General features: G+C 74.3%; 75 protein-coding genes, 1 tRNA gene and 1 riboswitch (1 of these 77 cut by a window edge). Of the genes, 38 read left to right on the plus strand and 38 right to left on the minus strand.

Annotated elements, in window-relative coordinates:
* The 3 genes from ACWCOM_RS05845 to ACWCOM_RS05855 form a co-directional block, all read left to right on the plus strand.
* A protein-coding gene (locus tag ACWCOM_RS05845) for an MFS transporter (RefSeq protein WP_454547798.1) crosses the window boundary here: on the plus strand, nt 1–1,217 show its 3' portion. The gene continues 196 nt to the left of window position 1, outside the view; 1,217 of the gene's 1,413 nt are visible here — the last part of the coding sequence; its start codon lies off the left edge, out of view; its stop codon occupies nt 1,215–1,217.
* Between the two features lie 85 nt (nt 1,218–1,302).
* Nucleotides 1,303–3,408, plus strand: coding sequence for a molybdopterin oxidoreductase family protein (locus ACWCOM_RS05850; RefSeq protein WP_454547873.1), 2,106 nt, complete (start codon nt 1,303–1,305; stop codon nt 3,406–3,408).
* Complete coding sequence (locus ACWCOM_RS05855; protein WP_454547799.1) at nt 3,405–5,006, plus strand: FAD-dependent oxidoreductase; 1,602 nt, start codon at nt 3,405–3,407, stop codon at nt 5,004–5,006. Before ACWCOM_RS05850 ends, ACWCOM_RS05855 begins: the two co-directional genes overlap by 4 nt.
* Nucleotides 5,007–5,206: 200 nt before the next feature.
* Here ACWCOM_RS05855 and ACWCOM_RS05860 read toward each other — a convergent pair whose 3' ends face one another.
* Together ACWCOM_RS05860 and nirB are read right to left on the minus strand one after the other, a co-directional pair.
* A complete protein-coding gene (locus ACWCOM_RS05860) occupies nt 5,207–6,322 on the minus strand; it encodes a uroporphyrinogen-III synthase (RefSeq protein ID WP_454547800.1) in 1,116 nt (371 codons plus the stop codon).
* Between the two features lie 89 nt (nt 6,323–6,411).
* Entirely contained in the window at nt 6,412–9,039 is a 2,628-nt protein-coding gene (nirB, locus tag ACWCOM_RS05865; protein ID WP_454547801.1) for a nitrite reductase large subunit NirB, read from the minus strand.
* Nucleotides 9,040–9,304: 265 nt separating this feature from the next.
* Here nirB and nirD point away from each other — a divergent pair, with 265 nt between their 5' ends.
* The 3 genes from nirD to ACWCOM_RS05880 all read left to right on the plus strand — a co-directional run bounded on the left by nirD (nt 9,305) and on the right by ACWCOM_RS05880 (nt 12,182).
* A complete protein-coding gene (gene nirD, locus ACWCOM_RS05870) occupies nt 9,305–9,718 on the plus strand; it encodes a nitrite reductase small subunit NirD (protein ID WP_454547802.1) in 414 nt (137 codons plus the stop codon).
* 9 nt (nt 9,719–9,727) lie between these two features.
* Nucleotides 9,728–10,699 (plus strand): hypothetical protein, encoded by a 972-nt coding sequence (locus ACWCOM_RS05875; protein ID WP_454547803.1) that lies wholly within the window; start codon nt 9,728–9,730, stop codon nt 10,697–10,699.
* A 217-nt stretch (nt 10,700–10,916) separates the two neighbouring features.
* A complete protein-coding gene (locus ACWCOM_RS05880; RefSeq protein WP_454547804.1) occupies nt 10,917–12,182 on the plus strand; it encodes a heparan-alpha-glucosaminide N-acetyltransferase domain-containing protein in 1,266 nt (421 codons plus the stop codon).
* Nucleotides 12,183–12,260: 78 nt separating this feature from the next.
* On the opposite strand, the gene ACWCOM_RS05885 is transcribed toward ACWCOM_RS05880, so the two are convergent.
* A complete protein-coding gene (locus ACWCOM_RS05885) occupies nt 12,261–14,018 on the minus strand; it encodes a phospho-sugar mutase (protein ID WP_454547805.1) in 1,758 nt (585 codons plus the stop codon).
* Nucleotides 14,019–14,089: 71 nt separating this feature from the next.
* Entirely contained in the window at nt 14,090–14,911 is an 822-nt protein-coding gene (locus ACWCOM_RS05890) for a purine-nucleoside phosphorylase (RefSeq protein ID WP_454547806.1), read from the minus strand.
* A gap of 78 nt (nt 14,912–14,989) precedes the next feature.
* On the opposite strand from ACWCOM_RS05890, the gene ACWCOM_RS05895 reads away from it, so the two are divergent.
* Nucleotides 14,990–16,411, plus strand: a complete 1,422-nt coding sequence (locus ACWCOM_RS05895) for an NAD(P)H-quinone dehydrogenase (protein ID WP_454547807.1) — start codon at nt 14,990–14,992, stop codon at nt 16,409–16,411.
* A gap of 71 nt (nt 16,412–16,482) precedes the next feature.
* Here ACWCOM_RS05895 and ACWCOM_RS05900 read toward each other — a convergent pair whose 3' ends face one another.
* From ACWCOM_RS05900 to ACWCOM_RS05985, 18 genes are all read right to left on the minus strand, one after another.
* Complete coding sequence (locus ACWCOM_RS05900; RefSeq protein ID WP_454547808.1) at nt 16,483–17,895, minus strand: MFS transporter; 1,413 nt, start codon at nt 17,893–17,895, stop codon at nt 16,483–16,485.
* A 150-nt stretch (nt 17,896–18,045) separates the two neighbouring features.
* On the minus strand, nt 18,046–19,125 hold the full coding sequence (gene sbnB / locus ACWCOM_RS05905; RefSeq protein WP_454547809.1) for a 2,3-diaminopropionate biosynthesis protein SbnB: 1,080 nt from the start codon (nt 19,123–19,125) through the stop codon (nt 18,046–18,048).
* Entirely contained in the window at nt 19,116–20,135 is a 1,020-nt protein-coding gene (locus tag ACWCOM_RS05910) for a TauD/TfdA family dioxygenase (protein WP_454547810.1), read from the minus strand. Before ACWCOM_RS05910 ends, sbnB begins: the two co-directional genes overlap by 10 nt.
* 20 nt (nt 20,136–20,155) lie before the next feature.
* Nucleotides 20,156–22,672 (minus strand): non-ribosomal peptide synthetase, encoded by a 2,517-nt coding sequence (locus ACWCOM_RS05915; protein WP_454547811.1) that lies wholly within the window; start codon nt 22,670–22,672, stop codon nt 20,156–20,158.
* Nucleotides 22,669–25,536, minus strand: coding sequence for a Pls/PosA family non-ribosomal peptide synthetase (locus tag ACWCOM_RS05920; protein ID WP_454547812.1), 2,868 nt, complete (start codon nt 25,534–25,536; stop codon nt 22,669–22,671). The genes ACWCOM_RS05915 and ACWCOM_RS05920 overlap by 4 nt, the downstream gene beginning before the upstream one ends.
* Before the next feature lie 23 nt (nt 25,537–25,559).
* Nucleotides 25,560–26,633 carry a 2,3-diaminopropionate biosynthesis protein SbnA gene (sbnA, locus tag ACWCOM_RS05925; protein WP_454547813.1) on the minus strand — a complete coding sequence of 358 codons (1,074 nt, stop codon included), beginning with the start codon at nt 26,631–26,633 and terminating at the stop codon, nt 25,560–25,562.
* Nucleotides 26,634–27,193: 560 nt separating this feature from the next.
* Nucleotides 27,194–27,928 carry a 4'-phosphopantetheinyl transferase family protein gene (locus tag ACWCOM_RS05930; RefSeq protein ID WP_454547814.1) on the minus strand — a complete coding sequence of 245 codons (735 nt, stop codon included), beginning with the start codon at nt 27,926–27,928 and terminating at the stop codon, nt 27,194–27,196.
* 108 nt (nt 27,929–28,036) lie between these two features.
* The gene (locus ACWCOM_RS05935) at nt 28,037–28,891 is read right to left on the minus strand and encodes a thioesterase II family protein (protein WP_454547815.1); all 855 of its coding nucleotides are present in this window, start codon (nt 28,889–28,891) and stop codon (nt 28,037–28,039) included.
* A 36-nt stretch (nt 28,892–28,927) separates the two neighbouring features.
* The gene (locus ACWCOM_RS05940) at nt 28,928–30,718 is read right to left on the minus strand and encodes an acetyl/propionyl/methylcrotonyl-CoA carboxylase subunit alpha (protein WP_454547816.1); all 1,791 of its coding nucleotides are present in this window, start codon (nt 30,716–30,718) and stop codon (nt 28,928–28,930) included.
* A gap of 127 nt (nt 30,719–30,845) precedes the next feature.
* Nucleotides 30,846–31,481, minus strand: a complete 636-nt coding sequence (locus ACWCOM_RS05945) for a Maf family protein (protein WP_454547817.1) — start codon at nt 31,479–31,481, stop codon at nt 30,846–30,848.
* A gap of 162 nt (nt 31,482–31,643) precedes the next feature.
* Nucleotides 31,644–32,717, minus strand: coding sequence for an alcohol dehydrogenase AdhP (gene adhP, locus ACWCOM_RS05950; RefSeq protein ID WP_454547818.1), 1,074 nt, complete (start codon nt 32,715–32,717; stop codon nt 31,644–31,646).
* A 74-nt stretch (nt 32,718–32,791) separates the two neighbouring features.
* On the minus strand, nt 32,792–34,339 hold the full coding sequence (exaC, locus tag ACWCOM_RS05955; protein WP_454547819.1) for an acetaldehyde dehydrogenase ExaC: 1,548 nt from the start codon (nt 34,337–34,339) through the stop codon (nt 32,792–32,794).
* Between the two features lie 191 nt (nt 34,340–34,530).
* Nucleotides 34,531–35,769 (minus strand): transcriptional regulator, encoded by a 1,239-nt coding sequence (locus ACWCOM_RS05960; protein WP_454547821.1) that lies wholly within the window; start codon nt 35,767–35,769, stop codon nt 34,531–34,533.
* 96 nt (nt 35,770–35,865) lie between these two features.
* The gene (locus ACWCOM_RS05965; protein ID WP_454547822.1) at nt 35,866–37,272 is read right to left on the minus strand and encodes a dicarboxylate/amino acid:cation symporter; all 1,407 of its coding nucleotides are present in this window, start codon (nt 37,270–37,272) and stop codon (nt 35,866–35,868) included.
* A gap of 73 nt (nt 37,273–37,345) precedes the next feature.
* A complete protein-coding gene (locus ACWCOM_RS05970; protein ID WP_454547823.1) occupies nt 37,346–39,082 on the minus strand; it encodes a DUF885 domain-containing protein in 1,737 nt (578 codons plus the stop codon).
* Nucleotides 39,083–39,155: 73 nt separating this feature from the next.
* Nucleotides 39,156–39,386, minus strand: coding sequence for an acyl-CoA carboxylase subunit epsilon (locus ACWCOM_RS05975; RefSeq protein ID WP_454547824.1), 231 nt, complete (start codon nt 39,384–39,386; stop codon nt 39,156–39,158).
* Nucleotides 39,383–40,966 carry an acyl-CoA carboxylase subunit beta gene (locus ACWCOM_RS05980; protein ID WP_454547825.1) on the minus strand — a complete coding sequence of 528 codons (1,584 nt, stop codon included), beginning with the start codon at nt 40,964–40,966 and terminating at the stop codon, nt 39,383–39,385. The genes ACWCOM_RS05975 and ACWCOM_RS05980 overlap by 4 nt, the downstream gene beginning before the upstream one ends.
* A 145-nt stretch (nt 40,967–41,111) precedes the next feature.
* A complete protein-coding gene (locus tag ACWCOM_RS05985; RefSeq protein ID WP_454547826.1) occupies nt 41,112–41,414 on the minus strand; it encodes a YciI family protein in 303 nt (100 codons plus the stop codon).
* Nucleotides 41,415–41,588: 174 nt separating this feature from the next.
* On the opposite strand from ACWCOM_RS05985, the gene ACWCOM_RS05990 reads away from it, so the two are divergent.
* The 7 genes from ACWCOM_RS05990 (at nt 41,589) to ACWCOM_RS06020 (ending at nt 47,249) form a co-directional block, all read left to right on the plus strand.
* Nucleotides 41,589–42,467, plus strand: coding sequence for a biotin--[acetyl-CoA-carboxylase] ligase (locus tag ACWCOM_RS05990; protein WP_454547827.1), 879 nt, complete (start codon nt 41,589–41,591; stop codon nt 42,465–42,467).
* 2 nt (nt 42,468–42,469) lie between these two features.
* Nucleotides 42,470–43,120, plus strand: coding sequence for a hypothetical protein (locus ACWCOM_RS05995; RefSeq protein ID WP_454547828.1), 651 nt, complete (start codon nt 42,470–42,472; stop codon nt 43,118–43,120).
* Nucleotides 43,121–43,123: 3 nt separating this feature from the next.
* Nucleotides 43,124–44,281, plus strand: a complete 1,158-nt coding sequence (locus ACWCOM_RS06000; RefSeq protein ID WP_454547829.1) for an adenylate/guanylate cyclase domain-containing protein — start codon at nt 43,124–43,126, stop codon at nt 44,279–44,281.
* Nucleotides 44,278–45,168: a PP2C family protein-serine/threonine phosphatase gene (locus tag ACWCOM_RS06005; protein WP_454547830.1), complete on the plus strand. Its 891-nt coding sequence runs from the start codon at nt 44,278–44,280 to the stop codon at nt 45,166–45,168. Before ACWCOM_RS06000 ends, ACWCOM_RS06005 begins: the two co-directional genes overlap by 4 nt.
* 134 nt (nt 45,169–45,302) lie before the next feature.
* Complete coding sequence (locus ACWCOM_RS06010; protein ID WP_454547831.1) at nt 45,303–46,271, plus strand: hypothetical protein; 969 nt, start codon at nt 45,303–45,305, stop codon at nt 46,269–46,271.
* Between the two features lie 82 nt (nt 46,272–46,353).
* Nucleotides 46,354–46,716, plus strand: a complete 363-nt coding sequence (locus ACWCOM_RS06015) for an ArsR/SmtB family transcription factor (protein WP_454547832.1) — start codon at nt 46,354–46,356, stop codon at nt 46,714–46,716.
* Between the two features lie 14 nt (nt 46,717–46,730).
* Entirely contained in the window at nt 46,731–47,249 is a 519-nt protein-coding gene (locus ACWCOM_RS06020) for an SRPBCC family protein (protein ID WP_454547833.1), read from the plus strand.
* Between the two features lie 98 nt (nt 47,250–47,347).
* Here the strand turns inward: ACWCOM_RS06020 and ACWCOM_RS06025 are convergent, their stop codons facing one another.
* Nucleotides 47,348–49,684, minus strand: a complete 2,337-nt coding sequence (locus tag ACWCOM_RS06025) for an acyl-CoA dehydrogenase family protein (RefSeq protein ID WP_454547834.1) — start codon at nt 49,682–49,684, stop codon at nt 47,348–47,350.
* An 88-nt stretch (nt 49,685–49,772) separates the two neighbouring features.
* Nucleotides 49,773–50,567 carry a TetR/AcrR family transcriptional regulator gene (locus ACWCOM_RS06030; protein WP_454547835.1) on the minus strand — a complete coding sequence of 265 codons (795 nt, stop codon included), beginning with the start codon at nt 50,565–50,567 and terminating at the stop codon, nt 49,773–49,775.
* A gap of 69 nt (nt 50,568–50,636) precedes the next feature.
* Here ACWCOM_RS06030 and ACWCOM_RS06035 point away from each other — a divergent pair, with 69 nt between their 5' ends.
* From ACWCOM_RS06035 to ACWCOM_RS06065, 7 genes are all read left to right on the plus strand, one after another.
* Nucleotides 50,637–52,010, plus strand: a complete 1,374-nt coding sequence (locus tag ACWCOM_RS06035) for an acetyl-CoA C-acetyltransferase (RefSeq protein WP_454547836.1) — start codon at nt 50,637–50,639, stop codon at nt 52,008–52,010.
* A 42-nt stretch (nt 52,011–52,052) separates the two neighbouring features.
* Nucleotides 52,053–53,435 (plus strand): 3-oxoacyl-ACP reductase, encoded by a 1,383-nt coding sequence (locus tag ACWCOM_RS06040; RefSeq protein WP_454547837.1) that lies wholly within the window; start codon nt 52,053–52,055, stop codon nt 53,433–53,435.
* 2 nt (nt 53,436–53,437) lie between these two features.
* Complete coding sequence (locus ACWCOM_RS06045) at nt 53,438–54,406, plus strand: MaoC/PaaZ C-terminal domain-containing protein (protein ID WP_454547874.1); 969 nt, start codon at nt 53,438–53,440, stop codon at nt 54,404–54,406.
* Entirely contained in the window at nt 54,403–55,167 is a 765-nt protein-coding gene (locus tag ACWCOM_RS06050) for a YqjF family protein (RefSeq protein WP_454547838.1), read from the plus strand. Before ACWCOM_RS06045 ends, ACWCOM_RS06050 begins: the two co-directional genes overlap by 4 nt.
* 77 nt (nt 55,168–55,244) lie before the next feature.
* Nucleotides 55,245–57,617 (plus strand): NAD-dependent DNA ligase LigA, encoded by a 2,373-nt coding sequence (gene ligA / locus ACWCOM_RS06055; RefSeq protein WP_454547839.1) that lies wholly within the window; start codon nt 55,245–55,247, stop codon nt 57,615–57,617.
* 2 nt (nt 57,618–57,619) lie between these two features.
* Complete coding sequence (locus ACWCOM_RS06060) at nt 57,620–58,459, plus strand: inositol monophosphatase family protein (protein WP_454547840.1); 840 nt, start codon at nt 57,620–57,622, stop codon at nt 58,457–58,459.
* A 457-nt stretch (nt 58,460–58,916) separates the two neighbouring features.
* Nucleotides 58,917–59,630 carry a transglycosylase family protein gene (locus ACWCOM_RS06065; protein WP_454547841.1) on the plus strand — a complete coding sequence of 238 codons (714 nt, stop codon included), beginning with the start codon at nt 58,917–58,919 and terminating at the stop codon, nt 59,628–59,630.
* Nucleotides 59,631–59,760: 130 nt separating this feature from the next.
* Here the strand turns inward: ACWCOM_RS06065 and ACWCOM_RS06070 are convergent, their stop codons facing one another.
* Entirely contained in the window at nt 59,761–60,312 is a 552-nt protein-coding gene (locus ACWCOM_RS06070; RefSeq protein ID WP_454547842.1) for a hypothetical protein, read from the minus strand.
* A gap of 137 nt (nt 60,313–60,449) precedes the next feature.
* Between ACWCOM_RS06070 and gatC the strand changes: the two genes are divergently transcribed.
* From gatC to gatB, 3 genes are read left to right on the plus strand one after another with little or no spacing between them, the layout of a single operon-like run.
* Nucleotides 60,450–60,746, plus strand: a complete 297-nt coding sequence (gene gatC, locus ACWCOM_RS06075) for an Asp-tRNA(Asn)/Glu-tRNA(Gln) amidotransferase subunit GatC (RefSeq protein ID WP_454547843.1) — start codon at nt 60,450–60,452, stop codon at nt 60,744–60,746.
* 4 nt (nt 60,747–60,750) lie between these two features.
* On the plus strand, nt 60,751–62,388 hold the full coding sequence (gene gatA / locus ACWCOM_RS06080; protein WP_454547844.1) for an Asp-tRNA(Asn)/Glu-tRNA(Gln) amidotransferase subunit GatA: 1,638 nt from the start codon (nt 60,751–60,753) through the stop codon (nt 62,386–62,388).
* Nucleotides 62,388–63,902, plus strand: coding sequence for an Asp-tRNA(Asn)/Glu-tRNA(Gln) amidotransferase subunit GatB (gene gatB / locus ACWCOM_RS06085; protein WP_454547845.1), 1,515 nt, complete (start codon nt 62,388–62,390; stop codon nt 63,900–63,902). The genes gatA and gatB overlap by 1 nt, the downstream gene beginning before the upstream one ends.
* A gap of 83 nt (nt 63,903–63,985) precedes the next feature.
* Here gatB and ACWCOM_RS06090 read toward each other — a convergent pair whose 3' ends face one another.
* The gene (locus ACWCOM_RS06090; protein ID WP_454547846.1) at nt 63,986–66,157 is read right to left on the minus strand and encodes a S9 family peptidase; all 2,172 of its coding nucleotides are present in this window, start codon (nt 66,155–66,157) and stop codon (nt 63,986–63,988) included.
* Nucleotides 66,158–66,267: 110 nt separating this feature from the next.
* Between ACWCOM_RS06090 and ACWCOM_RS06095 the strand changes: the two genes are divergently transcribed.
* The gene (locus ACWCOM_RS06095) at nt 66,268–67,047 is read left to right on the plus strand and encodes a CPBP family intramembrane glutamic endopeptidase (protein ID WP_454547847.1); all 780 of its coding nucleotides are present in this window, start codon (nt 66,268–66,270) and stop codon (nt 67,045–67,047) included.
* Nucleotides 67,048–67,084: 37 nt separating this feature from the next.
* On the opposite strand, the gene ACWCOM_RS06100 is transcribed toward ACWCOM_RS06095, so the two are convergent.
* Nucleotides 67,085–67,723, minus strand: a complete 639-nt coding sequence (locus ACWCOM_RS06100; RefSeq protein ID WP_454547848.1) for a VOC family protein — start codon at nt 67,721–67,723, stop codon at nt 67,085–67,087.
* 140 nt (nt 67,724–67,863) lie between these two features.
* A riboswitch (SAM riboswitch) is annotated at nt 67,864–67,979 on the plus strand.
* 77 nt (nt 67,980–68,056) lie between these two features.
* Between ACWCOM_RS06100 and ACWCOM_RS06105 the strand changes: the two genes are divergently transcribed.
* From ACWCOM_RS06105 to ACWCOM_RS06115, 3 genes are read left to right on the plus strand one after another with little or no spacing between them, the layout of a single operon-like run.
* Complete coding sequence (locus tag ACWCOM_RS06105) at nt 68,057–69,445, plus strand: bifunctional o-acetylhomoserine/o-acetylserine sulfhydrylase (protein ID WP_454547849.1); 1,389 nt, start codon at nt 68,057–68,059, stop codon at nt 69,443–69,445.
* On the plus strand, nt 69,442–70,620 hold the full coding sequence (gene metX / locus ACWCOM_RS06110) for a homoserine O-acetyltransferase MetX (RefSeq protein WP_454547850.1): 1,179 nt from the start codon (nt 69,442–69,444) through the stop codon (nt 70,618–70,620). Before ACWCOM_RS06105 ends, metX begins: the two co-directional genes overlap by 4 nt.
* A gap of 53 nt (nt 70,621–70,673) precedes the next feature.
* Complete coding sequence (locus ACWCOM_RS06115; protein ID WP_454547851.1) at nt 70,674–71,378, plus strand: alpha/beta hydrolase; 705 nt, start codon at nt 70,674–70,676, stop codon at nt 71,376–71,378.
* Nucleotides 71,379–71,389: 11 nt separating this feature from the next.
* On the opposite strand, the gene ACWCOM_RS06120 is transcribed toward ACWCOM_RS06115, so the two are convergent.
* Complete coding sequence (locus ACWCOM_RS06120; RefSeq protein WP_454547852.1) at nt 71,390–71,632, minus strand: RNA-binding S4 domain-containing protein; 243 nt, start codon at nt 71,630–71,632, stop codon at nt 71,390–71,392.
* Between the two features lie 235 nt (nt 71,633–71,867).
* On the opposite strand from ACWCOM_RS06120, the gene ACWCOM_RS06125 reads away from it, so the two are divergent.
* The 8 genes from ACWCOM_RS06125 (at nt 71,868) to ACWCOM_RS06160 (ending at nt 80,708) form a co-directional block, all read left to right on the plus strand.
* On the plus strand, nt 71,868–73,250 hold the full coding sequence (locus ACWCOM_RS06125) for a glycine--tRNA ligase (protein ID WP_454547853.1): 1,383 nt from the start codon (nt 71,868–71,870) through the stop codon (nt 73,248–73,250).
* Nucleotides 73,250–74,227 (plus strand): GNAT family N-acetyltransferase, encoded by a 978-nt coding sequence (locus ACWCOM_RS06130; RefSeq protein ID WP_454547854.1) that lies wholly within the window; start codon nt 73,250–73,252, stop codon nt 74,225–74,227. Before ACWCOM_RS06125 ends, ACWCOM_RS06130 begins: the two co-directional genes overlap by 1 nt.
* Before the next feature lie 83 nt (nt 74,228–74,310).
* Nucleotides 74,311–75,498 (plus strand): tRNA dihydrouridine synthase DusB, encoded by a 1,188-nt coding sequence (gene dusB / locus ACWCOM_RS06135; RefSeq protein ID WP_454547875.1) that lies wholly within the window; start codon nt 74,311–74,313, stop codon nt 75,496–75,498.
* 31 nt (nt 75,499–75,529) lie between these two features.
* Nucleotides 75,530–76,861: a deoxyguanosinetriphosphate triphosphohydrolase gene (locus ACWCOM_RS06140; protein ID WP_454547855.1), complete on the plus strand. Its 1,332-nt coding sequence runs from the start codon at nt 75,530–75,532 to the stop codon at nt 76,859–76,861.
* A gap of 112 nt (nt 76,862–76,973) precedes the next feature.
* Nucleotides 76,974–78,302: an MFS transporter gene (locus tag ACWCOM_RS06145; protein ID WP_454547856.1), complete on the plus strand. Its 1,329-nt coding sequence runs from the start codon at nt 76,974–76,976 to the stop codon at nt 78,300–78,302.
* A gap of 47 nt (nt 78,303–78,349) precedes the next feature.
* The gene (gene dnaG / locus ACWCOM_RS06150) at nt 78,350–80,227 is read left to right on the plus strand and encodes a DNA primase (protein ID WP_454547857.1); all 1,878 of its coding nucleotides are present in this window, start codon (nt 78,350–78,352) and stop codon (nt 80,225–80,227) included.
* Nucleotides 80,228–80,304: 77 nt separating this feature from the next.
* Nucleotides 80,305–80,377, plus strand: a tRNA-Asn gene (locus ACWCOM_RS06155).
* 79 nt (nt 80,378–80,456) lie between these two features.
* Complete coding sequence (locus tag ACWCOM_RS06160; protein WP_454547858.1) at nt 80,457–80,708, plus strand: hypothetical protein; 252 nt, start codon at nt 80,457–80,459, stop codon at nt 80,706–80,708.
* 208 nt (nt 80,709–80,916) lie between these two features.
* Here ACWCOM_RS06160 and ACWCOM_RS06165 read toward each other — a convergent pair whose 3' ends face one another.
* Entirely contained in the window at nt 80,917–81,378 is a 462-nt protein-coding gene (locus tag ACWCOM_RS06165; RefSeq protein WP_454547859.1) for a hypothetical protein, read from the minus strand.
* Between the two features lie 60 nt (nt 81,379–81,438).
* On the opposite strand from ACWCOM_RS06165, the gene ACWCOM_RS06170 reads away from it, so the two are divergent.
* On the plus strand, nt 81,439–81,867 hold the full coding sequence (locus tag ACWCOM_RS06170) for a DUF6578 domain-containing protein (RefSeq protein ID WP_454547860.1): 429 nt from the start codon (nt 81,439–81,441) through the stop codon (nt 81,865–81,867).
* 28 nt (nt 81,868–81,895) lie between these two features.
* Here the strand turns inward: ACWCOM_RS06170 and ACWCOM_RS06175 are convergent, their stop codons facing one another.
* Nucleotides 81,896–82,981, minus strand: coding sequence for a hypothetical protein (locus tag ACWCOM_RS06175; protein WP_454547861.1), 1,086 nt, complete (start codon nt 82,979–82,981; stop codon nt 81,896–81,898).
* Nucleotides 82,982–83,066: 85 nt separating this feature from the next.
* A complete protein-coding gene (locus tag ACWCOM_RS06180) occupies nt 83,067–83,603 on the minus strand; it encodes a hypothetical protein (RefSeq protein ID WP_454547862.1) in 537 nt (178 codons plus the stop codon).
* 116 nt (nt 83,604–83,719) lie between these two features.
* Between ACWCOM_RS06180 and ACWCOM_RS06185 the strand changes: the two genes are divergently transcribed.
* Nucleotides 83,720–83,896 (plus strand): hypothetical protein, encoded by a 177-nt coding sequence (locus ACWCOM_RS06185; RefSeq protein WP_454547863.1) that lies wholly within the window; start codon nt 83,720–83,722, stop codon nt 83,894–83,896.
* Between the two features lie 737 nt (nt 83,897–84,633).
* Here the strand turns inward: ACWCOM_RS06185 and ACWCOM_RS06190 are convergent.
* From ACWCOM_RS06190 to ACWCOM_RS06220, 7 genes are all read right to left on the minus strand, one after another.
* Nucleotides 84,634–84,888 carry a PLD nuclease N-terminal domain-containing protein gene (locus tag ACWCOM_RS06190; RefSeq protein WP_454547864.1) on the minus strand — a complete coding sequence of 85 codons (255 nt, stop codon included), beginning with the start codon at nt 84,886–84,888 and terminating at the stop codon, nt 84,634–84,636.
* Between the two features lie 70 nt (nt 84,889–84,958).
* Nucleotides 84,959–85,807, minus strand: coding sequence for a hypothetical protein (locus ACWCOM_RS06195; protein ID WP_454547865.1), 849 nt, complete (start codon nt 85,805–85,807; stop codon nt 84,959–84,961).
* A gap of 320 nt (nt 85,808–86,127) precedes the next feature.
* Entirely contained in the window at nt 86,128–86,682 is a 555-nt protein-coding gene (locus ACWCOM_RS06200) for a hypothetical protein (RefSeq protein WP_454547866.1), read from the minus strand.
* A 131-nt stretch (nt 86,683–86,813) separates the two neighbouring features.
* Entirely contained in the window at nt 86,814–87,008 is a 195-nt protein-coding gene (locus ACWCOM_RS06205; protein ID WP_454547867.1) for a hypothetical protein, read from the minus strand.
* The gene (locus tag ACWCOM_RS06210) at nt 87,005–87,187 is read right to left on the minus strand and encodes a hypothetical protein (protein ID WP_454547868.1); all 183 of its coding nucleotides are present in this window, start codon (nt 87,185–87,187) and stop codon (nt 87,005–87,007) included. The genes ACWCOM_RS06205 and ACWCOM_RS06210 overlap by 4 nt, the downstream gene beginning before the upstream one ends.
* A gap of 38 nt (nt 87,188–87,225) precedes the next feature.
* Nucleotides 87,226–87,531 carry a hypothetical protein gene (locus ACWCOM_RS06215; protein ID WP_454547869.1) on the minus strand — a complete coding sequence of 102 codons (306 nt, stop codon included), beginning with the start codon at nt 87,529–87,531 and terminating at the stop codon, nt 87,226–87,228.
* A 396-nt stretch (nt 87,532–87,927) separates the two neighbouring features.
* A complete protein-coding gene (locus ACWCOM_RS06220) occupies nt 87,928–88,689 on the minus strand; it encodes a hypothetical protein (RefSeq protein ID WP_454547870.1) in 762 nt (253 codons plus the stop codon).
* Between the last annotated feature and the right edge of the window lie 75 nt (nt 88,690–88,764).

The following is an 88,764-nucleotide window of genomic DNA, read 5'->3' on the forward strand; positions in this document are numbered from 1 at the left end:
GCTTCGCCGTCTGGCAGCTGTGGGCCATCACGGTCGTGTTCCTGCCGGGCGCCGGCTTCCCCTTCAGCGACGCGCAGATCTTCTGGCTGATCTCCATCCCCTCCCTGGTGGGGGCCACGCTGCGGATCCCGTACACCTTCATGGTCGGGCGGTTCGGCGGCCGGAACTGGACGGTCGTCTCGGCGCTGCTGCTGCTCGTGCCCACCGTGGGCCTGGCGCTGGCGGTCTCCGACCCAGCCACCCCCTTCTGGGTGCTGCTGCTGCTGGCGGCCACCGCCGGCTTCGGCGGCGGCAACTTCGCCTCCTCGATGGCCAACATCACCTTCTTCTACCCGGTGCGGGAGAAGGGCTGGGCGCTGGGGCTCAACGCGGCCGGCGGCAACCTCGGCACGGCGGTGGCGCAACTGGTCGTCCCGATCGCCGTCTCGCTCGTCGCCCTCGGGGCCACCGGACTGTCGGTGGCCGGGTGGCTGTGGGTGCCGTTCATCCTCTTCGCCGCGTGGGGCGCCCGGAAGTACATGCACAACCTCTCCCACGCCAAGGGCGACCTCGCCGGGTCCCTGGCCACGCTGCGGGAACCGCACTTCTGGGTGATGTCCTTCCTCTACGTGGGCACCTTCGGGTCCTTCATCGGCTTCTCCAGCGTGTTCCCCAAGCTCATCGCGGACACCTTCCCCGCGTTCTCCTCCATCACCGTGGGGGCGGCGGCGCTGTCCCTGGCGTTCCTCGGGCCGCTGGTGGGCTCCGTGGCCCGGCCCTACGGCGGGAGGCTCGCGGACCGCTTCAGCGGCGCGCCCGTGACGGTGGCCGTGTTCGCGGTCATGGCGCTGCTCGCCCTGGCCGTGGTGCTCACCCTGCCGCGGGCCGACTTCTGGCTCTTCCTGGGCCTGTTCCTGCTGCTGTTCACCGCGGCCGGCATGGGCAACGGCTCCACCTACCGGATGATCCCCTCGATCTACCGGGTGCTGGGGCTGCGGCAGCAGCGAGACGCCGCGGTCTCCACCGAGCGCAAGGCCTCGGCCGCCCTGGGCCTGATCGGGGCGGTCGGCGCGTACGGCGGGTTCCTGATCCCGCAGGCGCTGAACCTCTCGAACAGCACCACCGGGGCCTACAGCGCCGCGTTCTACGGCTTCGTCGCCTTCTACGTGGTGGCCCTGGCCGTGACCTGGGCCTGCTACCTGCGCCCGGGCACGGAGATGGGCGACAGCCACATCTGAGCCGGCCCCCCGCCCCCGTCCGGAAGGAGCCACCCCCGTGAGCGCCACCGCCACCCACTGCCCCTACTGCGCGCTGCAGTGCGCCATGACCCTCGACCCGGACTCGGCCGCCGCCGCCGCGCAGGGCTTCCCGGAGGTGCGGGCCCGCCCGTTCCCGGTCAGCGGGGGCGGGATGTGCCGGAAGGGCTGGACGTCGGCGGAGCTGCTGGCCCACCCCTCGCGGCTCACCGCGCCGCTGCTGCGCGGGCCGGACGGGGTGTTCCGGGAGGTCTCCTGGGACACGGCGCTGGACCGGATGGCCGGGGAGTTCCGCGCCGCCCAGCGCCGCTACGGCCGGGACGGGGTCGGGATCTTCGGCGGCGGCGGGCTGACCAACGAGAAGGCCTACCAGCTGGGGAAGTTCGCGCGGGTGGCCCTGCGGACCTCGCGGATCGACTACAACGGCCGGTTCTGCATGTCCTCCGCCGCCGCGGCGGCCAACCGCTCGCTGGGGGCGGACCGCGGCCTCCCGTTCCCGGTGACCGACCTCGACGACGCCGACACCGTGCTGCTGCTCGGCAGCAACCCCGCCGAGACCATGCCGCCGTTCGTCCGGCACCTGGAGCACGCCCGGGAGCGCGGCGGCCTGATCGTGGTGGACCCCCGCCGCTCCGCCACGGCCCGGCTGACCGACGACGACGGCGGGATCCACCTGCAGCCCACCCCCGGCTCCGACCTTGTGCTGCTGCTGGGCCTCGCCCACGTGGTGCTGCACGAGGGCCTGGCCGACGCGGACTACCTGCAGCGGCGCACCACCGGCGCCGAGGCCTTCCGCACGAGCATCGGCGCGTGGTGGCCTGAGCGGGTCGAGCAGGTCACCGGTGTCCCGGCCGAGCGGCTGCGCCGCGCCGCCCGCCGGCTGGCCCGCGAGCGGCGCGGCACCTACGTGCTCACCGGGCGCGGCGCGGAGCAGCACGTGGACGGCACGGACACCGTCACCGCGGCGATCAACCTGGCGTTGCTGCTCGGGCTGCCGGGCGTGGCCGGCTCCGGCTGGGGGACGCTCACCGGCCAGGGCAACGGCCAGGGCGGGCGCGAGCACGGCCAGAAGGCCGACCAGCTGCCCGGCTACCGCTCGATCACGGACCCCGCCGCCCGCGCGCACGTGGCCGGGGTGTGGGGCGTCGACCCGGCGGAGCTGCCCGGCGCGGGGATCCCCGCGGTGCAGCTGCTGAGCACCCTCGGCACCGAGGGCGGCGTGCGCTGCCTGTGGGTCAACGGCTCCAACGTGGTGGTCGGGGCCCCGGACACCGCCGCCGTCATCCGGGGGCTGCAGGCCCTGGACTTCCTGGTGGTCTGCGACCTCTTCCGCTCCGAGACCGCCGAGTACGCCGACCTCGTCCTGCCGGTGCCGCAGTGGGCCGAGGAGGAGGGCACCATGACCAACCTCGAGGGCCGGGTGCTGCGCCGCCGCCGGGCGGTGGACCCGCCGCCCGGGGCGCGGGACGAGCTGTGGATCATGGCCGAGCTCGCCCGGCGCCTGGAGGCCCCCGGCACGTTCAGCCCCGACCCGCAGGCGGTCTTCGAGGAGCTGGCCCGGGCGTCGGCCGGCGGGACGGCCGACTACTCCGGGATCGGCTGGGCCGCCCTGGACGCCGGGGAGGCCTGCTACTGGCCGTACCCGGCCGGCAGCTCCACCGGCACGCCCCGGGCCTTCCTGGACCGCTTCGGCCACCCCGACGGCCGGGCCCGGCTCGTCCCGGTGCGGGCCCGCGCCGCCGGCCGAGCGGTCGACCCGAGCCCGCGGGCACACCGCCGGGAACCGCTGCACGGACCGGGAACGCTGACCCTGACCACCGGCCGGTACCTGGAGCACTACCAGTCCGGCAACCAGACCCGCCGCGTGGCCTCCCTGCACGGGGCCCGCCCCGAGTCCCGGCTGCAGATCCACCCCGCCACCGCGGCCGCCCTCGGCATCCGCGACGGCGCCGCGGTCGAGGTGACGAGTGCGCGCGGCCGCGCCGTGGCGCTGGCCCGGCTGAGCACCGACATCCGCCCCGACACCGTCTTCCTGCCGTTCCACTACGCGGGGGACCGGACCGCCAACCGGCTCGTGGCCTCGGACGTCGTGGACCCCGTCTCGTCCATGCCCGAGTTCAAGGCCGGCGCGGTCACCGTCCGGGCGATCGACCCCGAGGAGAGGACCCGATGAGCGCGCACCGTCCCACCCGTTCCGCCGGCACCCCGATGCGCCCCGGCGAGCACGTGGTCGTGGTGGGCTTCGGCCCCGTGGCCGCCCGGTTCGTCGACGACGTCGCCGACCTCGCCGCCGCGGGCACCATCCGCCTGACCGTGCTCGGCGGGGAGACCGAGCCCGCCTACAACCGGGTGCTCGTGGGCGAGCACGCGATGGGCCGGGCCGAGCTCGCCACGATGCGCCTGGCGGACCCGCAGCTCCTGGCGCGCTCCGGGATCGACGTCCGGCTCGGCGCGCAGGTCACCCGCATCGACCGCGCCCGCCGGCTCCTGCACGTCACCGACCGGGCCGCCGGGACCTCCGGGCGGCTCGGCTACGACCGCCTCGTCCTGGCCACCGGCGCCCGCCCCAACCTGCCGGTGCTGCGCGGGCTCAACCCCGATCCGCTGGCCTACGAGCACCTCCCCGCCGGGGTCACCGCGCTGCGGGACCTGCGCGACGCCCGCGCCGTGCGGGCCGTCGTCGAGCGCCGCGGCCGCGTGGTGGTGCTGGGCGGAGGCGTGCTCGGGCTCGAGGCCGCGCTCGCGGCGCGCGAGGCCGGCTGCCCGGTGACGGTCGTCCACCACGCCCCGTGGGTGATGACCCGGTCCCTGGACGCCGCCGGCGGGGCGCTGCTGGGCAGGGCGCTCGGCGCGGCCGGCGTGGAGGTGGTCTCCGGGGCCCAGGCCCGCGAGGCGCTCCTGGACCCGGACCGGCGATTCCGCGGCCTGCTCCTGCAGGATGGCCGCGAGGTGCCGGGCGAGCTGCTGCTGCTCTCCGTGGGGGTCACGCCCCGCACCGAGCTGGCCGAGGGCGCCGGGCTGCGCACCGCCCGCGGCATCGTGGTCGACCACGAGCTGGAGGCCGACGTGGAGCGGCGCGTTTTCGCCATCGGCGACTGCGCCGAGGTGCTGTGCCCGGACCCGTCCTGCCAGGTCTGCCCCGGCCGGGCCGGCCGAGGACCCTCCGGGCTCGTGGGCCCCGGGTGGCGCCAGGCGGAGTGGCTGGCCGCCCGCGTGCGCGCCGAGCTCGAGGCCGTGGCCGAGGGCGGGACCACCGTGCTCGCGCCGCTGACCGAGGGCCCCGCCGGGGCGGTACGGCTCAAGGCGCACCAGGTGGAGCTGGCCTGCGCCGGGGCGGTCGGCGGACCGGCGTGGGAGCCGCGCCCCGACGGCGGGTCCGTGGTGCAGTGGGCCGACGGCGCGGCCGGCACCTACGCCCAGCTCGTCCTGCGCCCGGACCGGACCCTCGCCGGCTACACCGTGCTCGGCCGGCCCCGGGGCGCGGCGGAGATCGGCCTGCTGCACGAGCGCGGCGACGCCGTGCCGGAGGACCCGAGCGTCCTGCTGCGCCTGGACGGTCCCGACGCCGGGGCCGTCGCGCGACCGGCGAGTCCCGAGTCCACGGTCTGCCACTGCGCGGGCGTGAGCCGGGGCCGGATCGCCGACGCCGTGGGGGCGGGCGCCGCCACGGTCGAGGAGGTCGGCCGCGCCACCCGCGCCGCCACCGGCTGCGGCGGCTGCAAGGCCGCGGTCGCCCGGATCATCGACGCCCACGCCCCCGCCCCGGCCTGACCCCCCGCCCCCGCGGCCCCGAGCCCCCAGCCCCTCCGCCGAGCTCCCAACCGACGCGCGTTTCCCCATGATGATTCGTGGGGATGTGCGCGTGGGTGGGGGACTCGGCGCCGGCAGTGGGGGATCGCTGCGGGCGGGCGGCTCGGTGCGGACAGTGGGGACTCGACGCTGGCAGCGGGGGGGGGGGTGCAGGGGACGGGTCAGGGGGACAACCGGTAGCCGCGCTTGATCACCGTCTCCACGACCGGGGCGGGCAGGACCTTGCGCAGCCGCGAGATCACCATCTCCAGGGCGTGCTCGGTGTCCAGGCCCGGCACCGCGCCGAGCAGCTGCGCCCGGGACACCACCGCGCCGGGGGTCGCCGCCAGCGCCCGCAGCACCGCCGCCTGCGCGTCGGAGAGCGGGACGAACTCGCCGTCCAGCGCGGTGCCGGTGCTCATCAGCCGCAGGGTCCCGTACCGAGTGGGCAGCACCACGGTGCGCTCCTGCGCGGCGTGGGTGCACACGGCCCGGACCAGCGAGCCCAGCCGGAACCGCTCGGGCACCAACGGCTCCACCCCGGCCTCCAGCAGGGGCCCGGCGCACACCGGGCCGACCGCGGCGGCCGTGACGTCGCTGCGCAGCGCCGCCACGAGCTCGTCGTAGTGCCCGGTCTCCTGCGCGGTGCTGAACAGGGCGTCCACCGCCGGGGCGGCCGTGAAGGTCAGGACGTCGAGGCGGCGCTCGCACACGTCCCGGATGAGGGAGGGCAGGCGCTCGCCGTCGTCGGCGGAGAGCCAGCGGTAGGGGGCCACCGTGTCCACGCGGGCGCCGGCGGCCACGAGGCGCTCGAGCTGCAGCTGGTCGGTCAGCCCGTGCAGCTGCACGGCCACGCGGGTCCCGCGCACGCCGTCGGCCAGGAGCCGGTCCACCACGGAGGAGGTCCGCTCGTCGGCGGAGACCTCGGGGTCGTCGAGTTCGAGGGAGAGCACCTGGCCGCGGGCCTTCGCGCCGCGGGTGAGCACGCGGGCGGCCCGGAACGCGTCGCGCAGCTCCTCGCCCAGGCCGGCGGCGTCGGCGGCCTCGAACCACCGGCGCAGCCCGTAGGCCGTGGTCACCACGAAGACCTCCGGGCGGTGGGCCAGCAGCGTGCGGGTGTCCTCGATGACCCGGGTGTCCTCGGCCACGGGGGAGATCATCAGGGCGGGCGCGTGCACCACCTGGGCGCCGCGGCGCTCGAGGGCCGAGATGAAGTCCGTGGCCCGGCGGTGGGCGGTCACGCCGACGCGGAACCCGGTCAGCTCACCGAGCGCGGGGGCGGAGGGTGCAGCGGTCATGGCCCGAGGATATGGCCGCCCTGTGACCGCCGTGTTTCCGCGTGTTTCCGGCGGCGCACAGCCCTCCGGCCGGCCCCGGCCCGCCGCGCTCACACCCCGGCCGGGGTCCCGCTCGGGGCGCCCCCGCGCACCGGGATGCGCGGACCGGTCAGCAGCACCGGCCCGGCACCGGCCTCGGCGGCCGCGCGCTCGGCGTCGGTCGCCGGGCGGCGCTGGCCGCGCTCGAGCACGTAGTCCTGCGAGTCGTCCGGGGCGGCGTCGTTGACGAAGGAGCGGAACCGGCGCAGCCGCTCGGGGTCCTTCAGCGTCGCGGCCCACTCGTCCTCGTAGCGGTCCACGTGCCGGGCCATGGCCTCCTCCAGCTCCTCGCCGACGCCCAGGGAGTCCTCGACGACGACGGCGCGCACGTGCGCGATCCCGCCGTCGAGCTCCTCCTGCCACCGGGCCGTGCGCTGCATCCGGTCCGCGGTGCGGATGTAGTACATCAGGTACCGGTCGATGTAGCGGACCAGGGTGTCGTCGTCCAGGCCCTGGGCCAGCAGCTGGGCGTGGGCGGGCGTGGCCCCGCCGTTGCCGCCGGTGTAGAGGTTCCAGCCGTCGGTGGTGGAGATGACGCCCACGTCCTTGCCGCGGGCCTCGGCGCACTCGCGGGCGCAGCCGGAGACGCCCATCTTGAACTTGTGCGGGGAGCGCAGCCCCCGGTAGCGCAGCTCCAGCCGCACGGCCATGCCCACGGAGTCCTGCACCCCGTAGCGGCACCACGAGGAGCCCACGCAGGACTTCACGTTGCGCAGCGCCTTGCCGTAGGCCTGCCCCGACTCGAACCCCGCGTCCACCAGCTCCCGCCAGATCTCGGGCAGCTGCTCGAGCCGGGCGCCGAACATGTCCACCCGCAGGGCCCCGGTGATCTTGGTGTAGAGCCCGTACTTGCGTGCGACCTCGCCGAGCACGATGAGCTTCTCCGGGGTGATCTCCCCGGCCGGCACGCGGGGGACCACGGAGTAGGTGCCGTCCTTCTGCATGTTCGCCAGCGCCCGGTCGTTGGTGTCCTGCAGGGCGCCGCGCCCGGCGTCGAGCACGTACTCGTCGCGCTGGGAGGCCAGGACGGAGGCGACCACGGGCTTGCAGATGTCGCAGCCCAGGCCCGTGCCGAACCGGCCCACCACTTCGTCCCACGAGGACAGGTCCAGGGCGCGCACGGCCTCGAAGAGTTCGGCGCGGGAGAGCTCGAAGTGCTCGCACAGGGCCGTCGAGACCTCCACCCCGGCCTTGGCGAGCTCCAGGTCCAGGGTCTTCTTGAGCATCGGCACGCAGGAGCCGCACTGGGTGCCGGCCCGGGAGCACGTCTTCAGCGCGCCGATCTCGTGGACGCCGCAGGCGATCTGCTCGCGCACCGCCCCGGTCGTCACGTTGTTGCAGGAGCACAGCACGGCGTCGTCGGGGAGGTCGCCGGCGGGGGCCTCCGCGCCGGAGGCGGAGAGGTAGGCGCCGGGCTCGCCCGGCAGCTCGCGGCCCAGCAGGAGACGCAGCGCGTTGTACGGCTCGGCGTCCCCCACGAACACCCCGCCCAGCAGGGTCTTCGCGTCCTGGGTGACCACGACCTTCTGGTACATCCCCCGGGCCGGGTCCGCGTAGACGACCTCGAGGCAGTCCTCCGTCTCCCCGTAGGCGTCGCCGAAGGAGGCCACGTCCACGCCGGCGAGCTTGAGCTTCGTCGCGGTGTCGAAGCTGGCGAACGTGGAGCGCCCGCCCGCCAGGCGGTCGGCCACGATCTCGGCCATGGTGTTCGCGGGGGCCACCAGGCCCAGGCACTCCCCGTTCCAGGAGGCCACCTCGCCGATCGCCCAGACGTGCTCGGCGGAGGTCCGGCACGCCTCGTCGATCACCACGCCGCCGCGCGGGGCGGTCTCGATGCCGGCGTTGTAGGCCAGCCGGTCCCGGGCCCGGATGCCGGTGGCCACGATCACCAGGTCCGCCTCGAGGTCGGGGGAGTCCCGGAACTCGACGGCGCAGACCTCGCCGTCGGCCTTGCGCAGCCCCACCCCGGAGGGCCGCTCGCCCAGGTGCAGGCGCACTCCCCGGGCCGAGATCAGGGCGTTGAGGGAGCGGCCGGCGCCCTCGTCGAGCTGGGCGTTCATCAGCCACCGGCGGGAGTGCACCACGGTGGCCTCCGCGCCGAGCTCCTGCAGCCCGCCCGCGGCCTCGAGGCCCAGCAGGCCCCCGCCGATCACCACGCCGCGCGGGGTGCGGCCGTAGCGGGCCCGCAGCCGCTCGACCTCGGCCCGGATCGCCGCGACGTCGTCGAGGGTGCGGAAGACGAAGGCGTGCTGGGCCCCGGGGACGTCGAGGCGGGCGGCGGCGGAGCCGGTGGCGAGCACGAGCTCGTCGTAGCCGGTGACCGTCCCGTCGGCTGCGGTCACCGTGCGCGCCGCCGGGTCGAGCTCCCGCGCCGCCACGCCCTGGCGCAGGTCCACCCGGGGGTCCTGCCACACCGTGCCCCCGCCCAGGGTGAGGTCGATCCTCCCGTCCGGGCCGGTGAGCGCCTTCGACAGCTGCACGCGGTCGTAGGGCACCCACGGCTCGTCGGCGAACACGGTCAGGCGCACGTGGTGGTCCTCCGCGGACAGCACCGCCTCCGCGAAGCGGTGGGCGGCGGGCCCGCCGCCGACCACGACGACGTGCTGCGGGGAACGGGCCGAGAAGGGGGAGCGTGGCACGGGGACCTCCGGGAACGGTGGGCGGGCAGGGCGTCGGGCACGACTCTAGGAGGGCGGGGTTGCCCCGTGATTGCCCTGCCGTTCCGCGGGCTTTTCGCTTTCCTCACCGTCCGCCCGGGGGTCCGTGAGCGGCGTTTGACCCGGCCGAAACGGCGCCGGAGCGGACCCGAAACCGGCCCCGCCTAACGTCGATCCCGACGTGGCCGGCCCCGCAGACCGGCCCGGCTGTCCGTCCGTCCGTCCGCCCGACCAGCAGGAGGCCCTCATGACCGCGACGCTCCCGGAAGCCCCCACCCGTTCCGCCGGCCCCGCGACCGCCTGGCACGACGTGTGCGCCCTGACAGACCTGGAGCCCCTGTGGGGCGAGGCCGCCCGGGTGGCGGGCCGGCAGGTGGCGCTCTACCGCGTGGACGCCACGACGGTGCTGGCCGCCGACCACCGCGACCCGCGCACCGGGTCCTGCGTGATGGCCCGGGGCATCCTCGGCTCCCGGGGGGCGGCGGTGACGGTCGCCTCGCCGCTGCACAAGGAGGTCTACGACCTCGGCTCGGGCCGGTGCCTCAGCGGCGACGGACCGGAGCTGCCCGTGCACCCCGTCCTGGTGCGGGACGGGCGGGTCCTGGTGGCGCTGCCGAGCGCACCGCCTGTCGGCGGGGAACTGCCCGGGAGCCGTCCCTAAGATGAGCGGGTGACCCGACAGCGTCCCTCTCGCAGCTCCCGGCGCCCTCGCCGGTGGCTCCTCGCCGCGGCACTGGTGCTCGTGCTCGCTCTGCTCACCGTGCTGGCCGCCCTGCTGGACCGGCCGGAGCCCGCTCCGCAGGCCGAGGAGGAGACGCTCTCGTGCGAGCCCTACGGGCTCGACCTGGAGGCGCCCGTGCGCCAGCGGCAGGGCGCCGAGGACCGAGGCCTGTTCGACGGCGACCTGTTCGGCCCGGCGGAGCAGACCCGGGACCGCTTCGACCTCGCCTTCGAGCACGCGGGGGTGACCAGCAGCTACCACGTCCTCGCGCAGGGGGTGGACTGGAACCGGCCGGTGGGCGTGGTCTTCCGCCTGCACGGGGACGGGGCCTGGGAGTTCGAGAGCCCCGAGTACAACGTCTCCTGCCTGGCCGAGGTGGCGCGCACCCACAACATGATCCTCGTGGTGCCCCGCACCCCGGACCGCGCCGGGGAGATCACCTGGTGGGAGGAGGCCGAGCGGAACGCCGCGTGGTTCCGGGCCCTCGTGGAGGAGCGCCTCCTGCAGGACTACGACATCGACCGCTCGCGCACCTGGCTCACCGGCTACTCCGGGGGCGCCCAGCTGATCGCCCGGGAGCTGCTGGCCGACCACGTGGACCTCGTGCCCGGCGGCGGGGCGATCCTGCTCGGCGGGGGCCAGTCGCCCCCGGAGGCGCAGGCGCGGCCCACCCGCGCACAGCTGCGGGACCTGCGGCTGCACTGGGACGTGGGGGAGGACGACGACGGCACCGACCCGGACGCGACGTTCGACGCGCTGAGCGCCGCTCGCGACGGCTACCGGTGGTACGCCGACGCCGGCTACGACGGCGTGGAGCTGCGGGTCCGCGAGGGCGTGGACCACTTCGAGCTGCCCGACGTGCGGATCCTGGACCGGGTCCTGAGACGGGCCGAGGCCGGCGGGCAGACTGCCGGCGGATAGTCCGTCGAGGCGCCGTGCGGCGTTTGCGATCGTCACATTGGGTCACGAAACCGGTGGTTCTCCGAGGTCTCCGGTCGGACGTCGAACGCTCCCTTAGGCTGAGATCCGCATCACTGCGCCTTCCGGTCCCTCGCGGCCCGGGCGCCGTGCCGGGGGGCGCGGCGGCGGACGACGCCGGTCGGGGTGCACCATACCGATCCGTCCGTGGGGGAGCCGAGTGAGCGAAGAACGAATCCGACCTGCCGGTGCCGGAACCGCCCCGAGGCCCCGGCCCGAGCGGTCCGGGGACGACGCCGCGCGCCGCCCGTCCCGGCGGCTCGTCGGTGTCGACGCCGCCCGCGGTCTCGCACTGATCGGGATGATCGCCGTGCACACCCTGCCCTGGTTCGACGAGGAGACGGGGGTGCCGACCCTGTCGTGGACCCTGTTCGGCGGGCACGCGTCGGCACTGTTCGCCACCCTGGCCGGAGTCAGCCTGGCCTTCACCACGGGTGGGCGCGTTCCGCACACGGGACGGCGGCGCACCGCCTCCCGGTGGGCCCAGGTCGGTCGTGCGGGCATCATCGCCCTGGTCGGGTTCCTGCTGGGCTTCCTGGTGATCCCCTGGGACAACATCCTCGTCTACTACGGGGTCTTCTTCCTGCTGGCCATCCCGTTCCTGGGCCTGCGGATCCGCTACCTGCTGCTCAGCTCAGCACTGTTCGCCCTTCTGGGACCCGTGCTCATGATGTGGGCCCTGGACCACCTGCCGGTGAACGAGTACGGCAACCCCAGCCTGCTGGAGCTGGTGACGGAGCCCGGCAGCGTGCTGACGCACCTCCTGCTGACCGGCTCCTATCCGGCCCTGCCGTGGATGACGTTCGTCTGCGCCGGGATCGCGATCGGGCGGATGGACCTCGCCGACCGGCGGGTCCAGGCCGGCCTGGCCTCCGTGGGCGCCGTCCTCGCCCTCGCGGCCTGGGGGACCTCCGTGCTCGCACTGCGGCTGGGCGGGCAGGCGGCGATCATCGCGGCCACTCCGTGGATGAGCGCCGAGGAGATCGCCGACGTCGTCGTCTTCGGCCCCGACTCGACCCTGCCGACCGCGTCCCCGTGGTGGCTGCTCATGCCGGGCCCGCACGCCAACACGCCCTTCGCCCTCGTGCTCAGCCTCGGCGTGGCGGCGAGCGTCCTGGGGCTCTTCCTGCTGCTGTCCCGGGCCGTGGACCGCGTGCTGACGCCGCTGACGGCCATGGGGTCGATGACCTTCACCCTCTACGTGCTCCACCTGCTCGTCATGTGGCTCGAGCTGTTCTGGGACGACCCCTTCCCCTGGTTCTGGGGACAGCTCCTCGCCTTCGCGCTGCTGGCGGTGCTCTGGCAGCGCAGCATCGGTCAGGGCCCGCTGGAGACGCTCGTGTCCAGGAGCACCAAGGCCATCGCCCGCCGGGTGCTGGCACGGGGCCCGGACGGATCGACGCCGACCGCCCCGCCCCTGCGCTGACCGGGGGGCACCGTCGGCCGACGCGGTCGGCGTGGTCGCTGACAGCGGGGTGGCGGCCGCTGCGGGGGCCCGGCGCGGTCAGAGCCCCAGGGCGGTGCCGAGCTCGGCGCGGATGCGGCCGAGCTTCGCGGCGGCCGCCGCCCGCGCGGCCGGCAGTCCCGCCGGGTCCGGCACCGGGGACACGACCTCGAGGTAGCACTTGAGCTTCGGCTCGGTGCCGGACGGGCGCACGATCACCCGGGTGCCGTCGGCGGTGAGCAGGCGCAGGCCCTCGGTGGGCGGCAGGCCGGTGTCCGGGGAGGCGAGGTCCTCCACGCGCACCACCTCCGAGCCGTCCAGGGCCGCGGGCGGGACGTCGCGCAGCGCCGCGGTCATCGCCGGGATCCGGCCGAGGTCGGCCACGCGGATGCTCAGCTGGTCGGTCGCGTGCAGGCCGTGCGCCACGGCGAGCTCGTCGAGCACGTCCTGCAGCGTGCGGCCCCGGGCCCGCAGCTCGTCGGCCAGCACGGCGACCGCGACCGCGGCGCTGATCCCGTCCTTGTCCCGCACGACGTCGGGGGCCACGCAGTAGCCCAGGGCCTCCTCGTAGCCGTAGGCCAGGCCCGGCACCCGGGCGATCCACTTGAAGCCGGTCAGCGTCTCGCGGTGGGACAGCCCGGCCGCGGCGGCGATCCGTCCGAGCAGGCGGGAGGAGACGATGGAGTTGGCGAGCACGGCGTCGGCGCGGCCGGCGCACCGGGCCGCCGCGGCGTGGCCCAGCAGCGCGCCGACCTCGTCGCCGTGCAGCATCCGCCAGCCGGCGCCGTCGGGCCCCGGGACGGCCACGGCCACCCGGTCCGCGTCGGGGTCGTTGGCCAGGACGAGGTCGGCGTCCCGGGTGCGGGCGGCGGCCAGCGCCAGGTCCAGGGCCCCGGGCTCCTCCGGGTTGGGGAACGCGACGGTGGGGAAGTCGGGGTCGGGCTCCGCCTGCTCGGCGACCACGTGCACGTCGGCGAAGCCGGCCCGCCGCAGCGCGCGCTCGGCGGTGCGCCCGCCCACCCCGTGCATGGGGGTCAGGACGATGCTCAGCTCCCGTGCCCGTGCCGCGGACTCGGGCAGCACCGCGCGGAGGTAGTCCTCCTCGACGCCGTCCGGCAGGACGGTCCACCCGGACTCGGCCCGCGCGATGCTCCCCACGGGTCCGACGGCCGCGATCCGCTCGGCGATCAGCCGGTCGTGCGGGGCCACGATCTGGCAGCCCCGGGCCTCGGGCGCCACGGCCCGGCCGCCCAGGTAGACCTTGTACCCGTTGTCCGCGGGCGGGTTGTGGCTGGCCGTGACCATCACGCCCACCTCGGCCGCGAAGGCCCGCACCGCCCACGCGAGGACCGGGGTGGGCAGGGCCGAGGGCATCAGCAGGGTCTCGATGCCGGCCGCGGTGAACACCGCGGCGGTGTCCCGGGCGAAGACGTCGGAGTTGTACCGGGCGTCGTAGCCCACCACGGCCCGCAGGGGCCGGTCACCGGCCGCGGTGCCGTCGGCGCCGGCGGCATGCCCGGCGCCGGTGTCCCCGGCGGTGTCCAGCACGTGGGCGGCCAGTCCGGCGGCCGCGCGCAGCACCACCACGCGGTTCATCCGCATCGGCCCGGCGCCGAGGGCCGCCCGCAGTCCGGCGGTGCCGAACTGCAGGGTGCCGGAGAACCGGTCCGCCAGCTCGGCGCGGGCCGCGCCGCTCCCGGAGCCGGCCCGCTCGGCGAGCTCCGTGAGCTCGGCGCGGGTGGCGGGGTCCGGGTCCTCCGCCGCCCAGGCGCGCGCGGCGGCGAGGAGGTCGGGCTCGGGGCGGGTGTCGGTGCTCATGGGTGCTCCTCCTGGGGACGGGACCGGTGCGCGGCGTGCCGGGCGGGCGGTCCCGTCCCGGCGGGGACCGGTCAGAGCTGGGCGACGATGCGGGCCAGCAGCTGCGAGATCCGGGGCCCGGCCGCCTGCCCGGCCTCGATGACCTCCTCGTGGGACAGCGGCGTCGCGGAGATCCCGGCGGCCTGGTTGGTCACCAGCGACAGGCCGAAGACCTCCATGCCCGCGTGCCGGGCGGCGATGGCCTCCAGGGCGGTGGACATGCCCACGAGGTCGGCGCCGAGCACCCCGGCCATCCGCACCTCGGCGGGCGTCTCGTAGTGCGGGCCGGGGAACTGGGCGTAGACGCCCTCGTCGAGGGTGGGGTCCACCGTGCGGGCGAGCTCGCGCAGCCGCGGGGAGTAGAGGTCGGTGAGGTCCACGAAGGTGGCGCCCTCCAGCGGGGAGCGGCCGGTAAGGTTGAGGTGGTCGCTGATCAGCACCGGCGTGCCGGGCCCCCACGCGGGGTTCAGCCCGCCGCAGCCGTTGGTCAGGATCATGGTGCCCGCCCCGGCGGCGGCCGCGGTGCGCACACCGTGCACCACGGCGCGCACCCCCCGGCCCTCGTAGTAGTGGGTGCGGGCGCCGATCACCAGGGCGTGCCGCCCGGCGGGGGTGCGCACGGAGCGCAGGGTCCCGACGTGGCCCTCGAGGGCGGGCCGGGTGAAGCCCGGGATCTCGGCGGCGGGGACCTCGGCGACGGTCTCGCCGATGAGCTCGGCCGCCTGGCCCCACCCGGAGCCGAGGGTCAGGGCGACGTCGTGGGTGTCGACCCCGGTGGCCCGGCGGAGGGCCTCGGCGGCCTCCTGGGCGAGCTCGAAGGGGTCGGTGCCGGGGGTGCTGTGCGCGGTGTCCACCCGCCCCAAGCTACCGCATGGTCCGGGGGCCGGGCACCGGCGGGGCCCGGCGTCGTACTCCTCTGCAAGAATGTCCGAGTGACTGCACACAGCGAATTCACCATCCAGAAGCTCGTCATCATCGGCGGCGGTCCCGGCGGGTACGAGGCCGCCCTGGTCGCGGCCAGTCTCGGCGCCGACGTGACGATCGTCGAACAGCAGGGGCTGGGCGGGTCGGCCGTGCTGACGGACGTGGTCCCCTCCAAGACGCTGATCGCCTCCGCCGACGCGATGACCCGCTTCGCCGAGGCCGCCGACCTGGGCGTGCACGTGCGCGGCAGCAAGGACGGCAACGAGATCAACGACCTCGCCGTGGACCTGGACAAGGTGAACACCCGCCTGCTGCGCCTGGCCGCCACCCAGTCCCGGGACATCAAGCGGGGCCTGGAGCGGGTGGGGGTGCGCGTGATCTCGGGCCGGGGCCGGCTGCTCAGCCCCACCAGCGTGGAGGTCACCACCGACGACGGGCTCGAGTACACCCTGGACGCGCAGGCCGTGCTGCTGGCCGTCGGGTCGCTGCCGCGCGAGCTGCCCAGCGCGCAGCCGGACGGGGAGCGGATCTTCACCTGGAAGCAGCTCTACCACCTGCGGGAGGTGCCGGAGCACATGATCGTGGTGGGCTCGGGCGTCACGGGCGCGGAGTTCGCCTCGGCCTACCGGGGCCTCGGCGCCGAGGTCACCCTGATCTCCTCCCGGGACCAGGTGCTGCCCGGTGAGGACCAGGACGCCGCCGCCGTGCTCGAGAACGTCTTCGAGCGCCGCGGGATGAACGTGCTCGGCCGCTCCCGCGCGGACGCGGTCGAGCGCAGCGAGAAGGGCGTGGTCGTCACCCTCTCCGATGGGCGCAAGGTCGCCGGCTCGCACTGCCTCGTGGCCGTCGGCGCGATCCCCGCCACCGACGACCTGGGCCTGGACGAGGTCGGGGTGGCCCGCGCCGACTCGGGCCACATCAAGGTCGACGGCGTCTCCCGCACCACCGTGCCGGGGATCTACGCGGTGGGCGACTGCACCGGGGTGCTCCCGCTCGCGTCGGTCGCGGCGATGCAGGGCCGGATCGCGGTGGCCCACCTCATGGGCGACGCCGTGAAGCCGCTGCGCACCCACCTGGTCGCCTCCAACATCTTCACCTCGCCCGAGATCGCCTCCGTGGGCGTGAGCGAGAAGTCCATCGAGGACGGCACCTACCAGGCGGACACCATCATGCTGAAGCTGTCCACCAACCCGCGCGCCAAGATGATGGCGGTGGAGGACGGGTTCGTGAAGATCTTCTCCCGCAAGGGCTCCGGCACCGTGATCGGCGGCGTCGTCGTGGGCCCCCGGGCGTCCGAGCTGATCTTCCCGATCTCGCTGGCGGTCACGCACAAGCTGCACGTCGACGATCTCGCCGACACGTTCACGATCTACCCGTCCCTGACGGGCTCGATCTCGGAGGCTGCCCGGCGCCTGCACGTGCACGTCTGAGCCGCCCGGCGGGCCATGCGCAACGGCCGCATCCCGTGCGGGATGCGGCCGTTGCGCATGGTGGTCGCGGGTCAGCGCCGGGTGACCACGTTCTCCATGTCCACGTCCTTGGTCTCCGGGGAGAACCAGAGCGCCACGAGGGTCAGCACCGCGCCCAGCGTCAGGTACAGGCCCACGGAGCCCACGCCGTAGTTGGCGTTGAGGGACACGGCGACGTACGGGGTGATGGCCGCACCGAGGATCGAGGCCACGTTGTAGGCCACCCCGGAGCCGGTGTAGCGCACGTTCGTGGGGAACAGCTCGGGCAGGATCGCGGACATCGAGCCGAAGGTCAGGCCCATCAGCGTCATGCCGACCGTCAGGAAGAACAGCACGCGGACCGTGCTGACGTCCTCCCCGGTGCCGACCGCGGCCGGGTCCATGATCAGCCCGAAGCTCAGGCCGAAGAGCAGGATGGCGGTGGTGATGACCAGCTGCGAGCTGCGCCGGCCGAAGCGGTCGGCCACCCACCCGGAGACGGGCACCATCGCGGCGAACAGGAGCACGGCCAGCAGCTGCAGCACGAGGAAGTCGCGGTAGGGGATGCCCAGGCCGCCGTTGTCGGGGCTGCCGATGCCGTAGGAGAGGATCCACGCGGTCATCAGGTAGAAGAGCATGTACGTGGCCAGCATGATGAAGGTGCCCTGGATGATCTGCAGCCACGAGCTGCGGAAGGCCTCGAACAGCGGGGCCTGGACCTTCTGGCCCTGGTCGAGCGCCTTCTGGAAGACCGGGGTCTCCTCGAGCTTGAAGCGCACCCACAGGCCCACGACGACCATGACCACGGACGCCAGGAACGGGATGCGCCAGCCCCAGGTGAGGAACGGGTGGTCGGTGCCCTGGTCGGCGACCGAGACGAAGCCCATCACGAGGGTGAGCACGAGGAAGAAGCCGTTGGCCAGGATGAACCCGAACGGGGCGCCGAGCTGCGGCCACATGGCCGCGCGCGCCCGCTTGCCCTCCTCGGCGTACTCGGTGGCCAGCAGCGCCGCCCCGGACCACTCGCCGCCCAGGCCGAGGCCCTGGCAGAAGCGCAGGATCGTCAGGATGAGCGGGGCCCAGAGTCCGATCGAGTAGTAGGTGGGGAGCAGGCCGATGAGGAACGTGGCGACGCCCATGGTCAGCAGCGCGCCGATCAGGGTGGCCTTGCGGCCGATCCGGTCGCCGAAGTGGCCGAAGATCACGGAGCCGATGGGGCGGGCGACGAACGCGGCCGCGAAGGTGGCCATCGAGGCCAGGAGCTTGGCGGTGTCGTCCTGGCCGGTGAAGAACAGGGCGGGGAACACGGCCACGGCCGCGGTCGCGTAGACGTAGAAGTCGTAGAACTCGATGGTCGTTCCCACGAGGGAGGCCAGGATCACCCGGCTGCGGGGCACGCGGGAGGACGGAGGGAGCGAGGGGGCGGGGGCGCCGGTGGCGCCGTGCCCGGTCACCGGTGAGGACATGAGGACACCTCGGTGGTTGCAGCGGCTGGGACCAAAGCTCCGATGCTAATCCCGGTGTCCGCATGGTGGGTGCGCTGTCTCACATCGTGGAACGCGGAAGGGTCCGCGCCTCCCGGCCCGGCGGACGTCCGCCGGGCCGGGAGGCGGGACTCATCCGTACCGGCGGACCTCGTGGAAGAAGGAGTCGATCGTGTGCAGGCCGCCGGTGCCGGCGACCGTGTCGTAGACGTGCTTGCCCACCGCGAGGTCGAGCACCCCCAGGCCGAACGGCGAGAAGACCACCGTCCGGTCCGCCGGCACCGCCACGGCTTCCGTCATCACGTCGTAGAGCGTGCCGGCGAGGAAGTCCCGCGAGCCGGTGCGCTGCTCGGTCAGGTGCACGGACGTCCCGGCCTTCAGGCAGTGCTCCACGTCGTCGACGATGTTCGTGGCGGCCAGGATCACCTCGGGCGCGAGGTCGCGCAGAGAGATGTGCAGCACGAGCGGGTGGTGTGCGAACCACGCCGGGTCGGTGACGTGCGGTTCCCCCGCCGTGGTGGCGAACACGACCAGGTCGCTGGAGCGGATCAGCGACTCGGCGTCCTCGTGGACGGTGACCGCGCTGCCGGGCGCGGAGCGCTCGAGGTACCCGCGGAAGCCCTCGCGGCTGCCGGGCAGCAGGTCGAACACCCCGATCTGCTCGAAGTCCCACCCCGTGTCCGCGAGGAACGCGTGCACGAAGCGGGCGATGAGCCCGACGCCGAAGAAGCCCACCCGCGTGGGACGGCCCCGGCTCCGGCTGAGCCAGTCCGCGGCCAGGGCCGCGGAGGCGGCGGTCCGGGAGGCGCTGATGATCGAGCTCTCCAGGCAGGCGAACGGGTAGCCCGTCCCGGGGTCGTTGAGGATCAGCACCGCGGAGGCCCGCGGGATGCCAGACTCCACGTTGGTGGGGAAGCTGGAGATCCACTTCAGGCCGTCCACGGCACCGGCCCCGCCCAGGGAGGCGGGCAGCGCGATGATCCGGTCCGTCGGGCGGTCCGGGAACCGCAGGAAGTACGACGGCGGGTTCACCGTCTGCCCGGCGCCGTGCAGCCGGTAGGTGTCCTCCACCAGCGCGACGATCTCCGCCCGGTGGCCCTGCAGCGCCCGGTCGACCTCCGCGCCGGAGACCACCGCGAAGGACGGGATGGCCGGTCGCTGGTCCTCGGCGTCCTGCCGCCGGTTCGTGTCGGGGCCTGCCGTCAGCGCCATGACTCCTCCTCCGGGGTGGTGTCCTGCAACGACACGGGGTCGCTCATGGCGACGAGGATCTCCCGCTCGCCCTCGTACGGCTCGCGGCTGTGCGCCGTCCGGATGTTGTCCACGAGCATCAGGTCGCCGGCACGCCACGGCTCCCGCAGCGTGTGGGCCTCGTAGATCTCGTTGAGCGCGGCCACGACGTCCTCGCCGATGGGGTCGCCGTTGCCGAACGCCGTCCGGAACGGCAGGCCGTCCTCCTCGTACATGTCGACGAGGTACTCGCGGACCTCCGGCTCCATCGTCCACTCGCTGAGGAAGGCGACCTGGTTGAACCAGCAGCGCTCCCCGGTGACGGGGTGGCGGACGACCGCGGCACGGCGCTGACGCGTCTGCAGGCCGCCGTCGGGCCGCCATCGGAGCTCGATCCGGTGCGCCGCGCAGTAGCGCTCGACCTCCGCGCGGTCGTCCGTGCCGAAGGCGTCCGCGACGGAGGCCCCGATCTCGTCGTTGTAGCTGCGGATCAGCATCCAGCCGTCGCGCTCGAACCGTGCGACGAGCTCCGCGGGCAGGGCGCGGAGCACCGCCCGGGAGTCGGCGACACCGGTCACGCCGCCGGCGGCCGGGGCGGTGCGGCAGGCGAAGAGCATCAGTCCGGGGGCGTGGAGCGTGTAGCTCAGCTCGTGGTGCATGCACATGGGCTGGTTCGGCGGCCAGGCGGCCGAGGAGTACACCCCCGGCGCGTAGGACCTGCGGGCGGCGAAGGCCTCCCGCTCGGTCATCAGCTCGGAGCCGACGGTCCGGAAGACGGCCTCGACCTGCCCCGGGTCCGACAGTCCGAGGCCACGCACGAGGACGGCCCCGTGCCGGGCGACGGCCGCCCGCAGCGCGTCCCGGTGCTGCCGGGCCCAGTCCACCGCGTCGCCCGGCGCCGGGACCAGCAGCGTGGGCGGCGCACCCGGCCGCACGTCGACGTCGAGCTCCGGAGGGGCGGAGGCCTGGGAGGTGGCGGGTTTCGCGGTCATGGTGGTTCCTTCCGGTCGGATCACGGTCGGGCGGGCGCGTCGGCCGCGGCGGACCTCGAGTCCAGCTCCGTGGCGAGGTCGGTGAGAACCGGGTGGCTGACGAGGTCCTTGAGCGAGACCTTCCGGTCCAGGGCGATGGCGAGCCGGACGGCGGTGAGCGACGAGCCCCCGAGGTCGAAGAAGTGGTCACGGCGGTCGATCCGCTCCTCCGGCACGGCGAGCACGCGGGACCACGCCGCTGCCAGCCACCGCTCGGTGGGGGTGCGCGGAGCGTCGCGGGACCCTCCCTCGGGCTCGGTCTCGAGCTCCGCCGCCAGGGCGGTGAGGCGCTTGCGGTCGATCTTGCCGTTGGCCGTGAGCGGCAGGCCCGGCTGCCACTGCACCACCTGCGGGACCATGTACCCGGGCAGGGACCGCGCCAGGTGCTCGCGCAGCGCACCGGCGTCCAGCGGCCCGGGCGCCTGGTAGAAGGCGACCAGGTGCTTGCCCCGGTCCGCCCGCTCCGCCACGACGACCGCCCCGTCGCGGACGCCGGGGACCCGCAGGAGGGCGTTCTCGATCTCGCCGATCTCGATGCGGAACCCGGAGATCTTCACCTGGTGGTCCCGCCGGCCCAGGTACTCCAGCTTGCCGTCCGGCGACCAGCGTCCGTAGTCACCGGCCCGGTAGAGCCGCGCGCCCGGCACGTACGGGTCGGTGGAGTACGCCTGGGCCGTCCGCTCCGGGTCGTTGATGTAGCCGCGTCCCACGCACACCCCGGAGAAGGCGATCTCGCCCGGGGCGCCCAGCGGCACGAGCCGCTGCCGCTCGTCGAGCAGGTGGACCCGGACGTTGGCGATCGGCCGGCCCAGCGGCACGTGGCCGTCCGCCGGTGCGGCGCGCATCACCTCGTGGTTCGTGTCGTCCGAGGTCTCGGTCAGGCCGTAGGCGTTGACCAGCGTGACGCCCGGCAGGACCTCGAACCAGCGGCGGACCAGCTCCTGCTTGAGCGCCTCCCCGGTCGCCGAGACGCAGCGAAGACCGGGCAGGGCGCGGGGGTTTCGCTCCAGGTACGCCACCACCGCGTCCAGGTACGACGGGACCAGCTGGAGGACCGTGACGCCGCCCTGGTCCACCGTGTCGACGAACCGTTCGACGTCGAGGATTCGGTCCTGCCCGACGAGGAGGGTGCGGCCGCCGACGAGCAGGGCCGAGACCAGCTGCCACAGCGAGATGTCGAAGCACTGGGGGGCGGTCTGGGCGACGACGTCGCCGGGGCCGATCCCCAGGTCCTCGATCTTGGCGTACAGGTGGTTCAGCATCCCGTCGTGCTCGCACATCGCGCCCTTCGGCTCCCCCGTGGAGCCCGAGGTGAAGTAGACGTAGGCGAGCTGGTCGCCCCGCACCGCCACCCCGAGGTCGTGGTCGGCGTGCCCCTGTTCCTCGACGTCCTCGACGAGGAGCGTCGCCACGGCGGGCATGTCCGCCAGCGCCTCCTCGAGGGAGCCGGTGCTGCCCTTCTCGGTCAGCACCGTGCGGCAGCCGGCGCGGGTGAGGGTCCGGGCGATCCGGTCGGCCGGGAAGCGCGGTTCCAGGGGCAGGTACGCGCCTCCGGCCTTGAGGATGCCGATGACGGCGGCCAGCCACTCCAGGTTCCGCTCGGCGACGACCGCCACGACGTCCTCCGCCTGCATCCCGCGTGCGAGCAGGGCGCGGGCCACCCGGTTGGCGCGCGCGTTCAGCTCCCCGTAGGTCCACCCCCGCGTGTCCTGGACGGCCGCGGTGCGCCCGGGGTGCCGGCGGACGGACTCCTCGAACAGCTCGTGGAAGCGGCGCCCGGGCCGGGTGCGCACGGGCCCGGCCAGCCGCTCGAGCTGGAGGCGCCGCTCGTCCGGACCGACCAGGTCGGCGTCCCCCGGGTCCGCCCCGGGGGAGGAGAGCAGGTGGCGCAGTGCGGTGAGGTGGTACCCGGCGATCCGGCGGGCGGCGCCGGCGTCGAGGACGTCCCGGCGGTACCGCACGCGGAGCACCTCGTCCCCGGTGCCGCCCCGGCGGGAGATCCCCAGGACGACGCCCTCCGGGAGTTCGGGGTCGGCGTCCTGGCGGGTGTCGAACACCACCTCGTACCCGGGAGCGGCGGCCCGGTCCCGGTCCGGTCCGGTCCGCGGCGCGCGGGCCGGGGCGTGCCGGGCGTGCGCCTCGCGGACGAGGCCCTGCCAGGACGTCCCGTCCGGATCCAGACGGAGCGCCCGGGTCCCGGCCGCGTCCGCGCTGCCGGTGGTGACCTCCGGCTCGCCCGACAGCGCCTGGAGCACCCGGGCGTGCGCCGCCAGCCAGAGCGCCTCCGGCGCCACTGCCCAGGCGCGGGCGAGCCGAGGCACGGCGGCGCGGAGGTCCTCGGGCACGGCCACCTCGACCTGCTCCTGGCCCGCCCGGGGGTCCTGGGTCCATCGCGGGATCCGCGTCGGCACGGACTCCGGCGGCGCGGGACGGGCGCCGTCAGGGTCCGGGGCGGGCGGCGGAACGGCCCGGCGGACGGGCCCCGAGGTGGTGGTCATGACCGGCGCCTTTCCGTGGTGACGGGGGACGTGACGGTGAGGGACGAGACGGCGGGGGACGGGGCGGCGGCCCGGGCCTCCATGGCCGGGTTGCCGCCCCACAGGGATCCCCGGGTGAGGGTGGTCCCCTTCATCACGAACGAGTCGGTGGCGACGACGACGCCGTCCTCGACGGTCGCGCCGTAGTGGACGAGGGCGCCGACGCCGAGCGTGACGTCGTCGCCGACGACGTTGTGGTCCGACTTGAACATGCCGTCCTCCTGGGAGTGGCACTGCAGGTTGGTGCCGGTGTTCAGCGTGCAGCGCGAGCCGATCGTCACCAGACTCCGCTCGGGGATCGAGCAGCCGTCGTCGAAGACCCGGCTGCCGATCCGCACGCCCAGCAGGCGCCAGACCAGGGGCTTGAACGGGGTCCCGTTCAGCATGGTCATGCGCCGGTTGTGGATCTGCAGCTTCCAGTACCGCTCGTGCCACCGGAAGTACGGGTGGTAGATGGAGCACAGCTGGGGCTGGAGCGGCCGGGACCGCGTCACGACGTGCTCGACGCCGACGGGCACGGCGATGCCGACGAGGAGCATCACCACGAAGGAGGCCGAGAAGGCCAGGACGCCGAACCGGTCGGACAGCTCGAGGGCGGCGAGCGCGGCCACCATGGCCAGTGAGGCGTTGAGCCACTGCACCAGCAGGAAGAGCGCCATGGTGCGCAGGTTGTGCCTGTTCTTGGCCGAGAGGACCCGGTGGAAGCGGGCAGGATCGGTGTGCTCCTCGAGCGGGGCGTCCCGCAGGACCGAGCGCGGGATCTCGAACGCCGGGGACCCGAGCAGGCCCACGTCGTGGCGGACCGGCCCGTCGACGGGGACCATGACCTTGGTCGCGAGCAGGCAGTTGTTCCCGGTCCTGGCCCCGGCGGGGTAGAGCACGAAGTTGCCGAGGAAGTTGTGCGCGCCGATCGATGCCCGGCGGACCGTGAAGGAGGTCGCCGAGTAGTCGGTGTTCATGAACGACACCCCGTCGGCGATCATCGTGCCGGTACCGATCGTCGACAGGAAGGGGTTGTCGTGCTTGAACTGCGTGCCCAGGTTCGAGCCGGTCTGCTGGAGCTGTGGTTGGTCGTAGCCGAGGGCCCGCACGTAGTGCACGACGTAGGAGCTGTCCCCGAACAGCGTCCCGAGCAGGGGGCTGTTGGTCAGCCGCTCGATCGATCGCTCCGCCGCGTGCCGCAGCCCGAACAGGGGATAGACGGTGTCGGGCTGCACCGCGAGCCGGAGCAGCCGCGGCACGGTGGTCATGACGGTCAGCAGCAGGAGCACGCCGCCGAAGACGCCCACGCCGGCGAAGGCCACGGCGTCGGCGTAGAAGACCCAGTCCGCGAAGGCGTACGGGTGCGGCTCCAGCAGCGCGGCCACGCGCGGGAACGCCAGGACGGCGAGCACGATCGTCAGTCCCATCATGATCCGCCCCACCGCGAGCGTGGCGATGAGCTGGGAGACGGCGAACACGGCACGCCGCCACGGCCGGTAGGGCGCGGCAGGCACCCCGCCGAAGTCCACGTCCGTGCGCCGTCCGGGCGACCCGTGCCAGTGCTCGCCCTCGGGCACAACCTGGCCGGTGTAGAGCGTGGAGCGGTGGCCCAGCTGGGAGCCGTCGCCCATCGTCGTGCCGATGTCCAGGATGCTGCCCTCGCCGACGATCACGTCCCGGCCCAGCGTCACGGCACCGATCTGGATGACGCCGCCGTGGGCCCGGTAGCCGTTGGCGTACACGTCCTTGCGGATCACCGTCCCATCCCCGATCGTGAGCAGGTCGGTGCAGACCGGCAGGTGGCTGGTCAGGATCGTCACGTTGCGGCCCACCCGGGCGCCCATGGCCCGCAGGTAGAGGGGCGTCAGCGGCGACCCTGCCATCAAAGCCAGGGGTGAGGTGCGCATCAGGGCCTTGACCAGCCAGAAGCGGAAGTAGGCCAGGCTCCAGATCCGGATCTCCTGGGGCCGGAAGCGCCCGAGGAGGATCCACTTCCCCGCCACGGGCAGGAGGCACAGCAGCAGGAACGACGCCGCGCCGAAGGAGGCCGTCCGCAGGTAGAGCTCCCAGAAGCTCATGCCGTGGCCCACCCAGTGGTGGTTGCCGGGCCCCGCGTCCGGGAACACCCACAGGTACCCCACGACCGCGAGCCCGCCGGCGAGCAGGGAGTAGCCGAGGTAGACGAGGACCTGCAGGACGCCGCAGGTGACGTACTCCCAGGTCCGCGCGTTCGCGGGCGGGGGCGTTCCCGGGACGGACGCCAGGACCGGTGCGGGCTCCTGCGGCCGGTCCTGCAGCGCGGGCCCGTGCAGGGCGGCGGCCAGGGCGGTGATGCTCGGGTGGCTGTAGACGTCCTTCATGGACACGCTCGGCAGGTCCGGCTGCTTGCGCACCCGGGCGCAGAACTTCGCCATCACCAGCGAGTCCGCGCCGAGGTCGCCGAAGAAGTCGGCGTCCACCGGCACCGGCGTCCCGCCGAGCACCCCGGTCAGCACCTCCGCCAGCCGGTCCCGCACCGGGACCGGCCCCGCCGGTGCCAGGGCTCCGGCCAGCGCCGTGATCGTGGGGTGCTGGTAGACGTCCTTCATGGACACGGCCGGCAGGTCCGGCTGCTTGCGGACCCGGGCGCAGAACTTCGCCATCACCAGCGAGTCCGCGCCGAGGTCGCCGAAGAAGTCGGCGTCCACGGGGACGTCGTCCCGCTGCACCACGGAGGCGAGCAGGGCTGCCAGCCGGCGCTCGAGCGGCGCGTCCGCACCGGGCGCCTCGGGCGCCGGTGCGGACGGAGGGCTGCTCCTCGGGGGAACGGTGGGGACCGTGGGCATCGTGCGGGTCGGAGACATCGGAAGGGTTCCGGCGAGCTTCTTCACTGCGAGGGGCTCCTGCGGGAGGACGTGGCCACGGAATCGGTCGCCGGTGCGGCTGCCCGGCGCCGTGGCTGCGGCGCCGGGCCGGGTCGTCGGCCCGGCGCCTCCGGCGCGTCGTCGCGGGCGAGCGCCGCGGCCCCGAAGTGGTCGAGCACCCAGTCGGGCTGGTAGATGGTGTCCAGGTACGGCCGGCCCAGATCGGGAGAGATGGCCACCGCGGTGACGTCCCGGGCGTGGTGGTCGGTGAGCCAGGTCATGGCGCCGTGGACCACGGTCCCGGTGGAGCCGCCGAGCAGGAACCCGTGCCCGGCCAGGCGGTGGCAGGTGCGCACCGTGTCCAGCTCCTCGACGAGCACCACGTCGTCGACCAGGGACTCGTCGAGCTGGGGCGGTCGCACGCTCATCCCCAGCCCCGGGATCAGGCGGGTGGCGGGCGGGCCGCCGAACGTGACTGAGCCCACGGCGTCGACCGCGACGATCCGGACGTCGGGGCGGTGCTCCCGGAAGTACCGGGCGCACCCCATTAGGGTGCCCGTCGTCCCGGCGCCGACGAACAGCACGTCCAGCTCCGGGAACTGCGCGGCGATCTCGGGGGCCGTCCGGCGGTAGTGCGCTCCCCAGTTGCCGGGATTGGTGTACTGGTTGAGCCAGACGTACCGGTCGTCGGACGCGCACAGCTCCCGGACGTGGTGGAGGCGGGCCCCGAGGAGACCCTCGACGGGATCCGGCTCGGTGACCAGGTCCACCTGCGCCCCGAGGGACTCCATGAGCTGCCGGGTGGCGGGATTGCAGCGCGGGTCGATCACGCACACGAAGCGGTACCCCTTGCTGGCGGCGATCATGCTGAGCGCCACGCCGAGGTTCCCCGAGGAGGACTCCACGAGCACGGAGCCGGGGCCGACCCTCCCTTCCCGCTCGGCCCGCTCCACCATCTCGACGGCGGGCTTGAGCTTGATCGAGCCGGCGAGGTTGAACCCTTCGATCTTCAGGTAGAGGTGGTGGCTGAGCACGCCGTCCAGGTCGATGAACAGGCTCGGCTCGTTGAACTGGTGCGGATGCCGGATGATGGGCATGGTGTCCCTCGTTCTGTGGTCGTGCGCTCGACCCGTGGGGCCGCCGAGGGACGGCGCTTCGGGTCCGGGTCGGCGCATCGCTGGGGTGACCGGTGCCGCAGGGGATCTCCTGCCGGGATGCCGGTCGAGAAGGGTGTTCGTCCTGCGGGGCACCGTCTCGGATGACCGAGTGCGGTGCCGGGCAGCGAGGCGGGCGCGATCGACGTCGGTGGGGTCCCTGCTACGGCAGGGCTCGTGGGGCGGAACGGCCTGCCGTAACGGCGGCGACCTGGGCTGCACTGGGAGTTCTTCGCATGGTGATGTCCCATCCGGGATGGAAGCGGGGACCGCTTCGCGGCTGGTGTCGGCCCGCGGCACGTTCCCCCGAACGTCTCGTCGAGCCCCATGTCTGATGCGACGTCACCAAAGTAAGCGCAGGTCAGGATCGATCGACCAAGATTTGCGAAGATGACGGACACGATTCGGACACGGTCCCGCCGCGGCAGTGGCGGCCGGGCCGCGGCAGCGTCACCCGCGGCGGCGTCACTCCGCAGAGGAGCGCATCACCGCGCAGGAGCGGATCACCACAGAGGGCGTCGGAGCGGTCCGGGGGGAACGCGCACGGTCAGCGCCGCCCGCGCGTCCTCGCCGTCCGGGCCGGGACCCGGCGGCAGCGCCAGGTCCAGGGTCCGCCACCCCGCGACCGGCCGCCGCGGGGACGGTCCCGCCCCGACCTCGTCCACGGAGGGGTCGCGGAACAGCCCCGACCCCAGGGCCTTGAGGAGCGACTCCTTGCGCGCCCACACCGTGGTCACGGCGGCCGGCCGGTCCGCGGCGGGCGAGGCCCGCAGGGCGGCGATCTCGGCAGGGTGCAGCAGGGGGAGCACCTGTTCGGCGCCGGCCGGGTCCTGGACGTGCTCCACGTCCACGCCCACCTCGCGCTCGGCGGTGGCCACGAGCACCAGGTCGCCGCTGTGCGAGAGGGAGAAGCACAGGGCGTGGTCCTCGAGCCGGGGCTTGGGCCGGGGGCCCCGGGCGGGGACGGGCGGACCCAGGCGCAGGGCCTCCGGGGCCGCGCCCGTGCGGGCGGCCAGCTCGTGGCGCAGCACGCAGTGGGCGACCACGAACCGCTGCCGGTCGGCGTCGTGGCGCAACGCCGCGGCCCGGGCCCGCTCCTCCTCGTCCAGGCAGTCCCGCACGGACTCCGCCCAGCCGGCCAGTGCGGCCACGCGGGCGAGGACCACGCGCACGTCCGCGGCGGCGCCCGGCACCGGCAGCTCGACCGCACCGGGCACGCCCGGCGGGAGCCGCGTCACCACGGCCCGCCCGGAACGCCCGGCGCACGACGGGACGCCGGCCACGGCGCGCTCAGCACGGCGTGCTCACCGCCCCGTGCGCACCGTCACCGGTGCACCCGGCGGGACTCACCCGGACCGGCCGGGTGCGGCGCACGCCAGGAGGTCCTCGAGCAGGCGGTCCCGGTGGTCGGCGAGCGGGTGGTGGCCCCCGGGGTACTCCCGCCGCTGGACGGGCCCGGTGCCGACGGGACGCCAGGCGTCCAGGCCGGCCCGGTCCACGGTGTCGTCCTCGGTGCCGCGCAGCAGCAGCAGGGGCGCCCCGACCGGGGCGGGGAGCCGGTCGTGGGCCATGGAGACCCGCAGGTCCGCGCGCAGGGCGGGCAGCTGCAGGGCCAGCAGCTCGGCGTGGGCCAGGACCGCCTCGGGGGTGCCGCCCAGTCGCCGGAGCCACCGGGCCATCGCCTCGTCCGCGCCCGGGGCCTGCGGGTCCAGCCCGGCCCGCAGGTCCTCGTCCGGACCGGCTCCCGCATCCTCGGCGGCGCCCGGGGCGGACTTCGCGGACAGCGCGAGCAGCGCGACCCGGATCCCCTCCCGGTGCTCGAGCAGCGAGGCGAGCTCGGCCGCGACGGACGCGCCCATGCTGTGGCCCAGGACCACGAGCGGGACGTCGGCGGGCGCCCCGTCGGTCGTCCCGGGCGCGGGCGCCCACGGTGCGGCGGCGACGGCGGCGGCCGCCTCCGCGGCGAGGGCCCGGACCGAGGGCGCCGCGGGCTCCCGGAACCGGGACTCCCGGCCCGGGTACTGCACGCCCAGCACGTGGACGTCCTCGCGGACCAGGAACCGCCAGTAGCCGGCGGCGGCTCCCGCGGGCGGGCAGCACAGCACCCGCAGCCGCGGCGCCCGCTCGGGGACGCCGCGGCGCAGCCGGTCCTGGGCGGAGAGGTCCACGAGGCAGCGCCCGGTGGCCGGCCGTGTGCTCATGGACAGCTCCCCGTCGTGGTGGTCAGGCGGTGGTGGTCAGGAGATGGTCGCCAGGACGGTGCCGGCCGAGACCGTGTCCCCGGGGTTGACGGAGAGCCCCGAGACGGTGCCCGCCTTGTGGGCGGTCAGCGGCTGCTCCATCTTCATGGCCTCGAGCACGAGCACGAGGTCCCCCTCGGCGACCTCGTCGCCGTTGTCCACCGCGATCTTCACGATGGTGCCCTGCATCGGGGAGCTCAGGCTGTCCCCGCCCGCGGCGGCGGAGCCCCCGCGCGAGGACCTGGACTTGCGGGGCTTGGCCGCGGTGCCGTTGGGCTTCGCCGCGCCCGGCAGCGCGGGCAGGACGACCTCGAGGCGCTTGCCCGAGACCTCCACGACGATCGCCTGGCGCTCCTCGGCCTCGGGCCCGGCCTGCGGGACCCCCTCGAACGGCGGGATGGTGTTGTCGAACTCGGTCTCGATCCAGCGGGTGTGCACGCGGAAGGGCGAGCCGTCGACCGGGGCGAAGGCCGGGTCGGCCACCACCGCGCGGTGGAAGGGCACGACGGTGGGCATGCCCTCGATGCGCAGCTCGGCCAGGGCGCGGCGGGAGCGCTCGAGCGCCTGCTGCCGGGTGGCGCCGGTGACGATCAGCTTGGCGAGCATGGAGTCGAAGTTCCCGCCCACGGTCTCGCCGGCCTGCACGCCGGAGTCCACGCGCACCCCGGGCCCGCCCGGCAGGTCGAGGGCGGTGATGCCGCCCGGGGAGGGCATGAAGTGCCGGCCCGGGTCCTCGCCGTTGATCCGGAACTCGATGGAGTGGCCCCGGACCGTCGGGTCGTCGTAGCCGAGGGCCTCCCCGCGGGCCAGGCGGAACTGCTCCCGGACCAGGTCGATGCCGGTGACCTCCTCGGAGACGGGGTGCTCGACCTGCAGCCGGGTGTTGACCTCCAGGAACGTGATGGTGCCGTCCCGGCCCACGAGGAACTCGCAGGTGCCCGCGCCCTGGTAGCCGGCCTCCCTCAGGATCGCCTTGGAGGACTCGTAGAGCAGGCGGTTCTGCTCCTCGGACAGGAAGGGGGCGGGCGCCTCCTCCACGAGCTTCTGGTTGCGCCGCTGCAGGGAGCAGTCGCGGGTGGAGACGACCACCACGTTGCCGTGGGCGTCGGCCAGGCACTGGGTCTCCACGTGCCGCGGGGCGTCCAGGAAGCGCTCCACGAAGCACTCGCCGCGCCCGAACGCGGCCGTGGCCTCGCGCACGGCGGACTCGTAGAGCTCGGGGATGTCGGCGCGGTCGCGCACCACCTTGATCCCGCGGCCGCCGCCGCCGAACGCGGCCTTGATGGCGAGGGGCAGCCCGTGCTCGTCGGCGAACGCGAGGACCTCCTCGGCGGAGCCGACGGGGTCGGTGGTGCCGGGGACCTGCGGGGCGTTCACCTTCTCGGCGATGTGCCGGGCGGCCACCTTGTCCCCGAGCTTGGCGATCGCCGCCGGCGGCGGGCCGATCCAGGTCAGGCCGGCCTCGAGCACGGCCAGCGCGAAGTCGGCGTTCTCGGAGAGGAAGCCGTAGCCCGGGTGCACGGCGTCGGCGCCGGAGCGGGCGGCGGCGTCCAGGATCTTGTCGACCACCAGGTAGGAGTCCGCGGCGGTGGACCCGCCCAGCCCGTAGGCCTCGTCGGCCATCCGCACGTGCACGGCGTCGCGGTCGGGCTCGGCGTACACGGCCACGGAGGCGATGCCCTCGTCCCGGGCGGCGCGGATCACGCGCACCGCGATCTCGCCGCGGTTGGCCACGAGCACCTTGGTGATGGGGCGGATGGCGCCGTCCGCGGGGTAGTTACCGGTCACGTCTCACTCCTTGTCGAAATCCTCGGATGCACTGTATTCCCCGCCGTCGGCAATCGCCCAACCGCTCGGCGGACGGCCGGAAATGCGGCGCCGTTTCTGTAGGACTCCTACAAAGACCGGGCTCCGCTCAGCGGTGCGCCGCCCACAGCTCGGGCACGGAGACCCCCGCCCGGCCCAGCAGCGTGCGCAGGGTGTTCAGGCTCAGCCCGACGACGGCGTGCACGTCCCCCTCCACGCGCTCCACGAACGCCGCGCCCAGGGCGTCGATGGTGAAGGACCCCGCCACGTGCAGGGGTTCGCCGGTGGCCACGTAGGCCGCGACCTCGTCGTCGGACATCGGCGCGAAGAACACCTCGGCCGCGGCGGGCGCCCCGCCGCTGAAGCCGCTGCCGCCCTGCGCCGGGTCCCGGGTGTCCACCAGCCAGTGGCCCGTGTGGAGCACCCCGGAGCGCCCGCGCATCGCGCGGATCCGGGCCGTGGCCGTGGCCGCGTCGAGGGGCTTGCCGTGCACCTCGCCGTCGAGCTCGAAGACCGAGTCGCAGCCGATCACCAGGGCGCCGGCCGCCGCGGGCAGCGCCGCCACCGCCTCCGCCTTGGCCCGGGCCAGCACCATCGCGGTCTCCTCGGGCTCCGTCACGCCGCGCTCGGCCACCACGGCGTCCTCGTCGACGTCGGAGACGAGCCGGTCGTGGGCGATCCCGGCGTCGGCCAGCAGCTTGGTGCGGGCGGGGGAGCGGGAGGCGAGGACGAGGCGGGGAGTCACCGCTCCAGGATACGCACCCCGGCTCGCCGCCCCCGGCGCCCCGGGTGCCCCGGGCGCGAGGGGGAGGGCACGGCCGAGGGGCCGCTCCCCGGCACGGTACCGTGCCGGGGAGCGGCCCCTCGGGTCCGGAGGGGAGCGGGCGGGCCCGCTCCCGGCGGCCGGTCAGTACTCGATGACCACGCGGCCCTCGATCTTCGCCTGCTGCATCTCGTCGAGGACCGCGTTCACGTCCTCCAGCGGGCGGGTGCTGTAGGTCGGGTGGATCAGGCCCCGCGCGTAGAAGTCGAGGGCCTCGTCCATGTCCTGCCGCGTGCCCACGATCGAGCCGCGGATGGTCAGGCCCTTGAGCACGATGTCGAAGATCGGCGCCGGGAAGTCCCCCGGCGGCAGGCCGTTGAACACGATCGTGCCGCCGCGGCGGACCATGCCGATGGCCTGCCCGAACGCGGCCGGGTGCACGGCGGTCACCAGGACGGCGTCCGCGCCGCCCGGGATCTGTGCCTGCACCGCCTCGGCGGGGTCCTCGGCGAAGGCGTTGACCGTCACCTCGGCGCCGTGCCGGCGGGCCAGCTCGAGCTTGTCGTCGGCGACGTCCACCGCCGCCACGCGCAGCCCCATGGCCACCGCGTACTGCACCGCCAGGTGGCCCAGCCCGCCGATCCCGGAGATCACCACCCACTGGCCGGGCCGGGCCTCGGTCACCTTCAGGCCCTTGTAGACGGTGACGCCGGCGCACAGCACCGGGGCCACCTCGTAGGGGTCGGCGCCCTCGGGGATGCGGGCCGCGAAGCGGGCGTCCACGACCATGTACTGGCCGAAGGAGCCGTCGATGCTGTAGCCGCCGTTGACCTGCTGCTCGCACAGGGTCTCCCAGCCGGTGCGGCAGCTGCGGCAGTGCCCGCACGCGGAGGCGAGCCAGGCGTTGCCCACGAGGTCGCCCTCCGCGAGGTCCCCCACGCCGGGGCCGAGGGCCACGACCCGGCCCACGCCCTCGTGGCCGGGGACGAACGGCGGGGTCGGCTGGACCGGCCAGTCCCCGTGGGCGGCGTGCAGGTCGGTGTGGCACACCCCCGTGGCGACGAGCCGGACGAGGACCTGCCCGGGGCCGGGCTGCGGGACGGGGACGTCCTTGACCTCGAGCGGCGCGCCGAAGGCGGTCACGACGGCGGCGGTCATGGTGCCGGGCGCGGCGGTGTCGGTGGTCGGCCGGGCGGCCGGGGCCTGCTGGGTGTTCATGGGTGCTCCTTTGCGCGGAACGGTCACGGGATCGGGTCGCGGCGCGCGCCGGGGCGCGCGCCGCGGCGGTCGGCCTAGAAGAAGCCCTGGGCGTCCTCGGAGTAGGAGACCAGCAGGTTCTTGGTCTGCTGGTAGTGGTCCAGCATCATCAGGTGGTTCTCGCGGCCGATGCCGGAGGACTTGTAGCCGCCGAAGGCGGAGTGGGCCGGGTAGTTGTGGTACTGGTTCACCCACACCCGCCCGGCCTCGATGTCCCGCCCGGCCCGGTAGGCGAGGTTGCCGCTGCGGGCCCACACGCCGGCGCCGAGGCCGTAGAGGGTGTCGTTGGCGGTGCGGATCGCGTCGGCGTAGTCGGAGAAGCGGGTCACGGACAGCACCGGCCCGAAGATCTCCTCCTGGAAGATGCGCATCGAGTTCTGTCCCTCGAACACCGTGGGGGACACGTAGAAGCCCTCGGCGAGGTCGCCGTCCAGGACGTTGCGCTCGCCGCCCACGAGGACCTTCGCGCCCTCCTGCCGGCCGATGTCGATGTAGGACAGGATCTTCTGCAGCTGGTCGTTGGACGCCTGCGCGCCGACCTGGGTGTTCAGGTCCAGCGGGTTGCCCTGGACCATCTGCTGCACGCGCTCCACGCCGTCGGCCAGCAGCCGGTCGTAGATGCCCTCCTGGATCAGGGCGCGGGACGGGCAGGTGCAGACCTCGCCCTGGTTCAGGGCGAAGAACGCGAAGCCCTCGAGCGCCTTGTCGTAGAAGGAGTCCTGGGCGGCGGCGACGTCCTCGAAGAAGATGTTGGGGGACTTCCCGCCGAGCTCCAGGGTGACCGGGATGATGTTCTGGGAGGCGTACTGCATGATGAGCCGGCCGGTGGTGGTCTCCCCGGTGAACGCGATCTTGCGGATCCGCGGGCTGGAGGCCAGCGGCTTGCCCGCCTCCACTCCGAAGCCGTTGACCACGTTGACCACCCCGGGCGGGAGCAGGTCCGCGATCAGCTCCATGAGCACCATGATCGACGCCGGGGTCTGCTCGGCGGGCTTGAGGACCACGGCGTTGCCCGCCGCGAGGGCTGGGGCCAGCTTCCACACGCCCATGAGGATCGGGAAGTTCCAGGGGATGATCTGCCCGACCACCCCGAGGGGCTCGTGGAAGTGGTAGGAGGTGGTGTTGTCGTCCAGCTGGGAGAGCGTGCCCTCCTGGGCGCGGATCGCGCCGGCGAAGTAGCGGAAGTGGTCGACGGCCAGGGCGATGTCGGCGTTGATGGTCTCCCGGACCGGCTTGCCGTTGTCCCAGGTCTCGGCCACGGCGAGCATCTCCAGGTTCTGCTCCATCCGGTCGGCGATCCGGTGCAGCACCAGGGCCCGCTCCGCCACGGACGTCCTCCCCCAGGCGGGGGCGGCGGCCCAGGCGGCGTCGAGGGCGGCCTCGATGTCCTCGGCGGTGCCGCGGGCCACCTCGGTGAAGGGCTTGCCGTTGACCGGGGAGATGTTCTCGAAGTACTGGCCCTTGACGGGCGGCACCCACTCGCCGCCGATCCAGTGCTCGTAGCGGGGCTTGAAGGTGACCTTCGAGCCCTCGGTGCCCGGCTGCGCGTAGACGGTGGTGAGGGACTGCGTTTCAACGCTCATGGTGACTCGCTCCTTGTGCGGGACGGTGCGTCGGGCGGCGGTGGGCGGGCCCTGCCGGGGCCGGCCCACCGCCGTGCTGTGACGTGCCTCACGCTACGCAGGCGGACGTTGCACGCACGTTGCACGCCGCCCGCGGGGGCGGCACGCCGGGTCCGCGGGGACTGCGGCGGCCGCCGTGCCGTGTGGGCGGGTCAGGCGCGCAGCCGCTCGAGCTCGAGCACCGCCCGGGCCCGGGCGGGGGAGCGGGCCGGCAGCAGGCGCAGCAGCAGGGCCCACGCCTCGGCGTCGTCGGCGGCCTCGGGCAGGTCCAGGTACTGCCGCACGGCCTCGGCGGAACCGTCGGTGAGGACCGCCTCGCGCAGCAGCCCGGACAGGCGGTGGCGCAGCGCCACCACCGCCGGCGCCTCGGAGTGCGGCAGCAGCGCGCCGGAGTACTCCCGCAGCGCCCGCCGGTGGGCGCCGCGCTCGAGCAGCTCGAGCACCCGGGCGGCGTCCGAGGGCAGCGGGGCGCACAGCCGGTAGGGGCGGGAGGCGATCACGGGCCCGCCCCGGGAGTCCAGCAGCCGCCGCAGGCGCAGCACCTCGGCCCGCACCGTGGCCTCCTGGGCGCGGCCGTCCCACAGCCGGGCCGACAGCTCCGCGGTGCTCAGGCCCGCGCCGGCCCGGGAGAGCGCCAGCAGGATCTCGGCGTGGCGCTCGGTGAGCTCGAGGGCGCCCCCGGCCAGGACGAGGGCCGGCGGCGCGTCGCCGAGCACGCGCAGGCAGGCGGGCGGGACGGGCGCGGGCGGTGCCGCGCGGGGCGGGGCGGACCGGACGGCGGGCGGTGCGGGGAGCGGGGTGCGGGCCGGCGGTTCGCGGCGCAGCGCCAGGGCCAGCTCGGCCCGCGCGGCGCGCACCGCCGCGCCGACCAGGGCCCGGACGGCGGGGTCGGCGGCGACGTCCCCGCCGGTGAGGTCCACCGCTCCCAGCAGCTCACCGGTGAGCGGGTGCAGCAGCGGGGCCGCGGTGCAGGACCACGGCCGTGCCTCGGGGTAGAAGTGCTGCTCCCGGTGGACGGTGACGGGCCGGCGCAGCACCAGGGCCGTGCCCGGGGCGTTGGTCCCCACGGCGTGCTCGGACCAGTCGGCGCCCGCCACGAAGCCCATGTCCTCCGCGCGGCGGCGGGTCGGTGCGCTGCCGCTGACCCGCAGCAGCACGCCGCCGGGGTCGGTGACCGCCACCACGAGACCGGTGTCCTCGGCCAGGGGGGTCAGGAGCTCGTCCAGCACCGGCAGCAGGGCCCGCAGCGGAGCGCCGGCCTCCCGGAGGTCCGTGCGGTCCAGCACCATGCGCGGGGCGCTGCGCTCGGGTGCCGCGAGGTGGCTCAGCGACCGCGCCCAGGACAGCCGCAGCAGCGGGTCCGCCGTCGGCCCCTCCACCGCTGCGCCCATGCGCCCTCCCCGTGCTCCGCTGTGACCCAGGTCTCGTGCCGGTGCCCAGCGTAGCCCGGGAGGCATCCATGACGAACGAGGGGCGGGTCGGGACGGTCAGCGGGCGGTGCCAGCCGCGGCCGGCTCGGCGGTCCCCGCGGGCTCCGCGCCGTCGGCCGGGGCCTCGGGCACGAACGGGTCGCCGCTGCGCGGGGCGTCGTAGAGCGCCCGGTCGAGCATTCCCTCGCGACGGGCCACGATCGTGGGCACCAGGGCCTGGCCGGCCACGTTGAGCGCGGTGCGGCCCATGTCGATGATCGGGTCCACGGCGAGCAGGAGCCCCACGCCGTCGAGCGGCAGCCCCAGGGTGGACAGGGTCAGGGTGAGCATCACGGTGGCCCCGGTGGTGCCGGCGGTCGCCGCCGAGCCCAGCACGGAGACCAGGGCGATGAGCACGTAGTGGGTGACGTCCAGGTCGATCCCGTAGAACTGGGCGACGAACAGTGCGGCGACGGCCGGGTAGATCGCGGCGCAGCCGTCCATCTTCGTGGTGGCGCCCAGGGGCACGGCGAAGGACGCGTAGGCCCGGGGCACGCCCAGGTTCCGCTCGGTGACGCGCTGGGTCAGGGGCATGGTGCCCACCGAGGAGCGGGAGACGAAGCCCAGCTGCACGGCCGGCCACACCCCGGAGAAGTACTGCCGGACGGAGAGCCCGTGCGCCTTGACCAGCACGGGGTAGACCACGAAGGCCACGATCAGCAGACCGGCGTAGACGGTGGCCACGAAGGTCAGCAGCCCGCCCATCGAGGTCCAGCCGTACTCGAACACGGCCCGGCCGATCAGGCCCAGGGTGCCCAGCGGGGCCAGGCGGATGATCCACCAGACCACCTTCTGCACCACGGCCAGCGCGGCGCGGACGACGGCGAGGAGGGGCTCGGCGGGCTCGCCCACCTTGAGGGCGGCGATGCCCACGGCGGCCGAGACCACGAGGACCTGCAGCACGTTGAAGCCCAGGGCGGTCTGCACGGTCTCCGGGTCCACCACGGTGGAGGAGACCTGCAGGCCCAGGAAGTTGGCGGGCACCAGGCCGGTGAGGAAGGCCAGCCACGACCCCTGGGTCCCGGAGTACTGCTCGGCGGGGGCGGCGGCGCCCGTGCCCGCGCCGGGCTCGACGACGAGGCCGAGCACCAGCCCGACCGTCACCGCGATCAGGGCGGTGATGCCGAACCACAGCAGGGTCTTCCAGGCCAGGCGCGCGGCGTTGGAGACCTCCCGCAGGTTGGCGATCGAGGAGATCACCGCGGTCACGATGAGGGGCACCACGGCGGCCTTGAGCAGGCTCACGTAGCTCGTGCCGATGGTGTCCAGGGCGGTCATGAGCCAGTTCGGGTCCGTGTCGGGGTCGCCGCCGAGGCGGTCGGCGACGCTCCCCAGCACCACGCCCAGGAGGAGGGCGAGCACGATCTGCGGCCCGAAGGAGGTCAGCCACCGGGGCAGGCGTCGATTGCTTTCTGCGGAAATCATGTGCCCACGATAGGCCTGCGGAATATACAACACCGAATGACGATGACGAAATGTGACGAAGTTGTGGCGGGCCTCACAGGTCCAGCGCGTAGGCCAGCGTGTCCAGGCCCACGGAGCCGAGCCGCAGGGCCCGCGAGTGGAAGTCCTTGAGCCGGAAGCCGGGGCCCGCGGCGGCCCGTGCGGCCTCCCGGGCCTGCTCCCACAGCTGCTGGCCGACCTTGTACGACGGGGCCTGGCCCGGCCAGCCCATGTAGCGCATCCACTCGAAGCGGAGCATGGGGTCCTGCATCACGATGTTCGAGCGCAGGAACCGCCAGCCGTCCTCGGGCGTCCACACCTCACCGGCGCGGGCGCCGCCCAGGGCGTCGCCGAGCTCCCGGGGGATCCGGTACCCGCAGTGGAAGCCCACGTCGAAGACCACGCGCGCGGCCCGCAGCCGCTGGGCGTCGAGCATGCCCATCCGATCCCCGGGGTCCTGGAGGTGGCCGAGCTCGTCCATCAGCCGCTCGGCGTACAGCGCCCACCCCTCCCCGTGGCCGGAGACCCACACGCCCATCCGCCGCCACCGGTTGAGCTCCCCGGAGTTGGCCAGCGCCGTGGCGAACTGGAGATGGTGGCCCGGGACGCCCTCGTGGTACACGGTGGTGGTCTGCTCCCACGTGGTGAACGTCCCGGTGCCCTCGGGCACCGACCACCACATGCGCCCCGGCCGGGAGAAGTCCGCGCTGGGCATCGAGTACCAGATGCCGCCGTCGTGGGTGGGCGCGATCCGGCACTCGAGCCGGCGCATGGGCCCGGTGAACTCGAAGTGGGTGCCCGCGAGGGCGTCCACGGCGGCGTCGGAGAGGTCCTGCATCCACGCCTGCAGCGCGTCGGTGCCGTGCAGCCGACGGGCCGGGTCCGCGTCGAGGGCCGCCATGGCCTCGGCCGGAGTGGCCCCGGGGGCGATCCGCCGGGCGAGCGCCTCCTGCTCCGCCACGACCGTGCGCAGCTGCTCCACCCCCCACGCGTAGACCGCCGCCGGGTCCAGGACGGCGCCGAGGAACTCCTGCAGGCGCAGGGTGTAGACGTCCGGGCCCACCGCGTCCGCGTGCGGGGCGTGCGCGGCGAGCTCCTCGCTCAGCACCCGGGCGAGGCGGTGGTAGGCGTCCCGGGCCCGCACGGCCGCCTCGGCGAGCTCCCGGTGCATCCCCTCGGGCACGTGCGGGCCGCCGGCGAGCCGGGCGAAGAAGCCCCGGTCGGCGGCGTAGCCCTCGCACTGGCGGGCGGCGTTGCGCAGCTGGACCCCGGAGGCGCAGCGACCCCGGGCGGCGGCCAGGCGCAGACCGGCCACGTAGGAGTCCACGGCCGCGGGCACGTTGCGCAGCCGCCCGGCGATGTGCGCCCAGTCCTCGGGGGTGCGCCGGGGCAGGTCGTCGAAGACGTCCCGGATCTCCTGCACGGGGGAGGAGATGTTGTTGACCTCCCCGCCGCGCAGCCCCTCCTCGTGCAGGAGCAGCTCCAGGCCCAGCCGCTCCCGCAGCGCGTGCGCGGTCACCCGGTCGACGTCGTCGGCGGGGACCGGGCCGGCCAGCTCCGCCAGCGTCTGGCGCACGGCCGCGGCGCGGGCCTCCAGGCCCTCGGGGCCGAAGTCGCGGTACTCGGTCTCGCGGCCGGGGAAGCCGTGCACGGTGGCCTGGGCCGGGTCCAGCTCCATGGCGCGCCCGAACCAGCGCTCGGCCACGGCGTCGACGGCCGTGGGCTCCCGGTGCCCGGCGCCGAGCGCGGCCGGGGCGGCGGAGGACGGGGGGCCGGGCCGTGAGGTGCTCATGCACGCCACAGTAGTGCCGGGTCCTCGACGCCCCGAGCAGCCGCCGGCCGGACGCGGTGCCCCGCCGGCGGGGTCACTCCTCCGGCTTGCTCCGCCGCCACGCGCCGCGGCCCGGGCGCAGGCGCATCCCCAGGCGCATGCGGCGGAACTGGTCCCGCCGGCCCGGCGCGCCCGCGGCGGAGGACCCGCCCCCGGCGTCGCGGGCGAGCAGCACCGCCGTGACCGCGGCGACCTCCTCCGGGGTGGGGTTGCCGGCCACGAAGCGCAGCGCCGGGGCGCCCTGCACGGGCTCGGGGGCGCTCACAGCGGGATGTTCCCGTGCTTCTTGGCGGGCATCGTGGCGCGCTTGTCGCGCAGCGCCCGCAGGGCCTTGAGCACCTGCACCCGGGTCTCGGACGGGGAGATCACCGCGTCCACGTAGCCGAGCTCGGCCGCCTGGTAGGGGTTGAGCAGGCTCTCCTCGTACTTCTGCACCAGCTCGGCGCGCAGCGCCTCGACGTCCTCCCCGCCGTCCGCCGCCGCCTTGAGGTCGCGGCGGTAGAGGATCTCCACGGCGCCCTGGGCGCCCATCACGCCGATCTGCGCGGTGGGCCAGGCCAGGTTGACGTCCGCCCCGAGCTTCTTGGAGCCCATCACGATGTACGCCCCGCCGTAGGCCTTGCGGGTGATCAGCGTGACCAGCGGGACGGTCGCCTCCGCGTAGGCGTAGAGCAGCTTCGCGCCGCGACGGATGATCCCGTTGAACTCCTGGTCGGTGCCGGGCAGGAAGCCGGGCACGTCCACCAGGGTGAGGATCGGGACGTTGAACGCGTCGCAGTGCCGGACGAAGCGGGCGGCCTTCTCGGAGGCGGCGATGTCCAGCGTGCCCGCGAACTGCATGGGCTGGTTGGCCACGATCCCCACGGTGTGCCCCTCGACCCGGGCGTAGCCGATCATCACGTTGGGCGCGTAGAGCGCCTGCATCTCCAGGAAGTGCCCGTCGTCCACGACGGCCTCGATCACCGTGCGCATGTCGTAGGGCTGGTTGGCGGAGTCCGGGACCAGGGCGTCCAGCGCGGCGTCGAGGTCGGTGACCTCGTCCTCCTGGTCGTGGTCCAGCAAGGGCGCCTCCTGCAGGTTGTTGGCCGGCAGGAACTCGAGCAGCTCGTGCACGAAGTCGAAGGCGTCCTGCTCGTCCTCGGCCAGGTACGTGGCCGTGCCCGTGGTCGTGTTGTGCTGGCGCGCCCCGCCGAGGGTCTCCATGTCCACGGACTCGCCCGTGACGGTGCGGATCACGTCGGGCCCGGTGATGAACATGTGCGAGGTCTTGTCGACCATCACGATGTAGTCGGTCAGGGCCGGGGAGTAGGCGGCGCCGCCGGCGCACGGGCCCATGATCAGGGAGATCTGCGGGACCACCCCGGAGGAGCGCACGTTCATGTTGAAGATGTCGGCGAACATGGCCAGGGAGGCCACGCCCTCCTGGATCCGGGCCCCGCCGCCGTCGTTGATGCCGATCACCGGGCAGCCGTTGCGCAGGGCGAACTTCTGCACCTTGACGATCTTCTCGCCGTTGACCTGGGACAGGGACCCGCCGAAGACCGCGAAGTCCTGGGAGTAGACGGCCACCAGGCGTCCGTCCACCGTGCCGTAGCCGCTGACCACGCCGTCCCCGGGCAGCTTCTTGGCGTCCATGCCGAAGGCGGTGGAGCGGTGGGTGGCCAGCGCGTCGAACTCCACGAAGGAGCCCTCGTCCAGGAGCAGCTCGACGCGCTCGCGGGCGGTGTTCTTGCCCCGCGCGTGCTGCTTGTCGATCGCCGCCTGCCCCGCGGGGGCCTCGGAGCGGGCCCGGCGGTCGTGGAAGTCGGCGATCTTGCCGGCGGTGGTCGTCAGGTCGTGGATCACAAGCACCTCGTGGTCTGGTACGCGGCCGAGCCGGCGGGCCGGGCGGCCCGGTCGGGGCGGCCAGGGGACCTGCCCACTCTAGTCCGCGGCCGGGGCGCCCCCTGTTGTAGGAGTCCTACAAAATCCGGGCGGGGGCGCCGGGTCCTCAGCCCACGCGGCCGAGGACCACCTTCCAGGGCCGGACGGTCCGCTCGGTGACCACCCCGTGGCGCACCAGCGGGTCCTCGTCGGTGAGCCGCTCGACCGTGGCGGCGTCCGCGGCGGCGAACACCAGCAGCGCCCCGGCGGGGCCGTCGTCGTCGTACGGCCCGGACGCCAGGAGGTGGCCCTGCGCCACGAGCCCGCCGAGGTACGCCCGGTGCTCGGGCCGGCGGGCGGCCAGGACGTCGGCCGGGCCCCCGTAGACGTAGGTGACGGCGAACGTCGTGCGGTTCTCGGCTGCGCTCACGATGACTCCTGGAGGACGTGCCGCGGCCCTCCGCCACCGGGCGGGAAGGCCCCCGGGCGGCTCCCGGGCGGCGCGGCTACTAGTGTGGACGGAACCCGACACTACGCGGAGCGCGCCCGGGCGGACAGCACCGGCCCGCCCGCGGCGCCGGAGACCGCCGACCCGAGGAGCGCCGTGCCCGACCCCCTTGCCGCCGACCTGCGCGACCCCGCCGTGCTCGCCGCCCTGGAGGCCCTGGGCGCGGGGCGGATCGACGTCCTCGACGAGGTCGGCTCCACCAACGAGCAGCTGACGGCGGCCGTCACCCGGCAGGCCCGCGGAGCGGACCCCGCCCGGCCGTGGACGGACCTGTCCCTCCTGCTGACCGGCCACCAGAGCGCGGGGCGCGGCCGGCTGGACCGGGTGTGGACCACCGAGCCCGGCACCGCCCTGACCTTCAGCGTCCTGCTGCGCCCGGCCGGGACCGGCCGACGGCCGCTGCCGACCCCGTGCTTCCCGTGGCTGACCCTGCTGATGGCCGCGGCCGTGGTCGAGGCCCTGGAGGGCGTGGCCGGCGCCGAGGCGCGGATCAAGTGGCCCAACGACGTGCTCGTCGACGGGCGCAAGGTCGCGGGCCTGCTGGCGGGCCTCGTCCTGGACCCGCACCGGGCCCCGGCCGTGGTCCTGGGCACCGGGATCAACGTGGCCCAGGAGGAGCTGCCGGTGGTCACGGCCACGTCCGTCCGCCGGTCCACCGGGCGGGACGTGGCGCGCGCGGCCGTCCTCGAGGCCGTGCTGGCCGCCTTCGTGCCCCGCTACCGGCAGTTCTGCGCGGACCCGGCCGGCGCCACGGGGCCCGGCGGGCCGCTGCGCCGCGCGGTCGAGGACCGGATGGAGACCCTCGGGCGCTCGGTGCGCGCCGAGCTGCCCGGCGGCGCCGAGCCCCTCACGGGCACCGCCGTGGGCCTCGGCGCCCATGGCGGGCTGCTGCTGCGCGACGCGGCCGGCGCGGAGCACGAGGTGACCGCCGGCGACGTCGTGCACCTGCGCCCGGCCGCCCCCGGGACGGTCTGACCGTGCCCGCCCGGCCCGCCCTGCAGCCCGGCGAGCGGGTGCTCGTGGCCACCCGGGCCCACGGCGCGCGGCTGCTGCGCCCCTTCCTCGTGCTGCTGCTCGTGGTCTTCGCGCTCTCCCTGGCGCAGCGGGCCCTCGAGCTGCGCTGGCGCCCCGTGGCGGAGCCCTGGACCACGCTGCACGCCGCGCTCGACGTCCTCCTGCTGGTGGCCGCGGCCGCCGGGATCCTGCGCTGGTGCGTGCGCCCGCTGCTGCGCTGGTGGCGCACGCGCTACGTGCTCACCACCCGCCACCTCGTGCTGCTGCGCCCGGGCGGGCTTCGGCGGGACGTGGCGCTGCCGCTGGAGCAGCTGCGGCGGGCCGTGGTGGAGCGGCCCCGGGGCCCGTCCCTGGGCCGGCGCGACGGGCGCGTCGTGGCCGACTTCGGCCCCCTGGGCGGGCTGCGCCTGGAACACGCCCCGGAGGCCGAGCGGCTGGCCGAGCTGATCCGGCGCGCCGCGGACGAGCAGCGCGCGGAGGGGCCCGGCGGGGGCGCGGGGGAGCGGCGTCCCACTAGAGTGGGGCAGGACGGGGTCGTGGCGCCACGCCCGGACCCGTCCGTCCTTTCGCGCCGGCCGTGGGGCCGGCGGACCGTCCCCCAGGAACAGGAGTGACGCGTGGCCAACGAGGACCCGGAGGACCGGGACGAGCCGGCGCTCGGCCCGCAGACGGAGCAGCTGAACCTCAACCTGCACAACCCGGTGCAGGCCAACCTCTACCGCTCGGACGAGTCCAAGGCGGCCGTCCAGGCCCTGGAGCGGACCCTCCTGGGCTCCGAGCGCGTGCTGCGCCGCCGCGAGGCCGCGCGCCGGGGCGGGCTGTCCCTGCTGTCCTCGCGCAAGGTGTGGCGGGCCCTGGGCTTCCCGAACCTCACCGACGACGACGTGTGGTTCACCGAGCAGGACTCCGAGGCGCTGCGGGTGCTCTCCACGATGGTGCTCGAGGAGAAGGTCACCGAGGAGGCGGCCCTGTCCCTGGTCCGCTCGATCGGGCAGATGACCGACCGCATGGTCGTGTGGCAAGTGGAGGCCCTGGTCGAGGACATGGTGGTCAACGGCGGCATGACCGACGCCGCCGCGCGCCGGCAGCTGCTGCACCTGCTCCCGGACCTCATCGACGCCATCGAGAACCTGCTGGTCTACTCCTGGCGGCGCCAGATGAACGCCGCCGTGCAGCGGCTGGCGATGCGCGTGGAGCGCCCGGACGGCTCGACCGCCACCGGCGCGGTCGACGAGGACGGGCCCTCCTCCATCCTCCCGCTCGCGCGCGGGGTCGGCTTCGCCGACCTCGTCTCCTACACCTCCCTGTCCCGGCAGATGAACGAGCGCACCCTGGCCAACCTCGTGCAGCGCTTCGAGCAGCGCTGCGCCGAGGTGATCGCCGTGGGCGGGGGGCGCCTGATCAAGACCATCGGGGACGAGGTCATGTTCCTGGCCGAGACCCCGCAGGGCGGAGCACGGATCTCCCTGGCCCTCTCGCGCGCCATCCGCGACGACCGCGAGCTCCCGCAGGCGCGGGTGGCCTTCGTCTGGGGCCGGGTGCTGCCGCGGCTGGGGGACATCTACGGACCCACGGTGAACCTGGCCTCCCGGCTCGTGGCGCTCACCGAGCCGGGCTCCGTGCTCGTGGACGCCTCGACCGCCGCCGTGCTCTCCGGCGACGACCGCTTCATCCTCCTCCCGCAGCCCACGCGCAACGTCCGGGGCTTCGGCGACGTCCAGCCCGTCGCGCTCGCCCAGGGCGCCGGCCCCGGGCTGGAGGTCGACTTCGAATGAGCGCACCCCTCGTCATCCGGGCCGGGGCGGCCACCGACCGCGGTCTGCGCCGGGAGTCCAACGAGGACGCCCTGGTGGTCACCGCCACGATGTGCGCGGTGGCGGACGGGATGGGCGGGCACGAGGCCGGGGAGGTCGCGAGCGCCCTGTGCGTGCGCACGCTCGGGGCGTCCCCGCTGTTCCAGCTGGAGGACTTCCGGGAGCTGGCGGTGGCGGAGCCGGACCCGCCCCAGGACATCGCCCGGTTCCGCGCCACCGTGGAGCGGGAGCTGCGGCTGGACCCGGAGATCCCCGACTCCGCGATCGAGGCCGTGCGGCGGGTGCGCTCGGTGCTGTGGCAGGCGGACCAGCACATCCAGAGCGCGTGCGAGGGCCGGGCCGGGACCACCGTCACCGGGGTGTGGCTGGCGCGGCTGGACGGGCGGATGTTCTGGGTCGTCTTCAACACGGGCGACTCCCGCACCTACCGGCTCCTGCCGCCCCCCGATGGGGCGGGACAGGACGACGGCACCCCGGGGCTGGCGCAGCTCACCGTGGACCACTCCGAGGTGCAGTACCTGGTCTCGATCGGCCAGCTGACCTCCGCCCAGGCGCTGGTGCACCCGCGGCGCAACGTGATCACCCGCGCCCTGGGCACCGGCCAGGTGTGGGAGCCGGACGTGTGGGTGCTGCCCGCCCGGCCGGGGGAGCGGCTGATGCTGTGCTCGGACGGGCTGACCAACGAGCTCAGCCCCGCCCACATGGCCCGGGTGCTGGGCTCGGTGCCGCACCCCAAGGAGGCCGCCGACGTCCTGCTGCAGGCCGCGCTGCGCACCGGCGGGCGGGACAACGTCACCGTCATCGTCGCGGACGCGGTGTCCCCGGAGGACTACGCCGCCTGGGCCTGAGGGCCGCCGGCGGCCGGGCGCCGCCGTGTCCCCCGAAGCTCCCCGGCGGGACCCGGGCCATCCCCGGAAGTGGGGGCGATCACGATCCGTCACACCGGGCCGTCCGGCCGCGACCACTCTTTACATTGGGGAACATGGCTGTCTCCCGCCGCTCCCTCGTCCGCTCCGGTGCGCTGCTGGCCGTCTCCGGGGCCCTGGGGGGCGCCCTGGTCCGGCCGGGGGCGCAGGGTCCCGGCTTCGTGCTGTGGGGCTCCTCCTCGGCCGCCAGCGCCCGGTACGACGAGCACCCGCCCGGCTACGCCCCGGTGCGGATCGACGCGCTCCTGTCGCGGCTGCTGGGCGTGCCGGGGGCCTGCCGGGCCGTGGGCGGGGACGAGTCCTGGCAGACCCTGGCGATGCGCAGCTACGACCACCCCTACCGCCCCGACCTCAGCGCGGAGGGCTGGAGGCTGCCGGCCCAGGGGCAGGTGGTCGTCCCCACCGCGGACGGCCGGGCGCCCGACGGCGCGGCCCCGCTGCCCGGCACCGTCGGCGGGGTGTCCTGCTCGATCCGGGCGGCGCCGGGCCGGGAGGGCGTGGTGGTCCTCCGGCGACACGTGCCCGGGCCCGCGGTCGAGCTCGGCCCGGGTCCCCGCAGCTGGTGGCACACCGACCTGGAGAGCCGCCACCGCGGACAGGTGCACCTCCTCTGGACGGGCAAGAACAACATCGAGGACCCCGCCCGGGTGCTCGCCGACACCCGCGCGGCCTGGGCGGTGGAGCCCGCGCGCTCGGTGGTGCTGGGCCACTGGCACACCTGGCGGGACCGCCGCGGCACGGCGGGCTGGGAGCAGGTGCGCGCCGTCAACGCCGCCTACCGGGCGGAGTACGGGCCGGCCCACCACGACACGATGGCGGACCTGCGCGACCCGCGGCTGTGGGCGCTGCCCGTCCTGCGCCCCTACCGGATCGGCGACTCGCCGGAGGATCGCCGGTGGCTGGCCCTGGGCCTGCCGCCGCGCTCGCTGGTCGCCGGCGACCTGAAGCACCTCAACGCCCTGGGCAACACGGTCGTGGCCCACGGCCTGCACCGCCGCCTCACCGGACCGGCGGGACTGTTCTGAGCCGCCCGTCCGGGCCGCCGTTGCCGAACCGTGACGGCGAACCCCTTGCCCGCCGAGGACACCTAGCCTAATGTACAACCAAATGGTTGTAGAACATGAGCTGACGGACGACGAGGTCGACCGCCTCTTCCAGGCCCTGGCGGACGCCACCCGGCGGGACATCGTGACGCGGGTGCTGCGGCAGGAGCAGTCGGTCTCCGCGCTGGCGGGGCACTACGCGATGAGCTTCGCCGCGGTGCAGAAGCACGTGGCGGTGCTCGAGCGGGCCGCGCTGGTCACCAAGCAGCGGCGCGGCCGCGAGCAGGTGGTGCACGCCGCGCCGGACACGCTCCGTCGGGCGGCCCGGCTGCTGGAGTCCTACGAGGAGCTCTGGCGCGGGCGCGCACACCGCATCGACGACCTCCTCGCCGAGGAGGTGCTCCCCGGGGACCGGGGGGCCGAGTAGGAAGGAACCAGGACATGCCGGTCATCGACGTGCAGAAGGACGTGGAGGCGCTGGCCCTCACCTTCGTGGCCGAGTTCGACGCGAGTGTCGAGCAGGTCTGGCAGGTGTGGGAGGACCCGCGCCGGCTCGAGCGCTGGTGGGGGCCGCCCGAGTGGCCCGCCACCTTCGTGGAGCACGAGCTGCAGGAGGGCGGACGCTGCCGGTACTACATGACCGGCCCCGACGGGGAGAAGGCCGCCGGCTGGTGGACGGTCACCGCCGTGGACGCCCCGCGCCGGCTCGAGTTCGACGACGGCTTCGCCGACGAGCACGGCGAGCCCGACCCGGCCATGGGCGCCACCCACGCCGTCGTCACCCTCGAGGACCTCGGCGGGCGCACCCGCATGACCACCCGCTCCACCTTCGAGAGCGCCGGGCAGCTCGAGCAGATGCTCGCCATGGGCATGGAGGAGGGCATGCGCGAGGCCATGGGCCAGATCGACGGCCTCCTCGCCGGGGCGGCGCGCACCGGGGGCGACGCACCCCGCCGCTGAGCCCCCGCCGCGGCCGGACGGCCCGACGACGCCGCCCCGGGACCCCCAGGGGCGGCGTCGTCGCGCCGACGGCCGTGCCGGCGGTGCGGGCGCCCGGCTCAGGCCTGCTGCGGCACCTCGGCGACGGGTGCGGGGCCTCCCGCCCCCGGTGCGTCGGCCGTCGACCGGTCCTCCGGGGCCCGGGTCGCCGGGTCCTCGGCGGTCCCGGCCTCCGCGGCCCGCTTCGCCGCGACCTTCCGCGGCTTGAGCTCGAGCCGGCGCTCGTGCTTGCGTTCGGTGCGCCGCTCCGCCTGCTTCTCGGCGCGGCGCTCCTTGCGCCGCTCGTCCTTGGCCTCCTCCGCCGTCTTCTCGCCCGCGGCCCCGGCCCCCGGGGTGGTGGCCTCCCGGCGGGGGGCCCGCTCCTTGACGGGGGCGTCGCCCGAGGCGCGCAGCCGGCGGTAGTGCTCGGCGGCCTCCTCTTGGCGCCGGGCCTCGATCCCCGTGGCGATCTCGGCCCGCAGGTGCTCCGGGGCGAGCTCGAACGCCGCCACCAGGTCCAGCGCGTGGGGGCGCAGCCGGGCCAGCAGGCGGTCGATGTACTCGTCGAGGCTGCGCCCGCGCCGCATGGACAGCCGGCCGTAGGAGAGGTACCAGGCGAGGTTCTTCTCGATCAGCCGCAGCCCGAACACGTCGCGCAGCCAGGTCAGCACCGTGCGGGTGCCCGGGTCCTCCACCTGGGCCAGCCCCCGGGTGAAGGCCTCCCACTGCAGCAGCTCCGCGTGCGCCCGCGCCGTGGCGATGATCCGGTGCTGGTTCTCGTTGAACAGCGCCGCGGCCTCCGCGCGGGGCAGCCTGGCGCTGGGCCGCAGGTTCTCGGCGATCTCGGCGACCATGGTCTCCACCCGGTCGGTCAGCAGCGCGTGCTGGGCCGACTCCTCGCGCAGGGCGTTCACCGAGCGGCGCACGTCCCCGGTGTCGCGGAACGCCTGTCCCAGCTTGCGCAGGCCCGATCGGTGGAAGGTGGCCTCGGTGGCCCGGCCCGCCACGTAGCGGGCCATCACCCCCACGTCCACCTGCTTGAACTCGTCCGCCCAGTCGGAGAGCAGCCGCTTGGCCACGAGCTGCAGCAGCACCGTGTTGTCCCCCTCGAACGTCGCGTAGATGTCGAGGTCGTGCCGCAGGGAGGTCAGCCGGTTCTTCGTGAGGAAGCCGGCGCCGCCGCAGGCCTCCCGGCACTCCTGCACGGTCTCGAGGGCGCTCCACGTGGACAGCGCCTTCAGGGCCGCGGCCAGCGTCTCGAGGTCCTGGCGGTTCTCGTCGGTGTCCTCCCGCCCGGAGAACACGGCGTCGTACTTCTCCAGCAGCTCCTGGTGGGCGAAGTTCATGGCGTAGGTCTCGGCCAGGCGGGGCAGCAGCCGGCGCTGGTGCTGCTGGTAGTCCAGCAGCACCTCCTCCCGGACGTCGGAGGAGGCGTTGAACTGGCGCCGCTCGCTGCCGTAGCGCACCGCGATGGTCAGCGCCGCCTTGTTGGCCAGCACCGCGGCCCCGTCCAGGGAGACCCGGCCCTGCACCAGGGTGCCGATCATCGTGAAGAACCGGCGCCCGGGACTGGCGATCGGCGAGCTGTAGGAGCCGTCGGCGGCCACCCGGCCGTACTTGTCGAGCAGGTGGGTGCGCGGGACCCGGACCCGGGTGAAGTGCAGCCGGCCGTTGTCGATGCCGTTGAGCCCGCCCTTGTGGCCGTCGTCCTCGCCGCCGACGCCCGGCAGGAACCGGCCGTCCTCGTCGCGCAGGTCCACGTAGAAGGCGTGCACCCCGTGGTTGACGCCCAGCGTCACCAGCTGCGCGAACACCACGGCGGCGCGCCCGTGCACGGCGGCGTTGCCGAGGTAGTCCTTCCACGCCGCCTTGAAGGGCGTGTGGATCTCGAACTCCTCGGTGGCGGGGTCGTAGGTCGCGGTGGTGCCGATCGAGGCCACGTCGGAACCGTGGCCGATCTCGGTCATCGCGAACACCCCCGGGATCCGCAGGTCGCGGATGTCGGCGAGCCACCGGCGGTGGTGCTCCTCGGTGCCGAGGTTGAGCACGGCGGAGCCGAACAGGCCCCACTGCACCCCGGCCTTGATCTGCATGGAGGGGTCGCCGAGCAGCAGCTCCTCGAAGCCGGAGACGTTGCCGCCGGGGTCGTTGTGCCCGCCGTACTCCTCCGGCAACCCGCGGCTCATGGCGCCGTGCTCGACCAGCAGGTGCAGCTGGCCCAGCACGCGCTCGCGGTGCTCCTGGTAGCTGAGGTTCTCCCGGTGGTGCAGCCGCTCGTCCAGCAGCATCCGGCGGGTCTGGCGCCGGATCCCGGCCCAGCGCCCGAGCAGGACCTCGCCCAGGGCGGCGACGTCCACGGCGGGTGCCGGGGAGTCGGTGCGGTCGGTCTCGGCGGGTCGGTCGACGGTGGTGGTCATGCTCGCTCCTGTCGTGGGTGACCGGCGGTGGCCGGTGCGGTCACGGGGTGGTGGGGCCGGCCGGGGTCGGCCCGGCCCGGGGCGGTGGTCAGGCGTCGGGCGGATCCGGCACGGGCCCCCCGGGCGGGCGCAGGCCGTTGACGGCCCAGCCGACGATGAGCTCCGTCATCCGTTCGCGGGAGGGGCGGTCCGTCCCGGCCGGGGTGCTCATCCATGCCTCCCCGGCGCCGCGGACCATGCCGATCGTGGACGCCGCCCAGTAGCGGAGCACCGGTTCCGCCAGGCGCCCGCCGGCGGGGGAGTGGCGCACGTGCGCCTGGGCCAGCAGGGCGGTGACGGACTCCACGAACTCCTGGATGACGTAGCGCTCCCCGGCGGCCCCGGCCGGGGCCTCCTCCGCGCCGGGGCGCTCGCCGCGGGCCCGGTCGCCGCGGCCGCGCTCGGCGCGGTGCCGCTCGTGGCGGGGGCGGCCGGTGTCGGGGGGCAGGGCGACGACGAAACGGTAGACCGCGGCGGAGCGCTCGATGCTGAGAAGGTACTCGGCGACCATCGCCTCGACCGTGTCCTCGAAGCTGCCGGCCGCGCGGGCCGCCTCCTCCAGCCGGTCCCGCATCCGGGTCACCGTGTACTCGCCGACGGCCCGCTGCAGCCCGGCCTTGTCCCCGAAGTACCGGTAGTACACGGACTTGGAGGTCTGGCACGCGGACGCGATCTCCTCCATGGAGGCCTGCGCGCCGAGCTCGTCCACGGCGCTGCGGGCCGTGCGGATCAGCTCGATCCGCCGCTGGGCGCGGTGCCGGGCCCAGCGGGAGGAGCGGCCGTCCACGGCCGGCTCCGGCGCGGACCGCTCCGGGGCGGGTTCGGGGATGTCGACGTCTTTCACGATACCCAGGGTATCAGGTAATATCGTCCGTGACGTGACCGTCATCACACCAGCACCGAGGAGCCCCCTGTGACCGAGTCCACCCCCGAGCAGACCGCCGACCCCACCGCCGAGCACACCGTCCCCAGCGGCGCCGGGCGCACCGGCGTGGCCCGGCGCGCCGTCGTGGTCGGGGCGAACCGCATCCCCTTCGCCCGCGCCCACGGCGCCTACGCGAGCGCCGGCAACCAGGACATGCTCACCGCCGCCCTCGACGGCCTGGCCGCCCGCTACGGCCTGGCCGGGGAGCGGATCGGCGAGGTGGCCGCCGGCGCCGTGCTCAAGCACCCCAAGGACTTCAACCTCACGCGCGAGTCCGTGCTGGGCTCGGTCCTCGACCCGCGCACCCCCGCCTTCGACGTGCAGCAGGCCTGCGCCACCGGCATGGAGGCCGTCTCCACCTTGGCCAACAAGATCCGGCTGGGTCAGATCGACTCCGCGGTCGCCGGGGGCGTGGACTCCGCCTCCGACGCCCCGATCGTGGTCAGCGAACGGCTGCGGCGCACCCTGCTTCAGCTCAACCGGGCGAGGACCACCCAGCAGAAGCTCAAGGCCCTGGCCGGTCTGCGCCCGGCCGACCTCAAGCCGGTGGCCCCCGGCACCGGGGAGCCGCGCACGGGCCTGTCCATGGGCGAGCACCAGGCGCTCACCACCGCCCGCTGGGGCATTTCCCGGCAGGCCCAGGACGAGCTCGCCGCCGCGAGCCACCGCCACCTCGCCGCCGCCTACGACCGCGGGTTCTTCGACGACCTCGTCACCCCCTTCCGCGGGCTGTCCCGGGACAACAACCTGCGCCCGGACAGCACGGTGGAGAAGCTCGCCGGGCTCAAGCCCGTCTTCGGGAGGTCCCTCGACGCCGAGGCGACGATGACGGCCGGCAACTCCACCCCGCTCACCGACGGCGCCTCCACGGTGCTGCTCGCCTCCGAGGAGTGGGCGGCCGCGCGCTCCCTGCCCGTGCTCGCCGACATCGTGGACGTCGAGGCCGCCGCGGTCGACTTCGTGCACGGGGACGAGGGGCTGCTCATGGCCGGCGCCTACGCCGTGCCCCGGCTGCTGGCCCGGCAGGGCCTGGCCCTGGACGACTTCGACTTCGTGGAGATCCACGAGGCCTTCGCCGCGACCGTGCTCTGCACCCTCGCGGCGTGGGAGGACGAGCAGTTCGGCCGCGAGCGCCTCGGCCTGGACGGCGCCTTCGGCACCGTGGACCGCGGCCGGCTCAACGTCGCGGGCTCGTCCCTGGCCGCCGGGCACCCCTTCGCCGCGACCGGCGGGCGCATCGTGGGCACCCTCGCCAAGCTGCTGCGCGAGCGCGCCGACGAGACCGGGCGCCCGGCGCGCGGGCTCGTCTCGGTGTGCGCCGCCGGCGGCCTGGGCGTCACCGCGGTGCTCGAAGCCCGCTGATCCCGTCCCCCCTCACCGACCAGCACAGCAAGGACCCTCCCCATGGCAGACACCTATCTCGACCTCGTCAGCTCCGCCCCCGGCGCGAAGCTCGCCCGGCAGCTGGGCCTGCCGGCCCCGGTGCGGCTGCGCCGGCACCAGCCGGGCGCCCCGCTGGTCCCGGGACCCGTCCTCGTGCTGGGCCGCGGGGAGGAGGCCGACCGGATCGCCGCCGCCCTGCTCGGCTGGGACCTGGACGTGCGCCGCCACCCCGAGGACGTCCACCGGTTCGGGGCGGTCGTGCTCGCCCTCACCGAGCTCACCGCGCCGGGGGAGCTGGCCGATCCGGCGCTCGGCCTCGGCGCGGTGCTGCGCTCCCTCGCCCCCGGCGGGCGCGTGGTCACCGTGTCCCGGCCCGCACCGGGGATCGGCACGGGGGCGGCCTCGGCCACCCCGGCGGCGGCCGGGCCGATCGCCCCGGCCGTCGCCGCGGCCCGGCAGGCGGTGGTGGGCCTGCTGCGCTCCGTGGCCCAGGAGCTGCGCGGCGGGGCGACCGCCAACGGCGTCCTCCTCGCCGAGGGCGTGGCCCCGGAGGCCCCCGGCGTGCTGGGGGCCCTGCGGTTCCTGCTCTCGGGGCGCAGCGCCTTCGTCTCCGGGCAGTTCGTGACGGTCGGCGACGGCGCCGGGCGGCTCCCGGACGACTGGGAGGCCCCGCTGCGGGGCAAGGTCGCCGCCGTCACCGGCGCCGCGCGCGGGATCGGCGCCCGGATCGCCCGCACGCTCACCGAGGCCGGGGCCCGCGTCGTCGTCGTCGACGTCCCGGCCGCGGGCGAACCCCTGGCCGCCCTGGCCAACGAGCTGCGCGCCGTGGCCCTCCAGCTCGACGTCACGGACCCGCGCGCCGGGGAGCGGCTCCTCGGCCTCGCCCGGGAGCGCTTCGGCCGGCTGGACGTGGTCGTGCACAACGCCGGGATCACTCGGGACAAGCTGCTGGCCAACATGGACGCGTCCCGCTGGTCCTCCGTGCTCGCCGTCAACCTGGAGTCCCAGCTGCGGATGAACGAGCAGCTGCTGGCGGGCGAGGGGCTCGGGCCGTCCCCGCGGATCGTCTGCCTCGCCTCCACCAGCGGGGTGGCCGGCAACCGCGGACAGACCAACTACGCCGCCTCCAAGGCCGGGGTGATCGGCATGGTCGCGGCCACGGCGCCGCTGCTCGCCGCCCGCGGCGGCACCGTCAACGCGGTGGCCCCCGGCTTCATCGAGACCGAGATGACCGCCCGGATCCCCGCCGCCCGGCGGCAGGTCGCCCGCCGGCTGAACTCGCTGCAGCAGGGCGGGCTGCCCGAGGACGTCGCCCAGGCCGTGCTGTTCCTCGCCACGGACGCCGCCGGCGGGGTCAACGGCCAGACGCTGCGGGTGTGCGGGCAGAACCTGGTGGGGGCGTGAGCATGGTGGACGGCGCGGCGCGCGAGCGAACGGTCCTTCCCGGCGTCCCCGCCCTCGGCGGGCTCTACGCGCGCGCCGCCGCCGGCGCGGCGGCCGGGGCCGCCGGCCGCGTCCTGGACCGCCGGCTCCCGCTCCGGCGGCCCGGGCGCCGCAGCGGGGCCGGGCCGGCGCTGCCCGCGGTGGCGCACGTCGTCGAGGGCGTGGCCGTGGACGCCCCCGCGCACGAGGCGTTCTGCCGCACGGTCGGGGCGCCCCTGCGGGAGGGCGCCCGCGGGACGGAGGCCTTCTCCGGCTACCTGCACGCCCTGGCGTTCCCCGTGGCGATGAGCGTGCTCACCCGCGGCGACTTCCCGCTGCCGGTGCTGGGCATGGTGCACCTGGCCAACGAGGTGGAGCACCGCGGGGCCGTCACGGTGGGGGAGGACCTCACGGTCACGGCGCACGCCGAGCGGCTGCGCCCGCACCGGGCCGGGGCGCAGGTCGACCTCGTCGTCCGGCTGGCGCGGGAGGACGGCGGGCCCGTCTGGGCGGGCCGCTCCACCTACCTCGCCAGGGGCGCGCGCGTGCCCGGACCGGTCGAGGACGCGCCGCGCCGGGAGTTCGCGCCCCCCGCGCCGACCGGGCAGTGGCGGCTGCCGGCCCGGACGGGCCGGGACTACGCGGCCGTCAGCGGCGACTGGAACCCCATCCACCTCTCCGGGCCGGCCGCGCGGGCGCTGGGGATGAAGGGGGCGATCGCGCACGGGATGTACTGCGCCTCCCGCGCCCTGGCCGAGGTCGGGGCGCCGGCCGGGGCGGCCTTCCGCTGGACGGTCGAGTTCGCCGCCCCGGTCCTGCTCCCGGGCACGGTGGCGGTCGCGGTGGACGACGCCGGGCGCGGCCCGCACTGGCGCCGCTCGGACTACGCCGGCTGGGACCCCCGCCGCGCACGCCCGCACTTCACGGGGGCGGTCGAGCGGCTGGGGCCGTGACGGCCCGCCCGCTGAGCCCGCAGGGCCCGCCCCTGCCCACGCCCCGGGTCTCCGAGCAGGCGTGGCGGGACGCGTGCTTCGTGCACTGGCGCACCGACCCCGCCCTGGTGGCCCCGCTGCTGCCGCGCGGGGTCCGGCCGGACCTGCACGACGGCTCCGCCTGGGTGGGCCTGGTCCCCTTCCGGATGGAGGGGGCGGGCCTGCTGGGCCGCGGCGGCGTGCCGTGGCTGGGCAGCTTCCTCGAGCTCAACGTCCGCACCTACTCCGTGGACGCGCAGGGCCGCCGCGGCGTGGTCTTCCACACCCTGGAGGCCGAGCGCGCGGCGGTCGTGCTGGGCGCCCGGGGCCTGCTGCGCGTGCCCTACCGCTGGGCCCGGATGCGCAGCACCCGGGAGCGGGACGGCGCCGGCCGCACCGTGCTGGACTACCGCAGCCGCCGCCGCGGCCTGCCCGGGCGCCCCCGGCCGGCCACCCGCCTGCGGGTGGCGGTGGGGGAGCGGATCGAGCGCCCCGGCCCGCTCGAGGTCTTCCTCACCGCCCGCTTCGGCCTGCACACCCTGTGGTGGGGCCGGCCCCTGTGGGTGCCCAACACGCACGGGCCGTGGCCGCTGCACCGGGGCGAGCTCCTGGCGCTGGAGGACACCCTGCTGCGGGCCACGGGCTTCGGGCCGCTCGCCGCCCGCCCCCCGGACAGCGTCCTGTGCTCCCCGGGCGTGCGCACCGGCTTCGGGCTCCCGCTGCGCCTGGACGACCCGCGCTGACCCGGCGCCGCACCGCGCCGGGCGCGGCACCGCCGTGCCGCGCCGGGCCTGTCCGGCCCGTGGGACACAATGGTCGGGTGAGCCCACAGCAGAGGACAGACGCCCGCCCCGTCGACGCCACCGGCCAGGACCTCAACCCGGTCCCGCCGAGCGAGGACCTCAAGGAGGAGTACGCCGAGCTCGTGGACCGGGTGCGCGCGGCGCGCACCGCCTACTACGTGGAGGACGCCCCCACGATCTCGGACGCCGAGTACGACGAGCTCTACCGGCGGCTCGAGGAGGTCGAGGCGCTGAACCCCGAGCTGGTGGCCAACGACTCGCCCACCCAGGAGGTCGGCGGCGAGGTCTCCGCGGCGTTCGCGCCGGTGACCCACCTCTCCCGGATGTACTCCCTCGAGGACGTCTTCTCCGTCGACGAGCTCACGGCCTGGACGGCCAAGGCCTCCGCCGCGATCGAGGCGCTGCCGGACGCCCCGGAGCCCGCGTGGCTGACCGAGCTGAAGATCGACGGGCTGGCCGTGAACCTGCTCTACCGCGACGGTGAGCTCGTGCGGGCCGCGACCCGCGGCGACGGCACGACCGGTGAGGACGTCACGCACAACGTGCGCACCATCGCCACGATCCCCACCTCCCTCGCCGGGGACGACGTCCCCGAGGAGGTCGAGATCCGCGGCGAGGTGTTCATCTCCTCCCGCGACTTCCGCGCCCTCAACGAGGCGATCGTGGCCGAGGGCCGCGCCCCCTTCGCCAACCCCCGCAACGCCGCGGCGGGCTCGCTGCGGCAGAAGGACCCCGAGGTCACCGCCCGGCGCCGGCTGTCCATGTACGTGCACGGCGTGGGCGCCGCCACCGGCCTGCGCGCCGCCACCCAGTCCGAGGTCTACGGGCTGCTCGAGCGGTGGGGGCTGCCGGTGAGCCCTTACTACAAGGTGCTGCCCACCACGGAGGACGTCCTGGCGTTCATCGAGGAGTACGGCCGCCGCCGCCACGACCTCATCCACGAGATCGACGGCATCGTGGTCAAGGTCGACGACCGCCGCACCCAGTTCCGGCTCGGGCACACCTCCCGGGTGCCGCGCTGGTCCGTGGCCTACAAGTACCCGCCCGAGGAGGTGCACACGAAGCTCAGGGACATCCTGGTCAACGTGGGCCGCACCGGCCGGGTCACCCCCTTCGGGCTCATGGAGCCGGTGCGGGTCGCCGGGTCCACGGTGGAGATGGCCACCCTGCACAACCAGGACGTGGTGCGGGCCAAGGGCGTGCTCATCGGCGACACCGTGGTGCTGCGCAAGGCCGGCGACGTGATCCCCGAGATCGTGGGCCCCGTGGTCGCCCTGCGCGACGGCACCGAGCGCGAGTTCGTGATGCCCGCGCACTGCCCGTCCTGCGGCACGGAGCTGCGCCCGGCCAAGGAGGGCGACGTCGACATCCGCTGCCCCAACGCCCGCAGCTGCCCGTCCCAACTGCGCGAGCGGGTCTTCCACGCCGCCGGGCGCGGCGCCTTCGACATCGAGGCCCTCGGCTACGAGTCGGCCCTGGCGCTGACCCGGCCCGACGAGCCGCGGACCCCGCCGCTGACGAGCGAGGCCCACCTGTTCGACCTCACTCCCGAGGACCTGCGCGAGGTCCGGATCCGGCGGGAGAAGAAGACCCGCGGCGCCCCCACGGGGGAGACGGAGCTCGTGCCGTACTTCTGGTCGAAGGGCACCGCCAAGAAGCCCTCCGAGCCCACCGCGACCACCCGCAAGCTCTTCGAGGAGCTCGAGAAGGCGAAGTCCCAGCCGCTGTGGCGGGTGCTCGTGGCGCTGTCCGTCCGGCACGTGGGCCCCACCGCGGCCCGCTCCCTGGCCACCGCGTTCGGCTCGATGCAGGCCATCCGCGACGCCGACGAGGAGACCCTCGCCCACACCGACGGGGTGGGGCCCGTCATCGCCGCGTCCGTCAAGGAGTGGTTCGCCGAGCCGTGGCGGTGCGAGATCGTGGAGCGCTGGGCGGCCGCCGGCGTGCGGATGGTGGACGAGGTCGACGAGTCGGTGCCCCGCACCCTCGAGGGCACCACGGTGGTCATCACCGGCACGCTCGAGCGCTTCAGCCGGGACTCCGCGAAGGAGGCGGTCCTGGTGCGCGGCGGCAAGGCCTCCGGGTCGGTGTCGAAGAAGACCCACTTCGTGGTGGCCGGGGAGAACGCGGGCACCAAGCTGGACAAGGCCGAGCAGCTGGGCGTGCCGGTGCTGGACGAGGAGGGCTTCGAGCGCCTTCTGGCCGGCGGGCCCGACGCCGTGGCCCCCCGCGGCGCGGACGAGGACGGGGCGGCCGCCCCGGCCCCGGCGCACGACAGCGCAGCAGACGACAGCGCGGTACACGACAGCGCGGCAGACGACAGCGCGGTGGACGACAGTGCGGTACACGACAGCGCGGCGGACGCCGCCGACGACGAGGACGGGGCCTGAGCATGGGACGCCACGACGACGCACTGGACGGGCTCGGCCCCACCGGCGGGGAACTGGAGGAGCTGCTGGAGCTGGCCCTGGCGGCCGCCGAGGCCGGCGCCGAGGTCCTCCGGGGCCGGGACGCCGCACGGCTCGACGTCACGGGCAAGTCGGGGGCGGGGGACTGGGTCACCCGCTTCGACGTCGCGGCCGAGCAGGCGGTGCTGCGCACCGTGCTGGCCCGTCGCCCGCACGACACGGTCACGGGCGAGGAGTCGGGCACGCACCGCCCGGAGCAGCCGTCCGGGATCCGGTGGTCGGTGGACCCGCTCGACGGCACGACGAACTTCATCCGCGGCATCGTCTACTACTGCACCTCCGTGGCCGCCGCCGACGCCGAGGGCAACTGGCTCGTGGGCGTGGTCAACGCGCCGGCCCTGCGCCGGACCTACTTCGCGGTGCGGGGCGCCGGGGCGTGGCTGGAGGCGGACGGCACCACGCGCCGTCTCACCGGCCCCGAGCCGGACCGCCCGGGACGCATCTACGGGACCGGGTTCTCCTACGACGCCGCCCAGCGCGACCGCCAGTTCCATACTTTCTTGAGCACAATGCGGCAGTACACGGACATGCGGCGTCTGGGTTCCGCGGCGCTGGACCTGTGCATGGTGGCCGACGGCACGCTGGACGGCTACGGGGAGCAGGGTCTGCACGAGCACGACTGGGCGGCCGGCGCGCTCATCGCCGAGGAGGCCGGCGCGCTCGTCGGGCGTCCCGCGCTGCCCTCCCCGGCCGACGGTCCGGTGCCCGCCGCGGACCGTCTCGCGGCCTGGATCACCGCACGTGAGCGCGGTATTCCGGGCTGAGGCGCGCTGGTCCGTCCCCGCGGGGCGGCTGTGAGATGCCTCTCGTGACTTGACCGAGACAAAACCGTTGCCATAGCGTGACCTGCGAAGCGTTCTTCCCGAGGGCCTGCCCTCCGCTTCCGGAGCCTCGCTCCGCACCGTCGGGTCCCGTCACGCCCCGGCACCCCGCGCCGCCGAACGGTGTTATACCTCACGTACGGCGCCAGGGGGCTAGCGCAACAGAAATCGTTACGCTACCGTGATCAACAGCTTCCCCGAGGATCTCCTCCGGGGATCCGGTGTGCCCCGAGTCCGCCTCGGGCGCACCACCAACTCATGCTAGGTGCTGCCGTAACACCGCACGTCGTCTGAAGGGCAGCCACCTGTAAGCACTTACCCGACAACACCTCTGACGGGTAGACGACGGCGCGAAGACATCCGGGGACGGAAACGAGCGCAGGTGGCCCAAGGGAGCATCATGACCAACGCCAACGCTGTTCGTCGCAACGTCCGTCGCGGTGCCGCCGCCCTGATCCTCGGCGGGACCGCCGTGGGCGCCATGGCCCTCCCGGCCAGCGCCGCCCCGGCCTCCACCTGGGACGCCCTCGCCGAGTGCGAGTCCGGCGGCAACTGGAACACCGCCACGGGCAACGGCTTCTCCGGTGGCCTGCAGTTCACCCCGTCGACCTGGGCCGCCTTCGGCGGCACGGGCGCCCCGCAGGACGCCTCCCGCGAGCAGCAGATCGCCGTGGCCGAGAACGTCCTCGACGGCCAGGGCTGGGGCGCGTGGCCCGCCTGCTCGTCCAAGCTGGGCCTGAGCGGCAGCGCCGCCCCCTCCGCCAACCCGATGGGCTCCGCCACCACCGTGGCCCCCCAGTCCGTCGAGGCCCCGGCCCCGATCGAGGCCGCCCCGGCCCCGGTGGCCGCTCCGGCTCCCGCCAAGGTCGAGGCCGCCCCCGCGCCGGCCCCGGTCGCCGCCCCCGTGGTCGAGTACGTCGCCCCGGCCGCCGCCGTGGCCCCGGCCCCCGTGGTCGGCGAGTCCTACACCGTCGCCGCCGGCGACACCCTCTCGATCATCGCCGAGAAGCTGGGCGTCGAGGGCGGCTGGGAGGCGCTGGCCGCGGCCAACGCCGGCAGCATCGCCGACCCGAACCTGATCTTCCCCGGTCAGGTGCTGAACATCCCCGCCTGATCCCTCCCGGGACCGGCACCGCGCGGCCCCGCCGCGCAGCACGGACGAAGGGCCCCTCCGCACCGCGGAGGGGCCCTTCGTCCGTCCCGTGGGCGGGCCGCCGGTCCCGACCGGCCCGGGCGCGGGAGCCTCAGAGCCACAGCCAGGGATCGGTGGGCTCCGTCGCCACGTCGCCGAAGCCCACCGAGCGCTCGGCCCCCTTGACGCGGTACGGCTGGATGATGCGCAGGGACTCGCCCTCGCGGTGCTGGACCTCCACGGCCACCGCGGTCTGCCCGGAGCGGTCCGGCAGGGTCACCGGGAACGCGACGCCCGCACAGAGGATCTCGTCCCGCAGCTGCTCGGCCCGGTCCCGCAGCGCCTGCAGCACCGCGTCCGGGGAGAGCTCCGCGAGCTGCTCCGAGGGCAGGGTGTCGAGCTCGTACTCGCCGTCCTTGCGGGCCGTCACCAGGAAGGCCGGGAAGGCCCCGTGCTGCCCCAGCTGCTGCTCGGCCACGGCCTGCACGTGCGCCACGACCGTGTCGATCGTCTCGGCGGCGTCCTTGCTGACCCGCTGGCGCCAGGCGTTGGCGGCGTCCGTGGCCGAGGCCGAGCGGGTGGTCCGCCCGGGCCGGGCGCCGGCGGGACGGTCCTTCCGGGCGCCGCGGGCCTTCTTCGTGCGGGCGGGGGTGCTCTTGGCCATGTCCGGGTGCTCCTGTGTGGTGGGTGGGCGTGCCTCCAGGGTATGCCCCCGCACCGGCCCCTCCGTCCGCGCGGGCGGCAGGACCCGCGCGGCTAGACTGGACCGGAAACCACCCCCGACCACGAGCAGGAGTGCGCATGTCTGCGATCACCCGCGAGCAGGTCGCCCACCTGGCGAAGCTCGCGCACATCGAGATGACCGAGGAGGAGCTGCGGTCCATGGCCACGGAGCTGGACCTCGTCGTCGACTCGGTCGCGTCCGTCAGCGAGGCCGCCGGCCCGGACGTCCCGGCCACGAGCCACCCGATCCCGCTGCAGAACGTCTTCCGGGAGGACGTCGTGGGCGAGACCCTCACCGCCGAGGAGTCGCTCGGCAACGCCCCGGACGCCGCCGAGGGCAAGTTCAAGGTGCCCGCGATCCTGGACGAGGAGTAGCCGCATGACGACCACCGGTACCCCCCAGGGCGTCGCCGGCCTCTCGGCCGCCGAGCTCGCCCGGCAGCTCGCCGCCGGCGAGGTCAGCTCCGTGGAGGCCGTCCAGGCCCACCTGGACCGCATCCGCGACACCGACGGCGCCCCCGTCGACCCCGCCGACCGCAGCCGCGGCAAGAGCGGGCTCAACGCCTTCCTGCACGTGAACGCCGAGGAGGCCCTGTCCGTGGCCGCCGAGGTGGACGCCGCCCGCGCCCGCGGCGAGGAGCTGCCCGAGCTGGCCGGCGTGCCGATCGCGGTCAAGGACCTCATCGTCACCAAGGGACAGCCGACCACCGCGGCCTCCCGGATGCTCGAGGGCTGGATGAGCCCCTACGACGCCACCGTGACCCGCCGGCTGCGCGCGGCGCGCATGCCGCTGCTCGGCAAGACCAACCTGGACGAGTTCGCGATGGGCTCCTCCAACGAGCACTCCGCGTTCGGCGACACCCGCAACCCGTGGGACCTCGCCCGGACCCCCGGGGGCTCCGGCGGCGGCTCCGCCGCCGCCGTCACCGCCTTCCAGGCGCCGCTGGCGCTGGGCACCGACACCGGCGGGTCCATCCGCCAGCCGGCGGCCCTGACCGGCTCGGTGGGCGTGAAGCCGACCTACGGCGGGGTCTCCCGCTACGGCGTGATCGCCATGGCGTCCTCCCTGGACCAGGTGGGCCCGGTCGCCCGCACGGTGCTCGACGCCGCGCTGCTGCACGAGGTGGTGGGCGGGCACGACCCGCAGGACTCCACCTCGCTGCCCGGCCCGGTGGGTCCCCTCGCCGCCCAGGCCCGGGCCGGCGCGGCCGAGGGCGGGCTGAAGGGCCTGCGCGTGGGCGTGGTCGAGGAGCTCACGGGCCAGGGCTTCCAGCCCGGCGTCCAGCAGCGCTTCGGCGAGGCCGTGGAGCTGCTGCGCTCCGCCGGCGCCGAGATCGTGGAGGTCTCCACCCCGAACTTCCGCTACGCCCTGGGGGCCTACTACCTCATCATGTCCTCGGAGGTCTCCTCGAACCTCGCCAAGTACGACGGCGTGCGCTTCGGCCACCGCGTGCTGCCCGAGGACGGGCCGCTGACCATCGAGCGGGTGATGGGCGCCACCCGGGCCGCCGGGTTCGGCGCGGAGGTCAAGCGGCGCATCATCCTGGGCACCTACGCCCTGTCCGCCGGCTACTACGACGCCTACTACGGCTCGGCGCAGAAGGTCCGCACCCTGGTGCAGCGCGACTTCGCCGCCGCCTTCGAGCAGGTGGACGTGCTCGTCTCCCCGACGGCGCCGACCACGGCCTTCGAGCGGGGCGCCGTGGACGAGTCCGCGGACCCCATGCAGATGTACCTCAACGACATCGCGACCATCCCCACCAACCTGGCCGGCGTGCCCGCGATCTCCGTCCCCGGCGGCCTCGCCCCCGAGGACGGGCTGCCGGTGGGCATCCAGTTCATGGCCCCGGCCCGGGAGGACGCCCGCCTGTACCGCGCCGGCGCCGGCCTGGAGGCCCTGCTCGCCGACCGCTGGGGCGGTCCCCTGTGGAAGGACCTGCCGGACACCGCCGCGCTGGTCGGGGACCTGGCCGCCGAGTCCACCCTGTCCGCACCCGTCCGGGGAGGAGCCCGCTGATGACCCAGACCACCGAAGAGGTCCTGTCCTTCGACGAGGCCATGGAGAAGTACGACCCCGTCCTCGGCTTCGAGGTCCACGTGGAGCTGAACACGCGGACCAAGATGTTCGACGCCGCCCCCAACGTCTTCGGCGACGAGCCGAACACCAACGTCACCCCCGTCTCCCTGGGCCTGCCCGGGGTGCTGCCCGTGGTGAACCGGGTGGCCGTGGAGTCGGCGATCAAGCTGGGCCTGGCCCTGGGCTGCGAGATCCGCCCGGTGTCCCACTTCGCCCGGAAGAACTACTTCTACCCGGACACCCCGAAGAACTTCCAGACCTCCCAGTACGACGAGCCGATCGCCGAGAACGGCTCCGTCGACGTGGAGCTGGAGGACGGGACGGTGTTCACCGTCGAGATCGAGCGCGCCCACATGGAGGAGGACGCCGGCAAGCTCACCCACATGGGCGGGGCCGCCGGCCGCATCCAGGGCGCCGACTTCTCCCTGGTGGACTACAACCGGGCCGGGGTGCCGCTGATCGAGATCGTGACGAAGCCGATCGTGGGCGCCGGCACCCGGGCCCCCGAGCTGGCGCGCGCCTACGTGGCCGTCATCCGCGAGATCGTCAAGAACCTCGGCATCTCGGACGCGCGGATGGAGCGCGGCAACGTGCGCTGCGACGCCAACGTGTCCCTCATGCCCAAGGGCGCGTCCACGTTCGGCACCCGCTCCGAGACGAAGAACGTGAACTCGCTGCGTGCGGTCGAGCGCGCCGTGCGCTTCGAGATCCAGCGGCACGCCGCCGTCCTCGACGCCGGCGGGACGATCGTGCAGGAGACCCGCCACTGGCACGAGGACACCCGCTCCACCACCAGCGGGCGGCCCAAGTCCGACGCCGACGACTACCGCTACTTCCCCGAGCCGGACCTCGTGCCGGTGGTGACGGACGAGGCGTGGATCGAGCGGCTGCGGGCGGAGCTGCCCGAGCCCCCGGCCGAGCGCCGCAAGCGGCTGAAGGCCGCCTGGGGCTTCTCGGACGAGGAGTTCCGCGACGTCGTCAACGCGGGGGTGCTCGACGAGATCGAGCAGACCGTCGCCGCCGGGGCCGCCCCGGCCGCGGCCCGCAAGTGGTGGATGGGCGAGATCGCCCGCCTGGCCAAGCAGCGGGAGGTCGAGATCGCGGAGCTGGGCGTCACGCCGCAGCACGTCGTGGAGCTCGACGGGCTCATCGGCGCCGGCAAGATCAACGACAAGCTGGCCAAGAAGGTCCTCGCCCACGTCCTGGAGGGGGAGGGCTCCCCGGCCGAGATCGTCGAGCAGCGCGGCCTGGCGGTCGTCTCCGACGACAGCGTGCTCACCGCGGCGATCGACGACGCCATGGCGCAGATGCCCGACGTCGTCGCGAAGGTCCGGGGCGGCAAGGTGCAGGCCGTGGGCGCGCTCATCGGCCCGGTCATGAAGGCCACCCGCGGCCAGGCCGACGCCGCCCGGGTGCGGGAGCTGATCCTGGAGAAGCTCGGCGTGCAGGGCTGATCCCCCGTCCCGCCGAGGGGCCTGCCGGGGGGCGTCTCCGGCGGGCGCCCCTCCCGGGCGGCCGCGGCCCCCGCGCCGCCCGCTCAGGCCCCGGCCAGGCCCATCCGGTCGAGCACCCAGGCGTACTCCCAGGCCGTGTCCTTCCACTGCGAGTACCGTCCGGACGCGCCGCCGTGGCCGCCGGCCATCTCGCAGCGCAGCAGCACGGGATGGCCGGAGGTCGAGGCCTCCCGCAGCGCGGCGACCCACTTGGCCGGCTCCACGTAGAGCACCCGGGTGTCGTTGAGGCTGGTCACCGCCAGGACCGGGGGATAGGGCAGCGGGCGGACGTTCTCGTAGGGGGAGTAGTCGCGCATGTACCGGTAGACGTGCGGGTCCTCGATCGGATTGCCCCACTCCTCCCACTCCAGGGCCGTGAGCGGCAGGGAGGGGTCCAGGATGGAGGTCAGCGGGTCCACGAACGGCACGGCCGCCAGCGCGCCGCAGTACCGCTCGGGCGCCAGGTTGAGCACCGCGCCCACGAGCAGCCCGCCGGCGGACCCGCCCATCACCAGGATCCGCCGCTCGTCGAGGTCCGGGCGGGCGGCCAGGTGCTCGGTGACCGCCACGTAGTCCGTGAAGGTGTTGACCTTGCGCAGCTTCTTGCCCTCCTCGTACCAGGACCGCCCCAGCTCGCCGCCGCCGCGCACGTGGGCGACCGCCCAGACCACGCCGCGGTCCAGCAGGGACAGCCGGGAGACGGAGAAGCCCGGGTCGGTGCTGTGCTCGTAGGAGCCGTAGGCGTACTGCACCACCGGTGCCGGCACCGCGGGGTCCAGGTCCGCCCGGCGGACCAGGGAGACGGGGATCCGGGTGCCGTCCGCGGCGGTGGCCCAGTCCCGCTCCACGGTGTAGTCGGCCGGGTCGTAGCCGCCGAGCACCGTGGTCTCCCGGCGCAGCACGGGCTCGGCGGGCAGGGCGTCGTCGTCCCCCGTGGCGCCGGCGGGGAAGACGTCGTAGACGCGCGGGGGCGTGGTGAAGGAGGTGTAGGACAGCCGGAGCACCGGGGCGTCGTGCTCCACGGCGGCCACCGCGGCGGTGTAGAGCTGCTCCGCGAAGGCCGGCTCCACGGCCGCCGCCTGGGTCTCCGTGCCGAGGCCGGCCAGGGGGAGCAGCCGCACCCGCAGCGTGGTCTCCGCCCGCACGGAGACGACCAGGTGGGTGGCCGTGACGGCGCAGCCGTTGACCCGCACGGTGTCCGAGGCGGGGACGACGTCGCGCAGGTGCACCTCCGCGACCGGGCGGCCGAGGTCGGCCGGGTCCATGAGCGAGACCCGGGAGTTCGGGGCCTCGTGGTCGTGGGTCAGCAGGATCTGCTCGCGGCCGTCCAGCAGGAGGGGCTCGGCCTCGTAGAGCACCCGGTCGGTGCGCGGCAGCACCACCTGCAGCGGGGCCTGCGGATCCGCCGCCGGCTGGATCAGCTGCTCGGAGAACTCCGAGCACATGGCCTCCACCACGATCCAGCGCCGGTCCGCGGACAGCCCCGCGCCCAGCCACAGGCCCGGGTCGGCCTCCTCGTGGACCACGACGTCCTCGGCCACCGGGGTGCCCAGGACGTGGCGGCGCAGCTGGTGGGGCCGCCAGGACTCGTCCACCACGGTGTAGTAGACCGCGCGGGCGTCGGGGGTGAGGAAGGACCCGTAGAAGGTGCCGGGGATCTCGTCGGCGAGCAGGGCCCCGGTGGTGAGGTCGCGCACGCGCAGGGTGAACCGCTCGTCGCCGGTGACGTCCTCGGCCCAGGCGAGCAGCTCCCCGTCCTCGGAGACGTCGAAGCTGCCGAGGGAGTAGAACTCGTGCTTCGCGGACTCCGCGTTGGCGTCGAGCAGCACCTGCTCGCCCGCCATGGGGGTCCCGGGCTCGACGACGGGCGGGGTCCAGTCCGCGAGGACGTCCCCGGTGGTCGTGGCCGGGACCCGGCAGAACACCTGGTGCGCGCCACCCTCCACCGTGCGGGAGAAGTACCACCAGTCCCCGCGCCGGTTCGGCACCGACAGGTCGGTCTCCCGGGTGCGGCCCCTGATCTCCCCGAAGATCGACTCCCGCAGCCCGGCCAGGTGGGCCGTGCGGGCCTCGGCGTAGTCGTTCTCCGCGCCGAGGTGGGCGAGCACCTCCGGGGACTCCTTCTCCCGCATCCACTCGTAGGGGTCGGAGAAGACGTGGCCGTGGAAGGCGCGCTCGGCGGGCTGCCGGCGGATTCGCGGAGGAAGAGCTGTCATGGTGCCCATCCTAGGGAAGGCGCACCGCCCGCCGCCCGCCGGGCGGGCGTGCGGCGCCGGCGGGCGGGGCCGGTCCCGGCGTCCCGTCCGGGCGGTGCCAGAATGGCCGCATGAGCACCCCCGCGCACCTCGCCCCGCGACCGCCGGCCTTCGGCTCCACCCGCGCCGACCTGTGGACGCAGGTGGTCCTGGTGCTGGGGGTCTCCCTGGGCGCCTCGGCGCTCTACGCGGTGCTTTCCCTGGCCGAGCAGCTCGCCCGCGGCCCGCTCTCGGAGGCGGAGGCGACGATGAACCCGCCGCTGAGCCCGCAGCCGCTGCTCGACCTGCTGCGCCAGCTCACGGGCATCGGCCTGGACCTGGTCCCGGTGCTGCTGGCCCTGTACCTGCTCGCCGGGTCCGCGGGCGCGCTGGGCACGGTGCGGCGGCGGATCGGGCTCGACGCCCGGATGCCGGCCCCGGACCTCGGGCTGGGCACCGTCCTGTTCCTTGTGATGGGCCTGGGCACCCTGGCCCTCTACGCGGCCGGGCGAGCCCTGGGGCTCACCGCGGAGGTGACGACGTCCGGGCTGGCCGACCACTGGTGGACCGTGCCGGTGCTGCTGCTCTCCGCGCTGCGCCACGCCCTGGTCGAGGAGGTGGTGGTGGTCGCGTTCCTCACCGACCGGCTCACCCGCATCGGCTGGCGCTGGCCGGTGGTGCTGGCGGTCACGGCGCTGTTCCGCGGCAGCTACCACCTCTACCAGGGCATCGGGCCCTTCCTGGGCAACGTGGTGATGGGCCTGGTCTTCGCCGAGCTCTACCGGCGCACCGGGCGGGTCATGCCCCTCGTCGTCGCACACTTCCTCCTGGACGCCGTGGGCTTCCTGGGCGTCGGCCGGCTGCTCGGCTGAGGCGGGTCCGCCGTGCGGGCCCGCCCCGGCCGGCGCCTCAGATGGTGACGGGCCCGTCGGGGGTGCCGAAGGACACCGAGAGCAGACCGGGGGTGCCCTCGGGATAGCGCCACTCGACCTCCAGGTCCTCGAGCGCGGTCTCCACGGGGGTGCCCAGCCACTCGGCCACCCGCTCGGGCGCCCCGGCGATGCACATCCCCGCGAGGGCCACGTCGGTGATCCGGGCCTGGGACGGGTGCATCTCCGGGGCGGAGTCGAAGTGCACCATGAAGGGCAGCTGGGGGTCGGCGATCAGGCCCTTGACGCCGATCTGGCGCCACTCCAGGCACCGGCCGTCCGGGAACACCCGGTGGCCCGGCACCGCGTGGCGGCCGAGGCGCTGCTCGAAGGGCGCGAGGTCCTCGACCTCCACGACCCAGCCCAGCCAGCCGCCGCCGGCCTCGGAGCGGGCGCGCACGGCCCGGCCGAACGGTGCCTTCTCCGCCGCGGGGTGCTCGAGGACCTCGACGACCTCGACGTACTGGTGGTTGGTGAGGGGGAGGATCATGTTGCGGGTGCCGAAACGGGGGTGCACCCCACCCTTGACCGGCTCGATCCCGAGCTGGTCGGCGATGCGCTCGGTGGTGGCCGCGAGGCCCTCCGGGCGGCAGGCGTAGGACACGTGGTCGACTCTCATGGGCTCATCGTGGCACCGTGTGAGTTTCGTCTCCAAATCGGTCCCCGCCGGGGCGGCCCCGGTCCGTCCGGACCGTGCGCGGGGTGCCCGCCGCGCCCCGGCTTGACGCCGTGTCACCCGAATCCGGAGAATGCTGTCCAGGTCATGAGCGCCAGCGTCCAAGCCCCAGCTAGCTGGCCGGCAACCCTCCCCCGCGGTGGGGTGCCCTGGGTGAAGACCGGGCTCCTCGCGACCGGCGAGCGAGCAAGCGCGGGTCCTCGGTGCCCGGCCGTCGCACGGCAGCACCGCCACGGTCGGCCACCGGACCCCTGACACCCGCAAGGAGTCTCCGGCATGTCCGAGTCCACCGCGTCCACGACCGAGCGCCCCGCGACCGCGCTGCCCACCCCCGAGCACCCGGCCGGCTGGTCGTTCGAGACCCAGCAGATCCACGCCGGCCAGCGCCCCGACCCGGTCACCGGCTCCCGGGCCCTGCCCATCCACCAGAGCACGTCCTTCGTCTTCCCGGACGCCCAGGCCGCCGCGGACCGCTTCGCGCTCGCGGAGCTGGGGCCCATCTACACCCGCATCGGCAACCCGACCACGGAGGTCGTGGAGAACCGCATCAACGCCCTGGAGGGCGGGGTGGGCGCCCTGATGCTCAGCGCCGGGCAGTCGGCCACGACCTTCGCGGTGCTCAACCTCGCCGGGGCGGGCGACCACGTGGTGGCCAGCCCGAGCCTGTACGGCGGCACGTACAACCTCCTCAAGTACACGCTGCCGAAGCTGGGCATCGAGACCACCTTCGTGACGGACCCGGACGACCCGGAGGCCTGGCGGCGGGCGGTGCGGCCGAACACCAAGGCGTTCTACGCCGAGACCATCCCGAACCCGCGCAACGACGTCCTCGACATCGAGACGGTCTCCGGGATCGCCCACGAGCACGAGGTGCCGCTCATCGTGGACAACACGGTGGCGACCCCGTACCTCGTCCAGCCCTTCCGCTGGGGCGCGGACATCGTGGTGCACTCGGCCACGAAGTTCCTCGGCGGGCACGGCACCGCGATCGGCGGCGTGATCGTGGACTCCGGCGCGTTCGACTTCGGCCGGTACCCGGAGCGCTTCCCCGGCTTCAACGAGCCCGACGAGTCCTACGGCGGGCTGGTCTACGCCCAGGCCCTCGGCGCGGAGGGGGCGTTCGGGGTCAACCTCTCCTACATCCTCAAGGCGCGGGTGCAGCTGCTGCGCGACCTCGGCTCGGCGATCTCCCCGTTCAACGCGTTCCTCATCGAGCAGGGCATCGAGACCCTGTCGCTGCGCATGGACCGCCACGTGGCCAACGCGGGGGAGGTGGCCCGCTGGCTGGAGGCGCGCGAGGACGTGCGCTCGGTGAGCTGGGCGGGGCTGGAGTCCTCGCCGTGGCACGGCCGGGCCCGCAAGTACGCGCCCCGCGGCGCCGGGTCCGTCCTCGGGTTCGTCCTCGAGGGCGGCCGGGCGGCCGGGGCGGCGTTCGTGGACGCCCTCACGCTGCACTCCAACGTGGCCAACATCGGCGACGTGCGCTCCCTCGTCATCCACCCCGCGTCCACCACGCACAGCCAGCTCCTGCCCGAGGAGCAGCTCGCGGCGGGCGTGGAGCCCGGCTTCGTGCGCCTGTCCGTGGGGCTGGAGCACATCACGGACATCCTGGCGGACCTGGAGCAGGGCTTCGCGGCCGCGGCCGCGGCCGGAGGGCAGGAGTGAGCGTGACGGTGCTGCGCGGCCCCGGCGCGCCCGTGCGCGAGGACGGCGTGCCGCGGCACGCCGAGATCGGCACCCTGGAGCTGGAGTCCGGCTTCCGGCTGCCGGGTGTGCGGATCGCCTACGAGACCTGGGGCGAGCTCGCCCCGGACGGCTCCAATGCCGTGCTCGTGGAGCACGCCCTCACCGGGGACACCCACGTGGCGGCCGGGCGGGCCCGGCCCGGGGCCCCGGAGGCGCGGCGGCGCGCCGCCGAGAGCGGCGGGTGGTGGGACGGGCTGGTCGGCCCCGGCGCCGCCATCGACACGGACCGCTACTTCGTGGTGTGCGCCAACATCCTGGGCGGCTGCTACGGCTCCACCGGGCCGTCCACCCCGGCCCCGGCCGAGGTGGACCCCGAGCGCCGGCCCTGGGGCTCCCGCTTCCCCCTCGTCACCGTGCGCGACTCCGTGCACGCGGAGGCCGCCCTGGCCGACGCCCTGGGCATCGACGCGTGGCGCCTCGTCGTCGGCGGCTCCATGGGCGGGGCGCGCGCCCTGGAGTGGGCGGTCACCCACCCCGAGCGGGTCCGGGCCTGCGCGGTGATCGCCGCGTGCGCCCGGTCCAGCGCCGAGCAGCTGGCCTGGGGGCAGGCGCAGAACCTCGCGATCCGCCAGGACCCGGACTTCCGGGGCGGGGACTACTACGACGGGCCCGTCCCGGCGGCCGGGCTGGGCCTGGCCCGGCGGATCGCCCACATCACCTACCGCTGCGCGGACGAGCTGCACCACCGGTTCGGGCGCACCCCGCAGGCCGAGGAGCAGGTGATCGGCCCCCGCCCCGGGGAGCGCGGGCGCTACCAGGTCGAGAGCTACCTCGACCACCAGGCCTCCAAGCTCGCCGGCCGCTTCGACGCGAACAGCTACCTCGCCGTCAACGAGACGCTGATGTCCCACGACGTCTGCCGCGGCCGCGGCACGCTGGAGCAGGCCCTGTCCGTGACCTCGTGCGAGTGGCTGGTGGCCGCGGTCGACTCCGACCGCCTGTACCTGCCGCAGGAGTCCGACGTCCTGGCCGCCGCCCTGCCCGGGGACGTCCCGCGGCACACCCTCACGTCCCCGTCCGGGCACGACGGGTTCCTCATCGAGGCGCCGCAGGTGGGCCGGCTGCTCGTCGAGACCGTGCTGGCCCGGCCCTGAGCACCGGCCGGGGAGGCCCGGGCGGGCGGCGCCGCGGGTGGCACACTGGTGCCATGACCGACGCCCCCGCCCCGACCGGAACCACCCCCACCGGAAGCGCCCCGACCGGAACCGCCCCGGCCGCGGCCGCCGCCCCGCACGCCGTGTGGAGCGTCGAGGCCGACGCCCGCCCCGGCACCCCGCTGCTCGTGCTGCTGCACGGCTACGGCTCGCACGAGCACGACCTCATGGGCCTCGTCCCGGAGCTGCCGGGGGAGTTCAGCGTCGCCTCCCTGCGCGCGCCCCAGCCCGTGCAGCCGGGCTTCCAGTGGTTCCCGCTCGCGGCCGACCTCAGCTTCTCCACGGAGCGCGTCGCGGAGGCGGTGGCGCCCGTGGCCGCCTGGCTGCGCGAGCGCGCCGCGGAGCACTCCAGCGTCACGCTGCTGGGCTTCTCGCAGGGCATGGCGATGGCCACCTCCCTGGCCCGCACCCTGCCCGGGGAGATCGCCGCGGTGGTGGGCCTGTCCGGGTTCGTGGTGCCGGGCGGGCACCCCTCGTTCGCCGACGAGCGGCTGCGCGAGCGTCCCGTGCCGATGTTCTGGGGCCGCGACCCGCAGGACCCCGTCATTCCGCAGCACCTCGTGGACAGCACGGCCGAGTGGGTGCTCGGGCACGCCGACGTCATGAAGGTGCACTACACCGGGGTCGGCCACGGGATCAGCCCCCAGGAGCTGCGCCACGTGCGGGAGTACCTCACGCACGTGGTCCTGCGGGGCTGAACCCCGCCCGCTCAGCCGCCGGCGGTGATCCGGACGGCGGCGCCCCCGGTCGCGACCACGTCGCCCGGGTGCAGCTGCCGGCCGCGCCGCGTCTCCACCTCGCCGTTGACGCTCACCCGCCCCTCCTCCACGAGGGCGCGGGCCTGGGCCCCGTCCTCGGCGAGGTTGGCCAGCTTCAGGGCCTGGCCGAGCCGGATCATGTCGTCGCGGATGGGCAGGTCGTCGGTGTGCCGGGGCGTCGGGGAGCTCGTCATGCCCCCAGTGTCCCAGGTCCCGGCGCCCGGCGGGCCCCACGGGCCTCACGGGGCCGCCGGGCCCGGTCGGCGCCGGCCCCGGCGATTGGCTACCCTGGGTCGGGGCCGCCGGACCAGGCGTCCCCGACCCGTGCCGGCCGACGACGGCCGCATCCCCGGCGCCGACCCGCCGGGCTACGCAACCCACCACGCGCGTCCGCAGCCGGCGGTCGGGCGAGAACTCGGAGTGATCCCCATGGCCCCCAAGTCCACGTTGGACAACGTCATCTCGCTGGCCAAGCGCCGCGGTTTCGTGTTCCAGGCGGGTGAGATCTACGGCGGCTCCCGCTCCGCCTGGGACTACGGGCCCCTCGGCGCCGAGCTCAAGGAGAACATCAAGCGCGAGTGGTGGCAGACCTTCGTGCGCGGGCGCGAGGACATGGTGGGCCTGGACTCCTCGATCATCCTCCCCAAGGCCGTCTGGGAGGCCTCAGGGCACGTGGCGACCTTCACGGACCCGCTGGTGGAGTGCACCTCCTGCCACCGGCGCGCCCGCCAGGACCACCTGGTCGAGGCGTTCGAGGAGAAGAAGGGACGCGCCCCGGAGAACGGGATGGCCGAGATCGCCTGCCCCAACTGCGGCACCAAGGGCCAGTGGACCGAGCCCCAGCAGTTCTCCGGCCTGATGAAGACCTTCCTCGGCCCGGTCGACAACGAGGAGGGCCTGCACTACCTCCGGCCCGAGACCGCGCAGGGCATCTTCGTGAACTTCAACAACGTGGTCACCGCCTCGCGCAAGAAGCCCCCGTTCGGCATCGGCCAGATCGGCAAGGCCTTCCGCAATGAGATCACCCCGGGCAACTTCATCTTCCGCACCCGCGAGTTCGAGCAGATGGAGATCGAGTACTTCACCCACCCCGCGGAGGCCGGGCACTGGTTCGACGAGTGGGTCGAGGCGTGCTGGACCTGGTTCACCGACCTCGGCATCGACCCCGACCACATGCGCCGCTACGACGTCCCCGAGGACGACCGCGCGCACTACTCCGCCGGGACGATCGACATCGAGTACCGGTTCGGCTTCCAGGGCAACCCGTGGGGGGAGCTGATGGGCGTGGCCAACCGCACCGACTACGACCTCGGCGTGCACAACCAGCACTCCAACGCGGACCTGAGCTACTTCGACCAGCAGACCAACGAGCGCTACACGCCGTACGTGATCGAGCCCTCCTTCGGGCTGACCCGCTCCATGATGGCCTTCCTGGTGGACGCCTACACCGAGGACGAGGCGCCCAACGCCAAGGGCGGGGTGGACAAGCGCACCGTGCTGAAGCTCGACCCGCGCCTGGCCCCGGTCAAGGCCGCGGTCCTGCCCCTGTCCCGCAACGAGGACCTCTCGCCGAAGGCCCGCGACCTGGCCGCCGAGCTGCGCCGGACGTGGAACATCGACTTCGACGACTCCGGGGCGATCGGGCGCCGCTACCGCCGCCAGGACGAGATCGGCACCCCGTACTGCATCACCGTGGACTTCGACACCCTCGAGGACCAGGCCGTGACCATCCGGGAGCGGGACGCGATGACCCAGGAGCGCGTGGCCCTCGACCAGGTGCGGTCCTACCTGGCCGGGAAGCTCGTCCGCTGATGGGCGCCGCGCTCACCCTGCGCCCCTGGCAGGACGGCGACGACCTGCGGCTGCTGGAGGTGTGGCCGGATCCGGAGACCCCGCAGGCCGCCGCGTTCCGCGCCGTGCTGCGCCCCGACGCCGACGCCCCGTGGTCGCGGACCGTGGTCGCGGAGGACGCCGGGGTGCCGGTGGCCGCCGGGACCGTCTACGAGTCGGCGCTGCACCCCCTGCGGCTGTGGGTCCACGTCGAGGTCGCCCCCGACCGCCGCGGCGAGGGGATCGGCCGGGCCCTGCTGGAGCGGCTGCGCGCCGAGGCCGAGGGCTCGCCCTCGGGCGTGCGGGCGCTGCGCACCAAGGCCGAGCCCGGCTCGGCGGGGGAGCGGTTCGCCCGCGCGGCGGGCCTGGAGCCCGTCCAGGTCTCCACGGTCGTCCGCGTCGGGGCGGGGGCCCTGCCCCTGCAGCCGCTGCGCGAGCACCCCGACGGCACGCCGGCCCAGGCCGTGGAGGACCTGGCCACCGGGTCCGTGGAGCTCACCCGGGCGCTGTGGGCGTTCTACCGCTCCGTGCACGCCTGGGACGAGCCGGCCGAGCTGCCGATCGGACGGGTCAACCAGCTGTTCCTCTCCGACGCCGCCCACGCGCACGGGGCCGTGGTGCTGCGCAACGGGGTGGCGGCGGGGGAGCGGGGGCGCATCTCGGCCTTCGCCGTCAGCTACCGTCCCGTCGAGCTGGACGCCGCCCCCGGCGACCCGGCCGCGGGGCGGACGGCCGAGGACGCCCCGGCGCACGTGGTGCTCGGCTGGGCCCCGGACGACGCCGCGGCGGGACCGTCGCTGGAGCGGCTGCTGGCGCTGCTGGCCCACCAGCACCCGGTGCAGTTCCAGGTGGACGGGTCCATGGCGCCGCTGACCGCCGTCGTCGAGAACCTGCTCGCCGCCGGCGCGGCCACGGTCGTGGAGACCACCGTGGTCCTCGCCGAGCCGCCCGCCGCCTGAGCGACGATCGAGCGGTTCGGGCCCCGGCACCGCGCGGTGCCGGGGCCCGGCCCGTCGGCCGTCCGTGAGAGAATTCCCCGGTGATGGATACGCGACCGACCGACACCCTGCCCGGGACCGCCCGGCTCGACCTGCCGCCGCTGCGGCTGGGCGGCCTCACGATCGACGTGCCCGTGGTGCTGGCCCCCATGGCCGGGGTGACCAACAAGGCGTTCCGCCGGCTGTGCCGGGAGTACGGCGGCGGGCTCTACGTCACCGAGATGGTCACCGCCCGCGCGCTCGTGGAGCGCCGGCCCGAGTCCATGCGGATCATCGACCACGACCCGGACGAGACCCCCCGCTCCATCCAGATCTACGGGGTGGACGCCGTCCACGTGGGACGGGCCGTGCGCATGGTCGTGGAGGAGGACCGGGCCGACCACATCGACCTCAACTTCGGCTGCCCCGTGCCCAAGGTCACCAAGCGCGGGGGCGGGTCGGCCCTGCCCTGGAAGACCGACCTGTTCACCGCCATCGTGCGCACCGCCGTGGAGGAGGCCTCCCGCGGCGACGTGCCCGTGACCGTCAAGATGCGCAAGGGCATCGACGACGCCCACCTCACGCACCTCGAGGCCGGGCGGATCGCCCGCGACCTCGGCGTCGCGGCCGTGTCCCTGCACGGGCGCACCCTTGAGCAGCACTACTCGGGGACCGCGGACTGGAACGCCATCGCGGAGCTGCGCGAGGCCCTGCCCGACGTGCCCGTGCTCGGCAACGGCGACATCTGGAGCGCCGAGGACGCCGTGCGGATGGTCGAGCAGACCGGGGTGGACGGCGTGGTCGTCGGCCGCGGCTGCCAGGGCCGGCCCTGGCTGTTCGGGGACCTGCAGGCCGCCTTCGAGGGCCGCCCCGACCGGTTCCGGCCCGGGGTCGCCGAGGTCGCCCGCACGATCTACCGGCACGCGGAGCTGCTCGTCGAGATGTTCGGCGACGAGGCCAAGGGGCTGCGCGACATCCGCAAGCACGTCGCCTGGTACTTCAAGGGCTACCCGGTGGGCGGGGAGCTGCGGGCACGCATGGCCCAGGTGCCCGACCTCGCCACCCTGCGCGAGCTGCTGGCCGAGCTCGACCTCACCCTGGGCTACCCGGGCCCGGCGGTGGAGGGCCCGCGCGGCCGGGCCGGCTCGCCCAAGCGCCCGCACCTGCCGCAGGGCTGGCTGGACTCGCGCGAACTGGGCGACGCCGAGCGGCTGGGGCTGGTCGCGGCGGAGCTCGACGTCTCCGGTGGCTGAGCCGCCCTTCCCCGACCAGAGAGGACCGGGCATGGCCCACACGTCCATCGAGATCGACCGCACCGGTTCCCCCGCCCCCGGCTACGAGGCCCGCGACGTGGCGCGCTGGGTGGCGGAGGACCACCACAACAAGTACCGCTCCGACTTCGAGCGGGACCGCGCCCGGATCCTGCACTCCTCGGGGCTGCGGCGCCTGGCGTCCAAGACGCAGGTGGTCTCGCCGGACACCGACGACTTCGTGCGCAACCGGCTGACCCACTCCCTGGAGGTCGCCCAGATCGGCCGGGAGCTGGGCCGGATGCTCGGCTGCGACCCCGACGTCGTCGACGCCGCCTGCCTCTCCCACGACCTCGGCCACCCGCCCTTCGGGCACAACGGGGAGTCGGCCCTGCACCGGCTGACCCAGCACATCGGCGGCTTCGAGGGCAACGCGCAGACCCTGCGCCTGCTCACCCGGCTGGAGCCGAAGGTGCTCGACGACGCCGGGGCGCCCGCGGGGCTGAACCTGACCCGCGCCGTGCTGGACGCCGCCTGCAAGTACCCGTGGCAGGCCCACGAGGCGCCGCTGCGCGCGGACGGCACCCGCTCCCCGAAGTTCGGGGTGTACGCCGACGACCTGCCGGTGTTCGAGTGGCTGCGGGAGGGCGCGCCCGCGCGCACGAAGTGCCTCGAGGCCCAGGTCATGGACCTCTCCGACGACATCTCCTACTCGGTGCACGACGTCGAGGACGCGGTCGCCTCCGGGTACGTGCAGCTGGGCTGGCTGGCGGACACCACCCAGCGGGACAAGGTGCTCGAGATGACCCGGCGGTGGTACCTGCCCGGGGCCGCCCCCGCCGCCCTCGACGCGGCCCTCACCCGGCTGGAGGAGTCCTCGCTGTGGGTGCGGGAGATGGACGGCTCTCGCAAGGACCTCGCCCGGCTCAAGAACATGACGAGCCAGCTCATCGGGCGCTTCGCGATGTCCGCGGTGGGCGCCACCCGGGACATCTACGGCGAGGACCCGCTGACCCGCTACGACGCCCAGCTCGTCGTCCCGCAGGACACGGCGGTGGAGATCGCGGTGCTCAAGGGCATCGCTACCACCTACGTCATCACCGTGCGGGACGCCCAGCCCATCTACGACAACCAGCAGGAGGTGCTCTCCATCCTCGTGGGGGCGCTGATGGACTCGGACGGCCGCTACCTCTCGCACGCCTTCGCCGCCGACTGGCACGAGATCGGGCAGGGCCCGGGCACGGAGACGGCCCGGCTGCGCCTCGTCGTGGACCAGGTGGCCTCCCTGACCGACCTCTCCGCCGTGGCCCTCCACGACCGGATCCGCGGCACGCACTGGCGGGTGGGGGACAAGCCGCTCTGGTGATCCCGGCGGCGTTCCGGCGGATCCCGTTCAACGGATGTGAGCTGGGTCTCCCCGGTGGGCGCTTCCTAGAATCGTCGGACCTGTGCTCCTCCTCACAAAGGGTCCGAACGCCATGAGCTCCTTCCCCGGGTCCGCCGCGCGCGCGGCGTCCACCGCCGGGCGGCCCACGCCCGTGCTCCGTTCCCGCGCCTGGGTGGCGCCCCTGTGCTGGACGGCGGTGCTGCTCGACGGCTTCGACGCCGTGGTCCTCGGCGCGGTGCTGCCGTCCATGCTGGAGGGCGGTGCCCTCGGCATGACCACCGCCCAGGGCACCGCCGTGGCCACCGCGGGGCTCGTGGGCATGATGATCGGCGCGCTCGCGATGGGCTACCTCACCGACCTGCTCGGGCGCCGCAGGATGCTCATCGGCGCCGTGGTCCTGTTCTCCCTCCTGACCTTCGCCGCGGCCTTCTCCCCGAGCGTGCTGGTCCTCGGGCTGCTGCGCTTCCTCGCGGGCCTGGGCCTGGGCGGGTGCCTGCCCACCGCCATCGCGATGGTCACGGAGTTCGCCCGCCGCGGGCGGGGCGCCAACGCCACCACCCTGGTGATGACCGGCTACCACGTGGGGGCCGTGCTCACCGCGGCGACCGCCATCGCCGTGGTCCGCCGGTTCGGCTGGCAGGAGATGTTCGTCCTGGGCGCCCTTCCGGCGCTCGTCCTGGTGCCGCTGATGCTCGCCTTCCTCCCCGAGTCCCCGTCCTGGCTCGCGTCGCGCGGCCGCACGGCCGAGGCCCGCGCGGTGGCCGACCACTACGGCCTGGACGTCGCCCACCGCTCCGCCGCCGAGGAGCAGGCCGAGAGGACCGGCGCCCGGATGCTGCTGGCCCCGGGCTGGCGCCGCAACTCCGTGGCGATCTGGGTGGCCTCCTTCATGGGACTGCTGCTGGTCTACGGGCTCAACACCTGGCTCCCGCAGATCATGCGCGCCGCCGAGTACGACCTCGGCAACTCCCTCGGCTTCCTGCTCGTCCTCAACGTGGGCGCCGTCCTCGGCCTGACCGTCGCCGGCCGGGTGGCCGACCGGATCACCCCGCGGACGGCCGGCGTCGTCTGGTTCCTCGGCTCGGCGGTGCTGCTGGCGGCGCTGGCCATCCGGCTGCCCCTGCTCGGGATCTACGTCCTGGTCCTCGTCACCGGCTTCTTCGTCTTCTCCTCCCAGGTGCTCGTCTACGCGTTCACCGCGGCCAACCACCCGCCGCGGGTGCGCGCCACGGCCCTGGGCATGTCCGCCGGCGTGGGCCGGCTCGGCGCGATCTCCGGGCCCATCATCGGCGGCGCCCTGCTGACCGCGGGGCTGGCCTACCCCTGGGGCTTCTTCGCCTTCGCCGCGGTGGGCGGGCTGGGCGGGCTGGCCCTGGCCGGCACCAGGACCCGCCGGGAGCTGCGCGAGACCGCCCGCTGAGGCCCGCCCCTCCCGGGGGCGTCGGGCGGCGCGCCTAGACTGTCCCCGTGGCAGGACTGATCAGACGCGAGGACATCGACGAGGTGCGCGCGCGCACCGACATCAAGGAGATCGTCGACGGCTACGTCACCCTCAAGAGCGCCGGCATCGGCTCCTGGAAGGGACTGTGCCCCTTCCACGACGAGCGCTCCCCGTCCTTCCACGTCCGGCCCCAGATGGGGACTTACCACTGCTTCGGCTGCGACGAGTCCGGGGACGTCATCGCGTTCCTGATGAACATCGACCACACCACCTTCGCGGAGACCGTGGAGAAGCTCGCCGCCCGGCTGGGCTACGAGCTGCACTACGAACAGGGCTCCGGGCCGAAGAAGGAGGAGGTCGGGCGCCGCCAGCGGCTGCTGGACGCGCACAAGGTCGCGGCCGAGTTCTTCCAGCGCCACCTCTACACCCGCCAGGCCGCACCCGCCCAGCAGTTCCTGGGGGAGCGGGGCTTCGACGGCGAGGCGGCCAAGCGCTACGGGGTGGGCTACGCCCCGCGCGGCTGGGACCACCTGCTCAAGCACCTGCGCGAGCGCGGCTTCACCGACCAGGAGCTCAAGCTCACCGGGATGTTCTCCGAGGGCAACCGCGGGCTCTACGACCGCTTCCGCGGCCGGCTGGTGTGGCCGATCCGCGCGGTCGCCGGCGAGGTCATCGGCTTCGGCGCCCGCAAGCTCTTCGACGACGACCCCGGCCCCAAGTACCTCAACACCCCCGAGACGGCGCTCTACAAGAAGTCCCAGGTGCTCTACGGGATCGACCTCGCCAAGCGGGAGATCGCCAAGCAGCGCCGGCTCGTCGTCGTCGAGGGTTACACGGACGTCATGGCCTGCCACCTCGCCGGGGTGACCACGGCCGTGGCCACCTGCGGCACCGCCTTCGGCCCCGAGCACATCAAGATCGTGCGCCGGTTCCTCTCCGACGACGGCGGCGGGGGCGAGGTGGTCTTCACCTTCGACGGCGACGCCGCCGGGCAGAAGGCCGCCCTGCGCGCGTTCGAGGAGGACCAGAAGTTCGTGGCCCAGACCTACGTGGCGGTCGAGCCCCACGGGATGGACCCGTGCGACCTGCGGCTGGCCCGCGGCGACGCCGCCGTGGCCGAGCTGGTGGAGAACCGCCGGCCGCTGTTCGAGTTCGCGATCCGGGCCACCCTGAAGAACTACGACCTCGACACCATCGAGGGGCGGATCCGGGCCATGCGGGCGTGCGCGCCCATCGTGGCGCGGATCCGGGACCGCTCCCTGCGCCCGGCCTACGCCCGCCAGCTCGCGGGCTGGCTCGGCCTGGACCCGGCCGAGGTCCAGCGCGCCGTCGACGCCGCCGGCCGGGCGCCCCGGGAGGGCCGGGCGGAGCCCCCGCGGCAGGAGCCCGAGTCCTCCGGCCCGCCCGCGGTCGAGCTGCCCGATCCGCGCGAGCCCGTGGCCCGGATGGAGCGTGAGGCGCTCGAGACCGTGATCCAGTGCCCGGACCTGATGCTGGAGCGGCACTGGGAGGAGTTCGGGCTGAGCGTCTTCCGCTACCCCGTGCACGGCGCCGTGCACGACGCCGTGCTCGCCGCGCGCGCGGGACTGCTCGGCGACGGCGCCGGGGTGCCCGGAGGCCAGGTGTGGGTGGACGCCGTGCGCGGGCACCTGCCCGAGCCGCTGCACGGCTTCCTCGCCGAGCTCGCCGTGACCCCGCTGCCGGCCACCACCCAGCAGCAGCTGGAGCGCTACACGGCGGACATCCTCAACCGGCTCTTCGAGCTGCAGATCAACCGGCGCAAGTCCGACCGGCTCGCCGAGCTGCAGCGCACGGACCCGGCCGGGCAGCGGGAGCGCTACCAGCAGCTCCAGCGGGAGCTGCTGGAGCTGGAGATGCAGCGGCGCAGCCTGCGCCAGGACTGAGCGGCGCGCCGCGCGCAATTTGTCGAACCCTGCCCGGGACGGTACAGTTGTGGCTCGTTGCACGCGTGCGTGCACGGTCCCCCGTAGCTCAATTGGCAGAGCATTCGACTGTTAATCGAAGGGTTACTGGTTCGAGTCCAGTCGGGGGAGCAGCGCAGAAGGCCCTCACCAGCGGAAATGCCGGTGGGGGCCTTCGTCGTGCCCGCCAGTGGCTGTTCATCGGGGACACGTGGTTTTCGTGATGGAGCCGTACGAGCAGATCACCGAAGTGGCGGTCGGGCCGCGCACCGAGTGGTGGCGCATCGGCCGGCGCCGGATGGACGACGGGGCCACCGGCTACCTGATGGGCGGGCCCAGCGTGCGCATCACCACCGGGACGGAGTCGGTGGTGGTCTCGGCGGCGGAGTCCTACCGGGTGGCCGGGGCGATCCAGCGGCAGCTTCAGCGGATGGCCCATGAGCGGTCGGCGGATACCGGGTAGACCGACTGCGAACAGCGCGCGGACCCCCTCTCGCAGTGGGCCTGGTGCGGAATAGAGTCAGCACAGAGGGTGGCCGTCCTGGCGGTAAGGGATACTCACGGGTTCCGTTCGAGAGGGCGGGAGAAGGGCAGGAAGTAGACCTCGGAGTACCGCCATCCTCTCCATGAAGGCCTCACCGATCGCGCGCAGCCGGATCGGCGAGGAGCCGCTACGGGGCGGTCGTCGGGGAAGCCGACAGGCCCCAGAAGTACTCGTGGCCGACGGCCATGACCTCCACGCTGATGGTCTCCGGTGCCGGCTCGTCCGGAACGCCGATGTAGACGGTCGTGGTGATCGGAGTGGCCGCGCAGTCCCCTCCGCCGTAGGGTCCGTTCTCACCCTTGAGCACGATCTTCGTCGAGCGGTCCTCCGGCGCAGCACCGGTGTCCGTCGGTGCGCAGGCCATGGTGACCGCGTACCAGCCCGGCTGGATGTCGTTGGCCGTGTAGCTGGAATGGCCGCCGCGCGGGTCGGTGATGTTGGCCATGGAGAACCCGCCCTCGGCGGGGACCGGCACCTTGTCGGCGGCCCAGCCGGTGAGGTCCTGGGGCGGAAACATCGAGCCGCACGCGGTGATGGCCAGCGCCGTCGCGATGGTGGCGGTTGCGAGCGGGAACGGTCGGCGCGTCATGGCCGTCACCCTAGTGGCCGCAGCGCATTTTTCCTCGGTAGCGACTGCTACGTTCTGGCCATGATGATCGAGGTGGAGATCAGCGAGTGGGAGCAGCAGTGCTGCGGGGACCCGTGCCGGATCGGCTCGACCGTCACCTGGAAGCTGGTGGCCCGGGACCCGTCCAAGAGCCACGGCCGGCCTGCGCCGCGGTACCGCGAGGAGCACCACGGCGAGACGCCCGAGCACGTGCCGCACCTGCCGGTGACCGGCACCGTGCGCGACATCCAGGGGTTGCACTATGCCTTCGATGAGGGGGCGAACCCGGGGGAGATCACGATGCGCCCCAGCAGCGAAGTGGCCGTGGCGCTCGAGGCGGTTCCCGGCGCCGGCACGCAGCTGCCGGGGTGCTCGGCCGAGCACCAGCTGATGACCTACCGGGTGCAGCTGGAGGTCTTCGACGGCACGGAGTTGCCGGCCTACGTTCCCGGTGAGCCGGACTGGGAGTAGGCCCCGCCCGCCCCGACGCTCCGGCTCGTCAGCCGGTGTGCTCAGCGGTGTGCAGGGCGCGGAGGTAGACCCAGGCGCGGCGGACACGGAAGGCGTTGTTCCCGGTGAGGATCACCAGGACTCCCAGTACACCCAGCCACGAGAAGCCGGGGACGGCCACTGCGCTGAGGGCGACAGACACGATCATGGCGCTGCCGACCACTACTCCTTCGATGGTCTGGCAGGCAACAACAGCGACCGCGGTCCGCACCTCGGGGTGCTCGGGCAGTGTCCCGGTCTTCGCGGCCGCGAACGCCGGTTTCCACTGTGCGTCACCGACGCGCTGGTCGATGCGGGGGCGCGGTGCCTGGGCGTAGCGGTCGACAAGCAGAAACAAGCCGACCAGCGCGAGCAGCGGCAGCGGCCACCAGGGCGTGCGCGTCTCCCCGTTCTCGTCCAGCACGAGCCGGACGACCAGCGGCAGCCCGACGATCACCACCGCCGCCACGGGTAGCGCGCGCACGAGGACCTGACCGGCGGTCGGGACGGGCCCCTCCGTGGCCTGCCGGGAGGCATGGACCATGGCACTGATGCCACTGGAAACCGTCGGCCGCTTCGTGGAGTCCGCGGCCTGCAGGTAGGTCCAGCCGTGGCGGGCTTGGCGGCCCGCGACCAGGGTGGCCACGGCGCAGAAGGCTACGAGTACCAGCCACAGCCATACCGCACGGGTCGCCCAGGTGATGGTCGCACCGAGGGTAGCGGCGCCGAGCAGCACGGTCTTCTCGACCTGCCAGCAGGCCAGGGCCGCGGCTGCCCGAGCCGGAGACCTCGGTGGAAGCCGACCGCTCTCAGCGGCAACCGCCAGATCCCACTTCAGCGGCGCCAGCTCGGTCGTCGGTGGCAGATCGGGCCGAGGCGCCCTCGTGAGCCGGTGGAGCAGGAGGGCGGCCGGGATGAGCAACCCGGGCAGGAACAAGTACCAGTCGGATCCTGCGCTGCCGTTCTCGTCCAGGCCCCACAGGGCCAGCCCCGGAATGCCGATGGCCAGCACGAGCGCGGCGGGCACCGTGCGCACGAGGACCTGACCGGCGCTCGGGACGGGCACCTCGTCGGTGCGCGGGGCGGGCTGGTCCATGGTGCTGACGCTACCGGCGGGACGAGACGGCGTGACAGGTGCACATGAGGGGAGTGACGGGGAGCAGCTGACTGGCCACGGGTACTCAGCCGATCCGTTCGGCAGCGCGCAGGGCGGACAGGTAGGTCCAGCCGCGGCGGGCGCGAAGGATGTGGATCACGGCGAAGAACGCGAAAACGACCGTGAGCGAGGTCCAGACGATCTCGTCCCGGGTCAGCAGAAGCACCAGGAAGGCAAGCACCGAGCCGGTGCTGCTGGCCGCCGCTTCGATGCGATCACAGGCGGTCACGCCGGCGGCCGTGCGCACGGCGTGGTGCTCCGGTGCGACCCCGGGGCGCTCGGGCGTCTCGAGCAGCGCTTTGACCCGCTGGGGGTTCACGCGCTTGTCCCATCGAGGCCGGGGCGCTCTGACGAAGTAGTGCACCGCCAACGGCACCGCGAACAGGACAGTGATCACTACGGGCCACCACGGGGTGCGGACGTCCCCGGAGGGGTCCAGCAGCCACCACACCGCCAGCGGGAGACCGACCGCCATGAGGAGGGGGGCCGCCAAAGCGCGCACCAGGACCTGCGCGGCCGTGGGGATGGGCACCTCGTCGGTGCGCTGGGCGGACTGCTCCATGCTTCGACGCTACCGACAGGCCGACGACTCGCGCAGGTCCACTTGAGGGGAACGACGGTACGGGAGCGCGCGTGCCAGGATGCGAAAACGGAGACGCCGGGGGAGAGGGGAGTGCCGTGACGAACCGGAAGGCCTCGTGGGCGCTTGTGGTGCTGGCCACGGTGACGGTGGTCGGCGCCATCGTCCTCACCACCCGAGGCAGCTGGGGCGGGTGGGTGCTCTTCGGCATGGCCGTGATGCTCGTGATGGCTGCGGTGCTCCAAGCCCGTGAGAAGCGACGGGGTGGTCGGTGAGCGGGAGAGCTCCGCGGCACCGGGCCCCACAGTCCACTGAAGCGCGGCGGGCCGAGCGGCAGATCGTCCTCGCGATCATCGCCCTGCCGTTCCTGCTGGCGTTCCTGATCTGATTCGCCGTGCGCACCGACAACGTGTTCTTGGGGATCGGGCTGGCCATCGGTTCGGTCATCGGGACGTGGTGGCGCGACAGGCGGAAGGCCCGGAAGCAGGCGCGGCGGAACTCTGTGCCCGCGGATTAGGACGAGGCGCGCGGCCCGCAGGCGGTACATACCGGCGCCCAGCAGCGCCAGCAGGGCGGCGGCCGCGGCGTGCATCACGGCCAGCGGCGTGAGCTCGACCAGCATCAGGCCCAGATAGCGCAACGGCAGGTCCAGGGCGTACGCCCACAGGCCGGACAGGGAGCCGTAGAGGTGGTTCAGCAGAGACACCATGGCTCCGGCGGCGGCCCACAGGGCGACCACCTGCGGGGTGGGCACGAACCGGTATCCGTCGACCACCGCCCAGATGCCGGCCGGCACGACGGCGAGTGCTGCGGCCACGAGTCCAGGCATGTACGGGGAGCCGGTGACGAACCAGTTGTGGCGCAGCAGCACCTCGTAGCTCACCTGCAGCACGACGACGACCGGCACCGCGCGCACCAGCACCTGCACACCCAGTAGCGGGGCCGCGTCCGGGGTGGAGCTGGCGTGGCGGCGGAGGGGGCCGTGTCGTCGCTGCGCTCGGTCGTCATGTCGTCAGCCCTTCCGCTGCTCGAGTGCGGGGTGGCGCCGGCCGACGGCCAGCCACAGGAGCGGGCCGAGGACCGGGGCCGCCAGGATCATCAGCAGCCACAGCAGTCGTTGGGCCGGGGTGTGGTGCCGGTCGCGGGACAGGGAGACGATCGCGACGACGACCAGGGCGATCAGCGCACCACCGAGCACCAGCGCGGTGACCTCCCAGGACGTGGGGATGATCGGGTTGGTGCCGGCGGCCATCGTGACGAGGTCCATGACCCCACGGTAGGACCGTGCGTGTGCGCACGCCGCGGAGCACCCGGTGTGTCGCGGGTTGGCGGCGCGCTCAGCCCAGTTCGGGGATCCGTGCCTTCAGCCAGCCGGTGACCCACTGCTCGAGCTGCTGGGAGTTCCAGTCCGGGGCGGTCACCAGGACCACCTCCCGGTCCTCCCTGAACGCCGAGGTGATGCCGGGCTGGGCTTTGAGGTCCTTGACCATCCGGTCCACCTTGCGGGAGTGCTCGTGCGCGACCTCCTCGTGCAGCCCGACGTCGAAGACACCGCCCTCGTGCTCGACCTCGACCAGTCGCTCCTCCACCACCGCGACGGGCTCGTTCTCCTCGCGCAGCTCGGCGATGACGTCGGTCGCCCAGTCGGTGAACACCTCCTCGCCCAGCGTGTCCAGGCGGCGGCGCAGCCGGGTGGCTTCGACGGCCACCATGTCCGGCGGGGAGATGTTCGAGTCGCTGAGCGGACTGGTGAGCACCGGGTGGTTCTGCAGGTGGTACCGCTTCACCCGGTGGTGGCAGACCTGCCACGCAGCCGCCGGGGCGCCGGCGGCGATGACGTCGCCGAGGTAGGAGATGAACCCGTCCAGCAGGGTCACCACCTCCACCGGGGTGCCGTGCCGGATCTCCGAGGAGTAACGGGCCCACGACGGCCACCAGGGCTCGGGCAGCGCCGTCGGGTCGAAGGGCACGTCCTCATCCTCGAGAGCGGTGATCCGGCCGGCGACCCACATCCACAGCGGGGTGAGCGAGTCCGGCGTGCCGTCCAACAGCGCGTCAGGATCCTGACCGCCGGCGGCGAACTCGGCGCGCAGCCGCTCCAGTGCAGAGGATCGTTCGGCCAGGTACTCCTCCAGCGCCGTCCCCGCCTGGCGCATGGTCATGTCGAAGTAGTGGGTCATCGCCATGAGGCGGACTCTGCGCAGGGATCCCAATGGCGGGGCGCTGATGTGTGCGTTCACCGGGGCGCGGCGCGGTCAGCCGGAGTAGTGGGGCCGGTGCCGTGCCAGCTCATCGGGTACTGGGCGTAGGCGACGGGACTGTCGGGCCTGTCGACAGAGGTGCACAGGGCCGCCGGCAGCACGGCCATCGGGCTGATGTCTCCCAGGGCGGGGACGTCGGATTCTGCTCGGGCGCGGCTGGCGAGGTGAGCTGTGGAGCCGGCACGGGCGTCGTCACGTGCCACGGTGCGCTCAAACCGTGGAGCCGACTGCGGCTGGGGGTGGGCTCAGCAGTGCTCCGGTGGCACGCCGTGAACGTCGACTCGCACCGGCCACCTACCGGTGACCTGGTGGAAGTCGATGGCCCGCGCCAACGGCGCCATGTCGTAGGTGCTGATGTTTAGATTGAGCGTGACGCCGTGGACGGATTTGACCGTCAAGAACGGCATTCCCTTCAGCATCTGCTGGCGGTACTGGGAGATGTCGGTGTAGGCGATGACGTGCTCGTTGCCGAGCACGCTGCGGAAGGCCACCTCGTAGTCGCGGACCGCCACGTAGAAGTTGCGGTACATCAGCACGAACGCCAGCCCGCCCAGGACGATCGCCACGGAGGAGATCTTGGCGCCGAGCGGGACGTCGTCCGTGGCGAAGGACAGCAGGCCCATGAGGGAGCCCACGACCAGAAAGAGCCCGCCGACTGCGGGCACGAACTTGGGCATCCGCTGCTGCTCCGGATACTCCTTGGACCGGTTGGGGTGCTTCCGCGCCCACCAGACGACACCTCCGATGGTCGCGGTCGTGAGCACCGAGATGAGGAGCTTCAGGACGAGTGCGAGCGACATGCGCTCAGCCTACGGCGGAGTTCCCGATCGCTAACGGATGCCCTGGGCTGCACCGCCTCGTGGTGCACCAGCCGCGGAGACACGCCGAGGGCCCGCACTCACGGGGAGTGCCGCCCTCGCCGATTCAGGTCCTACCAGCTGTTCGGGTCTCGGGGCGGTTCGGTGTCGCCCTCGTTGACCTCAATCGGGTCGGGCTCGCGCGCCTCACCAGTGGTCTTGAGGGCGTCCCACTCCTCGTCGGTCCACTCCCCGTCGTCGGCGGCCTCCTCGGCCTCCCGAGGCTGGTCGCGGATCTCCGTGTCGTCTCCGGACATCTCCGCACTCATGCTCGGTCCTCCTGACCGGTCGAGTCGCGCTGCTCGGTCAGTGGACCGCCCGGCTCCTCGTCCACCCGCTCGTTGGCGGTGGTGGTGTTGGCGGTCAGCGAGTCCTCCTCGACGATGTTCAGGTCCTCCTGCTGCAGCTCGGCGCGGGCCTCGCTCAACTCATCCGGCTGGTCAGTCACGGAACAGTCCTCCCTCATCGGACGGTGGTGACCCGATCCTATGTGCGGGTCGCCACCGCTTGACAAGGCTGGGTGTCAGGCCGACAGCGTCCCAGGGCCTTGGCCTTCGAGGCGGCCAGGACGAGCGCCTTCTTCAGTGCCGGGACCGCGTCCGGGGTGTCCGGCACGTGGAGGTCATGACGGAAGGCGCCCAGGTCTCCGGGACGGGCCAGCATCGAGGTGGCCGGCGCAGTCAGGGCGAGGTCCATGTCCGTCTCGGTCAGTGGCTGGGTGCCGAACGTCCGGTCGGAGCGGCGGGCGCTCTCACGGGCTGAGGCGGATGAAGGGTCGACCGGAGTCGTCATGCCTTTCATGTGTGCGGCCCGGATCGCGCGACGTCCGTGCAGCCGCGGGTACGACGGTTGCGGAGTCGAAAGGCGTGTGGGCGGCAGCGCAAAGGCTGGGCCATGCCGAGACCGGCATCGCCGCGGCGCACTGCGTAGACCGTGGAGTGACCGCCGAAGGTGTTGCGGCCATGGAGGTCATGCTCTCGGCGGCTCCGGGGTGGAAGGTGCCGGAGGCAGGTCCGGACAGACCCCATGGGGCTGTCACTTCATGAGTGCAGGAGAGCTCAGAACGGGGACACATCCGCGTGATGCTCGATGATGACTCGTGACGGTGCAACCGTCGTGCCTGCCCGGGCGGTCGGGACCCCGGCGCGGCCGGGTGACCGGCCGAGCCGGGGCTCGCGGGCCGGGGGCTCAGCCGCCGGTGTACGCGCCGGTCACGGCGTCGACGGTGCCGGCCTCGATGCCCTCGCACTGGGAGACCCCCGCGGCGGTGACGGGGGTGTAGTTGAGGCAGAAGGCGTCGTAGTAGGGCATCCCCGACTGCCAGGCGGCGTAGGCCTCGTCGTAGCCGAAGTCCTGGTCCGGGAGCGCTCCGGGGCCGGGGTTCGCACCGGGCGCGATGGCGCAGACGGCCGGGTCGGCGCTGTTGGTGGCGAGGTACTGGCCGCGGGCGTCGACGACGTCGACCTGTTGGCGGCCGGTGCCCATTGCCGTGCGGTAGCTGTCGCAGAGCGCCACGGCCACGCCGGGGTCGTAGAGGTTCGTGCTCAGCCGGTGCACCGTGGGGCCGTCGCCGGTCCCGCCCAGGATGTCGATGCCCGTGAGCGCCCCGGCGAAGCCGGCGCCGGCGTCCGTGCCCGTGAACGCCGCCAGCGGGTCGGCCGCCGGCGGATCGGCCGGTGGGTTGTTCGCGGACTCCGCCCGGGTCGGCTCGGGCTCGGGGGCCGGGGCGGCCGGCTCCTCCGTGGGCTCCGGCGCCGCGGAGGTCGCGGGCGCCTCCGGGGTCCGCGAGGTCCCGGGAGTCGGGGCGGTGGTGGCGGACGCGGACGGCGACGTGGCCGGGGTGCCGGAGGAGCTCGCCCCGCCGCCCGGGTCCTCGGTGCCGTCGGAGCAGCCGGCGAGGGCGAGGCCGGTGGCGAGGACCAGGGCGACGAGGGGGGTCTTCTTGCGCACGGTGGGCTCCTGCGGGGCGGGGGGCGGGCAACGTACTGCACACTGTAGGGCGCGCCCGCCCGGCTGCCACGGAGG

The organism is Kocuria sp. KH4 (assembly GCF_053711175.1).

Coding starts and splice junctions, on each gene's coding strand:
- ACWCOM_RS06215 (WP_454547869.1), bottom strand. CDS start 87,531: ATGACGACTCCGGTCGACCCTTCATCCGCCTCAGCCCGTGAGAGCGCC.
- ACWCOM_RS05900 (WP_454547808.1), bottom strand. CDS start 17,895: ATGTCCTCACCGGTGACCGGGCACGGCGCCACCGGCGCCCCCGCCCCC.
- ACWCOM_RS06045 (WP_454547874.1), top strand. CDS start 53,438: ATGGTGGACGGCGCGGCGCGCGAGCGAACGGTCCTTCCCGGCGTCCCC.
- ACWCOM_RS06105 (WP_454547849.1), top strand. CDS start 68,057: ATGTCCGAGTCCACCGCGTCCACGACCGAGCGCCCCGCGACCGCGCTG.
- ACWCOM_RS06180 (WP_454547862.1), bottom strand. CDS start 83,603: ATGGAGCAGTCCGCCCAGCGCACCGACGAGGTGCCCATCCCCACGGCC.
- ACWCOM_RS06070 (WP_454547842.1), bottom strand. CDS start 60,312: ATGGCCAAGAGCACCCCCGCCCGCACGAAGAAGGCCCGCGGCGCCCGG.
- ACWCOM_RS06100 (WP_454547848.1), bottom strand. CDS start 67,723: ATGAGAGTCGACCACGTGTCCTACGCCTGCCGCCCGGAGGGCCTCGCG.
- ACWCOM_RS06065 (WP_454547841.1), top strand. CDS start 58,917: ATGACCAACGCCAACGCTGTTCGTCGCAACGTCCGTCGCGGTGCCGCC.
- ACWCOM_RS05935 (WP_454547815.1), bottom strand. CDS start 28,891: ATGAGCACACGGCCGGCCACCGGGCGCTGCCTCGTGGACCTCTCCGCC.
- gatA (WP_454547844.1), top strand. CDS start 60,751: ATGACGACCACCGGTACCCCCCAGGGCGTCGCCGGCCTCTCGGCCGCC.
- ACWCOM_RS06205 (WP_454547867.1), bottom strand. CDS start 87,008: ATGAGTGCGGAGATGTCCGGAGACGACACGGAGATCCGCGACCAGCCT.
- gatB (WP_454547845.1), top strand. CDS start 62,388: ATGACCCAGACCACCGAAGAGGTCCTGTCCTTCGACGAGGCCATGGAG.
- ACWCOM_RS05910 (WP_454547810.1), bottom strand. CDS start 20,135: ATGACCGCGAAACCCGCCACCTCCCAGGCCTCCGCCCCTCCGGAGCTC.
- ACWCOM_RS05960 (WP_454547821.1), bottom strand. CDS start 35,769: ATGGGCGCAGCGGTGGAGGGGCCGACGGCGGACCCGCTGCTGCGGCTG.
- sbnB (WP_454547809.1), bottom strand. CDS start 19,125: ATGGCGCTGACGGCAGGCCCCGACACGAACCGGCGGCAGGACGCCGAG.
- ACWCOM_RS06020 (WP_454547833.1), top strand. CDS start 46,731: ATGCCGGTCATCGACGTGCAGAAGGACGTGGAGGCGCTGGCCCTCACC.
- ACWCOM_RS06010 (WP_454547831.1), top strand. CDS start 45,303: ATGGCTGTCTCCCGCCGCTCCCTCGTCCGCTCCGGTGCGCTGCTGGCC.
- ACWCOM_RS05920 (WP_454547812.1), bottom strand. CDS start 25,536: ATGTCTCCGACCCGCACGATGCCCACGGTCCCCACCGTTCCCCCGAGG.
- ACWCOM_RS06125 (WP_454547853.1), top strand. CDS start 71,868: ATGGCCCCCAAGTCCACGTTGGACAACGTCATCTCGCTGGCCAAGCGC.
- ACWCOM_RS06040 (WP_454547837.1), top strand. CDS start 52,053: ATGGCAGACACCTATCTCGACCTCGTCAGCTCCGCCCCCGGCGCGAAG.
- adhP (WP_454547818.1), bottom strand. CDS start 32,717: ATGAACACCCAGCAGGCCCCGGCCGCCCGGCCGACCACCGACACCGCC.
- ACWCOM_RS06130 (WP_454547854.1), top strand. CDS start 73,250: ATGGGCGCCGCGCTCACCCTGCGCCCCTGGCAGGACGGCGACGACCTG.
- ACWCOM_RS06145 (WP_454547856.1), top strand. CDS start 76,974: ATGAGCTCCTTCCCCGGGTCCGCCGCGCGCGCGGCGTCCACCGCCGGG.
- ACWCOM_RS05860 (WP_454547800.1), bottom strand. CDS start 6,322: ATGACCGCTGCACCCTCCGCCCCCGCGCTCGGTGAGCTGACCGGGTTC.
- ACWCOM_RS05915 (WP_454547811.1), bottom strand. CDS start 22,672: ATGACCACCACCTCGGGGCCCGTCCGCCGGGCCGTTCCGCCGCCCGCC.
- dusB (WP_454547875.1), top strand. CDS start 74,311: ATGGATACGCGACCGACCGACACCCTGCCCGGGACCGCCCGGCTCGAC.
- ACWCOM_RS06090 (WP_454547846.1), bottom strand. CDS start 66,157: ATGACAGCTCTTCCTCCGCGAATCCGCCGGCAGCCCGCCGAGCGCGCC.
- exaC (WP_454547819.1), bottom strand. CDS start 34,339: ATGAGCGTTGAAACGCAGTCCCTCACCACCGTCTACGCGCAGCCGGGC.
- ACWCOM_RS06175 (WP_454547861.1), bottom strand. CDS start 82,981: ATGGACCAGCCCGCCCCGCGCACCGACGAGGTGCCCGTCCCGAGCGCC.
- ACWCOM_RS05970 (WP_454547823.1), bottom strand. CDS start 39,082: ATGAGCACCTCACGGCCCGGCCCCCCGTCCTCCGCCGCCCCGGCCGCG.
- ACWCOM_RS06025 (WP_454547834.1), bottom strand. CDS start 49,684: ATGACCACCACCGTCGACCGACCCGCCGAGACCGACCGCACCGACTCC.
- ACWCOM_RS06170 (WP_454547860.1), top strand. CDS start 81,439: ATGATGATCGAGGTGGAGATCAGCGAGTGGGAGCAGCAGTGCTGCGGG.
- ACWCOM_RS05965 (WP_454547822.1), bottom strand. CDS start 37,272: ATGATTTCCGCAGAAAGCAATCGACGCCTGCCCCGGTGGCTGACCTCC.
- gatC (WP_454547843.1), top strand. CDS start 60,450: ATGTCTGCGATCACCCGCGAGCAGGTCGCCCACCTGGCGAAGCTCGCG.
- ACWCOM_RS06115 (WP_454547851.1), top strand. CDS start 70,674: ATGACCGACGCCCCCGCCCCGACCGGAACCACCCCCACCGGAAGCGCC.
- ACWCOM_RS06165 (WP_454547859.1), bottom strand. CDS start 81,378: ATGACGCGCCGACCGTTCCCGCTCGCAACCGCCACCATCGCGACGGCG.
- ACWCOM_RS05850 (WP_454547873.1), top strand. CDS start 1,303: ATGACCCTCGACCCGGACTCGGCCGCCGCCGCCGCGCAGGGCTTCCCG.
- ACWCOM_RS06005 (WP_454547830.1), top strand. CDS start 44,278: ATGAGCGCACCCCTCGTCATCCGGGCCGGGGCGGCCACCGACCGCGGT.
- ACWCOM_RS06120 (WP_454547852.1), bottom strand. CDS start 71,632: ATGACGAGCTCCCCGACGCCCCGGCACACCGACGACCTGCCCATCCGC.
- ACWCOM_RS06095 (WP_454547847.1), top strand. CDS start 66,268: ATGAGCACCCCCGCGCACCTCGCCCCGCGACCGCCGGCCTTCGGCTCC.
- ACWCOM_RS06195 (WP_454547865.1), bottom strand. CDS start 85,807: ATGGCGATGACCCACTACTTCGACATGACCATGCGCCAGGCGGGGACG.
- ACWCOM_RS06140 (WP_454547855.1), top strand. CDS start 75,530: ATGGCCCACACGTCCATCGAGATCGACCGCACCGGTTCCCCCGCCCCC.
- ACWCOM_RS06190 (WP_454547864.1), bottom strand. CDS start 84,888: ATGGACCTCGTCACGATGGCCGCCGGCACCAACCCGATCATCCCCACG.
- ACWCOM_RS06060 (WP_454547840.1), top strand. CDS start 57,620: ATGGGACGCCACGACGACGCACTGGACGGGCTCGGCCCCACCGGCGGG.
- ACWCOM_RS05855 (WP_454547799.1), top strand. CDS start 3,405: ATGAGCGCGCACCGTCCCACCCGTTCCGCCGGCACCCCGATGCGCCCC.
- nirD (WP_454547802.1), top strand. CDS start 9,305: ATGACCGCGACGCTCCCGGAAGCCCCCACCCGTTCCGCCGGCCCCGCG.
- sbnA (WP_454547813.1), bottom strand. CDS start 26,633: ATGCCCATCATCCGGCATCCGCACCAGTTCAACGAGCCGAGCCTGTTC.
- ACWCOM_RS05885 (WP_454547805.1), bottom strand. CDS start 14,018: ATGAGCACCGACACCCGCCCCGAGCCCGACCTCCTCGCCGCCGCGCGC.
- ACWCOM_RS06015 (WP_454547832.1), top strand. CDS start 46,354: ATGGTTGTAGAACATGAGCTGACGGACGACGAGGTCGACCGCCTCTTC.
- ACWCOM_RS06200 (WP_454547866.1), bottom strand. CDS start 86,682: ATGTCGCTCGCACTCGTCCTGAAGCTCCTCATCTCGGTGCTCACGACC.